Here is a 115,343-nt window from a genome sequence, read left to right on the forward strand (position 1 = left end):
TCGCTGTAGGCCGGATAAGCGCAGCGCCATCCGGCAATGCCTCACCGCCAGACCGAATTTCCCGCCACCGAGAAACGCCCCGCCCCAAGACAGGCAATCGCCAGCGCGCCAGTAAAGAAATAGACCAGGCTTTCGAGCGCCCATGCACCAACCGCATCCAACGCAAAAGTTTCACCGGTGCCAACCATCAGCCATGCGACGATCATCGTAAACGCCAGCACCAGCGCTGCTGGCCGGGTGAGGATACCAAGAATAATCAGACACGGCGCAACCACTTCACCAATCAGGACGCCGTAGGCGATAAATCCCGGCAACCCTTTCGCCACCAGCATGCCGCTGATGCCATCTACCCCCTCAAACAGTTTGTGTAATCCATGAAACAACATCAGCCCGCCCACGGTAAGTCGTAAGTCGTAAGTCGTAACAAGAGTTTGCCGACATCGTCTTTCGCTAGCGTTTTATTAACATTGATTAACAGTGACTTTATCATTTGAAATGATTCCTGTTTGCACCTGAGAGCCGATCAGATTATGCCTAATCATTGCGTAAGAAGATTTGATTTTTATCAGGGTGATTCACCGGCATGCCCATCAGTTTCATCTAAGCTTGTAAGCGTTATCACAAAAAGGAGATGGAGAACCATGAAACAAACCGTGGCGGCATATATAGCAAAAACACTTGAACAGGCCGGCGTAAAACGCATATGGGGCGTCACCGGCGACTCCCTCAACGGACTGAGCGATAGCCTGAACCGGATGGGCACCATTGCCTGGATGCCCACCCGACATGAAGAAGTCGCCGCCTTTGCGGCTGGCGCCGAAGCACAGTTAACCGGAGAGCTGGCAGTATGCGCAGGTTCATGCGGCCCGGGTAACCTCCATCTCATTAACGGCCTTTTCGACTGCCATCGCAATCATGTTCCCGTGGTCGCCATCGCCGCCCATATTCCCTCCAGTGAAATCGGCAGCGGCTATTTCCAGGAAACCCATCCGCAGGAGCTGTTTCGTGAATGCAGCCACTATTGCGAGCTGGTCTCCACGCCAGAGCAAATCCCGCAGGTGCTGGCCATCGCGATGCGTAAAGCGGTGATTAACCGTGGCGTATCGGTGGTGGTGCTGCCCGGCGACGTGGCGCTGAAAGCCGCACCGGAGAGCGCCAGCACCCACTGGTACGCCGCGCCGCTGCCGACGGTCACGCCGCCGGAGGAAGAGATCAAAAAGCTGGCGCAGGTGCTGCGCTATGCCAGTAATATCGCCCTGCTGTGCGGCAGCGGCTGCGCCGGCGCGCACGCAGAGCTGGTCGAGTTTGCCGCGAAATTAAAAGCCCCTGTCGTCCATGCCCTGCGTGGTAAAGAGCACGTTGAGTATGACAACCCCTATGATGTCGGGATGACCGGACTGATTGGCTTCTCCTCGGGTTTCCATACCATGATGAATGCCGATACCCTGGTGCTGCTGGGCACCCAGTTCCCCTACCGGGCCTTCTACCCCACCGATGCCAAAATTATCCAGATTGATATCAACCCCGGTAGCATCGGCGCCCATAGCAAAGTCGATATGGCGCTGGTCGGCGATATTAAGTCCACGCTCGGCGCGCTGCTGCCGCATCTGGAAGAGAAAACCGACCGCACGTTTCTGGATAAAGCCCTTGAGCACTATCGTGAAGCGCGTAAAGGGCTCGATGATCTGGCAAAGCCAAGCGACAAAGCGATTCATCCGCAGTATCTGGCGCAGCAGATCGGTCATTTTGCCGCCGACGACGCGATTTTCACCTGCGACGTCGGGACGCCGACCGTCTGGGCCGCGCGCTATCTGAAAATGAACGGCAGACGCCGCCTGATCGGGTCGTTTAACCACGGTTCGATGGCTAACGCCATGCCGCAGGCGATTGGCGCCAAGGCGGCAGCGCCGGATCGCCAGGTGGTGGCACTGTGCGGTGACGGTGGTTTTAGCATGTTGATGGGAGACTTTCTCTCGCTGGCGCAGATGAAGCTGCCGGTGAAAATTATCATCTTTAACAATAGCGTCCTCGGCTTCGTGGCAATGGAAATGAAAGCCGGAGGCTATCTGACCGACGGTACCGAACTGCACGACACCAATTTCGCTCGCATTGCTGAAGCCTGCGGGATAACAGGGATCCGCGTCGAAAAAGCCAGCGAAGTGGATAGCGCGTTACAGACCGCGTTTAGTACCGATGGCCCGGTGCTGGTGGATGTTGTCGTCGCCAAAGAGGAATTAGCCATTCCGCCGCAGATCAAACTGGAGCAGGCCAAAGGATTTAGTCTGTACATGCTGCGTGCCATTATCAGCGGACGCGGCGATGAGGTCATCGAACTGGCGAAAACCAACTGGCTCAGGTAAAACATTCTTTTCGTTAATCTCTGAAATCATGCCTGATGCCGCGATGCGGCGCGCCCGGGCATCCCCGACGACAGCACCGCGCCTGTCATCGGGGACACAAAAGGCGCGCGACAGCAGCCGCCTGCGGGATGATCGACCCAGAAGGAAATGCCGTGATAGATTTACGCAGTGATACCGTAACCCGGCCAGGCCCCGCCATGCTGGAGGCGATGATGGCCGCGCCGGTCGGAGACGACGTGTATGGCGACGACCCGACGGTAAATGAACTTCAGCGCTACGCCGCGCAGTTGGCCGCTAAAGAAGCCGCGCTGTTCCTGCCCACCGGCACCCAGGCTAACCTGGTCGGCCTGCTAAGCCACTGCCAGCGCGGCGAAGAGTATATCGTCGGCCAGGGCGCGCATAACTATCTGTATGAAGCGGGCGGAGCGGCAGTGCTGGGTAGCATTCAGCCACAGCCGATCGATGCCGCCGCCGACGGCACTCTGCCGCTGGATAAGGTCGCCGCGAAGATTAAACCTGACGATATCCACTTTGCCCCGACACGCCTGCTGAGCCTCGAAAACACCCACAACGGTAAGGTTCTGCCGCGCGCATACCTCCAGGAGGCATGGGAGTTTACCCGTAAGCATAATCTGGCATTGCACGTTGATGGCGCGCGTATCTTCAATGCGGTGGTTGATTACGGCTGCGAACTGCGCGACATCGCGCAGTACTGTGATTCATTCACTATCTGTCTCTCCAAAGGGCTGGGTACGCCGGTCGGCTCGCTGCTGGTCGGTAGCCACGAGTACATTCGCCGCGCCACCCGCTGGCGGAAAATGGTCGGCGGCGGCATGCGCCAGGCCGGGATTCTGGCGGCGGCGGGCCTCTACGCCCTGCAAAACAACGTCCAACGGTTAAAAGAGGACCACGATAATGCGGCGTGGATGGCCGGGCAGCTCAGCGCCATTGGCGCCGACGTGACCCGGCATGATACCAACATGCTGTTTGTCCGCGTGGGGGAAGAACACGCCGCAGCGCTGGGGGCATTTATGCAGCAGCGCGGCGTGCTGATCAATGCTTCGCCGATCGTGCGCCTGGTGACGCATCTGGATGTCAGCCGCCAGCAGCTTGCGGACGTCGTCGGCCACTGGCAGGCATTTTTGCAGCGCTAAGGAGCCCGGCGTGTCGCAACACATTCTGGTGCTCGGCGCCAGCGGCTATATCGGCCAGCATCTGGTGCAGGCATTAAGCGAGCAGGGTTACCCGGTGCTGGCGGCGGCGCGCCATGTCGACAGACTGCAAAAGCTCAATCTCCCGGGCGTAAGCTGCCAGCCGCTCGATCTTAACCAACCGCAGGGGCTGTCCGCCCTGCTGGCGCAGGCGGATACCGTGTATTATCTGGTGCACGGGATGGGCGAAGGCGGCGACTTTATTGCCCACGAGCGCCGGGTCGCGGCCAACGTTCGTGATGCCCTGCGCGTCACGCCGGTCCGGCAGCTGATTTTTCTCAGTTCCCTGCAGGCGCCGGAAGCGGAACAATCGGATCATCTGCGCGCCAGGCAAATCACCGCCGACATTCTGCGGGAAGCCGCCGTCCCGGTCACCGAACTGCGGGCAGGAATTATCATCGGCGCCGGTTCCGCCGCTTTCGAAGTGATGCGCGATATGGTCTACAATCTGCCGGTTCTGACGCCGCCGCGCTGGGTTCGCTCGCGAACGACGCCTGTCGCGCTGGAGAACCTGCTCTATTATCTGGTGCAACTGCTGCATCATCCGGCCAGCGCTCATCGGGTACTGGAAGCCGCCGGACCAGAAGTATTAAGTTACCAGCAGCAGTTCACTCGCTTTATGGCGGTGAGCGGTAAGCAGCGCCTGTTAATCCCGATTCCGTTTCCCACCCGCTGGATTTCGGTGTGGTTTCTCAACGTGATCACGTCGGTGCCTCCCACCATCGCCCGGGCATTGATTCAGGGGCTAAAGCACGATCTGATCGCCGACGATCGCGCTCTGCGCGCGCTGATCCCCCAGCCGCTTATCTCCTTTGATGAGGCGGTGCGCCGCACGTTAAAAGACGAAGAGCAGCTGGCGAACTCCAGCGACTGGGGCTATGACGCCCAGGCGTTTGCCCGCTGGCGGCCGGAGTATGGCTACTACCCTAAACAGGCCGGTTGTACGATCAGCACCCGCGCCAGCGCGGCGGCGCTGTGGCAGGTGGTTAATCAAATCGGCGGCAAAGAGGGTTACTTCTTTGGCAACATTTTGTGGCAAATCCGCGGGATGATGGACCTGCTGGTCGGCCACCGGCTGGCGAAAGGCCGTCCCGATCGCGCCGACCTGCAGACCGGGGATACGGTGGACAGCTGGAAGGTCATTATCGTCGAACCGGAAAAGCAGCTAACCTTACTATTCGGCATGAAAGCGCCGGGTCTGGGACGCCTGAGTTTTACGCTCAGAGATAAAGGCGATCGCCGCGAGCTGGATGTCCGCGCCTGGTGGCATCCTCACGGCATGCCCGGGCTGTTCTACTGGCTGCTGATGATCCCGGCGCATCTGTTTATCTTTCGCGGCATGGCGCGACGCATTGCCCGGCTGGCCGAACAAATCACAGGCAAATAGGCAGTATGTGTGGCATTCTTTCATCATTCTCATTGCATCATGAGGAGAATCACGGAAAAATGCGCACGAAATTCTTTTCTGGGACAGTAGGTTGATATGAAGGTACTGGTTACCGGCGCGACCAGCGGATTAGGCCGCAACGCGGTGGAATATCTGCGTCATCAAGGCATCAGCGTCAGAGCCACCGGGCGTAATGAAGCGATGGGCAAGCTTCTGAGCAAAATGGGCGCCGAGTTTGTGCCTGCCGATTTAACCGAGCTGGTTTCTTCGCAGGCTAAAGTGATGCTCGCCGGTATCGATACCCTGTGGCACTGTTCAAGCTTTACCTCTCCCTGGGGTACGCAGCAGGCTTTTGATCTCGCTAACGTGCGGGCCACCCGCCGTCTCGGAGAGTGGGCCGTTGCCTGGGGGGTGCGTAATTTCGTTCATATCTCCTCCCCGTCGCTCTATTTTGATTATCACCATCATCGCGATGTGCAGGAAGATTTCCGCCCGCAGCGTTTCGCCAATGAATTTGCCCGCAGCAAGGCGGCCAGTGAAGAGGTGATTCATCTGCTGGCTCAGGCGAACCCCAATACCCGCTTTACCATTCTGCGTCCGCAGAGCCTGTTCGGCCCCCATGATAAAGTGTTTATTCCTCGCCTGGCGCAAATGATGCAGCACTATGGTAGCATCCTGCTGCCACGCGGCGGCAGCGCGCTGGTTGATATGACCTATTATGAAAATGCGGTACATGCGATGTGGCTCGCCAGCCAGCCGCAGTGCGATCATCTGCCCTCCGGCCGCGCCTGGAATATCACCAACGGCGAACCGCGCACGCTGCACAGTATTGTGCAGAAGTTGATTGATGAACTGGGTATTAAGTGTCGGATCCGCTCCGTGCCCTACCCGATGCTGGATATTATCGCCCGCAGTATGGAGCATTTCGGCAATAAATCCGCCAGAGAACCCGCCTTTACCCACTACGGCGTCTCCAAGCTGAACTTTGACTTTACCCTCGATATCTCCCGCGCTCAGCAAGAGCTGGGTTATCAACCTGTGGTTACGCTCGATGACGGCATTATTCGCACCGCCGCCTGGCTGAAGGACCACGGCAAATTACACCGCTAACCGCAGGTTATCCCTGGCCATACTTTTCCAGCAGCGCCTCGGCGATGGCCTGGGTTTCAGCATCGGCGACGCCATCCCAGCGCGCCGGACGAAAGTGCATCTGAAAGGCCATAATGACTCGTTTCTGTTGCGCCGGGGTCATCTCCGGCGTGACCTGATAGCCATAGCGAGAGAGCATATCCAGCAGCTCTGCGCTATCAACCGCTTGATACGACGGTCGGCCATTGAGATAAAACGCCACCCGACCGGCATCCGGCCACGCGCCAATACCCTGCTCCGCCAGTTGCCGCCATGGGAATAACGGCCCGGGATCGTCCTTACGCTGCGGGGCAATATCGGCGTGGGCAACCACGTTTTGCGGCGCAATGTGGTAGCGGGCAATAATATCTTTTGCCAGCGGCATCAGCGCATTAATCTGTGCCGGGTTGAACGGCGTAAAGCTTTTCGTCCCCGCGTTTTTCTGCCAGCCGCGGTTCTCCAGCTCAATGCCGATAGAGGTATCGTTAATGCGCGTGCTGCCGCGCCAGAAGCTAATCCCCGCGTGCCAGGCCAAATCTTGTTCCGGCACCAGTTGCCAGATCCGCGGTTTGCCGTGATGCAGCGGGGGCTGCTCGGGAATCAAATAGTGCGAACTGACCTCTTTATCCGTCAGGGTCGCCAGGGAAACGTCAAAGTCATCGGCGGTATAGTGAATGACTAATATTTTCACTCTCGGGTAGGCGGCCTGCGCCGGATGGCGAGTATCGAGTTGGTAACCGTCGCGGTCAATAATTCCCTTTTCTGTCGCGCAGCCCGCCAGCAACAGCGTTAGCAGCGCGACGCTCAGTCCAGGGCGTATCCTCACCGTGTCTGTACCGCCGTGCCGCTGACGGAAACCATCAGCATGCTGCCATCCTTGCCCACCGTCTCATAATCGATATCGATACCGACGACCGCGTTGGCACCCAGCGCTTTTGCCTGCTCGCCCATCTCGCCAAACGCTATCTCCCGCGCCTTGCGCAGCTCTTTTTCATAGGACCCCGCGCGACCACCGACGATATCGCGGATGCTGGCGAAGAAGTCGCGAAAAACGTTCGCGCCGAGGATAGCCTCCCCCGTCACGACACCGCAATATTTCACAATAGGCTGCCCTTCGAGGGTGGGAGTCGTTGAAAATTGCATCATCAAGTCCTTCTTTTGCGTTCAAGGTGTTAGCTCAGAGAGTCAAGCACATTGTCGTATCGATACGCTATGCTTGAAGAGATATTTTAACGTAGTGAGCCTATAAGGAAATCATTATGCGCGACAAACTCGTTGCTTTTATTATCCCGTGCGCGCTCGCGCTGAGTGCCTGTACCACCGTCCCCCCCGCCTATAAAGATAATGGCACCCGCAGCGGGGCCTGCATCGAAGGTGGACCGGATGAGGTAGCGCAGAAATTCTACGATTATCAGATCCAGCACCGAAACCACGACCTGACGGCCCTGCGTCCTTATCTCAGCGACGATCTGGCCAGATTATTAAACGATGCCCGCCAGGATCCGTCCCGCAGCTCGCAGCTGCAATCGAACCTCTTCTCCAGCTCGACAACCCCGGCCGATAGCGCCAGCGTGGCCAGCGCCTCCACCATTCCAAACCGCGATGCCCGCAATATCCCTCTGCGCGTCGATTTAAAACAGGGCAGCCAAAGCTGGCAGGATGAAGTGCTGATGATTCAGGAAGGCCAGTGCTGGGCCGTCGATGACGTGCGTTATCTTGGTATTAACGCCCATGCCCCGGCCGGTTCCCTGCAACAGAGTCTTGAAAAACGCGGATAAGGACGTGGAACCTACGCCGCTGAAACGATAACTCCGGTAAAATGTCGGTATTTCTCCAGTTATGCCGACATTCGAGCCTCCCTACCCCACGAACCCATATTTTGTGCTAAGTTTAGAGGTAAACGCGGTTTACATTTAACTTTTAACGCATAAATATTGCATAACTATTCTGTCAAAGGTAGTATTTGCGGCCTCAATAGCTATTCGTATCAGACAGCCCAGATGAGTATTAAACTAAACGGCATTAACTGCTTCTACGGCGCGCATCAGGCGCTGTTCGACATCACGCTGGATTGCCCGCAGGGGGAAACGCTGGTGCTGCTCGGCCCGAGTGGCGCCGGGAAAAGCTCGCTGCTTCGCGTACTCAACCTGCTGGAAATGCCGCGTTCCGGGACATTACATATCGCCGGTAACCACTTCGACTTTACCAAAACGCCTTCTGACAAAGCCATTCGCGAGCTGCGCCAGAACGTGGGTATGGTTTTCCAGCAGTATAATCTGTGGCCGCACCTGACGGTGCAGCAAAACCTGATTGAAGCCCCCTGCCGCGTGCTGGGGTTAAGTAAAGACATGGCGCTCGCTCGCGCCGAAAAACTGCTGGAACGTCTTCGTCTCAAGCCCTACAGCGATCGTTATCCGCTGCATCTTTCCGGTGGTCAGCAGCAGCGCGTCGCCATTGCGCGGGCGCTGATGATGGAACCCCAGGTACTGCTGTTTGATGAACCTACCGCAGCGCTCGACCCGGAAATCACCGCTCAGATCGTCAGCATTATTCGCGAGCTGGCCGGCACCGGTATTACGCAGGTTATCGTCACCCACGAAGTGGAAGTGGCGCGTAAAACGGCAAGCCGCGTGGTGTATATGGAAAATGGTCACATCATTGAACAAGGGGATGCCAGCTGCTTTACGCATCCGCAGACCGACGCGTTTAAAAACTATCTTTCACATTGATGTTTTCGGGGAAATGACGATGAAAAAAGTACTGATTGCCGCGATCCTGGCCAGCATGAGCCTGTCAGCTACTGCCGCCCAGACCATTCGTTTCGCCACTGAGGCCTCCTACCCTCCGTTTGAATCGATTGATGCCAACAATAAAATTGTCGGTTTTGATGTCGATCTGGCCAACGCGCTGTGTAAAGAAATTGATGCTACCTGCACCTTTACCAACCAGGCCTTCGATAGCCTGATCCCCAGCCTCAAATTCCGCCGCATCGATGCGGTGATGGCCGGGATGGATATCACGCCTGAGCGTGAAAAGCAGGTGCTGTTCACCACACCTTACTATGAAAACTCGGCGCTGTTTGTCGGCCAGAAGGGTAAATTCACCAGCCTCGAGCAGCTGAAAGGCAAGAAAGTCGGCGTTCAGAACGGGACTACGCACCAGAAATTTATTAATGACAAACACCCTGAAATCACCACCGTGCCGTATGACAGCTACCAGAATGCGAAACTGGATCTGCAAAATGGCCGTATTGATGCCGTGTTTGGCGATAATGCCGTCGTCACCGAATGGCTGAAGAGCAATCCGAAGCTGGCCGCGGTGGGCGATAAGGTCACGGATAAAGACTACTTCGGCACCGGTCTGGGCATTGCGCTGCGCCAGGGCAATACCGAGCTGCAGCAGAAATTTAATGCTGCGCTGGAAAAAGTGAAAAAAGATGGGACTTACCAGACCATCTATAGCAAATGGTTTCAGAAGTAACGCTAAATGAATGAAATTTTTCCCTTAGCAAGCGCCGCCGGGATGACCGTCGGCCTTGCCGTTTGCGCGCTGATCATCGGCCTGGTGCTGGCGATGCTGTTTGCCGTGCTGGAGTCAGTGAAATGGCGCCCGCTGGCATGGTTCGCAACCGGCGTGGTCACGATTCTGCGTGGGCTACCGGAGATTCTGGTGGTCCTGTTTATCTATTTCGGCTCCTCACAGCTGCTGCTTACGCTCTCTGACGGTTTTACGATCAATCTTGGTTTTGTGCAGATTCCGGTACAGATGCAGATTGAAGACTTCGACGTCAGTCCGTTCCTGTGCGGTGCCATCGCGCTGTCCCTGCTGTACGCCGCTTACGCCTCGCAAACTTTGCGCGGGGCGCTCAAGGCGGTACCTCAGGGACAATGGGAGTCCGGCCAGGCGCTGGGGCTGTCGAAAGGGGCTATCTTCTTCCGTCTGGTGATGCCGCAAATGTGGCGTCATGCGCTGCCGGGCCTCGGCAACCAGTGGCTGGTTCTGCTGAAAGATACCGCACTGGTCAGTTTAATCAGCGTCAACGATCTGATGCTGCAAACCAAGAGCATCGCTACCCGCACTCAGGAACCGTTTAACTGGTATATCATCGCGGCGGCGATCTATCTGGTCATCACCCTGTTCAGTCAGTACATCCTCAAACGTATTGACCAACGTGCGACGCGCTTCGAACGGAGACCAGGCTGATGCTCGATTACTTACCCGAACTGCTAAAAGGGCTGCATACCAGCCTGACGCTGACGGCGGCGTCGATCGTCGTCGCACTGATCCTGTCGCTGGTTTTCACCATCGTCCTGACGCTGAAAACGCCGGTGCTGGTGTGGATTGTTCGCGCTTATATCACCTTATTTACCGGTACGCCGCTGCTGGTGCAGATCTTCCTGATTTACTATGGTCCAGGTCAGTTCCCCTCGTTGCAGGACTACCCGGTGCTGTGGCATCTGATTTCTGAACCCTGGCTGTGCGCCATGATAGCCCTGTCCCTGAACAGCGCCGCCTACACCACCCAGCTGTTTTATGGTGCGATCCGCGCCATCCCGGACGGCCAGTGGCAATCCTGTAGCGCGCTGGGCATGAGCAAGAAAGACACGCTGGCGATTCTGCTGCCGTACGCCTTTAAGCGCGCCCTCTCTTCTTATTCCAACGAGGTGGTGCTGGTGTTCAAAAGTACCTCTCTGGCTTACACCATTACGCTGATGGAAGTCATGGGGCACGGCCAGCTGCTGTACGGACGCACCTACGACGTCATGGTGTTTGGCGCGGCCGGTATCGTCTATCTCATCGTCAACGGTCTGCTGACGCTGCTGATGCGGTTAGTGGAGCGTCGAGCGCTGGCATTCGAACGACGGAATTAACCCTAAAAGGGATCCCTGAGGGATCCCTTTTTTATCTCTTAAAAGCACAGCACGTTAATCAGCAGTAAGGTGACCGACCCGGTCGCCCAGAGGATAGTCGAGGTGATACTCCACACCCTGATCTGCTCCTGGACTTCGGTCACGCCGAGCGAGCGGTTCACAACCCAAAAATAGGCATCGTTAAAGTAGGAAAACATAAAGGAGCCTACCGTACAGCCGAGGCCAGCAATCACCGGATCCACGCCTAAGGTCCCGATCATCGGGGCGGTAATACTCGCTGCGGTAATCATCGCCACCGTACCAGACCCCTGAATTAAACGCACCAGCGTCGAAATGGTCAGCGGCAGCAAGACGCCCGGCACGCCTGTGCGGATAATGTAATCGGCTATCATATTGCCGGCGCCGGAATCACGCAGCACCATACCCAGCGCCCCGCCGCCGCCGATAACCAGAAAGATAATCCCCGCCGAGCGAATCGCATTTTCCATATTTTGGGTGACTTCTTTACGCTCGTAACGGCTACCCAGCCCAATAATGGCGATCAGTAACCCGGTCCCCACCGCCGTAACCGGATGGCCGATAGCGACGACCATCTGCGCTAACGACTGCTGCCACGTATGACTCTCCGGGTCAATGTAGCCGAACTCCTTGAAGAAGGTGGCCAGCAGAATCAGTACGATGGGCACCATCAGCGGAGCAAACGAAATCACTTTACCCGGCAGAGAGTCCTCCTGCTGCACGCTTTCCTCGCCGGCAAGGGGGCGTTCACGGGTAAAACCGCTGCCGTCTGCCGTCGGGATCAGGAAAATAGCGTTGCCAAGACGTCGGGTATACAGGAATCCGGCTATCGCCACCGGTACCGCCACGACCATGCTCCAGAGCATAAACCGGCCAATCGGCATATTGAACTGCGATACCACGCCAAACGGACCAACGGCAGGCGGGATCATGCTATGACTGATCACTAATCCGGCCGCAAGCGTTGCCCCTAAGCCAACCACCGATTTACCCGTTGAACGGGAGATAGCCTTAACCAACGGTACCAGAACGATAAACGCCGAATCGCAGAATACGGCCATTGAGACGATCAGACCGATCATCACCAGCGCCAGCTCCTCACGTCCCTTGCCCAGCAGGTTGATAAACGAAATCGCCATGCGCTTAGAGGCTCCGCTCATCTGCAGCAGCGAGCCCATCATCACGCCAAAGCCAATCACGATGCCGATATTGCCTAACGTCCCGCCAAAGCCCCTGGTGACAGAAGCGATCATCATTTCGCTTTTCATCCCGCCCAACGAGCCGGTAATCACCGCGGCAATGATCAATGCGGGAAACGCGGGAATGCGCGTTTTAAGGATCATAAAGAGCAGCGCCGCTATTGCGACCAGCAGTCCGCCAATCACGCGGAAACTGTCGAGCTCCTCCCCGCTGGTGCTTCCAGGGTTAAAAATGATTAACCCAATGCCAAGGACTAGCGCCCCCTTCAATGCCGGACTCATTCCCGTCGCGGCGGCTTCCACTGGTTTATCAGACATACTCACCTCGGATTATTGAGGCAGCGGGCGGTGACGCCCGCCACAGGTTATTGTTTTTTGTAATAAGGCGCGTAGAGTGCCGCCAGCCTGACCGCTTCAATCAGGCTGACCGGATCGGCAATTCCCCTCCCCGCAATGTCATTTGCGGTACCGTGATCAACGGAAGTTCGCAGGACAGGCATGCCGCTGGTGATAGAAATGGTGCGGTGGAAGTCCACCATTTTGGTGGCGATATGCCCCTGGTCATGATACGGCGACAGCACGGCATCCCATGCCCCCTGCAGAGCAAAATGGAATACGCTGTCGGCCGGTTTTGGCCCCTCAATCGCTATGCCTTGCTCACGCGCGAGCTCAATACCCGGCAACAGAACGTCATCATCCTCATGACCAAACAGGCCGTGCTCGCCGCCGTGGGGATTAATCGCGGCCACCACCAGTTTGGGCTGTGGCACGCCAAGCTGCTGCAGCGCACGCGTACAGCGCAGCGCGTAATCGCATACTTTCTCCGGCGTCAGGCTGCGGATCGCCTCAACCAGAGAGAGATGGCGCGTCAGGAAGAAAACCCGCAGCGTGCGAACCTGAAACAGGGTCAGCGGATCGTGGGTATTCGTGAGATGAGCAAATATCTCGGTATGTCCGATAAAGTCAACGCCCCCGGCCCTCAGCGACTCCTTATTAATCGGGGTCGTCGCCACCGCATCGACGTCGCCGCATAGCGTCATCTTTACCGCTTTCTCAATACAGTCATAGGCCGCCCTGCCGCACTGCCCCTGAATCTCTCCCGCTTTAAACACGTCAATATTGAGATCTCCGGTCTCAATAAGATTCATTAATCCCGGTCGATCGATATACTCATTCACGCCAGAAATGACGTTAATTGATAACGATACGCCGGAAAACTTCATCGCCTGTTCCAGAATAGTTTTATTGCCGACAACGACCATTCTGGCATATTGTTGCGCATGCTCCGACGCCAGGGTTTTTACGGTAATCTCCGGGCCGATGCCAGCAGCATCCCCCATTGGAATAACCACCAACGGTCTCATAATTAACTCCTTTTATATTTACACAGTTTCGGTAATGGCAGTGTTACCCGAGACTTTCGTCACTAAATAATCAATGCAGTGCACCAGAGTATTATCATTCCCGACAAATCCGCCTTTGGTAATTAATGGCAGCCCATCAGCCAGTCCGCCAACTAACTTTCCATAGACGGCCAGCGGCTCAACTTCGTCTTTTAATACTACGCCACTGCCTTTTAATCGTTTGGTTATACTGACCATCACATCGCCGCCGCTACCGTAGAGTCCGCTGATCGGCGATTTTTCTTTCTTCAACACCTGAGCCACGACTTCGGCGATACCGCTATTAATCATGCAGCTGACCTGATGATTGTCGACCGCAAATTTTTTAGCGAGCGTTTCCAGCCTGAATATATGCTCAGGGGCCTCGACAGAATCAATGCCGACCACATCACAGGTCCGGGTTTTATCAATTAACCGGTCAACGAGCTGGGCGGCATTTTCCGGGTGAAGAGAAAAATTAATTAACTCTTCTGCCGACAGCGTTTCAATATACACTTCGCGCTCGTAGCGTAATTTTTTTATTTGCCGCTGGGTTAAATCAGAAACGCTGCCAATGGCCAGAAAAACTTTATTGGTCCGCCTGCGTCCGGATGAAAATTTTAACCATGCGAGCTGCGCGGTGAACACGCCGGGGTCAACGCAAAAACAGGGAATTTTTGCTTTCTGTACCGCCTGGGCTATCTGCTGAATATCATCGCCGGTTGTCGCATCGATGATGACAATACGCACGTTAGCGCAATACAACTCCTTTAGTTTTTTAGTCAGCGTGATTTCGCCTCGCAACACATCGCGCAGACAAATATAGCTGACGTTTTTATTGGTCTGCTGGCGGAACAATTCCACCACCGACGATTCCAGCATGGGGTTTTTAGGATCGTTGCGCATTGCGGTATTCTGTAGCGGAATGCCATCCACCAGCAGCGAGCCTCCCACACAAATACGCCCGCTGGAGGGATATACGGGGACGACGATAGCCATCAGATGGGGGAAGCTATCGATGACCGCATCAACTTCAGCGCCCAAATTACCGCGCAGCGTTGAATCAATGCGCTTACTGATCAACGTCTGTTCGGGGTTAATCCGCGCGACGCATTCCGCTACCCGCCTGTAGGCTTCAACAGAGGAAACAGAGCGGGAATCTGTAGAAAATGAAACCACATCAAAGCGCTGCGCCTCTTCAGCGTCGTTATCCAGACAGGTCATGGTCGTAAACCCTTTGGTACTTAACAGCGCGGCGGTCGCATTTGCGCCGGTTAAATCGTCCGCAATTATTGCAATTTTCACAGTGCTTCCCTCTCCGTATCGGGTTGATGTCACCTCATCAGCGAATCGCTATTGACGATGACCTGACTGAATTCCGCCAAATCGGTTATTTTGTAATGGCAGAAGACATTTCGTTTACTCTCATCCACCAGCAGGACTGACTTTGCGGCACGGCTCATTGCCATCCACTTGCAGTCCGCTTTACTTTGCGTGGTCGTCATTGCGCCATAATTCTCATCAAAACCATCGGCCCCGATAAAAGCGAGGTCGGTATAATGCTCGCTCAGGTAACGCAGCGTCTCGGTACAATAGGCTGAGCGGCTTTCCCTGACTAACTCACCGGGGCAAATAAGCAATTTAATGTTGGGTCGGTCATTCAAAATATAGGCGGTAGAAATATCGTTAGTGATCACCGTTAGTGGAATATCTATTAACCAGGCCAGCTGTTTCACCGTGGTACCACCGTCCATAAAAACAATCTCGCCAGGACGCAAGAGTTTATAGGCCTGGAGCGCCACCTCTTTCTTCCATGCAATATTGTGCTGCGCTTTATCTTTATATTCCGGACTTTCGTTAATGAATCCCTTAATAATTTGCCCACCGAATATAACCTTGACCCGCCCGTTCTTCTGGAGTTCCTCAACATCACGGCGAATTGTCATATGTGAAACTGTAAAGTATTCAGCTAACTGGTTAATAGTAGTGGAATGATTAACGTCAAGCATCTCAATAATACGACGCACCCTTTGCGTTTTTGAATAGCGTGTCATGACATTATCTCGATGAGTGTTAGCTTCACTCGATTTTTAAGCTAACCGTTTTTCAAATATGGAGATGTGAATAAAATCACAAATTCACAGTTCATTCACTCAATCACAAAATTAAAAGAGTATTGTGATCGGGCCTACCATAATAACGATAAACGACTAAAGGAACTCGTTATGAATAATAAAACAAGAAACATTCAGGAATTAATTAATCGAGGCCGTAACGTATTAAATGAAGAAGCAAAGGCAATAATTAGTGCAACCTCTAATATTAATGAGAGCTTTGCGCAAGCGATAAATATTATATTAAATGCACCGGGCAAGGTGGTGCTAAGCGCAATGGGCAAACCCGGCTATATCGCGCATAAGATTTCGGCCACCCTCGCCAGCACCGGCACTCCCTCATTTTATCTGCACCCGGGCGAAGCGCTGCACGGCGACCTGGGAAGAGTCAGCCGCGAAGATGTCGTGATCCTTATCTCCAACAGCGGCGAAACGACCGAAGTCGTCAATATGCTCCCCGCGCTCAAGCGAACAGGCGTGCCCATTATTACGATATGCGGAACCCCTGACTCCCTCCTGGCAAAATACAGCGACGTGGTTATCTCCGCTCAGGTTGAGCACGAATGCTGCCCCCTGGATCTTGCCCCGACAACCAGCACCACCCTGGCGTTGGCTATCGGAGACGCCCTTGCCGTGACCCTGATGCAAGAGCGAAACTTCAGCAAAGAGGCGTTTGCCCTCTACCATCCCGGCGGTTCGCTCGGCAGGAGGCGGCTATTAACGGTCGGGAAAGCAATGCGCAGCGGCGAAAAAGCCTGTCTTATCGGTCGGGAGTCGACGATACTCGATGCGCTGTTTATCATGACCCGCTATCTCTCCGGGGCAGCGCTGATTGTCAATGGCCGCAATGAACTGGAAGGCATAATTACCGACGGTGATATCCGCCGCTATATCATGTACAACAACCTCTTCTTACAGACCCCGGTGAGGGAGCTGATGAACCCTTTCGCGACCTGCATTAGTCAACACCAGTTAATTGATGAGGCGATCAGGACCATGGAGCAGCATCAGCCGGCTCCCGTCAGCGTGCTGCCGGTGATTAACGACGACAAGCAGGTTGTCGGATTGCTGCATTTAACCGATCTCCTGAACATATTTCCAGCAGAAAAATAAATAAAAATACATTTATATTGAATATAAATTCATTTTTTGGCATGGTGATTCCACGTCAGGAAACGACGAACGACCATAATATTGACAGACGGGAGCAACACGCATGAAGAAGTTACTGTTAGCCGCAATGTTCGCCACTACCGCATTTAACGCGGCCGCAGCAGAGAAGATCAGCTTCGGCGTTTCGGCGACCTACCCTCCTTTTGAATCCATGGATGCTAACAATCAGATCGTCGGTTTCGATCTGGATCTGGCGAAAGCACTGTGCAAACAGATGCAGGCTGACTGTACCTTTACCAACCACGCTTTCGATAGCCTGATCCCGGCGCTGAAATTTAAAAAATATGACGCGGTGATTTCCGGCATGGACATTACTCCGGAGCGCAGCAAGCAGGTCGCCTTTACCGATCCGTACTACGCTAACTCGGCGCTGGTTATCGCTAAAAAAGACGCCTTCCACTCCTTTGCCGATCTGAAAGGCAAACGTATTGGCATGGAAAACGGCACTACCCACCAGAAATATCTGCAGGACAAACATCCGGAAGTCAAAACCGTCGCCTATGACAGCTATCAGAACGCGATTATCGACCTGAAAAATGGCCGTATTGACGGGGTGTTTGGCGATACCGCGGTGGTGAATGAGTGGCTGAAGACCAACCCACAGCTGGGCGTCGCCACTCCAAAAGTGACCGACCCGCAATACTTCGGCACCGGCCTCGGCATCGCGGTACGTCCGGACAACAAGGTGCTGCTGGAAAAACTCAATGGCGCGCTGAAAGCGATTAAAGCGGACGGCACGTATCAGAAAATCAGCAATCAGTGGTTCCCGCAGTAATCCTCCGCTGACCCGGGGCACCATGTCTGCTCCGGGTCGCTCTCCCCGGCCAGTACGGCACGAACGGGGAACCCACGCTATGAGCGCAACGGCAGGGTAAAGCGGAAGCTGGCCCCTGCTGGCACATCCACCAGGTGAATATCACCGCCGTGCAGTTGCAGCATCCGCCGCACAATCATCAGCCCCAACCCGCCTCGCGATTCCGGGCTCTGGCCGGGCTCCAGCACCGAAGGCCTCTCAAACAATGTGGCCCGCAGCTCGCCGGCAACGCCGGGACCGCTATCGGCGACGTCAACCACCATCTCCGCCCCCTGCTGACGGGCCGTCAGGCTGATATTGCCGCCATCCGGCGTATGGCGAATCGCGTTATCCAGCAAATTGGTCAACACCCGCTCCATCATCGATAAATCCGCCACCACCGGCGGCAATCCCCCGGCCAGCGAGAGCTGTAAGCGAATATGGCGGGTGGCAATCGCCAGGTCGAACTTCTGCGCCACGTCCTGAACCAGCTCCGCCAGCACAAATTTCTCCGGCTGCAGCTTGATGCCGCCATGCTCAAGGCGCGCCAGCTCAAACAACTGCTGGGAAAGAGAGCGGACTTTATTCCCCTGGCGCAGCGCAATATTGAGGTAGCGCTTGCTCTCTTCCGCACTCAGCCGATCGGCTTTCAGCGTCAGCGTCTCGAGATAGCCCAGCAGCGACGTCAGCGGAGTGCGCAGATCGTGAGAAATATTGGCGATAAACTCACGCCGCTGGCGATCGCTGTCGGCCAGCCGATCCCACTGCCCGGCGATCTGCCGGGCCAGGTCGATAAACCGGTTATGCAGGATCGCCACTTCATTCCCCGGATGCGGATCCGGCGCTTGCGCCGCCAGCAGTTTAATCGCCCCGATGCTGTCTTCTCCGGGGATCCCCACCTGCGCGGTTAGCTGGCGTACCGGGCGCGTCACCCAATACCAGGCCAGGCCGCCGGCCAGCAGACCAAACAGGGCCACCAGCAGCAGCGTCCAGACAAGCAGGCTCCCCAGCGTCTTCTGCCAGGCGCTGGCCGCCAGCTCATTAAAGGTTTCCCCTTGCAGGATAATATAGAGATAGCCGCGCAGCTGGCCGTCGACATTCAGCGGCGCCACGCTGAACACCTTGCGCTGATCCTGGCTACGCGGATCGTCGCCGTACACCGGCCAGGTGCCACCGGAGAGAAACGTCTGGATCGGCACGATGTCAACGCGCTGGCGTTTGATATGGCCCGGCGGCGCAGCATCCGCCAGCAGCTCGCCGTCAGGAGAGACCAGATAGAGCTCGACGCTGGGGTTGAAGACCATCAGCCGGTCGAAAAGCGGTTTCAGCGCCTCGCGATTAACCTGGCCCCGCGCATCGAGCAGCGGTTCACGGGCAACAATCTGCTGCGCCAGCCCGACCGAAAGACGCTGGACCATCGCATTACCGTATTGCGCGCTGCTATACAGCTGAACCACGCAGACCGCCGCCGCGCAAAGCAGCAGCAGCGAAGTGAACACCAACGCCAGGCGCTGGCTCAGGCTTAAGCGACGCATCATTGCCCGGCTCCTTTACGCGCGGGCGCGAATTTATAGCCCTTGCCCCAGACCGTCAGAATGATTTCCGGCTCCGCCGGGTCGCGTTCGATTTTACTGCGCAGGCGGTTGATATGCGTATTGACCGTATGCTCATAGCCTTCATGCTGGTAACCCCAGACGCGGTCAAGCAGGGCCAGACGAGAAAAGACCTCGCCGGGATGGCGGGCAAAGTAGTACAGCAGGTCAAATTCGCGCGGCGTCAGATCCACCAGTTCGTCATGCAGTCTGATTTCGCGCGAAAGCGGGTCGATGCTCAGACCGTGGCAATCGATACGCCCGGAATCCATCAGCAAATTGAGCCCCATCGCCTCCTGGCGGCGAAACAGCGCTTTGACTCGCGCAACCAGTTCGATAACCGAAAACGGTTTGGCCAGGTAGTCGTCCGCCCCCATTTCCAGCCCCAGCACGCGGTGCGTCTCGCTGGCGCGGGCGCTGATAATAATCACCGGCAGGTAGCGGGTCATCTGGCGAATGCGCCGGCAAATCTCCAGCCCATCGACATTGGGCAGCATCAGGTCAAGAATCGCCGCATCCCAGCCGCCCTTTTCCAGCTGCACCAGCGCCTGCGCGCCGTCCGCTTCATGCACAATCTGATATCCCTCATCCTGCAGATTTAAACGCAGCAACGCGGCAATATCGTCGTCATCTTCGACCAACAGGATTTTCTTTGCCATGGTTAGTGCTCCGCTCATTTCACGCTGTTATGAGTCAAGCTTACCCGATTTACGCCGGCAGAAGAGTTCACATTTTGTTTAAACTTCGCGAACCAGCAGCGTCAGCACTTCGTAGTGGGCGGTATGAGGGAACATATCAAACAGCTGCACCCGCTCAACCCGATAGCCCGGCAGCTGCGCAATATCTTTCGCCATCGTCTGCGCGTTACAGCTGGAGTAGATAATAAAGGGCGGCGCCATACGGCATAAATAGTCGCACAGCTCGCGGCCGATCCCACGGCGCGGCGGGTTGACCAGCACCAGCTCAGGAATCTCGCCCTCCGCGGTGGCAAACTGCGTCGAGTCCAGCGCCTGAAAATGCAGATTGCTCAGGCCCAGTTCAGCGGCGGACTGCTTCGCGCTGGCGATAGCCTCCGGCGCAATCTCAATCCCGGTCAGGCGCATTTGCGGCGTGGCGCAGTGCAGGCCAAAGCCCCCCACTCCGCAGAACAGATCCCACATATGCTTGACCGGCAGCTGGCGCACCCAATCGCGAGCGGTCGCATACAGCTGGCTGGCAACGCTCGGGTTGGTTTGAAAGAAACTCTGCGGGCGGATCCACAGCGGTACGCCGTTAAAGTTCTCCGCCAGCGCTGGCTGCTCGCTTAAGAGAATCTCCTGCTCGCCTTCCATAATGGCCATATGTACCGGCTGAATATTGGCGGTAATCACCTTCAGCTGCGGGAGCTGCGCCTGCAGCCACGGCAGCGCGGCGCGGAGCTGTTCCAGTTTTGTCGACGAGCGCAGCACAAAACGCAGCATCATGCCGCCATCCAGCTGGCTTTCCGTCAGCAGCAGATACTTCAGCTCGCCGCGCCTGCGGGCGACGTGATAGGGCGTTAATCCGGCGCGGGCGATAAACGGTTTCAGCGCGGCAAAAACCGGCGCAAAACTGGCCGGATAAAGCGGACATTCGGTCAGGTCTTCCGGGCTGCCATCGCGGTGCAACATCCCCAGCAGCGGGCGTTCAACGCTGCCGCTGACCACCATTTTGGCTTTGTTGCGAAAACCGGCTTGCGGGCCGGAAACCGGCTCAAACCATGTCGCGACCGGGCTGTCCGCCAACAACGTTCTGAGGTCGGCCATTTTACTGGCGAGCTGTTGTGTTAACGGCCGTTCCAGCCACTGACAGGAGCGACAGCGGCCCGCGTCATAGAGTGCGCAGTGCATAAAAAGACCTTCCAGAAATCAGGGGCGGGGATTGTATCACCGTTATTGCAGTCGGAAAAACCGTCTACACGACGCCGGAACAAACAGCAGCGCCAGCACCAGAAAATCAGGCAGTTTTTGCATCACCAGAGAACGCAGAATTTCACGTTTTGACTCGCCGGCAATACTGAACAGCTCCGGATAGCCATACCCCAGCGAGGCCGCCCAGAGATAACCGGTGACAATAATTTGCGTCAGGAGAAAGATCCAGCGCGCCAGGTTCCGCCCTTTCACCAGTGAAAATGCGCACCAGATCTCAATAAAGACCAGCAGCAGGCTGGAGAGAAATACCAGCGTCAGGGTCCATGTCTGCACGCTACGATGAATAAACGCCTCTATCCCACCGATCCCCAGCTGATTGAGGATCATCAGCAGATCCACGCCGCGAATCAAAATAATGGCGAACGCCGCCACCTGCACCAGCGCAGGAACGTTAAGACGCGCATGAGATGAACGAGTTTTTGTAAACAGTCCCAACGGAAACGTCTTCCATGAAAACGGCGTCGCACCATCGCGACGCCGATACCAGTATTACCGTAGATTTTAGGGGCTTCAGCTGCGTCTTGCACGCTGGATATCGCGCACCCGCTGCTTTTCTGCGCGCGCCATCAAATACCAGGCGATAAAACCAACAATACCGACCACGCCGAGGATTAAGGTTGCCAGGGCGTTGATTTCCGGGTTCACCCCCATACGCACGCTGGAGAAGACCAGCATCGGCAAGGTGGTGGCTCCAGGGCCGGAAACGAAGCTGGCGATGACCAGATCGTCGAGTGATAAGGTAAACGCCAGCAGCCAGCCGGAGATAACCGCTGGCATGATCATCGGCAGGGTAATGATGAAAAAGACCTTCAGCGGCGGCGCGCCTAAATCCATCGCCGCCTCCTCAATAGAGTGGTCCAGTTCACGCAGTCGCGACGAAATCACCACCGCCACATAGGCGGTACAGAAGGTGACGTGCGCCAGCCAGATGGTCAGCATGCCGCGATCCGACGGCCAGCCGATGGCGTGCCCGAGCGCGACAAACAGCAGCAGCAGCGACAGCCCGGTAATGACATCCGGCATCACCAGCGGCGCGGTAATCATAAAGGCAAAGCCGTTCGAACCACGGAAGCGGCCAAAGCGCACCATCACCACCGCGGCAATGGTGCCCAGAATCGCTGCCGCCGTCGCCGCGCAGGCGGCGATGGTCAGACTCAGCCCGACGGCGCTCATCATCGCATCATCATGGAACAATTCGCTGTACCAGCGTGTCGACCAACCCGCCCACACCGTCACCAGCTTCGAGCTGTTGAATGAGTAAATCACCAGCATTAGCATCGGCGCATACAAAAAGGTAAAGCCGAGCACGAGGATTAAAATTCGCCACGGCGAACGGACTACCGGCAAATCATTCATCCATGATCCCCCATCTGTTTTTGCTGATGTTTGTGGAACCACATAATCGGCACGATCAGCAGAAGTAGCATCACGATAGCCACCGCTGAGGCGACCGGCCAGTCGCGGTTATTAAAGAACTCCTGCCACAGAACGCGCCCGATCATAATGCTGTCCGGACCGCCCAGCAGTTCCGGGATCACGAACTCCCCGACTGCCGGGATAAAGACCAGCATTGAACCGGCGATAATCCCGCCTTTGGTCAACGGGACGATCACCTGGAAGAAGGTCTTCAGCGGCCGGGCACCCAGATCCAGCGACGCCTCCACCAGCGAGTAGTCAATCCGCGTCAGCGCGGTATAGATAGGCAGCACCATAAACGGCAGGTAGGCGTATACAATACCGATATAAACGGCCAGATTGGTATGCAGGATCTCCAGCGGCTGATCGATAACCCCGGTCCACAGCAGGAAATTATTCAGTACGCCGTTGCTTTTCAGCAGGCCCATCCACGCATAAACGCGGATCAGGAATGAGGTCCACGACGGCAGGATCACCAGCAGCAGCAGAATATTGCGCGTGGACGGTTTGCTGTGCGCCACCGCCCATGCCAGCGGATAGCCGAGCAGCAGGCAGCAGAATGTCGAAATCCCCGCCACCTGCAGCGACTGCAGATAGGCTTCGAAATAGAGCGGGTCATCGGTCAGTTGCAGGAAATTGCCGAGGTTCAGCGTCAGCGTGAGCTGACCGTCCGCCCACTCCCACAGATCGGTGTAAGGCGGGATCGCTCTCGCCATCTCCGCCAGGCTGATTTTAAAGACGATCAGGAACGGCAGCAGAAACAGCAGAATCAGCCACAGATAGGGCAGCGCGATCACCAGCTTGCGACCATGCGCCATCTGCAAACGCGTGAGCCATCGGGCAAAACCGCCCGTTTTTTTCACCCCGGCCGGTGGTTCTAATATACTCATCGCCCTCTCCTTACACCGTCAGAACAACGCAGCTGTCGGCATCCCAGCACAAACGCACTTCATCGCCCCAGGTTGGCGTGCCCTTGCGGTGGCGGTGTTCGTTCTGCAACTGAGCGCTGATCATCTGTCCGCTTTGCAACCGTACGTGGTAGATAGACAGGTCGCCGAGGTAGGCGATATGTATCACCTCTCCTGTCGCAAAGTTATAGCCATCCGCCGGCGGCTCATCGCAGAGCATAATTTTTTCCGGGCGCAGAGCGACCCACACCGGTACATTGTCGACGATGGAAGCATCAGGGTCGACTTTCAGCGGGTGCGTCAGCCCCGGCGAGCTCAGTACCAGACCATCTTCCAGGCGATCTTTGACCACCCCTTCAAATACGTTGACCGAGCCGATAAATTCCGCGCTGTAGCGGGTGGTCGGATGCTCGTAGATCTCCTCCGGCTCGCCGATTTGCACGAACTTCCCGCGGTTCATAATGGCGATACGTCCCGCCATGGTCATCGCCTCTTCCTGATCGTGGGTCACCATGACGCAGGTGGCCCCCACGCGCTCGAGGATATCCACCACTTCCAGCTGCATGCGGTCACGGAGCTTTTTATCCAGCGCGCCCATCGGCTCATCAAGCAGCAGCAGTTTTGGTCGTTTCGCCAGGCTACGGGCCAGCGCCACGCGCTGACGCTGGCCGCCGGAAAGCTGATGCGGTTTGCGTTTGGCGAACTCCTGCATATGCACCAGCGCCAGCATCTCCTGCACCCGGCTGGCGATTTCAGCTTTCGGCAGCTTGTCCTGTTTCAGGCCAAAGGCAATGTTCTGCTCCACCGTCATATGGGGGAACAGCGCGTAGGACTGAAACATCATATTGATGGGCCGCTGATAGGGCGGCACGCGCGACAGGTCTACGCCATCGAGCATAATTTGCCCGGCCGTCGGCTCCTCAAAGCCGGCCAGCATGCGCAGCAGCGTCGATTTGCCGCAGCCGGATGCGCCCAGCAGCGCGAAGATTTCACCTTTATAAATCGTGAGGTTGACGTCATCGACGGCGTGCTGCCCGTCGAAAGACTTCGTCAGATTACGGATTTCCAGCAGCGGGGTCAGCGCCTTGGGGGTTTTCGCTTGTGGGCGGGGAATTGCGTCGTTCACTCGGGTGCTCTCCGGCAAAAAACTACCACCGTATGGCCCGGTTGCCATACATTGAACTTTACAGTGCAGGTGCACCATCCTGGTGCATGTATTCGCTGCACTTTTATCCGTTTGTTGCCCGGCCGCATGGCGAAACCAGCTGGCCGGGTCAGACCTTTTCAGGCCCGGTGAACCGGGCCATCAGGTTTTATTTCCCGCTTTTGACTTTCGTCCACGCACGTGTGCGTACGCGGTCGATTTTCGGATCCTGCACCTTCAGGGTGAACAGTTTGGCGAACACATCGGCCGGCGGGTAAATAGCCGGGTTATTACGGATGGCTTCGCTCACCAGCGGCGTGGAGGCTTTGTTGCCGTTAGCGTAGTACACCTTATCGCTGATTTTGGCGATCACTTCCGGGCGCATCAGATAGTTAAGGAACTGATAAGCCTCATCTTTATTTTTCGCATCCGCTGGCATCGCGAAGACATCAAAGAACGCCAGCGCCCCCTCTTTGGGAATAAAGTAGGAGACATTCACGCCATTCTTCGCTTCTTTTGCCCGATTCGCCGCCTGCCAGACATCGCCAGCCCAGCCGATGGCGACGCAAATATCGCCGTTAGCAAGGTCGTTAATGTATTGCGAAGAGTGGAAGTAGCGGATATTCGGCCGCAGTTTCAGCAGCAGATCGGTCGCCGGGCCGGTGTAATCATCGGCTTTTGTGCTGTTCGGGTCTTTGCCCAGATAGTTCAGGACGGTGGCGAAAATCTCTTCCGGCGCATCGAGGAAGGAGACGCCGCAGCTTTTCAGTTTTTCAAGGTTCTCCGGCTTAAGCACCAGATCCCAGCTATTCAGCGGCGCATCTTTACCGAGCACGGCTTTCACTTTATCGACGTTATAGCCGATGCCGGTAGTCGCCCACAGGTACGGCACCGCGTACTTGTTATCCGGGTCGTGTTTGGCGACCAGCTTGAGGACTTCCGGGTCAAGATTCTTCCAGTTTGGCAGCTTGCTCTTGTCCAGCGGCTGGAAGACGCCTGCCGCCAGCTGACGTTCAAGGAAGCTGGCGGACGGGACCACCAGGTCAAAACCGGTGCTGCCCGCCATTAATTTGCCTTCCAGCACTTCGTTGGAATCAAAAACGTCGTACACCACTTTAATGCCGGTCTCTTTTTCAAAATTTGCCACCGTATCCGGCGCAATATAATCAGACCAGTTATAAACATGCAGGGTTTTTTGTTCAGCGGCGAGTGAACCGGCAGAGACGGCCATCAACGCACCCGTAACCAGACCTGTTAACCATTTTTTACCAAAGGCGGTCATATCTCTTTTTCCTTCTCAATGCCCGTTAACAAGCGGGCTTAATATACGCACTTGTCTGCATGCAATAATCATGCATATTTTCTCATTGCCTAAGAAAAGGAGAGAGGTCCTCTCCCGGAATGGTTGCCCGCAACTGGAAGCATCGTCAGAATAACTGTAGCCAGAATAAGAGGCTATAGCCCAGGTAAAATAACGCCTTTTATCAATTTTTTATGCAATAACGGTCTACGTGATAAGCCAAAAGCGGCTGAATGGCGGTGAAAAATTCTTTAACGGAAGGTGAAATGCAGAATAAAATCACGTAATACGCAGCCGCTATGGCAGTGGCTGCGCTATTCATCGACAGGTTTAGTGAAGAAAATGGTGCTGAATATCTTCCGCGACGTACTCTTCTTCTTCGGCTTTATAGAGCACCTGGTTGGCTGCCGCTTCAAGGATAACCATAGAGATCTGCTCTTCGCTCTGGCGGAAGAACCAGCCAAACTGTTCGACGCTAATACCGACGCCGACGGATAGCGCCTGGCACACCACCAGTTTGGGCAGATTATCATCCTGAATATCGAGGAAGGCTTTGACGGTCAACGAACTGGCGTTAATTGCCGAAAGATCCGCGGCAAGCCCGAGCAGCGCCGAAGGCTTCACCTCTGCCAGCGCCGAAAAGAGCACGACGTTATCCACCAGATCGAGCTTCGCATCAAAAATGCCGTCGAAATTCTGCATATGCGGCAGATGCAAGGCCTGGCAGGAATCACACTCAAAGAAGTTGATACCTAACTCATCGAGCCAGTGACGTAGCGTATCCAGACCCGGAACGACCAGTGAATCCATATGACCTGTGACCTCTTACTGTAGAAAAACGACGCCATAGCTTACGCAAAAAACGCAGCGCATACCATGAAAGTGTCGCCCGCGCCGGTTATCCGCCCATTTTCAGACAAAATTCTGGCGTGGCCTGACGCTCAATCCAGGCGATCATGCGCCCGGCAATATCAATTCCGGTAGTGGTTTCAATGCCTTCCAGGCCCGGAGAAGCGTTCACTTCCATCACCAGCGGCCCACGGGTCGCGCGAAGGATATCCACCCCGGCGACATCCAGCCCCAGGGTTTGCGCCGCCCTGATGGCCATCTCACGTTCCTGATCGCTGATCGTGGCCACCGTCGCCACCCCGCCGCGGTGCAGGTTAGAGCGGAAATCACCCTCTTTCGCCCGCCGCTCGATAGCCGCCACCACTTCATTACCCACGACCAGACAGCGCAGATCCCGCCCTTTCGCCTCGGCGATATATTCCTGCACCAGAATATGCGCGTTCAGGCCGCGGAAGGCGTCAATCACGCTCTCTGCCGCCTGGCGGGTCTCCGCCAGCACCACGCCGATGCCCTGGGTCCCCTCCACCAGTTTAACCACCAGCGGCGCGCCGCCAACCATGGCAATCAGGTCGCTGGTGTCGTCCGGGGAGTGCGCAATGCCGGTCAGCGGCAGATCGATCCCCTGGCGCGCCAGCAATTGCAGCGAGCGCAGCTTATCGCGGGCGCGGGTTATCGCCACCGATTCATTGAGCGGATAGCTACCGAGCAGTTCAAACTGACGAAGGGCGGCGGTTCCGTAATAGGTAATCGCGGAACCAATGCGTGGGATCACGGCATCAAAATGCGGGAGCTGACGTCCTTTATAGTGAATCGATGAGGCCACCGGACTCACGTTCATATAGCAGGAAAGCGGATCGAGGATTTCCACCTGGTGGCCGCGTTTTTGCGCGGCTTCGCGCAGGCGACGACAGGAATAAAGCGTTCCATCCCGGGATAATATAGCAATTTTCACCCTGCACCTCTGCAACAAGGCCCGCTCCGGCGGGCCTGCAATATGTTAATTGCGCCACGACCGCCCGGTCCGCCAAATAGCGGGGCGGGAAGCAGGCAGCAGTGTACACGTAATCAGCGCGTTGCCCACCCCTGCTTATGCAGATATTCGAGAATAAACGGGCGACTTTCCTTAATGATGGTACGGCGAATATGGTCGCTCCAGGTATCGCGGCGGGTGTTGCTGCCGCGCGACAGGTAGTATTGCGCCATCTGCTCATCATATTGCGCCAGCACTGCCTCATCCACCGGCTGATACGTATTTTCATGCACCAGCATAGCTGCGGGCATGCGCGGCTTCACGTCCGGATTATCGGCAGGCCATCCCAGGCACAGGCCAAACAGCGGCAGGACGTGCTGCGGCAGCTTCAGCAGTTCGGTCACCCCTTCGATACTATTGCGGATCCCGCCGATATAGACGCCGCCGAGGCCCAGAGATTCGGCGGCGACCAGCGCATTTTGCGCCATCATTGCGGTATCCACCGCCCCCAGCAGCAGCTGTTCGGCGAGCCCCAGCCGGGCATCCGGACAGATTTGCAGCAGACGGTTAAAGTCGGCGCAAAAGACCCAGAACTCCGCCGCGCGCGCAACGTGCTGCTGGCCGCCGCTCATCGTAACCAGCTGCTGACGAAGCTGAGGATCGGTGACGCGAATAATGGAGCTGCATTGTAAAAAGCTTGAGCTCGAGGCCCCCTGCGCGCTGGCGATGATAGCTTCGCGCTGTTCGTCGCCAATCGGCGCATCGGTAAAGTGGCGGATGGAGCGGTGGCTACGCAGCAGATCAATGGTCGGCGTCATCTTGTTTTTCTCTGTCTGATGAAGAAGTGGGTTCTGGAGTGTGGGTCAGCTGTGGCGCGACGATCCTGGCTATTCGCCACATTAATGCTATCGCGGCCGGGAGCATCAGCAGGATCCCGGCGAAGATCATCAGCATCGCCGCCGTCGGGCTGGAAAACGGCGCCGGCAGCTGCAGGTACTGATTGAGCGAGAGCCAGGCGAGGGCCAACAGCACAATCCCGATGACCTCTACCAGCAGAACGCTTTTCGGCAAAACGGCAGGCGATCGCATAGCACTCCTCCAGTCAATGTTTTGCGCGCAGCCTCCTGGCTCATCACGCGCGGCAGACACAGTATAATAATTTAACCACGAAGGCAGTTATCAAACATAGCCTTAAACCATCGAAGAAAAAGGCAGAACCTTCTTTTCCTCGCCGACATAACGCGGCATCATAGCCGCCATTCGCCACCCGGCTGAGATTTAAGGAGAGAAAGTATGTTTACCGTTATTTTTGGTCGTCCTGGTTGCCCGTATTGCGTACGCGCCAAAGAGCTGGCAGAGAAACTGACCAATGAACGCGATGATTTCAACTATCGCTATGTTGATATCCACGCCGAAGGCATCAGCAAGAGCGACCTGGAAAAGACCGTAGGCAAACCGGTTGAGACCGTTCCGCAGATTTTTGTCGATCAAAAACATATCGGCGGCTGCACCGATTTTGAAGCCTGGGCGAAAGAGAATCTCGGTCTGTTTGCCTGAGCCGACTCATTCCTCTGACGAATGATTGCGTCTGGTATCCAGCCAGGCGCAGATAAACAAAAAGCACAGCGCCCCCAGCGCGCACCAGAACACCGCGCTAAACAACCACGCCAGCTGCTGCCAGAAGGTACGCTGAGCCGCAAAAAAAAGCCGCATGATCAGCAGACAGACAGGGGTTGCCAGAATCGCCCCCATCAGAGGTTGGATGACGCGCCGCCCGGGAGAGAGACAGCTGGCGGCCGCGCCGGGCAGCAAAAAGCAGAGCAGTCCCACTTCAGGATGACCGGTAGCCCGAAAGACGTCTTTCATATGCAGTAACAGCAGTAAACACACTACGATAAACAGAAAGAACCCACAGGTAAGACCCACCCAGGCACGCTCATATTTCACAACATCCTCCTGATTCTGCTTCTAACCCACTTAACTTTCGCCCAGTCAGATAAAGCATTCCGGCAATCCATGCCAATTTAGCCCCCACCGGCGTAAAAACGATTGTGACTAGCCGCAGCATCCAGGAAGGATTAAACTACCGGCTCTGTTTTTACTGGTTATAACGGGATGCCAGAACAGGGTTCGGGACAACGCGAACACTGGACCAACCTTAGACCAAATAACCATTTCCTTCAACAACTTACTAGTAAATGAGAAGTTGGCTTTCGTGAATATAAACGTCGCAGATTTGTTAAACGGGAATTACATCCTGTTATTATTCGTTGTACTTGCCCTGGGGCTTTGTCTCGGGAAACTTCGCCTCGGGTCGGTACAACTTGGTAATTCTATTGGCGTTTTAGTGGTTTCATTATTATTAGGTCAGCAGCATTTCAGTATTAACACTGATGCGCTAAATCTGGGCTTTATGCTGTTTATTTTTTGCGTTGGCGTGGAAGCGGGTCCCAACTTTTTTTCTATTTTTTTCCGCGACGGAAAAAACTATCTGATGCTCGCCCTGGTGATGGTCGGCAGCGCGATGCTGCTGGCGATGGGGCTGGGAAAACTGTTCGGCTGGGACATCGGCCTGACCGCCGGGATGCTCGCCGGTGCCATGACCTCAACGCCGGTGCTGGTCGGTGCGGGGGATACGCTTCGCCACTTTGGCTTGCCCAGCGATCGGCTGGCACTCTCCCTCGACCACCTGAGTCTGGGCTACGCCCTGACCTATCTGATTGGTCTCGTCAGTCTGATCGTTGGCGCGCGCTATATGCCGAAGCTGCAGCATCAGGATCTGCAAACCAGCGCCCAGCAAATTGCGCGTGAACGCGGGCTCGATACCGACTCCAAACGTAAAGTCTACCTGCCGGTAATCCGCGCCTATCGCGTCGGCCCGGAGCTGGTCGCCTGGGCTGATGGTAAAAATCTGCGCGAGCTGGGGATTTACCGGCAAACCGGCTGCTACATCGAGCGTATTCGCCGTAACGGCATTCTGGCGAACCCGGATGGCGATGCCGTCCTGCAGATGGGCGATGATATCGCGCTGGTAGGTTACCCGGACGCCCATGCCCGCCTTGATCCCAGCTTCCGTAACGGCAAAGAGGTCTTCGACCGCGACCTGCTGGATATGCGCATCGTCACCGAAGAGATCGTGGTGAAAAACCATAACGCCGTTGGCCGCCGTCTGGCGCAGCTGAAGCTCACCGATCACGGCTGCTTCTTAAACCGTGTCATTCGCAGCCAGATTGAAATGCCTATCGACGATAACGTGGTGCTCAACAAAGGCGACGTATTACAGGTCAGCGGCGATGCGCGACGCGTGAAAACCGTTGCCGACCGCATCGGCTTTATCTCCATTCACAGCCAGGTGACCGACCTGCTCGCCTTCTGCGCCTTCTTTATCGTCGGCCTGATGATCGGCATGATCACCTTCCAGTTTAGCTCTTTCAGCTTTGGTATCGGTAACGCGGCGGGGCTGCTGTTTGCCGGGATCATGCTCGGTTTCCTGCGCGCCAACCATCCGACCTTCGGCTACATTCCGCAGGGCGCGCTGAATATGGTGAAAGAGTTCGGCCTGATGGTGTTTATGGCCGGGGTCGGTCTGAGCGCCGGCGCCGGGATTGGTCACGGCCTGGGCACCATCGGCGGCCAGATGCTGGCGGCGGGTCTTATCGTCAGCCTGGTGCCGGTGGTGATTTGCTTCTTGTTTGGCGCCTATGTGCTGCGCATGAACCGCGCGATGTTGTTTGGCGCCATGATGGGGGCGCGTACCTGTGCCCCGGCAATGGAAATCATCAGCGACACCGCGCGCAGCAACATTCCGGCGCTGGGCTACGCGGGTACGTATGCGATTGCCAACGTGCTGCTGACTCTCGCGGGGACGCTGATTGTCATCATCTGGCCAGGGCTACAGTAAATATTTAAGAAAAAATGGGACAGAGGCAGAACTTTTCTCTTGGCCGTCAGTCATAAGTAGTGCCACTGCTTTTCTTTGATGTCCCCATTTTGTGGAGCCCATCAACCCCGCCATTTTGGTTCAAGGTTGATGGGTTTTTTGTTGCCTGAATTTTACAGCCTTTAAAATCATTGAGTTACAAACCCTCTTTTTAAGTCATGGCGACAAAGTGGCGACAGCCTCAAAGAGCCATCGCAGCCTGGCCTGAATTTGTGGGATGAGGCTGCACAGGATGGGCCTCTTTAGGTGTAGAAATTGAGCGAACAAAAGTCTCATGCGTTACGAACGTATGGCTGCAGTTGATATTCTGGCACTGGTTGTAACGTTCTTTGGTCATTGAAGAGACCTGGAAAATGGGTAAATCATCATTTTTCACTTCCAGTTCAATGTTAGTCGTAAATCCGCTATCCAGGTTGACCGTGTGCGTTAACGTTGTGATGGTCCAGTTGACACCCTCAATAGGTTGCTTAAAGCCGCTGACCTTAACGGGCATTTCCGCATAGGGAAAAGTTGTCATCAGAATAAACAAGGGAGTTAGAAGTTTGATTAGTGTCATCTCTGATACAAAATCAGCGAAGTCCTCTCCTCTCGCAACACTATGAATAGACGGAAAATAAAAAACACTCAACCCTGCTTTCTAATCTATATTTTAAATGTATAGCAATGAAATTCATTTCCATATGCAGGGGGGTATATGAATAAAGTCGGAATTATGATTGCAGCATTAATAATTTCAGGCTGCACAGTAAAACCAGAGGTAACTTACAAAAAAATAGACTCATCAAATCCTCCTATTGATACAACCTTGACAGATAGTTTTTATCTAGCTTCATCCATCATCGAAATTCAACCAACAACCGAAAAGATAAAACTTAACGACGGCAAGGATACATCAGTCTCTAAATATAAAGTTATTGTAACTCAAACTGACTATCCTGACTTTAAAGTTGGAATTATTTCAAATGATGGCTTCTTTACAAAAACAAGAGTGTCCATTTCAAAAATAGACAATACAGATAGAGTCAAAGAAATTGGTCTTGAAACAACTGACAACAGAGTTCAGACCATAAAAGATATTTCGTCCGTTGTTGTCGCACTTGTTCCATTCGTAGGCTTAATGAGCAACGATAATAAATCACCCACTTACACGAATAAGATTTCCGTAGCGGAAATGATCGAGCATTTCAAAAATACTACAGAATCATCTTCAATCATCGTACTTGATAAAATAACAAAAGCAACAATAAAATTAGGGAAGCAACCATTAGATTCAATACCTATTGATGAATTCAGTAAGCCAGATGTTCGAGATAGTTTAAAAAATTCTTTTATATACTCATCCTGCACTAACATCGACATTGAGGTCGAAACCAAACGTAAAGATGGAGAGCCTATCAAGCAGGAATTTACAACAAGAGTTAGCGACCCAAGATATATTCAATACGTTGCATTTCCTTATAAAGGAAAGATCATCACACACGATCAATGCGGAGTATCTGTCACGACAGAGACATCAAATCCATCGTCAGATGCAGCAGTCATTGCAGCTTTATTAACTGAAGTGAAGAACATTAAAACAGAAATTGATAAAAACAAAAAGAATCCCTAACCAAAATCAACCCAAGAGACTATTCACATGCAAACATCTTATCTTATTTATTATGAAGCTTTCGATTCGAATGGGAATTTAGTTCTGGATGGTAATTCATATCATGATGTAGACACATCAACTGTTAACTCAATAGGAAAATACATACTACAACATGTTTACCCCATACTTTTAAGTGATATTAAAGGTATTACACCTAGTGCAAGTCGAATTGTGCTAAAAGGTGTATTTAAGCTCTAATAATTTTCATTGTGGGGGGAGCTAATCCCCCTTTCCTTTAATAACTCAACTCTATGGTATATCTACATAATACTGCTAATTGGAAGCTAACCAATGGAGCAATTGCTCACGAATAATGCTCTCTGTTTCACCATCCCCCCCAGCAACCGCCGCTCCGGGTAATGCGCTTCCACCCCTTCCGGCTGACACGATCACGCAGACCATAGTGATGAACGCGGGTAATACGCTCCACTCTTCCCTCAAATTCGACACTGGCAGAGTCCGGCTGAAGATTGCTTTCAGGTATTTTGTGGTACGGAGTTTGGTAAACATCTGCCGCCGGATACTGTAAGTACACCGGTTTTAGTGCCACGCACTTTTGAGAGTTCCGGGCTTTCCGCCATCAGTCGGTACGCTTCCGGCGTCAGGTTGTTCAGGGATTCATGAGGTCGCTCGCTGTTATATTCCGTCAGCCAGTGTTCTGTAATTTCCCGGGCTTCATTCAGAGTTCTGAACAGATAAAAATCCAGGATTTCTGTCCGGTACGTCCGGTTAAAGCATTAGATAAACGCATTCTGCGTCGGCTTACCTGTATTGGAATGCTAAAGGTTACAACTTTGATGCTAATTATATGACAGATTTCATGATGGATATGGAAGCTAAGAATAGAGGTGTCCATTAATCACGAAAAGTGGCGACAGCGGTTGGCAATACCTCGTAATCGTCACTTCTCACCACCAAACTAACTTATTGATTATCCTACAAGTCGTTGTTTTTACTAACCCATTTACATAAATGGTTTTTTGTTGCCTGAATTTTATGATCTTTAAAATTATTCGGTTACAACCGCCAGGCGGTACCATTGGCGATAGCCCGGCGACCGCCGCCACCTCAGCCAGGCATCTTCCCTGGACCTGTTCCTCACCCCACCATTTCTGTTGTCCCAGACCTCATGGATGCGTTGCCCTCCCCTGAACCCGCTGGTGATGTACACTGATACGCCGGGTGAAGCGCCGAGTTGCACACGTCATCAGCAAAGAACAGGGCGATCCGCTCGCGACGCCTCCCGCTTGCCCCGCCAGTCAAATCATACCCATAAGGAATGTTCACCACAGGAGATGTTGATGCCCGCTTTCCAACCTGATGTTATTTCTGAGTTCTCCGGCGCGCCGCTGAGCACAACTGTCGCTGCCCTGACCGTTCTCGCCTTTCTGTTCCAGCCATTGCGAAAAGCCGTCAATGGGATTTTCAAATATAAAAAAGGCCACGGCAGCGTATTAAAGAATGCGGGGGTGCCCCCCTTCATTTTGAACTTCTTTGCCATCTCCATCCCATTGAAAAAATTGCCCTCGACAGGCTGGCCCGAGAAATTAATCACCCTCTTGTTCTCAGCTCTTTTTGCATGGTCTTTGTGGTATTTTGTCCCACCGCTTGTGCAAACCTTTACCACCCCGCCAGACACGACACTGTTGATTTGGAAAAAGTCAGGCGATCGCTTTTACATCTCCAGAACAGCAGCCACGGAGGCTACGCTGCTGACGCCCCCTCGCTGGACCGTCACAGCCAACGACTGTCAGGCCAATAAAGCCCCGACGAAAAACACCGCCAGCGTCCTGGATCGCGAATATCGTGACGATCTTTGCCGCTTGCTGACAACAGCCGAAGGCAAGGAGTATTTAGAAGAATCAATTAAAAACTTCGGAAAAGATAAAATCTTCACTTACTCATCCATTTTTATTATTGAATTTATGCTGCTATGGCTGCTGTTGGGATTCATGTTAATGATTCACTACACCAATAAAGTCAGGCACTTTATTTTGCTTGAACAACAAAAAGCGATTCATTGCGTCCAGGGCAACTTCGCGGCGACAGGTATCTACGCCATCTATCAGGAGCTGGAGGAGAGAGACGCTCGCAGACCCCGGCGGTAACTGCATGCTCCGTCGCATTGGCATCCTTCCGGTTATTGCTCATACCTTGACCAGCTCAGTCCGTTGAGAGGTAAAGGCGATGCTGATGAAAGATAAAGTTGCCGTCATCTTCGGCGGTAGCGGTGCGATAGGCTCCGCCGTGGCGCATGCTATGGCGCGCGAGGGGGCGCGAGTCTACCTCGGCGCGCGCGATCGGAAGACGCTGGGTCGGGTGGCGGATGACATTCGTGCCGCGGGCGGTAGGGCCGAAACCTTTGTCGTTGATGTCCTCGATGAGCGATCGACCGGCGAGCGGATAGCGCAGTTGACGCAGCACAGCGGCGGGCTCGACATCGACATCAATGCTACCGGCTTCGTCCATAATCAAGGCAAGGAGATCACGACGCTCTCCCTCGCCGAGTTTATGCAGGGCATCACCCCGTTCCTGGCGGCCCAGTTCAACCTGGCGAAAGCCGTTATCCCCCATATGGGCGGCGCTCGCCCGGGCGCCATTATCACCGTCGTGGCTCCGGCGGCAACAATGGCCATGCCGGGCCACCTGGGCCATATCGTCGGTTGTGCGGGTAGCGAAGCCTTTATCAAAGCGCTCGCCAGCGAACTGGGGCCGAAGAATATCCGCGTCCTCGGCGTGCGCTCGCACGCCATTACCGGCGCGGTTGAGGCCGGCTCTTACACCGCGGAAGTCTTTGCTGCAAAAGCGCAGGCGATGGGATTGACGGTCGAACAGTGGGTTGGCGGTGCGGCACACAGCACCATGCTCAAACGTTTGCCGACGCTGGCACAGGTGGCGGATGTCATCACCTTTCTGGCATCCGATCGTGCCGACGCCATGACGGCAACGATGGTGAATATGACGGCCGGTGCCACTACCGGCGGATAGCCCTCGGATCTCGCAATACCTCGGCGTAGAGCGCTTTATCTGGCTATTGCCCCTCTCCGGCCAGCCGTCCGACCATCAGGCGGATAGCCTGCTTTGAGAACGGCGCGCTATCGGTGACAAAATGCAGGGTCATTCCCTCGATAAATGCATCCAGCCCGCGAGCCGTCTCCGGTTCAAACCACTGCTCCAGGGTTTGCTGGCTGCGCTGCATCCAGTGCTGCATCACCGCCTTCAGCGCCGGCTGGCTGCTGCAAAACGCATACAGCTGATACATCAACTCCATATTTCGCGCGGTCGTCACCTGGGCGCTGAAGATCAGCTCGGCAATGGCATCGCAGGCCTCTTCACGGCTGCGGACCGCGGTAAAAAACTGCTGGTACTGCGCGGACATATCGCGGGTAAAAATGCGAAACGCCTCTTCTATCAGCGCGTCAATGCCGCTGAAATAGTAGGTCAGCGAGCCTAGCGGAACCTCCGCGCAGCTGGCAATTTTACGATGGGTGACCGCGTGGATCCCGTGGGCGGCAATGGTATCCAGCGTCGCCTGCAAAATGCGCTCCCGGCGCTGCGGATCGTTCGGTCGACGGGCCATATCTTTCCTCTTAGTCGCTGTCATGCACATGCTGTCGGCAGCAATGTCGCGCTCCCTGGCGCCCGGTCCTTGCCCGAATACGCATGCTGAAGAATATGTACAAATGTACACAATCTTGCTACTGTTGTCTCCATCTTCTCATTCACAGGCGTTTACGGATGACAGCGCAAACCTCCCGCCGGGCTTTACAGCTCCGACTCTGGGCCCTCTTCATGTTCTTCTTTATCCCTGGATTGCTGATGGCCTCATGGGCTACCCGTACTCCGGCGATCCGTGACCTGCTGACGCTGTCAACGGCGGAAATGGGCATCGTTTTATTTGGCCTGTCGATTGGTTCGATGAGCGGGATTCTCTGCTCGGCGTGGCTGGTCAAACGTTTTGGCACCCGCAAGGTGATTCGCACCACCATGTCGTGCGCCGTGGTCGGCATGATGGTACTCAGCGTGGCGCTATGGCTCACCTCGGCGGTCCTGTTTGCCATCGGGCTGGCCATTTTCGGCGCCAGCTTCGGTTCGGCGGAGGTGGCCATTAACGTCGAAGGCGCCGCCGTCGAGCGCGAAATGAATAAAACCGTGCTGCCGATGATGCACGGGTTTTACAGCTTCGGTACGCTGTTCGGTGCCGGCGTGGGAATGGCGGTGACCAGTTTTGGTCTGCCCGCCGCGCCGCATATTCTGCTGGCCGCGCTGGTGGCGATTGCCCCGATTGCGATAGCGATTCGCGCCATCCCTGATGGGACCGGAAAAAATGCGGCTGAAAGCGCGCATCATGAGGAAAAAGGTCTGCCGGTATGGCGTGATGTTCAGCTGTTGCTGATTGGCGTTGTGGTGCTGGCGATGGCCTTTGCTGAAGGATCCGCCAACGACTGGCTGCCGCTGCTGATGGTGGACGGCCACGGCTTCAGCCCCACCTCTGGCTCCTTGATTTACGCCGGTTTCACCCTCGGGATGACACTAGGCCGCTTTACCGGCGGCTGGTTTATCGATCGCTACAGCCGGGTCACGGTAGTCCGTGCCAGCGCCGTCATGGGCGCGCTGGGCATTGGCCTGATTATCTTTGTCGACAACCCGTGGATAGCCGGCGTCTCGGTACTGCTGTGGGGACTTGGCGCATCGCTCGGTTTTCCGCTGACCATTTCCGCCGCCAGCGACACCGGTCCCGATGCGCCGAAGCGCGTCAGCGTGGTGGCGATAACCGGCTATCTTGCCTTCCTGGTCGGGCCGCCGCTGCTGGGCTTCCTTGGTGAACACTTCGGCCTGCGCAGCGCCATGATGGTAGTGCTGGGTCTGGTCATGGTGGCGGCACTGGTCGCCAGAGCGGTAGCAAAACCACAACCTGAACCTGTCATGGAGAACAGTTAATGAGCATCAAACTGATTGCGGTAGACATGGATGGTACCTTCTTAAGCGATGCCAAAACCTACAATCGCTCGCGCTTTCTGAACCAGTATCAGCGTATGCGCGAGCAGAATATTCGTTTTGTCGTTGCCAGCGGCAACCAGTATTACCAGCTGATTTCATTTTTTCCGGACATTGCCCACGAGATAGCCTTTGTCGCCGAAAATGGCGGCTGGGTGGTCAGCGCCGGCGATGACGTTTTTAACTGTCAGCTGCCGAAAGATCATTTCCACACCGTCATCGACTATCTGCAGACGCTGACCAATATTGAAATCATCGCCTGCGGCAAAGGCAGCGCGTATACCCTGAATCGCTATAACGATGAGTTAAAGACGGTCGCCGCGAAATATTATCATCGCCTGCAGCTGGTGGATGACTTCAACCATATCGATGACGTGATACTGAAATTCGGCCTCAACGTGCCCGATCATCTGATTGCACAAATCCAGCCGCAGCTACACGCGGCGTTGGGCGATATGGTGACCGCCGTGGCAACCGGCTACGGCAGTATCGACCTGATTATTCCCGGTGTGCACAAAGCCAACGGCCTGCGTATTTTGCAACAGCGCTGGGGCATTGAGAATCATGAAGTCGTCGCCTTTGGCGACAGCGGAAACGATATTGAAATGCTGCAACATGCCGGGTTTGGCTTTGCCATGGCCAACGCAGCAGCGCCGGTGAAAGCCGTCGCCCGCTACGATGCACCGCATAACAATGAAGAAGGTGTGCTGCACGTCATCGACAAAGTGCTGAATCGCGAAGCGCCGTTCGCTTGATTTTCGCCCGGGTGCGGCAGCCGTGCCCCACCCGGAACGCCCGACGTTATGCCTGCGGGTCGTTGGAGTTTCCGACGTGCTTGTCTTTGAGAAAATAGACAATCAGCGCCAGCCACACCACGCCGCTGAGCAAGTTGAACAGGCTGAATACCCCGCTCCCCCCCTGCTCATACGCATGCTTACTGATCTCTATGCCGACGGTAAAAATCAGCATCTGCAGCATCCCCATCGCGGCCGAAACCGTACCTTTGCTCATGTCGCTGGCAAACAGCGTCAGGCGCACCAACCCGGCATTCGCCAGCCCGATCCCGAAGGCGTAGACGCTCAGCCCGGCGGTCATCCACAAATAAGCATGGCTCGATACCACCGTCGCCACCGCAGAGAGCAGCAGCCCGAACATAATCGGCCAGCCGCCGAGAATAATCAGCGAGCGCACCGTGCGCCGCGAGGTCAGTCGCGCCAGCACCAGGTTACCAGCAATCAGCGCGCCGAAAATCGGCACCTGCAGCAGGCCATACTCATAGCTGGTGGCGTTTTCCCCGCTGATAATAATCACCGGCGACTGGGCAATCCACGCCAGCAGCGGCAGGCTGACAAACCCGGTCGCCAGCGCGCCGGCGACGAAACGCAGATTCTTCAGCACCAGGCCATAGTCGCGGCCCAGCTCTTTCATCGACAGCTTCTCGCCCATCCGCGTCGCGGTTTCCGGCATCGCGCGCTGCAGGCCAAAAAAGGCGACGGCAGCCAGCACGGCAAACAGCACGAACATCATTTCCCACGGCAGGATGTGCACCCACGCCGCCCCCACCAGCGGACCGAGCAGCGGGGCAATCAGCGCAACGTTCGCCATCAGGGCGGTGATTTTGATACACATCGCCTCCTCAAACGACTCCTGAATGGCGGCATACCCCACCGCGCCGATGAAGCACAGGCTAATCCCCTGCAAAAAGCGCAGCAGCGTGAACTGCTCAATGGTCTGCGCCAGCAGAGTGGCCAGGCAGGTGACGATAAACCACACCACCCCGGTGAGCATCACCGGGCGACGGCCGATCCGATCCGACAACGGTCCCAACAGCCATTGTAAAAACATGCCGCCGGCGAGATAGGCGGTCATCGAGGTCGGCACCCATTCATTGCCTACCTGAAACTCTTCCACCACCGAGAGCATTCCCGGCTGGATCATATCGTTACCGATATAAGTGGAAAATTCGTATAACACCAGGCAGAGCGGGAACAAAAGCGCCTGCCGTCCGAGGCGTTTGCCTGAAAGCGAATAATTCTGCATGCAATCTCTTAGTTAAACAAAAATCGCGCAAAGTCTAATGAAAGTCTTGCGGAGGAGATAGTGAATTGTGAGTGACAATGAAAAATAGCGCAATGCGCCTTTCGCCCGCCGATCTCACCGCCATTTTAATTAAACCTGTCTATATTTCGTTTATATTTCAATTAGGTTACAGACGATATACTCATTCCCTGCGACATCTTCGCCACGGCATGCCGCGCCAGCAGCTTCTTAACAAGCTGATAATTAAGACAATACTGCTTTAATTTATCGCCACCGTTTTTTAAGGTGGGCGGCTGATTGCTATCGGATACCAAGAGTCTGAATCTATGCTGGAAAATATCAACGACACGCTGTTTGCCTTAATCAACGCCACCCCCGCCTCACCCTCGTGGCTCATCGCACTGGCGACCTTCATTGCCAAACAGGTGATTCTGATTGTGCCTCTGTTGGCCGCTGCGCTGTGGCTCTGGGGGCCAAACCAGCGGCAACTGGTGTTTAAAGTGTGCCTCGCGCTGGCGATTAGCCTGAGTCTGTCATGGCTTTCTGGCCTGCTCTTCCCGCATGAGCGCCCGTTTGCCGCAGGCGTCGGCTATCAGTTCCTGCATCACGCGCCGAATAACTCCTTCCCCAGCAATCACGGCACCATCAGCTTTACCTTTGCGCTGGCTTTCTTGTTCTGGCATCGCCTGTGGTCCGGGATCGCGCTGCTGACGACCGCTGCGGCGATCGCCTGGTCCCGCGTCTATCTTGGCGTTCACTGGCCGCTGGATATGCTGGGCGGCCTGCTGACCGGGATGTGCGGTTGTCTGGCCGCCGGACTACTGTGGCCGGCCGGTGGCCAGGCGCTGTATCAATCTCTGCAGCAGCTGTACCGGGTTTGCTTCTCCCTGCCGATTCGTAAAGGCTGGGTGCGTGACTAACCCTCTCCGGGCAGGTAAAATTGCCCACTGACGCCCTGCCGATGCCGGGCGATTTCAGCGTAGAGGGAATATGGAAACACGTCGTGATGAACGCATCAGCCAGCTCATTCAGGCGCTCAAGCGCAGCGATAAGCTTCATCTAAAAGAGGCCGCCGCGCTGCTTGGCGTATCAGAAATGACCATTCGTCGCGACCTGAACGGCCATAATGGCCCGGTGGTGTTGTTAGGCGGTTATATCGTTCTGGAGCCACGCAGCGCACCCCATTACCTGCTCAGCGACCAGAAAACTCGTCTGGTGGATGAAAAACGCCGTGCCGCCCGTCACGCTGCCGCGCTGCTTGAAGCCCATCAGATGGCCTTTTTCGACTGTGGAACAACCACGCCCTGGATCATTGACGCGATTGATAACGCCCTGCCTTTTACCGGCGTCTGCTATTCGCTGAACACTTTTCTGGCGCTGCAGGAAAAACCGCAGTGTCGGGCCATTCTCTGCGGCGGCGAGTTCCATGCCAGCAATGCCATTTTTAAACCACTCAGCCTGCAGGATACCCTCGGCCATCTGTGCCCGGACATTGCCTTCTACTCGGCGGCCGGGATCGACTGCGCGCAGGGCGCCACCTGCTATAACCTCGAGGAACTGCCGGTTAAACACTGGGCGATGAGCAGCGCGCGCTACCACGTGCTGGTTGTCGATCACAGTAAATTTGGCAAGGTCAGACCAGCGCGAATGGGCGATTTATCGCGTTTTGATGTGATTGCCAGCGATGTCTGCCCGGATGAGAATCTGCTTGCGCTGGCGAAAGAAAAACAGATTTCACTGCTGTACTGACCGCGCCCCGCAGGGCGCGGCCTGTTGATTACGAGAACCAGCTACCGAACCAGCCGTGCAGTTTCATCAGCACGAAGTCCATCATCCGGCTAAAGAAGCCGCCTTCATTGACCGCTTCCATGACAATAAGCGGGCGCTGCTCGATAGTTTTATCATTGAGTTTAAAGTCGATGGTCCCGACCACCTGCCCTTTGCTCAGCGGCGCCGTCAGCTGCGTATCCGTCAGGGTATAGCTGGCTTTCAGGTTTTTCAGCTGGCCGCGCGGCAGGGTAATCGAGCCGGCTTCGCCCGCCCCGAGTTTGGCTTCGCTGCTGTCACCAAACCAGACGCGCTGGGTGATAAAGGTGGCATCCGGTTTAATCGGCGTCACGGTTTCATAGAAACGGAAGCCCCAGGTCAGCAGCTTTTCGGATTCATTAAAACGAATACGATCGGTTTTGGTGCCAAGCACCACGGCAATCAGACGCATGTCTCCCTGGGTTGCCGAGGAGACCAGGTTGTAGCCTGCGCCGGCGGTGGTCCCTGTTTTGACGCCATCCGCGTTGAGGTTTGAGCTCCACAGCAGACGGTTGCGGTTCGGCTGACGAATCTTATTGAAGGTAAACTCTTTCTCTTTATGAATGGCGTACTCTTCGGGGACGTCATGAATCATCGCCCTGGTCAGCAGCGCCATGTCGCGCGCGGTACTAAACTGGCCCGGCGCATCCAGGCCGTGCACGGTCATAAAGGTGGTGTTGGTCAGCCCCATCTTTTGCGCATAGCCATTCATCAGGCTGACGAATGCATCCTGGCTCCCTGCCACATAGTCGGCGATCGCGATGCTGGCATCGTTACCGGACTGGATAATCACGCCTTTATTCAGGTCTTCGACCGAAACCTGCATCCCTGGTTTAAGGAACATCACCGATGACCCGCGCAGCGCCGGGTTACCGGTAGCCCAGGCATCGCGACCGACGGTGACCATATCGGTGGACTTAATCTTGCCCGCCTTCAGCGCCTGCCCGACGACATAGCTGGTCATTATCTTGGTCAGACTCGCCGGGTCGAGTTTTTCATCGGCGTTGCCCTCGCTCAGCACTTTACCGCTGGCGTAATCCATCAGGATCCAGGCTCGGGCGTCGATCGACGGGGCATCGGGGAGTTGTTCCGCAGCCTGCACCGCAGGTGCGACAAGAACGAGAAGCGCGCAGCCTGCCACGAGGCCGCGAAGGGAAAAAGCGTCATGCGTCATAAGAGCCACCCAAGTATCCTTTCCAAACAAAATATGCCGCAACACTCTATCGGCGCAGCAGCAACCGGTGAGTAAAGCGTACAAATGACCTTAAAGAAACAGCGAGTTGGTAAAGTTTTTAAAGTTTACGCAATAACCTCGCTCCCTGCTGAAAACAGAGCAATTTTTTTTGATCATGATTGCCTAAATATTATGTTTATTCCAACATGATTGCTTACCATGATGCAACGACGGCTCAATAACAGGCAGGAACCGATATGATTACGCTATGGGGCAGAAATAACTCGACGAATGTGAAGAAAGTACGCTGGGCGCTGGCGGAGCTGGAGCTTCCATATCAGCATATTATGGCAGGGCTGGAGTTTGGCTTAAATCATGACCCGGAATATCTGGCGATGAACCCGAACGGTCTGGTGCCGCTGTTGAAAGATGATGCCCGTGACCTCGTCCTTTGGGAATCGAACGCCATTATTCGCTATCTGGCCGCCGAGTATGGTCAGGACCGTTTATGGGTCGCTTCGCCGCGCCAGCGCGCGCAGAGCGACAAATGGATGGACTGGGCGAACGGTTCGCTTTCTCCCGCCCACCGTCCGGTGTTGATGGGACTGGTGAGAACGCCAGAGGATAAGCGCGATCCGGCAGTCATCGCCGCCGGTATTGCCGCCTGTGAAGCGCTTTTCGCTATTCTTGACGCTGAACTGGCCACCTCTGCCTGGCTGTCCGGAGAGGCCTTTGGCCTCGGCGATATCGCCGTGGCGCCGTTCGTTTATAACCTGATGGAGATAGTGGACACCTGGCAGCCGCGTCCGCACCTGCAGCGTTGGTATCAGCAGCTTCATGAACGCCAGGCGTGGCGCGATGTGGTGATGATTCCGGTCACCTGATGCTATTCGGCCGGGCTCACTTTCAGCAGTTCGCCGTTGGACTCGTCGGTTAACACATACAGATAGCCGTCGGGTCCGACGCGCACATCGCGAATACGCTTGCCGCGATCGCGCAGAAGGCGCGTCTCTTCGCGCACCTTATCGCCATCCACCTTCAGAACAATCAGCGACTGGTCCTTCAGCGCCCCGATAAATAGCTTGTGCTGCCACTGCGGGAAAGTCTGCGCCGCATAAAACGCCATCCCGCTCACCGCCGGAGAACGCTTCCAGACGAAAAGCGGCGCCTCGGTTCCGGCGACCGCCGTGCCCTGCGCTTCGGGAATCGGCAGGCCGCTGTAGTTGACCCCGTGCGTCGCCAGCGGCCAGCCGTAGTTTTTGCCCCTGCGCGGAATATTGATCTCATCGCCGCCGCGCGGCCCGTGTTCGTTGAGCCACAGCGTAGCGCTCCAGGGATTCATCGCCATCCCCTGCGGATTGCGGATGCCATAAGACCAGATTTCCGGCCTCGCCCCCGCGCGATCAGCAAAAGGATTATCGGCAGGGACTGTGCCGTCTTCGTTCAGGCGCACCACTTTTCCCTGCAGTTTATCCAGATCCTGGGCCGTGGGGCGTTGGTTATTTTCGCCCAGCCCGATGAATAAATATCCTTTCCCATCGAAAACCAGCCGCCCGCCGAAATGGTTGCCGGTGGAGAGCTTCGGCTGCTGGCGGAAGACGACCTGAAAATGCTCCAGATGCTGAAGGTTGTCACTCAGACGACCGTAGCCCACGGCGGTACCGGCCTTACCCTCATCGCCGACTTCAGCAAAGCTCAGCCAGACCCGGCGGGAGCGGGTAAAATCCGGGGCCAGCGCCACGTCAAGCAACCCGCCCTGGCCGCTGGCCCACACCGTGGGGACGCCGGTTATCGCGGCCGAAAGACCTTCCCCCTGCCGCCAGCGCTTCAGTTCGCCTGAACGCAGGGTTATCAGTATTCCCTGGTCATCGGGCAAAAAGGCCAGCGCCCACGGATGCGCAAGCTGATTTTGCAAGACCTCGACGCGTACCTTCCCGGCAAGGGTCACGGCGGGAAACAGCAGGGTGGCGAGCATCAGCGAAATGGCGACCTGGCGCATAGCATTCTCCTTTCATCGGCAATACTTTCGGTAATACTTTCGGTAATGCGCTAAGAGTAGCCAGCGAGGCAAATCAGGAAGGGATTTTTACATAACATTAAGCAGGGGGAGTTCGCCTCCCCCTGAATTCAGACGTGGGTCACTGACGCTCGTTTATTCAGTTTATGAATATTCATCGTCAGCTCAGCCAGACAGCGTTCTAGCGTCTCTACGTTAACCGCAATATATGACGGGCAGTCATGATGCCCGCTCATCAGGCAAACCGCCGCAGACGCGATGGCTCCACCCGCAAGACGGAGTGCATCCTTTTCCTCCGGTGCAAGCTCGTGCTGCAACCGCAGCCCGTGTTCACGCATTTCACCACACAGTTCGAACAAGTTATCACGCAGATGCTCATTTTCGCTGACTGACATATAGCCCTTCGCTTTGCGTAACTGCAAATAAGCGTGGAGATCAATATTGGCATTAATCAGCTTATTCAGAAGGTTACGATACAGTCTGTCAACGCTCATCATGGTTCCTCCTCTGTCATCCATTACCATTATCAGAATATGGCTATTTTTTGTACAAAAGGATGCGCGAGGTCAATAATTCCTGGTTAATTAACATCATTTACAATGTTACATGTATGTTCAAAATCGCTACCGGCGCGCCTGCAGCTCTCCCATGCGCTGGAGCTGGCGAAAACCAGGCAGTTCTCAATGCTGCTGATCTTTACCTTATTCGTCACGCAGATTTATGACACCTACGACAGGCAGTTTGCGCAGTACTTCTCATTGCCGTTCCTTACCCCGAAAGAAGGCAACCGCGGGTACGGGATTCTGGCCTTCATCGCCAACGCGATTTACTCGCCGCTGGCCGGCTACCTGTATGACACCATCGGCTGCGCGCATACTTATTATATTCTCGGCAGCATCACCGGACTCTTCACCCTGATATCGATGTTCACCCTACGCGATACGCGAGAACCCACCGCCCCAGGTGCGGCACCGACAGGAGGCGTCGCGCAGCCATAGCAAACCATCCGCCCGGGAGGATCTCCCGGGCTTTTTCATCATCTGTCACACCGTGGCTATACTCTTTTTCATAAAGATCTGTAAAATTCCTGCCCTGACCATTCCAATAATCGAACACTTTTTAAACTATGAGCAATGTAACGCATCAGCCGAAAATCGGCTTTGTCTCTCTGGGCTGCCCGAAAAACCTCGTCGACTCAGAACGCATCCTGACCGAGCTGCGTACCGAAGGTTATGACGTGGTTCCCACCTACGACAATGCCGATATGGTTATCGTCAACACCTGCGGCTTTATCGACAGCGCCGTTCAGGAGTCCCTGGAAGCCATTGGCGAAGCGTTAAAAGAAAATGGCAAAGTTATTGTGACCGGCTGCCTGGGAGCGAAAGAAGACCAGATTCGCGAAGTGCATCCGAAAGTGCTGGAGATAACCGGGCCGCACAGCTATGAGCAGGTTCTGGAGCATGTCCATCACTATTCGCCGAAGCCTAAACACAACCCGTTCCTGAGCCTGGTGCCGGAACAGGGCGTGAAGCTGACGCCGCGTCATTACGCCTATCTGAAAATTTCCGAAGGCTGTAACCATCGCTGCACCTTCTGCATTATCCCGTCGATGCGCGGCGATCTCGTCAGCCGTCCGATTGGTGAAGTGCTGTCCGAAGCCAAACGCCTGGCCGATGCCGGCGTCAAAGAGCTGCTGGTCATTTCTCAGGATACCTCCGCCTACGGCGTCGATGTGAAGCACCGCACCGGTTTCCACAACGGCGCGCCGGTAAAAACCAGCATGGTCAGCCTGTGTGAAGAGCTGGCAAAACTGGGGATCTGGGTCCGTCTGCACTACGTCTATCCGTACCCGCACGTTGATGACGTGATCCCGCTGATGGCGGAAGGTAAAATTCTGCCATATCTGGATATCCCGCTGCAGCATGCCAGCCCGCGTATTCTGAAACTGATGAAACGCCCGGGTTCTGCCGACCGTCAGCTGGCGCGCATCAAACAGTGGCGTGAAATCTGCCCTGACCTGACCCTGCGTTCGACCTTCATCGTCGGCTTCCCGGGTGAGACGGAAGAAGATTTCCAGATGCTGCTCGACTTCCTGAAAGAGGCTCGCCTTGACCGCGTAGGCTGCTTTAAGTACAGCCCGGTTGAAGGCGCAACCGCTAACGAGCTGGCGGATCAGGTGCCTGAAGAGGTGAAAGAAGAGCGCTGGAACCGCTTTATGCAGCTGCAACAGCAGATCTCTGCCGAGCGCCTGCAGGAGAAAATCGGCCGCGAGATAACGGTACTGATCGATGAAGTGGACGAAGAAGGCGCCATTGGCCGCAGTATGGCCGATGCGCCGGAAATCGACGGCGCGGTCTACCTGAACGGCGAAACGAAGGTCAAACCTGGCGATGTCGTCCGGGTGAAAGTCGAACATGCCGACGAATACGACCTGTGGGGCAGCCGGGTTTAATCCCACGCCCTCTTATCCCCGGATTGCGGCGCTCACGCGCCTGATCCGGGCTACAAAACCCCACTCATCCGTATTCATCCCCGCACTCATCCGCACTAACCCGCACTTGCCCGTAGCCCCGGTAAGCGCCAGCGCCACCGGGGAACAGCACCTTACCCCTTTATCTTCGACTCCAGCGCATCGCACCCGAGCCGGGCGACAAAACCCCGCTCATCCGCACTAACCCGCACCAATCCGTAGCCCCGGTAAGCGCCAGCGCCACCGGGGAGTCGCACCTTACCCCTTTATCTTCGGATCCAGCGCATCGCGCAGGCCGTCCCCCAGCAGGTTAAACGCCAGCACCGTCAGGAAAATCGCAATCGCCGGGAACAGCGCTACGTGCGGCGCCATCACCATATCCGCCCGCGCTTCATTGAGCATCGCTCCCCATTCCGGGGTCGGCGGCTGCGCCCCGAGCCCCAGGAAAGAGAGACTGGCGGCGGAGATAATCGACACCCCGATACGCATGGTGAAATAGACCACGATCGACGATACCGTACCGGGCAAAATATGGCTGAACAGAATCGTCATATCGCTGGCGCCGATGCTGCGCGCCGATTCAATAAAGGTCTGCTGTTTGAGCACCAGAGTATTGCCGCGCACCAGGCGGGCAAACGCCGGGATCGAAAAAATCGCCACCGCAATGATCACATTCGACATACCGCTGCCCATCACCGCCACCACCGCAATCGCCAGCAGGATCCCCGGGAAGGCGAACAGCACGTCGCAAATGCGCATGATGATGCGATCCCACCAGCCTTCATAATACCCGGCCAGCAGACCAAGCACGGTGCCGATCGCCGCGCCGATCAGCACCGCCAGCACGCCGGCCGCCAGCGAAATCTGCGCGCCAACCAACACCCGGCTAAAGATATCGCGCCCGAGCGAATCTACCCCGAACCAGTGCATCATCGACGGGCCATCGTTGAGCCGGTCATAATCAAAATAGTTTTCCGCATCGAACGGCGCTATCCACGGCGCCACGAGCGCGACCGCAATCAGCAGCAGGACAAATATACCGGCGCCCATCGCCACCGGCTGACGACGAAATCGCCGCCAGAACTCACGCCACGGCGTGCGTATTTGTCCAGGCCTAACTCCCGGCATGGCGTTAATAACCGCCTGCCTTCTCCAGTTGAGCAATCGCACCTTACTTGTACCTGATAGCCGGGTTAATGGCGGCGTACAGGACATCCACCACTAAATTAATAAGAATAAATTCCAGCGAAAAGAGGAGGACTTCCGCCTGAATGACCGGATAGTCGCGCATCTCCACCGAATCCACCAGCAGTCGCCCAAGGCCTGGCCAGTTAAAGACCTTCTCGACCACTATCGACCCACCGAGCAAAAAACCGAACTGCAGTCCCATCATGGTCACCACCGGGATCATGGCGTTGCGCAGACCGTGTTTCAGCACCACCCGGGTCTCACTGACCCCTTTGGCGCGCGCGGTGCGCATGTAATCTTCGTGCAGGACATCGACAAAAGAGGCGCGGGTAAAACGCGCCATCACCGCCGCAACGGCCGCCCCCAGCGTCAGGGAAGGCAGAATATAGTGCCGCCAGCTGTCGGCGCCCACCGTCGGCAGCCAGCCCAGCTCCACCGAGAAGACCTGCATCAGCAGCATACCGAGCGCGAACGCCGGAAACGAAATACCGGTCACCGCCAGCGCCATCCCCAGCCGGTCAGGCCAGCGATTACGCCACACCGCCGCCGCAATGCCCGCCGCCATGCCGAAGACCACCGCCCAGCTCATGCTCGCCAGCGTCAGCCACAACGTCGGCATAAACCGGCTGGCTATTTCGCTGCTGACCGGGCGGCGCGACGCCATCGAGGTGCCGAAATCGCCCTGCACTACGCTGGTGATATAGTGCCAGAACTGCACGTGCAGCGGCTGGTCGAGCCCCAGCTGCTGGCGCACCATCGCCACCACCTGCGCATCGGCCTCCGGTCCGGCAATCAATCGCGCCGGATCGCCGGGCAACAGATGCACGAACAGGAACACCAGTACCGCCACAATCAGCAGCGTGGGAATCAGCCCCAGCAGACGCTTAATCACGTAATTGAGCATCGTCCCCCCTTGCTGGCATCCCCATCGGCCGCTGACGAGCATGAACGCCATCTTCCTCTCCCGCTGCGGGAGAGGGGCTGAGTCCCGTCCATCACTGGGCTAAATCCGCCTGCTCGAAGCTAAACCCGGTATCCGGCTGGATATAGAAACCGCTCAGATTTTTGCTGTGCGCCGAAACCAGTTTTTCCACTACCAGCGGCACCCACGGGGACTCTTTCCAGATAGTCTCCTGCACCTCTTTATAGAGCCGCGTTTTTTCTTTCACGTCGGTAGTTTTCAGCGCCTCCGTCAGATCTTTATCCACCTGCGGATTGCTATAAAACGCGGTGTTGAACAGGGTTGGCGGCCAGTTTTGCGAAGCAAACAGCGGTGACAGCGCCCAGTCAGCTTCGCCGGTTGAAGCCGACCAGCCGGTGTAGAACATCCGCACCCCGCTCTCTTTCTGCCCTTTCCCCTCAACTTCCGCCGCACGCTGCCCGGCATCCATCGCCGTCAACTGGGCCTTAATCCCCACCTGCGCCAGCTGCTGCTGGGTGAACTGCAGCACTTTCTGCGCGGTACTGTGGTTATGCGATGACCACAGCGTGGTGCTGAAACCGTTAGGGAAACCGGCCTCTTTCAGCAGCTCGCGGGCTTTCGCCGGGTCATACGGCCACGGTTTGAAGCTCTCGGCATAGGCGATAGATGGCGGTACGACGCCGGTGGCCGGCGTCGCATAGCCGGCGAACGCCACTTTGACCAGCGCCTGGCGGTTGATGGCGTAGTTGATAGCTTCGCGGACTTTCGGGTTATCGAACGGCTTTTGCGTCACGTTCATGCTGATGTAACGCTGCATGATAGACGGGCTGGCCACCAGCTCCAGCTTGCTGTTTTTTTCCAGCAGCGGCGCCTGCTCATAAGGAATGGGGAAAGCGAACTGCGCTTCGCCGGTTTGCAACATCGCCGCGCGAGTGTTGTTATCCACCACCGGACGCCAGGTTATCGAGTCCAGCTTCGGCAGGCCCGGCTGCCAGTAACCGGCAAACTTCGTCACCTTCACGAAATCGGTCTGATTCCAGGTGTCCAGCTTATATGGCCCGGTTCCCACCGGATGGAAGCCTATCTCTTTGCCGTACTTTTTCAGCGCCGCCGGAGAGATCATCGCCGTGGCCGGGTGGGCCAGGATATTGATGAACGCCGAGAACGGCTGCTTGAGGGTGATTTTCACCGTCGTCGGATCAACGGCTTCGGTACTGGCGATATTTTTATACAGGTTGTAGCGCTTGAGGTGATTATCAGGATTGCTGGCGCGGTCGAGGTTCGCCTTCACCGCCTCGGCGTTAAAGTCGGTGCCGTCCTGGAACTTGACCCCGGAATGGAGTTTGATGGTGTAAACCAGTCCGTCCGGCGAGATGGTGTAGCTCTCCGCCAGCACGTTTTGCAGCTTCATCTCTTTATCCAGGCCAAACAGCCCTTGATAGAACGATTTGGCGACGGCCTGGGACAGGGTGTCATTGGCATCATACGGATCGAGGGTCGTAAAGTTAGAGCCGACCGCCACGACCACGTCTTTCGCGGCAAAAGCCGGGCTTGCCGCCAGCGCTGACGTGACGACCAGCGCCAGCAACCCTCTGCGTAATACACGTTGTGTCATGTTGTTCTCCTGAAAGGCTGTACTGTTGATGTCGTTGTTATCTTCCCAGCACGTCGGCGACGGGTTCCGTGGCGACAAAATGGCCCGGCCCTACCTGTTGTAACGGCATGCTGCTAACCTCGGCCCCGCGTTTATAGATATTGCCCGGCAGTTCGTCAGAGAGCAGTACGCGCTGCGGATGACGATGCGTCGGGTCGGCGACCGGTACGGCGGCCATCAATTTGCGGGTATAAGGGTGCTGCGGGTTTTCAAACACGGCGCGCCGCGGGCCTATCTCGACAATGCGCCCACGATACATCACCGCCACGCGATGGCTGATGCGTTCAACCACCGCCATATCGTGTGAAATAAACAGGAATGCGATGCCCATTTCGCGCTGTAAATCGAGCATCAGATTAATAATCTGCGCGCGGATGGAAACATCCAGCGCGGACACGGCCTCGTCGGCAATCACCACTTTCGGATTGAGCGCCAGCGCGCGGGCGATGCAAATACGCTGGCGCTGGCCGCCGGAAAACTCGTGCGGATAGCGCCAGGCATGTTCCGGTTGCAAACCGACCCGCTCCAGCAGCCAGGCAACGCGCGCTCGCGCCGCGTCGCCTTCCGCCATGCCATGTACGCGCAGCGGCTCCATAATCGAATAGCCCACGGTTTGTCGCGGGTCGAGCGAGGCAAACGGATCCTGGAAAATAAACTGGATATCGCGGCGCAGCGCCTGAAGTTTGCTGGTTGCCAGCGTATCAATCCGTTCGCCGTTAAAGACTATCGTCCCGCCCTGCGTCGCCACCAGCCGCAGCAACGCCCGGCCGGTGGTTGACTTCCCGCAGCCGGACTCGCCGACCAAAGAGAGGGTCTCTCCTGGCCACAAATCAAAGCTGACCTTCTCCACCGCGTGGACTTCGCGGGTGACGCGATTCAGAATGCCGCTGCGCAGCGGAAAACGCGCCACCAGATCGCGCACTTTAAGAATCGGTTCGCCGGCGACGACGGTATTCTGCTCCCCCTCATCGGGGGCGGGCTGCTGCAATAACGCAAAGTGACGCGGCAGATCGCTACCGCGCATCGACCCGAGCCGCGGGACGGCGGCCAGCAGCGCCTGAGTGTAGGGATGCTGCGGCGCGCGGAAGATAGCCTCCACCGTGCCGCTCTCCACCGCTTCTCCGCGGTACATCACCAGTACCCGATCGGCAATATCGGCGACCACCCCCATATCGTGAGTAATAAAAATTACCCCCATCGCCATCTCTTTTTGCAGCACGGCAATGAGCCGGAGAATCTGCGCCTGGATAGTCACATCCAGCGCCGTCGTTGGCTCATCGGCAATCAGAACCGCAGGACGACAGGAGAGCGCCATCGCGATCATCACCCGCTGGCGCATTCCGCCGGAAAGCTGGTGGGGGTAGCGCGAGAGCATCGTTTCCGCCTCGGGGATCCTGACCTGATCGAGCATTTTCTTCGCTTCGCGCAGCGCCGCATCATGCCCCAGCCCCTGGTGCAAACGAATAGATTCGGCAATCTGCTCTCCGATAGTAAACACCGGATTGAGTGAGGTCATCGGCTCCTGGAAAATCATCGCCATGTCCGCCCCACGCACGCTGCGCATTCCTGCGGCTGACTGCTCGCTCAGGGAGACGACCTGATGGTTGCGGCGGCGCAGCCACAGCGCCTCGCTGTTGACCTCGCTTACCGCCCTATCGAGCAGGCGCATCAGCGCCAGCGCGGTGACGGATTTTCCCGAACCCGATTCGCCGACGATGGCTAACGTTTCGCCCCGTCGCAGGGTAAACGACAGCTGCCGCACCGCGGAAAACCGCTCCTGCTGCTGGCGAAACGCCACGTTCAGATCGCGTACCACCAGAACATCATCGGCGTCGATTTCTTGACTATGCGGCAACGTGCGTCCCCCTTATTCCCGATAAATACCAATCGTCGGCGTATCCCCGGCATAGCACCAGGCCCGATACATACCTTCGCTGTTAAATGGCAGAACCACGTTGCCTTCTCTGTCGATGGCAATCAGGCCACCGCTGCCGCCGAGCGCCGGTAGTTTTTCCATCACCACCCGCTCACAGGCCTCATACAGGCTGAGATTGCCGTACTCCATCAGCGCCGCAATATCGTAGGCCGCCAGCGTGCGCATAAACACTTCGCCGGTTCCGGTGCAGGAGACGGCGACGCTGGCGTTATTGGCATAGCAACCGGCTCCCGGTAACGGGCTGTCACCGACGCGGCCGGGGAGCTTATTGGTCATGCCGCCGGTCGAGGTCGCCGCCGCCAGATTACCGGCCAAATCCAGCGCCACCGCGCCGACGGTCCCCATCTTATGGCGCTCATCGAGCGGCGCGGCTTGATGATCGAGCACAATCTCATCGGCGGCCTGAGCCTGTTGCAGCTGAAGTAACCGTTCGGTGGTCGAAAACAGATGGTTCCCGACCCGGTCCATGCCATGGGAGACGGCAAATGCTTCCGCTCCCTCGCCAATCAGCAGCACGTGCGGGCTTTGTTCCAGCACCATTCGCGCGGCAAGCACCGGATTACGCAAATGCTTTACCCCGGCGACCGCCCCGGCCTGCAACCGGTTACCGTCCATCACGCAGGCATCCAGTTCATGGGTTGCATCGCGGGTAAAGACCGATCCGATACCCGCGTTAAACAGCGGACACTCCTCAAGCAGCCGCACCGCTTCCGTCACCGTATCCAGCGCGCTGGCGCCTGCCGCCAGCATTTTTTGCCCGCTATCGACGATCGCTGAAAGCGCCGCCACGTACTGTCGTTCCCGTTCCGGCGTCAGGGCTGAGCGCGTAACCGCCCCCGCCCCGCCATGAATTGCTATCACCGCCTTGCCCATTCAGCGATCCCTCAGCGATAAAGTGTCTTGATACGTCCTGCAAACCGCTTCTGACTGGCGACGGATAACCCGCTCTTTTCCAGCTGTACTCCTGACGTATCGAGGATGATTTTATGTATAAATATCATTATCGTGCTGACTGTCCTATACAATTTTTGAATATAGAAAACGCCGGGTGCAGTGTAAACCCCGTACCGTGGAGGCATATAGCCGTCAGCGCTTTTCTGTCATAATAGGTGTTTTCGATGATTTGCCCGCAGGAGAAGCCCATGGATTTTACCGCCGGACTGATGCCGCTCGACACAGCCCTGACTCAGATGCTCAATCGAATTACACCGCTCAGCGCGGTGGAAACCGTCCCGCTGTTGCAGGCCTTTTCGCGCGTAACCGCCCATGATCTCATTTCGCCGCTGGACGTCCCGGGGTTTGATAACTCGGCGATGGACGGGTATGCCGTCCGTCTGGCCGACCTCGCCGACGGCGCGGTGCTGCCGGTTGCGGGTAAAGCGTTCGCCGGACAGCCGTTCCACGCGCTCTGGCCTACGGGAAGCTGTATTCGCATCATGACCGGGGCGCCGGTCCCGCCAGGCTGCGACGCGGTGGTGATGCAGGAAGAGACGGAGCAGAGCCAAGAGGGCATCCGCTTCGTCGCGCCGGTCAAAGCCGGGCAAAACATTCGCCGCCGTGGGGAAGATATCGCCGATGGCGCCGTGGTCTTCCCGGCAGGAACCCCGCTTACCGTCGCCGAACTGCCGGTGCTCGCTTCGCTGGGAATTGCCGAGGTTGCGGTGCTGCGCAAAGTGCGCGTCGCGGTGTTCTCGACCGGGGATGAACTGCAGCTGCCGGGCCAGCCGCTGGGCGACGGGCAAATTTACGATACCAACCGCCTCGCCGTCCATCTGATGCTGGAGCAACTGGGCTGCGAGGTGATTAACCTCGGCATCATCCCTGACGACCCGGCCCGACTGCGCGAGGCGTTTATCGAGGCCGACCGGCAGGCTGACGTGGTGATTAGCTCCGGCGGCGTCTCCGTCGGCGAAGCGGACTACACCAAAACGATACTCGAAGAGCTGGGCGAAATCGGCTTCTGGAAGCTGGCCATCAAGCCGGGTAAACCTTTTGCCTTCGGAAAACTGAGCAACAGCTGGTTCTGCGGCCTGCCGGGTAATCCGGTGTCCGCCACCCTCACCTTCTATCAGCTGGTGCAGCCGCTGCTGGCAAAACTGGCGGGTAACAGCGGCCAGGCTCAGCCAATGCGCCTGCGCGTTCGCGCCGCTACGCGGCTGAAGAAATCCCCGGGCCGTCTCGACTTCCAGCGCGGCGTGCTGCGACGCAATCCGGACGGTGAACTGGTGGTTGAATCGACCGGTCATCAGGGGTCGCATATCTTCAGTTCTTTCAGTATCGGCAACTGTTTTATCGTCCTTGAACGCGAACGCGGCGCCGTTGAAGCAGGCGAATGGGTTGAAGTCGAACCCTTTAACCATCTGTTCGGGGGGCTGTAATGGCGGTCGAACTGAGCGATGAGGAGATGCTGCGCTACAACCGTCAAATCATCCTGCGCGATTTCGACTTTGACGGCCAGGAGCGGCTGAAAACCTCGCAGGTGCTGGTGGTTGGCCTCGGCGGGCTCGGCTGCGCGGCGGCGCAGTATCTGGCGGCGGCGGGCGTCGGTCAGCTCACGCTGCTGGATTTCGACACCGTGTCGCTCTCCAACCTGCAGCGCCAGACGCTGCACAGCGATGCGACCCTCGGCCAGCCGAAGGTCGACTCCGCGCGCGACGCGCTGGCACGCATCAACCCGCACGTACAGCTCACGACGCTGAATGCTGTGCTGGAAGAAGAGGCCTTGTGGGCGCAGATCGCCGCCCATGACCTGGTGCTCGACTGTACCGATAACGTCGCTATCCGCAACCAGCTTAACGCCGGCTGTTTCCGCCACAAAACGCCGCTGGTTTCCGGCGCGGCGATTCGCATGGAAGGCCAGATCAGCGTTTTTACCTGGCGGGAGGGAGAGCCGTGCTATCGCTGCCTGAGCCGTCTGTTCGGCGACAATGCCCTCACCTGCGTTGAGGCGGGAGTGATGGCGCCGCTGGTCGGTGTCATCGGCGCGTTACAGGCGATGGAAGCGATTAAAGTACTCAGCCGTTACGGCACGCCGGCGGCAGGCAAAATCGTCATCTACGACGCGATGACCTGCCAGTTCCGTGAAATGAAGCTACCGCGTAACCCGCAGTGCGAGGTGTGCGCAAGCCATTAATCTTCCCCGGCGGCAACCGTCGCCGGATAATCTGTGACCCGCGACACCTTTCCCTGTTCTCCCCGATCGTATCCGTTCTGCTTGTTGATTTGCATCAAGGTAACTTTCATTCGAAAGCATTAAAATCTTCATATGCAAAAAGAGGGCTCGGTATGATCTTCAACATTCAGCGCTATTCAACCCACGACGGCCCGGGAATTCGCACCGTCGTCTTCCTTAAAGGCTGCTCGCTGGGTTGCCGCTGGTGTCAGAATCCGGAAAGTCGTTCCCGCACGGCGGATCTGCTGTATGACGCTCGTCTGTGTCTCGACGGCTGCGATCTGTGCCAGCAGGCGGCGCCGGAGGTGATAACCCGCAAGCTGGATGGCCTGATTATCCAGCGCGAAAAGCTCACCGATGACCACTATGCGCGGCTGCGCGAATGCTGCCCGACCACCGCACTCACCGTCTGCGGCGAAGAGCAGTCCGTAGAGGAGATTATGACCGCGGTACTGCGCGATAAACCATTCTACGACCGCAGCGGCGGCGGCGTTACCCTCTCGGGCGGTGAGCCGTTTATGAACCCTGAGCTGGCGCAGCAGCTGTTGCGGGCCAGTCATGAAGCCGGTATTCACACCGCCGTCGAAACCTGTCTGCACGTGCCGTGGAAATATATTGCGCCTTCGCTACCGTGGGTAGATCTGTTTCTCGCCGACCTGAAGCACGTGAACGAAGCGATTTTCAACCAGTGGACGGACGGCAGCGCTCGCCGGGTGCTGGATAACCTGCAACGCGTGGCGCAGGCCGGGAAAAAAATCATCATCCGCGTGCCGCTGATTCAGGGATTTAATGCCGATGAAGCCGCCATTACCGCCATCACCGATTTTGCCGCCGACCGTCTGAAGGTCGAGGAGATTCACTTCCTGCCATACCACACGCTGGGAATGAACAAATATCAGTTACTCAGTCAGCCCTATACCGCTCCGGACAAACCGCTTGCTGCCCCCGAGCTGCTCGCTTTCGCGCAGCACTATGCTCAGAGCAAAGGTTTAACGGCTACTTTACGAGGATAAACTCATGACGACCCTGAAACTGGATACGCTGAGCGCTCGCATTCAGGCGCATAAAATGGCGCTGGTACATATCGTTAAGCCGCCGGTATGCACCGAGCGCGCGCAGCATTACACCGCCGCTTATCAACAGCATCTGGATAAGCCTGTCCCGGTACGCCGCGCGCTGGCGCTGGCTCATCACCTGGCGGAGCGGACTATCTGGATCAAACACGACGAGCTGATCGTCGGCAACCAGGCAAGCGAGGTCCGCGCCGCGCCGATCTTCCCGGAATATACCGTCAGCTGGATTGAAAAAGAGATCGATGATCTGGCCGATCGTCCGGGCGCCGGTTTCGCCGTCAGCGAAGAGAACAAGCGGGTGCTGCATGCGATCTGCCCGTGGTGGCGCGGCCAGACCGTGCAGGATCGTTGCTACGGCATGTTTACCGACGAGCAAAAAGCGCTGCTGGCCACCGGCATTATTAAAGCGGAAGGCAATATGACCTCCGGTGACGCTCACCTTGCGGTCAACTATCCGCTGTTGCTGGAAAAAGGTCTCGACGGCATGCGCGCCAAAGTGGCCGAGCGCCGCTCGCGCATCAACCTTACGGTGCTGGAAGATTTGCACGGTGAGCAGTTCCTCAAAGCGATTGATATCGTGCTGACAGCGGTGAGCGAGCACTGCCGACGCTTTGCCGGCCTGGCCCGTACCATGGCTGCCGCCGAGACACGCGAAACGCGCCGCGACGAGCTGCTGGCCATCGCCGAAAACTGCGACATTATCGCCCATCAACCGCCAAAAACGTTCTGGCAGGCGCTACAGCTGTGCTACTTCATTCAGCTCATTTTGCAGATCGAGTCCAACGGTCATTCGGTCTCCTTCGGCCGTATGGATCAGTACCTCTATCCGTACTACCGTCGCGACGTCGAGCTGCAACAGTCGCTGGCGCGCGAACAGGCGATTGAGCTGCTGCACAGCTGCTGGCTGAAGTTGCTGGAAGTGAACAAAATTCGCTCCGGCTCGCACTCGAAAGCCTCCGCAGGCAGCCCGCTATACCAGAACGTGACCATCGGCGGCCAGAACCTGGTGAACGGCAAGGCGCAGGATGCGGTGAACCCGCTCTCGTGGGCGATTCTCGAATCCTGCGGCCGTCTGCGCTCCACCCAGCCAAACCTCAGCGTGCGCTACCACGCCGGTATGAGTAACGACTTCCTTGACGCCTGTGTCCAGGTCATTCGCTGCGGCTTCGGGATGCCGGCATTTAATAACGACGAAATCGTTATTCCGGAATTCATCAAACTCGGCATCGAACCGCAGGATGCCTACGACTACGCGGCCATCGGCTGCATCGAAACCGCCGTCGGCGGCAAGTGGGGCTATCGCTGCACCGGGATGAGCTTTATCAACTTCGCCCGCGTGATGCTCGCTGCCCTGGAAGGCGGCCGCGACGCCACCAGCGGCCAGGTGTTCCTGCCGCAGGAGCACGCGCTGTCGAAAGGCAACTTCACCCGCTTCGAGCAGGTGCTGGAAGACTGGGATACGCAGATCCGCTACTACACGCGTAAATCGATCGAGATTGAGTACGTCGTCGATACCATGCTGGAAGAGAATGTCCACGATATTCTGTGCTCGGCGCTGGTCGATGACTGCATCGAGCGGGCGAAGAGCATTAAACAAGGCGGCGCCAAATACGATTGGGTTTCCGGACTGCAGGTCGGTATTGCCAACCTCGGCAACAGCCTGGTCGCCGTGAAAAAGCTGGTGTTTGAGCAGGGGGCAATCGGTCAGCAGCAGCTGGCGAAAGCGCTGGCGGAAGACTTTGAAGGCCTGACCCACGAGCAGTTGCGTCAGCGCTTAATCAACGGCGCACCGAAGTACGGTAACGATGATGACAGCGTGGATACTCTGCTGGCGCGTGCGTACCAGACCTATATCGATGAGCTGAAGCAGTACCGCAATCCGCGCTATGGTCGCGGTCCAATCGGCGGCAACTATTACGCCGGTACCTCGTCCATCTCTGCTAACGTGCCGTTTGGCGCCCAGACGATGGCCACGCCGGATGGACGTACAGCGCACTCGCCGCTGGCGGAAGGGGCCAGCCCGGCTTCCGGGACCGACCATCTGGGGCCGACGGCGGTCATCAACTCCGTCGGCAAGCTGCCGACCGGGTCGATTCTCGGCGGCGTGCTGCTTAACCAGAAGCTGAACCCGGCGACGCTGGAGAACGAGTCCGATAAGCAGAAACTGATGGTGCTGCTGCGTACCTTCTTCGAAGTGCATAAAGGCTGGCATATCCAGTACAACATCGTATCGCGGGAGACGCTGCTGGAAGCGAAGAAGCACCCTGACCAGTATCGTGATTTAGTGGTCCGCGTAGCGGGATACTCGGCGTTCTTCACCGCCCTGTCGCCGGATGCCCAGGACGATATCATCGCCCGTACCGAGCATACGCTGTAAGTCCTCCCCCGGCTGGCGCTGCGCTTAGCCGGGCTACGGGTCACCGCCCTCTGCGGGACAGTAGCCCGGGTAAGGCGTTTACGCCACCACCCGGGGACGAAAGCATCGCCGTACCGGACATCCGCCGCAAGCAAAACCCCCGGCTGGCGCCGCACTTAGCCGGGCTACAGGTCACAGCCCTCTGCTGGCCGTAGCCCGGGTAAGGCGTTTACGCCGCCACCCGGGACGAGAGCATCGCCCGTACCGGACATCCGCCGCAAGCAAAATCCCCGGCTAGCGCTGCGCTTAGCCGGGCTACGGGTTCACCGCCCTCTGCGGGACAGTAGCCCGGGTAAGGCGTTTACGCCGCCACCCGGGGATTTTCTCCTGCACATAAGGCAATGCAAACTTTCATTCGAAATAAATTTGTGCTTCAGGTCACATTGTAATTAGAATGTTACTGGTCGAAGTTAGCCAGGAGCATCTGTTATGACCGTTAAAGTTATCGTCACCGATATGGACGGAACTTTTCTCAATGACGCCAGGCAGTACGATCGCCCGCGTTTTCTCGCGCAGTTCGCGCAGCTTCAGCAGCAGGGTATTGAATTTGTTGTCGCCAGCGGCAACCAGTACTATCAGCTGATCTCTTTTTTCCCGGAAATTCGCGAGCAGATCTCTTTTGTCGCCGAGAACGGTGCGCTGGTGTACGAACACGGCCAACAGCTGTTCCACGGCGAGCTGACCCGCCATGAATCCCAGGTGGTGATTGGCGAGCTGCTGAAAGACAGCCAGCTGAACTTCGTCGCCTGTGGCCTGGAGAGCGCCTACGTCAGCGACAAGGCGCCCGACGCTTTCGTTGCCCTGATGGCAAAACACTATCATCGCCTGCAACGAATCAGCGATTATCAGAACATTAACGACACCCTGTTCAAATTCTCGCTGAATCTGCCCGATAGCGATATCCCGCAGCTTATCGATAAACTACACGTTTCGCTCGATGGCATTATGAAGCCCGTGACCAGCGGTTTCGGCTTCGTTGATTTAATCATTCCCGGCCTGCATAAAGCGAACGGCATCAGCCGCCTGCTCAAACGCTGGCAGCTTTCGCCGCAGGAGTGCGTCGCCATCGGCGACAGCGGCAACGATGCGGAAATGCTGAAGCTGGTGAAATACGCTTTCGCCATGGGCAATGCCGCCGCAAGCATTAAAGCTATCGCCGATTACACGACCGACGATAACAACCATCACGGCGCGCTGAAGGTCATTCAGGCCGTGCTCGATAAGACGCCGCCCTTCTCCTGCTGACCGCTGACCGGGGCCCTCTGCCCCGGTTTTTTCATTTTGTGCGCCCCCTCTGATTTTTAAACTTGCATTAACTTAAATTTAACTTAAATTAACGTTTGTAAGATTTAATACTTTCGAATGAAAGAAAAGAACTGAGTGAGGTCACCATGGCTGCTATCTACACCCACGAAACATTACCCGCCGACCACAAAGCGGCGATTCGTCAAATGAAACAGCATCTGCGCGCGCAAATCGGCGATGTGCAGGCGGTGTTCGATCGTCTCACCGCGAGGATTACCGCCCGCCTCGAAGAGATTGAGGCGCTGAAAGCCCGGGGTGAGGATGTCTGGCCGGTGATCCCGTTCAGCGACATCGCGCAGGGGAAAGTCAGTGACGCCCAGCGCGAGGCTATTAAGCGCCGCGGCTGCGCGGTCATCAAAGGCCACTTCACGCGTGAACGGGCGCTGGCCTGGGATAACGCGATGCTTGAATATCTCGACCGTAACCATTTCGACGATGTCTACAAAGGCCCGGGCGATACCTTCTTCGGCTCACTTGACGCTTCACGCCCGGAGATTTACCCGATCTACTGGTCACAGGCGCAGATGCAGGCGCGCCAGAGCGATGAGATGGCGGCCGTACAGTCCTTCCTCAACCGCCTGTGGACCTTTAACCATGATGGCAAGCAGTGGTTCGACCCGGACGTGAGCGTTATCTATCCGGATCGCATCCGCCGCCGCCCGCCGGGAACCACCTCGAAAGGGTTGGGCGCACACACCGATTCCGGCGCGCTGGAGCGCTGGCTGCTGCCGGCCTATCAGCGCGTCTTCGCCAACGTCTTTAACGGCAATATTGATGCCTATGATCCGTGGGATGCGGCGCACCGTACCGAAGTCGAAGAGTACACCGTCGACAACACCACCAAATGCTCCGTCTTCCGGACTTTCCAGGGCTGGACCGCGCTCTCGGATATGATTCCCGATCAGGGGCTGCTGCACGTAGTGCCGATTCCGGAGGCGATGGCGTATGTTCTGCTGCGCCCGCTGCTGGACGATGTGCCGGACGATGAGCTGTGCGGCGTGGCGCCGGGGAAAGTACTGCCGGTTTCCGGGAAATGGCATCCGCTGCTGATCAAAGCGCTCAGCTCTATCCCGGCGCTCAATGCCGGTGATTCGGTATGGTGGCACTGCGATGTTATCCACTCGGTGGCGCCGGTGGAAAACCAGCAGGGCTGGGGCAATGTGATGTACATTCCCGCCGCGCCGATGTGCGAGAAAAACCTCGCCTATGCGCAGAAGGTCAAGCTGGCGCTGGAAAACGGCGCTTCGCCGGGGGACTTCCCTCGTGAAGATTATGAGACCGACTGGCAGGATCGCTTTACCCTCGACGATCTCAATATTCATGGTAAACGGGCGCTGGGCATCGTCGTCTAGTCGTCGTAGAGTCCGGCCTGCGCAACCGTGGTCAGGCGGTTACCGGAGCGTATCCGCCTGACCGAGTCCCGAACCACCAGCGTGCCGTGCAGCAGCAGCGAGCCGCGCGGCGCATCCGGGCGAATCAGCCGCTGCTGAAGCAGATGCACCGCTTCCGTCCCCAGCTCGTCACGCGGGACGTGGACCGCAGTCAGCGGCACATCCTGAATGGCGGCCAGGTTGAAGCCGTCGATACTCATCACCGAAATATCCTGCGGCACCCGCAGCCCGCGCTTTTGCAGCGCGCTCACCGTCCCGGCGACCATAAAATCTCCGCCAACCAAAAAGGCCGTTGGCAGCGGTTTGCCTGCCCGCGCGTCGAGCCACTCCCCCACCCGCTGTTCGCTGTCCCTGGCGCTAAAACTGGCGACCGTAAGCAGGTCGCGCCCATCGGTGAAATGCAGGTTGCGCATCCGCCAGGCCTCTTTGATACCTGCCAGCCTCAGGTCCATGGTGTAACGGCGCAGGCACATCACATTCAGCACCGCCCGATGCCCCATCTCAAACAGATACTGCGCGGCAAACTGGCCGATCAGCCGATGATCCGGCGCAATGGAGGAGAGGCGCATCGCTTCGTCGCGGCAGTTGAGCAGCACGCAGGGTTTCGCCAGATCTACCGCCAGATCGTGAATATGCGGATCGTCAATCCCCAGCAGGATCGCCGCTTCGGTTTCCGGTTCGTTCATGCGGGCCAGGAACTGATTGGCATCGCTGTCGTTCTCTTCCAGCGCGCAGGTTCGCAGGCGCACCTCATGGGCGGCCAGCGCGTGGTGGATGCTCTGAATAACCCGGTAGTAATAGATATCAGAACGTTCATCAAACGCCCGCTGCGGCGCAAAGACCACCAGGCTATTGAGCAGCATACGCCCGGCGGCGATGCCTTCCAGCACCCCCATTTCACGCGCGCACGTCAGCACGGCCCGCCGGGCCTTCTCGCTGGTGTTCGCTTTTCCTGCCAGCACTCTGGAAACCGTGCTCGCCGACATCCCGGTCCGGCTGGCGATCTCGGCTATTTTTAGCTTTTTATCCATTTTGTGATCCAGCTCCATCTTCAAAATGAAAGAATTTTCATCATCTGTAAATCCAGATTACCAAGGAAATGAGTGCCTCTTCAGTGAGCATTTCGCCATCTTATGAAAAAACTTTCATAAATAACGCTACTGCCCGCCGGTTTTCTCGCCTAACCTGAATTGGTCCGATAACTTCCATACTAGTTACCCGGATATAAGAAGAAATAAAACGATATTATTCAAAATATTACAGGAACCGGTATGACAACTCGTTGCGCGAGCCGGTCATTACCCTACATTAAAAATCTTGTGGAGAGTTCTATGAGTCAAGGCCTCAACAACGATATCACCGCCAGCAAATCCCGGCGGGTGGTAAAAAATCTGCGCTGGTGGATGCTGGTCCTTTTTTTACTCGGCGTCACCGTCAACTACATCACACGCAACTCTCTGGGGATTATCGCCCCGGAACTGAAAGTCTCGCTCGGCATCACCACCGAACAGTATTCGTGGATTGTCGGCGCGTTTCAGTTGGCCTACACCGTTTTCCAACCGCTGTGCGGCTGGCTTATCGACGTCATCGGCCTGAAGCTCGGCTTTATGATTTGCGCCACGCTGTGGGCCATTGCCTGTATCGCTCACGCGGGTGCCGGTAGCTGGCTGCACCTGGCTATCCTGCGCTTCTTTATGGGCGGTGCGGAAGCCGCCGCCACGCCGGCAAACGCCAAAACCATCGGCGAATGGTTCCCGAAATCGGAACGTCCGATCGCCGCCGGTTGGGCTGGCGTCGGCTTCTCGATTGGCGCGATGCTGGCGCCGCCGATTATCTACTTTGCCCATGCCTCCTTCGGCTGGCAGGGCGCGTTTATGTTTACCGGGGTACTGGCGCTGCTGTGGGTCGTGCTGTGGTGGGTGTTTTATAACAATCCTGAAAAACATCCGAACCTCGGCAAAAGCGAACTGACCTTCATTCGTCAGGACAATGAACCGCCGGCGGTGAAGCTGCCGTTCTTCACGGCGCTAAAAACCGTCTCGAAAAATAAGCGCTTTTACGGTATTGCGATTCCGGCTTTCATGGCCGAGCCGGCCTGGGCGGTACTGAGCTTTTGGGTCCCGCTGTACCTCGCTAAAGATCACGGGATGGACCTGAAACAGATTGCCATGTTCGCCTGGCTGCCGTTTCTCGCCGCCGACCTCGGCAGCGTCGTCAGCGGCTATCTGACCAGACTGTACACCCGCTGGTTCGGCTGTACCCGTGTGAACTCGGTGGTCGCCAGTTCGGTGACCGGCGCCTTCCTGATGATTTCGCTGGCTCTCGTCGCCATCACCCGCGACCCCTACATCACCATCGTGCTGATCTCCATCGGCGGCTTCGGCCATCAGATTATCTCCTGCATGCTGAGCGCGCTGGTGGTGGAGTCGTTTGATAAAGGCCAGATGGCGACCGTCAACGGGATGCGCGGTTCCGCCGCCTGGATTGCCAGCTTCCTGTTCTCGTTATTAATCGGGGTGACCGCCGACAAAATCGGCTTCAACCCGCTGTTTATCGCCATGGGGTTCTTTGACCTGATTGGCGCCCTCTTCCTGGTGGCATTTATTGCTGAACGTCGCGCCAAACGCGCCTGAGAATGGATATAAAGATGAAAACGCTTAAACACTGGACATTACACCAACAATTGGCTCATCACGTTGAGTTAACTATCGACGGGCAGCACACGCTGTGCCTGTATGTACTGGAAGAGAACCTGTTCCGCGTCCTGCTCAAACGTAAAGGCCAGCTGGCGCTGGACCGTACCTGGAGCATTGCACCGCAGCAGGACGTGCCGTGGGAAGGCCGTCCTCGTGAGGATCTGAGCGGTTTTAGCCTGCCTGCGTGGACGCTTGAACAACACACTGACAGCCTGACGATCGCCACCGGGCAGCTGCGCGTCACCGTCCACCAGCCGCTGTGGCTGGAGTGGAGCTATCGTCACGACGACGGCGAGTGGCTGCCGCTGGTCAATGACCGCCCCACCAGCGCCTATCTGCTCAATGCCCACGGCGATGGCGCGGCGCACTACCTGAGCCGCCGCAAGGACGAACGGTTTTACGGGCTTGGCGAGAAGGCCGGCGATCTTCAGCGCAACGGTAAACGCTATGAAATGCGTAATCTCGATGCGATGGGCTATAACGCCGCCAGTACCGACCCGCTGTACAAACACATTCCCTTTACCCTCACCCAGCGTAGCGACATCAGCTACGGCCTGTTCTACGATAACCTGAGCAGCTGCTGGCTGGATCTGGGCAATGAAATTGATAACTACCACACCGCCTACCGCCGCTGGCAGGCGGAAGCAGGCGATATCGATTACTACCTGTTCACCGGCCGACGGGCGCTGGACGTCACCAAAGCGTTTGTGCGCCTGACCGGCAAAACGCTGTTCGGGCCGAAATGGAGTCTCGGCTACAGCGGCTCCACTATGCACTACACCGACGCGCCGGATGCGCAAAATCAGCTGATGAACTTTATCCGCCTGTGCGAAGAGCATGCGATTCCCTGCGACTCGTTCCAGCTCTCTTCCGGCTATACCTCGATCAACGGCAAGCGCTACGTGTTTAACTGGAACTATGACAAAGTGCCGCAGCCGAAAGTGCTGAGCCAGAGTTTCCATGATGCCGGAATAAAACTGGCGGCCAATATTAAACCCTGTCTGTTGCAGGACCATCCGCGCTATAGCGAAGTGGCGGAAAAAGGGTTATTTATTCGCGACTCGGAGAGCGACGCGCCGGAACGCTCAAGCTTCTGGGATGACGAAGGATCGCACCTCGACTTCACGAATCCGCAAACCGTCGCCTGGTGGCAGGACGGCGTTACCCGTCAGCTGCTGGAGATGGGCATCGATTCCACCTGGAATGATAATAACGAATTTGAAGTCTGGGACGGCGAAGCCCGCTGCCACGGCTTTGGCCAGAACATCGCCATCAAGCATATTCGTCCGGTGATGCCGCTGCTGATGATGCGCGCCTCAATGGAAGCCCAGCAGCATTTCGCACCGCAAAAGCGGCCGTATCTGATCTCCCGCTCCGGCTGCGCCGGGATGCAGCGCTACGTCCAGACCTGGAGCGGCGATAACCGCACCAACTGGGAGACACTGCGCTATAACACCCGCATGGGGCTGGGGATGAGTTTGTCCGGCTTATATAACGTTGGTCATGACGTCGGCGGTTTTTCCGGTGATAAACCGGATGCCGAGCTGTTTGTACGCTGGGTGCAGAATGGCGTGATGCACCCGCGCTTTACCATCCACTCATGGAACGATGACCAGACGGTCAACGAGGCGTGGATGTATCCGGGCGTGACCCCGGCGATTCGCAGCGCGATTGAACTGCGCTATCGCCTGCTGCCCTATCTGTATACGCTGCTATGGCAGGCCCATGCCGACGATGAACCGATGCTGCGACCGACGTTCCTCGATCATGAGCACGATCCACAAACCTTTGAAGAGTGTGATGATTTCCTGCTGGGACGCGATCTGCTGGTCGCCAGCGTCGTCGAACCGGGCCAGCGTCAGCGCCGGGTGTGGCTGCCGGAAAACACCGCCGGCTGGTACGATTTTTATAGCGGGGAGTGGTTCTCCGGCGGCCAGTGGATAACGCGGGATGCGCCGCTGGAACATCTGCCGCTGCTGGTCCGCGCCGGAGCCGGTCTGCCGCTCAGCGAACGCCTCATCCATGTCAGCGCGACAAAAGACGACCAGCGCGAGCTGAAGCTGTTCCCGCTCAAAGGCGTGGGGTCGTCGCAGGGCCTGCTGTTTGAGGACGATGGCGAAAGCTGGGGCTATAAAGAAGATGATGCGCTGTGGCTAACGTGGGAGATGGTCTGCAGCAGCACGACCATCAACCTGCAGATTAACACCCGCGGCCATTATCGCCCGGCATGGAAGGCGCTGAAAGTGACGTTACCCGCTGGCGAAAAGCGCAAGCTGTTGATAAATGGTGAAGCCGCCAGCGAGTGGGTATTTGGTTAACCAATAAGCGTAAAGGCCCCGGGCACGCAACGTGACCGGGGCGACAAGTTCGGCGGTAACGCCTGGCCCACGGGGATTCTTTCGCCAATGGGCTGAACAGTCGCTAAACGCAATTCAGTCGGGCATGCAATGCCCTGCCACCAGTCAGCCACCACATCTTTTACTTGCGTCCTAACGCATCCTGCCAGCGGCGCGTCAGATAATTATGTTCATCCATAACGGAATTCCATACGGCAATATGGCTCATGCGCTGTTCATAACTGCCCCCATCGCGGCGTTCTCCAGCGGGGATCAGCGGCGAGCCCCACGCGTCATAGAGCATTTCCGCCGCCGGTTTGCCGTCGTACCAGAAATCCCACTCGGCAACGGAAAGATACTGACGACTGCGTTCCGGGTTGGATATATAATAACCCTGACGCGCCATCACCGCTCCCGGCCACCCGGACTGCCACCAGTTGAGATATTCATACGCCGCGTCCTTAATTTTCCCGGTCGCACAACGTGAAAGGGACATACCACCATACCAGGCGCGATAGCCCTCCCGGGGGCGGGCCATTTTGTAACCACGTTGATGAAAATGATGGCGAAAATAGATAGGTGCCCACAGGCTCTGCACCTCAACCTGGTAATTATCGATCAAATCGCAAGCCTGCTCCTGGGTTGCCCAAAACGCGGCGAAATGCCCCTGCCGGTTAAGACGCGCCAGCCCCTGAGTCAGCAAATCGATCTCTTCCAGCGTCAGATTTCCGGTATTGGCAAAGCGGGCCATTCCGGCCCCCTGCATAGCCAGGGCCGCATCCAGCCCCCCCATCGCGGCATCTTCCTGCAACGCGACCTGCCCGGTCAGGGCTTCATGTAACAACCACCCCCAACTTTCCTCCTGCCCGCGTAGCGCGGCGGGGAGTCGATCGACGTGATAGGCGAAACTGTCGGCGTTGTGCGTCAAGGGCAGCATGCTAATGAGTTCGCCCGGCTGGCTACTTAGATGCAGGTTACGCTGTACGTAGAGCCGCTGCGCAGGCACGCAGCCATCGGCAAGGACTCCATCATCGCTGAGCGTACCGATTTTCGCTAATGCATTCACTTCGCCCCAATATTTCAGCCGCTTAATCTCCAACGGCTGAATGGCGCGCGCAGGCCAGACAAAATCAATATTATGAAACCACTGATCGTAGAGATCGTAACTTTCCGGATGCATCACCGCGATCCGTTGCGCATCTTCTACGCTGTGCAGCAGATATTCGATTTTGATACCAAGATCCTGCTCTGCACGCGCGCGCAGTATTTCGAGCAGCGTGACGGAAGTTCCAAGCACGCGTAAGGTCAGCTGGTTATTAACGACGGCAGCAGAGTTCATCCTCTTATGGCTCCTGCATATAGCGACTGAATGCGCTTTGCAAACGATCGGCCTCCAGGCCGCGTAAGATAAAGACCAGCGTCGAATCTTCCAGTTCTCCTGGCCAGTCTCGCAGGTGCACGGGCGGGTGTAAGGTATGCTGGACACCGTGGATGACAATCGGCGAGCGGCTCTCACTCACGCGTAAAATGCCTTTCATCCGTAGTATCGAGCCACCGTGGCAGTGTAATAGCATCGATAACCAGATCGCAAATGAGAGCCAGTTGACCGACTGTTGCAGGGTCACCACGCAGGTTTGCGTCGCAGGATGTAACGTCGAATGTGCAACGGGATGCCGGACAAAATCGTCATGACCGCAGGCCCCGAGCCAACGGAAACGCTGCTCCCGCGAACCCCGCATAACCTGGAGCTGAAATAAGCGATGAAAGTCATTGAGCGCCTGCCGGGTATCGCTCAGTTCCGCCAGAGGGTTAAGCTGCTGCAGCCACTGACGGAGCATGACAGCCTCTTCCCTCGTCGTCCGATCGCATTTACTGAGCAGCAGTTTATCGGCAGCAGTAACCTGCGCCAGCCATTCAGGTTGAGTCTCTGCCTGAGATCGGGCATGTTCTGCATCCACCAGAGTCACCAGAGTCCCCTGGCTGAAGTGGTGCTGGAGCTGAGGATCGTGCAGTAACGTCGACAGTATTGACGCAGGATCAGCCAGCCCGGTCGTTTCCAGTATGACCTGGTTAAATGGCGGAAGCAGCCCACGCGCACGGCGTTCATAGAGGTCGAGAAGCGCCGTTTTCAATTCCCCCCGAATCTGGCAACAGACACAGCCGCTCGGTAACAGCACGGTTTCCGGCGCGACCTCACTGAGCAGATAATGATCGATCCCTACTTCACCAAATTCGTTTACCAGCAGCGCGATTTCATTAAGATTCTGCTGTGCCAGCCAGCCCTTTAACAAGGTTGTTTTACCGCTGCCGAGGAAACCGCTCAGCACATGGAGCGGTAATTTTTCTTCGTATTGCATCACTGTTCCTCCCGACGGTAGCTACAGCGCCGCTAGCCAGTTCTCGTCCAGCGGATCCACCGAACGCCCGCTCATCTTTTCGGCCTCGATCCACAATGCGTCCAGTGAATATACCAGCGCTTGCTGACCCGTTGGGCTCGCCAGCAACCAGCTATTATGAAACTCCGTCAGCGACAATCGCCAGGGCTTCAACACCCGATTGAGCAGCGCTAGCTGCTGAAGGCGTAGCTGGCGTTGAGGTATGTCCTGCTGCAGCGGATCGCTCCACTGCGGCCCATGATTGAGTAAGCCGCACACTCCACACATAGCAACTCCATTACTGCATCACATCGCCAGAATTAGGGCCAAGCGTTTGACCGACAAAAAGATTGCCGCCCGGCTCGCTTGCCAGCAGAAGCGCCGCGGGTGCCACCTCTTCTGCGCGACCAAAGCGCCCCAGCGGTAACCCGGCGGCTTTAGCCTGCTTCCACGCCTCATTAATACCATCAATCAGCGGGGTTTCAATCGGACCTGGTGCAATGGCATTCACCAGCACATTACGGTCTGACACTTCCAGAGCCAGGGATTTGGTAAAACCGATGACCCCAGCTTTAGCGGCGGCGTAATGACTCAACTCCGCTCCACCTTTAATTCCCAGCTGTGAAGCAATATTAATCACACGCCCCCAACGCTGCGCCAGCATTGCCGGCAGCGCCCGCTGGGTCGCTAAAAACACACTGCGCAGGTCGACGGCCATCATCTCTTCCCACATCGCCAGCGTAATATCTTCACAACGTGCCTGCGTTAACATTCCGGCATTGTTGACCAGGATATCGATGCCGCCATAACGCGCAAGGCAGCAATCAACGCCAGCCGTGGCCCCATCAACCTGACCAACGTCAGCCACCACGCCGCAGTACTCTGCACCGTATTGCTGGAGTTGGTTGACTATCGCGTTGAGCTTATCGTTATGCCGATCGACCAGAACCAACCGCGCGCCTTCACGCGCAAACAGTTCAGCGATAGCCGCTCCTATGCCGCTGGCGGCGCCGGTAATGACGCAGCGTTTACCCTTTAGTTGCATAAACACTCCTTAATCAGGCCAGCGGACCGTTAGCCCGCCATCAACAATAAGACTTTGACCCGTGAGATAACTGCTTTCTTCGCTGGTCAAAAACGCAATCACTTTAGCTATCTCATCCGCACGACCAACCCGGGCAAGTGGGATCGCTTTTGCGGCTCTGGCCAGTCCTTCCGGGCCAAGAGAGTTTTGTTTATCCAGCGACTGGGGCGTTTCTATCAGACCGGGAATAATGGCATTACAGCGTATACCTTTTGGGGCAAGCTCAATGGCTAACGAACGGCAGACCCCCGGAACTGCCGCTTTAGCCGCGGCATAGTGCGCATGTTCCTGCCAGCCGTACACGCCCCCTGCGATAGAAGATACCGCCACCAGACTCGCGCCAGCGCTCAAATACGGTGCGGCGGCACGGAAACAGCGCATCACTCCGGTCAGATCAACATTAAGCATATCGTTCCAGAGAGCATCGCTCATCTCTTCAATAGTGGCACGACGCAAAATACCCGCGTTCGCAACCATGTAATCGAGACGGCCAAAATGCTGTACGCCCTGGGCGATAAAAGTGTCGACGGAAGCGGTCGAGCCGACATCCAGCGGTAGCCAAAGCGCATCGCCACCAGCCGCCTCTACCTGCGCGGCGGCCGCCGCAGGATCGTGGGGATCTGCCGGATAATACCCCGCGATAATACGTACCCCGCGCTGTGCGTAGAGTGTGGCCAACGCCAGACCAATACCGCTGGCGGCGCCGCTGATTGCGGCGACCGGTTGAGTTAACAAAGTCGGTTTCATCGTTACTCCTTAAACCCGCGACTGCGTTGAGGTCACCACCGTTTTCACATCAACGCCGTTATGCGTCGTCGTGCGGGCAAGCAGAATGATGATGCCGGAAACGAAGCACGGAATGGCGCCAAACCATAGCGCTGCCTCCTGCCAGTGACCGCCGCTGCTGAGTACGCTGGTCGTACCAATACCCGCGATAATCGCGCCGACCGGCCCCATCGCGGCAACCAACGCACCGGCAGTGGCGCGAATTGTGGTCGGGAAGCTCTCACTGATAAAGAACAGGGCCGCCGCGTATGGGCCAATCAGGAAAAACAGCCCGATACTGTAGAGCGCTACGATGGTGGCAAAATTATCCGGGCAGTAGAGCATGCCAGCAAAAGATATGCCGCCGAGCATCCAGCCCGCAGCAATGGTATTGCGGCGCCCGATCCGATCACCGAGCCAGCCGTGTGCCAGGTAGCCGCAGTAGCCCACCAGATTCGAGAGGATCAGAATCAGCAGAGAGTTATTAAAAGAGATATCGTGGGTTTTGGTAATGACGGTCGTGCCAAGGACGCTGAAAATCTGGATGGCAAACCAGTTAATCAGCACCGCAGCGCCGAGTACCAGGGTTGAACGCAGCGACGTGCCGCGAAAGGCTGCGCTCAGACCTGCCCGATGATGCTCTTCATAAGAGACCTGATAATCTTCTGCCACCTGACGCGCATCTTTCTCGTTGCCTTGCTCACGCAGCTGCCTAATCTTCTTTTGCACCTGAAACTGCGGCGTTTCTTTCAGCTTCAGAGCAAGCACAGCGATAACCAACGAAGGCAGCGCAGCGAAAATAAAACTGCCCCGCCAGCCGATAACAGGCATCAGAATCGCGGTCAGTGCTGAGGCAACGAGGGCCCCCACCGGCCAGCCGCCCTGAACAAGGCTATAAACAAATCCTTTGCGCTTGTTGAGTTTCGGATCATCAATCGCGTTATACAGCTCAGACAGATAGGTGGCATTGACGGTTTGCTCGGCGTAACCGAGACCCGCGACAGAGCGAATCGCCGTCAGAGCACCTTTCCCCCAGGCCCCGCCCACCGCCGTCAGCAACGAGCAGATGGCAGCGCCGCCAACGGTGATGACGATCCCCATACGACGGCCAAGGCGATCGACCAGAGGCCCTATCGCCAGTGCAATAACCGCACCGCCAACGGCAACCCAGGTAGCAATCTCCGACTGCTCAACCTCGCTCCAGTTAAAATGGCTACCAATTTCCGGCAGCAGTGTGCCAAAAAGGATGAAATCATAGACTGCAAAAACCCAGGCAAAAAAAGCGATCCAGGTGGCAAATTTCACATCCCTGATAGTCAACTGCTGCGGCTGCCAGCCATTTACGGAGATCTTTTTAAACGTGCTCATAGTGCTATCACTCAGTCAGGGGTTAAGGGGATTATGCCGAACGCGGTTTGCGCTGCTTAAAGTCGTCGGCAATCTCGTCAAAAGTCACAAAACGAACGCCTTCATGGCTACGGATGTATTGAATTAAGCGTTCCAGCATTAACAACACCTGCGGACGCCCGGAAACATCGGGGTGAATAGTCATGGCAAATACCGCATAGTCATTTTCGCGATACACCCAGTCGAACTGGTCGCGCCACATCTCTTCCAGATGGCGGGGATTGACGAAGCCATGACTGTTTGGCGACTTTTTGATGAACATCATGGGAGGCAGATCATCGAGATACCAGTTAGCAGGGATCTCAATCAGATCCGTTTCCTCGCCGCGCTGCAGTGGTTTCATCCAGGTATCGGGATGCTGGCTATAGTCGATTTTGGTCCAGCTATCACCTACGCGAACGTAGTACGGATGGAAATCGTTATGCATCAGGCTGTGGTCATACTTGATGCCTTTTTTCAGCAACAGCTCATTTGTCACGTTGCTGAATTCCCACCAGGGAGCGACATACCCGGTGGGGCGCTTACCGGAAAGTTGGCTTACCAGCTCAATACTGCGATCCAGTACCGCCTCCTCCTGCGCAGGCGTCATCGCGATCGGGTTTTCATGGCTATAGCCGTGGATGCCGATTTCATGACCGGCATCCACTACCGCTTTCATCTGTTCAGGGAAGGTTTCAATGGAATGACCAGGGATAAACCAGGTCGTACGCAGTTTCTGCTCAGCAAACATTTTCAGCAGGCGCGGCGTCCCGACTTCCCCGGCAAACAAACCGCGAGAAATATCATCGGGAGAATCTTCACCGCCATATGAACCCAACCAACCAGCGACGGCATCAACGTCCACACCAAATGCACAAAGTATTTCTTTGGCCATAGTTCAGTTCCTTCAGGGTTGTACTGCAGAGAAATCCGCGCCAGCAGCGCGGCGCGGCGCAAGAACATTGGCTACCGCACTGGCAGCCATCAGGAGCCGGCGATCTTCGCCAGCGGGTAATGAGAAAAGCAGACTGGTGTACAGCGCGTCAGTATCCGTACCGGCAGGAAACGCCACGCCGGGCATATCCAGTAAGCTACCCGGCATAGTTAAACGCAGCGTTGCGATATTGGTTTTGGCAAATGCCGTTGCATCAGCAATTAATGGCTGATAAAGAGGGGCAACATGCGCCACTGTCGGTGTAACCAGAATGGCGCCATCCAGTTCAGCGGCCATGGCGCACTGCCAGGCGGATCGTTGCTGTAAAAAGTCATCAAGAAGCGAGGGGCTAAGCTGTCCGGAGTCCTCTAAGCGCCGCCGAATGAAAGGGTCCATTTTTTCAGCCGCGGGAGAATTCAGCAGATCGGCATGCAGTCGGAAAGCTTCAATCGCTCCAGGCCATCCATGTTCGGCAATCCATGCCAGAGCCCGATGAAAGGAGTGAACGGGACGAAAGTCTACCGTAAAGCCGCTTGCCGCAAGCAAGGCCAGGCAGCGGTAGCTCTTTTCCCGCACCGCCGCATCGGCGCTATCGAGCAGCACGGGATCGGCGATAAAACGTGGCGTACTGAAAGCCTCATCGGTTGTGCCACACAGGATAACATCGAGCTCACGCGCGTCCCGGACGCTTCGGCATAGTGGGCCCAGCGTATCCAAGGACGCAGCCAAGGGAAATACCCCGCTGTCGGTGTAGCGATGGCGGCTTGCGCGATAGCCAATAACACCGTTAAACGCCGCCGGTATCCGAATTGAACCTGCCGTATCGGTGCCTATAGCAAAACAGGCCAATCCTGCGGAAACCGCGCAAGCAGACCCGCTTGATGAGCCACCGGGAACATGTTCTGTTGACCGCCTGGAGCAGACTACTGGTGTACCGAATAGCGGGTTAATCCCTAGCCCGGAAAAAGCGAACTCGCTCAAATTAGTTTTACCCATATTCACTATACCGGCCTGGGTTAACCGGATGACCATCCCGGCGTCTTCACTGGCCTCTGGCACCTGCAAACGCGTCGCAGAACCAGCGGTCGTTCTGGTACCAGCGAGATCGAACAGATCCTTCCAGACAACAGGAATACCGTCTAAGGCACTCAGAGGTCTTCCCTGCCGCCAACGTAATGTCGATGCGGCCGCCTCTTCGCGTGCACGCTCATGGGTAAGCGTGATGAAAATGTTGCTGCTCCGCTCAGCAGCAGCCAGGCAGACCTCGATAAAGGCCGACGGCGTGAGACTGCCCTGGCAAAACAGTGCAGCAATATCGCAGGCATCAAGCTGACCCAACTGAAACTGGTAACGAATATTCTCAGCGTTCATACGCCACCCTTAAATGTACATTTTCAATTAATGTTCATTTAAAGATTAGCAATACCAATGCCATAAATTCGAATTAAAAGTAATGAAATTGTGATCTTAGTGTTTAATATTTTATTTTTTACAAATTTATCAATATTTTAAAAAAATAAAATTCATGTACGCAAAAAGTGAATCTCATACAGCAAGCCTCTTTCTTTAAATGTATATTTAAATCAATGATCCGTTATTGGGCAGACTGCACTATAGTAGTGCCAGTACATACGGCAGTTTGCCCTCCATCAGGATGTGATAATGTGTCATGACTGGAACAGGACTGACAAAATGATCATGCGGACAAACAGTACACACAAGGCAGCGGAAGATACTGGCTCATCGCGCTACGAAGTCATTCGGCATGTTTTACATAACTTATTGATACAGAAAAAAATACCTCAGGGTCTGGTACTACTGGAAGGACCACTGGCGCAACTGTTTGGCACCAGTCGGGTGCCGGTTCGCCGGGCGCTAAGCCTGTTACATGAAGAAGGCCTGATTGCGCGTTTTGAAGGGCGGGGTTTTATCGTGGCGCAGGATGCCGAGGAGATAGAACCTCTGCGCATTGCTCTCACGCGTGAACTGCTGGGGCTGGATGAACAGGAAGAGCTGGTAGATACACGTAGCTCTGGCGAAAAAGTGCTGGAAAATCTCCAGATTGTCCTCTCCACGGCCATGATATTTGGCTGCTATCAGGTTGATGAGCAAAAAGCGGCACAGCATTACAATATCAGCCGTTCAGTGATCCGCGAGAGCCTGATGCGGCTTCGTGACAAAGGTCTGGTGGAAAAAGAGCCTTATTCTCAATGGCTAACCGGCCCGTTGACCGCCCGCGAAATCGCCGATCATTTTGAAATTCGAGCAAATCTGGAACCCGCTGCATTACGTAAGGCAGGGAAGCACCTTTCTCCAGAATGGTTGACGGCGGCGCTGTCAAGAACCCAGAAATGCAAAGGCAGACGGCTATCGCCGGCGGAACTGGAAATGCTGGAAGAAGATTTGCACGTACGCTGTCTTGAACCTGCGGGTAATAAGCTGATGATGCAGATACTGCGTCAGAATCAGTCCCCCTTTATCGTCACCCGCATTTTTTACGATCTGCTGGCGATCCCCGTGGAAACAGCCATGCTGGAAGAGCATTGTCTGGTATACGAAATGCTATTGAAAGGCAACCAGGAGCTGGCGGCCGCGTGTCTGTGCGATCATCTGGAATGCGCCCAACAGCGAACTTTACAGCGCCTTAAAGTCCTGTCGGTATTACCTGTACCAACGCTACCTGCATTTATGGAGGCACGATAAGTCTGTCTTACCATTGCGGCCAGGAGGTTTCCTCTCTTTAACGGGACTACAGGGCCCGTTCAGCCCTGTAGCCCACGTCAGGAAAGGTTATTCGATACCTTTGCTACGCAGGTAATCTTCGTAGTTACCGCTGAAGTCGATCACGCGCTCAGGGGTAATTTCGATCACCCGGGTCGCCAGGGAGCTGACGAACTCACGGTCGTGGGAAACGAAGATCAGGGTCCCCTGATACATCTCCAGCGCCATGTTCAGCGATTCGATCGATTCCATATCCAGGTGGTTAGTCGGTTCGTCCATGACCAGGATGTTCGGTTTTTGCATCATCAGCTTACCGAACAGCATGCGGCCTTTCTCGCCACCGGACAGCACTTTTGCCGGCTTTTTGATATCGTCCTGGCTAAACAGCAGACGACCGAGGATGCTGCGCACCGCCTGCTCGTCATCGCCGTCCTGCTTCCACTGGCTCATCCAGTCGAAGACGGTCAGATCGTTTTCAAATTCGTATTCATGATCCTGCGCGTAGTAGCCAATCTGCGCGTTTTCAGACCATTTTACGCTGCCGCTGGTCGGTTCCAGTTCACCTACCAGGGTTTTCAGCAGCGTGGATTTACCCACGCCGTTGATCCCGAGCACGGCGAGCTTCTCGCCCACTTCCAGCAGAAGATTGATCCCTTTGAACAGCGGACCATTGTCAAAACCTTTCGCCAGCGCTTCCACTTCCAGCGCATTACGGAACAGCTTCTTATCCTGTTCAAAACGGATGAACGGGTTCTGACGGCTGGAGGCTTTCACTTCATCCAGCTTAATTTTGTCAATCTGGCGGGCGCGTGAGGTCGCCTGGCGCGATTTTGAAGCGTTGGCGCTAAAGCGGCTGACGAAGGATTGCAGGTCGGCGATTTGCGCTTTTTTCTTGGCGTTGTCGGCCAGCAGGCGTTCGCGCGCCTGGGTCGCGGCGGTCATATATTCATCGTAGTTGCCGGCATACACGCGCAGTTCGCCGTAGTCGAGATCGGCCATATGGGTGCAGACCATGTTCAGGAAGTGACGGTCGTGCGAGATAATAATCATGGTGCTGTCACGTTCGTTCAGCACCTGCTCCAGCCAGCGAATGGTATCGATGTCCAGGTTGTTCGTCGGTTCATCGAGCAGCAGAATATCGGGGTTGGAAAACAGCGCCTGCGCCAGCAGTACACGCAGCTTCCAGCCTGGCGCCACTTCGCTCATCGGGCCGTAATGCTGTTCAACCGGGATCCCGACGCCAAGCAGCAGCTCACCGGCGCGCGCTTCGGCAGAATAGCCGTCCATTTCACCGTAAGTGACTTCCAGGTCGGCCACTTTATAGCCGTCTTCTTCGCTCATTTCCGCCAGGGAATAGATGCGATCGCGCTCCTGTTTCACTTCCCACAGCTCGCCGTGGCCCATAATGACCGTATCCAGCACGGTGAATTCTTCAAAGGCGAACTGATCCTGACGCAGTTTACCGATACGTTCGTTGGGATCGAGAGAGACGTTACCCAACGTCGGCTCAAGATCGCCGCCGAGGATCTTCATAAAGGTGGATTTACCGCTACCGTTAGCGCCAATCAGGCCGTAACGGTTGCCGCCGCCAAATTTGACGGAGATGTTTTCGAACAGCGGCTTACTGCCAAACTGCATGGTGACGTTGCTGGATACTAGCACGGGGTTATCCTGAAAAAAGAGAATGAGAAGTGTGATACATCGGGCATTATGCCAGCAAAGCCATCACTTTTCACGGTTTGCAATAAAATCGCAGGCGGCGCCTGTGGTACGGTCTCTCTTATCGTGCGCGATTCATTTACCCGATACATGATTTTTTCCCTTAATCTGGAAGGAACCTATGACGACATACTCTCGCCATCCGGCATTCTTATCGCTTCAGGGCGGTATCAACTTTCGCGACCTCGGCGGCCTGCACACCGCCGACGGTCGCCGCGTGCGCCAGGGGAAACTGCTGCGCTCCGGTTCGTTACACCAGATGACCGATCAAGATCTGAGCCATCTCGACACTCTGCCGGTGACCCGGGTCATTGATTATCGCGATCCGCACGAGGTCCAGCGCAGCCCCGACAGGCTCAATGAACGGATGCGTTATCTCAATGCGCCCGCCAATCCTCTGACGCCAGACGTCGATGCCAAAGTCACGGAGCTGAATGCCGCGACGCTCAATGCCATGAACGGCGAGAAGTTTATGCTGCAGCTTTATCGTCAGTTGCCCTTTAACAACGCCGCCTATCGCCAGCTTGCCGGTTGGCTGATGCAGCCTGTTGACGGCGCGCTGTTGCAGCACTGCGCGGTAGGCAAAGACCGTACCGGCGTCGGCTGCGCGCTGGCGCTGTTCGCCCTTGGCTGCGACACGCCGACGGTGATGGAGGAGTATCTCCTCACCCACGGCATGCTAAACCAGGTCGAAACCGGGATCCTCAGCCTGCTCGACAATGAACTGAGCCCCCGCGGACGGCAGAACCTGGCAGAAATTCTGACGGTACATGAGTCGTACCTCGCGGCGGCGCTATCGGCGATTCACGACCGCTATTCCAGTGTGGATACATGGCTGGAACAGGAGTATCAGCTGACGCCAGAGGCGCGAGAAGCGCTGCGCTCGCGGTTTCTCGAGGGGTAAATGCCGCCTTTTTTCCGCCACGATTTGCGCAGAAATGAAAAACGGCGGGCTACAGTTGAAACAACTGGCAAAAAAGTGTGATTTCGTACACATCTGATTTCCCTGTTTGATGGAATGCACATATAATGCGCTCCCATCTATTAGCTAAATCATCTGACAAAGGCCTTTGTGGCTTTGCCACTGCACACGACATGAAGAATATGAAAATATCGACACTTTTAGCGGCAGCCTTCGCCCTCGTCGGCTTTTGCAACACAGCATCCGCTGTCACTTATCCACTGCCAACCGACGGCAGTAGACTGATTGGTCAGAACCAGGTGATTACGGTTCCTGATAACAACAAGCAACCGCTGGAATATTTCGCGGCTAAATACCAGATGGGATTGTCCAACATGCTGGAAGCCAACCCGGGCGTGGATACCTATCTGCCGAAGGGCGGCACCGTGCTGAATATCCCGCAGCAGCTGATTCTGCCCGATACCGTGCATGAAGGTATCGTTATCAACAGCGCGGAAATGCGTCTTTACTACTACCCGAAAGGCACCAACACCGTTATCGTGCTGCCAATTGGTATCGGCCAGCTGGGCAAAGATACGCCGATCAAGTGGGTCACCAAGGTAGAACGTAAGAAAGCGGGTCCGACCTGGACGCCGACGGCGAAGATGCACGCGGAATACATCGCGGCGGGTAACCCGCTGCCGGCCGTCGTACCGGCGGGTCCTGACAACCCGATGGGCCTGTATGCGCTGTATATTGGTCGTCTGTATGCTATCCACGGCACCAACGCTAACTTCGGTATCGGTCTGCGCGTCAGCCACGGCTGCGTCCGTCTGCGTAACGATGACATCAAATTCCTGTTTGAAAATGTGCCGGTTGATACCCGCGTCGAGTTTATCGATGAGCCGGTGAAAGCGACCACCGAGCCGGACGGTAGCCGTTATGTCGAAGTACATAACCCGCTGTCCACCACCGAAGCACAGTTCCAGGGTGGTGAAATCGTACCGATTGCGCTGACCAAAGAAGTTCAGGCGGTCACCGGCCAGCCCGACGTCGATCAGACCGTTGTCGAGCAGGCTATCCAGAACCGTTCCGGTATGCCGGTTCGTCTGAACTAATCTTCTGACGTAACAGTATGAAAAGGCGGGCCCGGTGCCCGCCTTTTTTATCCGTTATTGACCAGGATAATGCCGCCATGATCGTAGCGATAGTGGCAGCGGGCATACTCCAGCGGCGTCCCGTCTTCCAGATAGATAACCTGCTCGACTTCCAGCACCGGATCGCTCTCGCCGCAGTTCAGATGCTGCTGATCCAGCGCATCCGGCTTCATCGCCCGGACCACGCGATACGAGCCCATCAGCTTTCGCCCCAGCGTCTCCTGCACGTAACGAAACACCGAACTTTCCAGATGGGTTTTATTAAGCCCCGGCACCAGCGCCACGGGCATCACCGTCATATCCAGCGAGACCGGCTCGCCATTGAGCACCCGCAGGCGGACAAAGTCATAGACCGGGGCATCGGCGTCGATAATCAGCGAGGCTTGCTCCTTTTCCGTGGCAAAGCGCGGTTCAAAGCGGATCACCTGGCTGGTCACCTCCCCCAGATGCTCCCAGGTTTTGGTGGCGCCGAAGTAATCGCTACCCGGCAGTTCCCACTGCGAGAGCTGCAGAAAGTTCTTGCGCACGAAAGTGCCCTGCCCTTTGCGGGTATAGATAAGCCCCTCGACAATCAGCTGGCGCATCGCCTGCTGGATGGTCATCCTGCTGGTGTTAAATTCCGCTGCCAACGCAAACTGGTCGGGTAACGGGGCGCTGGCGAGATACTGCTGGCTGATAATTCGTTTTTTGATTTCCCGCGCGATCGCAAGATACTTCGCCGTCATTCCCCGTCCTTTTATTAATGATGTTCTCTGGAAGTGTTCTGTTGCCCAAACGCTGGCGGGCCTGAGAACAGATAGCCCCGCTACAGCACGTCACCATTGCTGTGGATAGCCTGTTTTAACCAGGCGTAGCTTTTCTTCGGCACGCGCTTAAGGTCTTTCAGATCGTGGTTTTCGCGATTCACATACACCACACCGTAGCGCTTGCGCATATCGCCCTGAGAGCTAAGGATATCAATCAATCCCCAGCCCAGGTAGCCCATCACCTGCGCGCCATCGGTAAATATCGCCTCTTTCATGGCGTTGATATGATCGCGATGATAGGCAATACGATAATCATCGGCCACCGGCGTCTCACCATCCCATGACTCAATCACGCCAATGCCGTTTTCAATCGGGAATACCGGCAAACGCCAGTCGTTGTAGTAGCGCGTGATAATCATACGGAAACCGAGCGGGTCAATCTGCCAGTTCCATTCCGTTGCTTTCAACCAGCGATTCGCTTTATCACCGAACAGCATATAGTTGTTCACCGGCGTATCAGGCGGCACAGGATCGCTGTCGAGGGTCCGGCTGGCATAGTAGCTGAAGGCCAGATAGTCGACTTTTACCGTCGCCATCAGCGCCAGATCCTCTTCCCGGTAGATCTCGCTAAAACCTTCCCGCGCCACGAAATGCATGACTTCCGGGCTGTAGCCTTCTCCGGCAAATGCGCGCAGCAGATTCTGGTTAAAGAACTCATCCAGCTGCTGAGCGCAGAGAATATCGCGTGGCTTACAGGTCGCCGGATAGACCAGCGCGTGCGCCAGCATACCGCCCATTAAACACTGCGGTTTCACCTGGTGCAGATAGTGGGTCAGGTGCACGTGGGCCATCATCACGTGGTGCTGGATCTGGTACAGCTCGCGCAGGGTTTTCTCACCGCGCAGATAGCCTGTAATAAGGAACGCCTCCGGCATATGGTAGAGATTCTGCTCGTTGAAGGTCAGCCAGTACTTCACCTTGTCGCCGTAGCAGGCGATCATCTTCTGGCCGTAACGAATAAAAGCGTCCATCACGCGACGATCGGTGAAACCGTTATAGCGTTCCGCCAGCGAAAGCGGCATATCGAAATGATACAGGCAGATCATCGGCTCAATACCGCGGGCGAGCAGTTCATCAATAAACTGGTGATAGAAGGCGATCCCCTGTTCATTAAATTCGCCGTCGCCCAGCGGACATACCCGGCTCCAGGCAATCTGGAAACGATAGCAGTTCATCCCCAGATCCTGCATCAGGTCGAAATCTTCCCGATAGCGATGGTAAGAGTCCGTCGCGACTTTCCAGTCGGAGGCGAATTCCGCAGGCTCGCGAACATCGTACACCGACATCCCCTTCCCCCCTTCATTCCAGGCTCCTTCCGTCTGCATGCTGGAAACCGAGTTCCCCCACAAAAAGTCCGCCGGTAGTGCATTGTTCATCTCTCGCCCCTTTATGACTAGTCATTTATATTTCATGACTAGTCATATAAACAGTATTCTCTTCCCAGGCAAAACAAAGGATCGTTTTTTGTGAGCGCAGCAAATAAAAAAGCCGGATCGGGGGCGCCGATCCGGCCAGACAACGTACGGTGTTTATTGCCGGGCGAGCTGATCGCGGCGATATTCGCCCTGGCGCTCAAGCATCCAGCCGGGGTATTCGCGCGGCAGGGCGCTGACCGCATCCAGCTGGGCCAGCTCCTCTTCGCTCAGGTGAATATCGACGGCGGCGAGGTTGTCCGCCAGCTGCGCGGGATGTTTTGCGCCGATAATCACGCTGCTGACCGCCGGCTGATGCAGCAGCCAGGCAAGAGCAATCTGGGCGACCGAAACACCTTTCGCCTGCGCGATGACGCGCATAACATCGATGCAGTCGAAGGCGCGATCTTTATTTACCGGCGGGAAATCAAACGTCTGGCGGCGGCCGCCTTCGGCGCTCTGACCATCGCGATCGTACTTCCCGCTCAGCAAACCGCCGGCCAGCGGACTCCAGACCATCAAACCGACCCCTTCACTCTGCATCATCGGGATCAGTTCACGCTCCAGATCGCGCCCGGCGATGGTGTAGTAAGCCTGCAGGGAAGCAAAGCGCGACAGCCCCAGGCGCGCGGAAATCCCCAGCGCTTTTGCGATTTGCCAGGCCGCCCAGTTTGACACGCCGATATAGCGAACATGCCCTTGCTGCACCAGGTTATCCAGCGCGTAGAGCGTCTCCTCAATGGGCGTTGCCGGATCGAAACCGTGGAGCTGATAAAGATCGATATGATCGAGCTGCAGCCGTCGCAGACTCTCTTTGACGCTTCCCATGATGTGAAAGCGCGAATTGCCGCGGGAGTTGACGCCGGCCGTACCGGTTTCGCCAAAGGCTTTGGTGGCGACCACCACGTTCTCGCGCGGAACCTTCAGGTTTTTTAGCGCCTGGCCGGTTAACATTTCCGCCCGGCCCTCAGAATAGACATCGGCGGTGTCGATAAAGTTAATGCCCGCATCCAGCGCACTGCCCACCAGCTGTTCGGCCTCCGTCTGGCGCAGCTGACCAATTTTCCCCCACATGCCGCCTTCGCCGCCAAAAGTCATGGTGCCCAGGCACAGTCGGGAGACAAACAGACCGGTGTTTCCGAGTTTTTGATAACGCATTGGACTCTCCTCATCAGGATATTAAACCTCAGCGTTAACGTTATACGCCCGCGGCGAAGCGGGCGAATGGGGTGATTCTGTCTGTTCCTTGCCCAATCCTCCGAAAATCAGGCGATAAATAGCAATAATGCGTAACCGACCGCCCCCGCCCACAGCAACAGCGGCAGAGAGTAAAGATGGAAACGCCACCAGATGCGGCGATCTGACGCCATACGCAGCGCGATTAAATTGGCCAGCGAGCCGGGAAGCAGGCCAAAGCCGCCAACGTTGACCGCCCAGGCCAGCAGCGTCGAAGGAGGGACATAGTTGAGCAGCAGAATGGTGGCCGGTACGTTGCTGATAAACTGCGACAGGCCAATCGTCGACAGCCACAAGCCGCTAGCAGAAAGCTGGCCGACGCCGCTTAGCACCTGATGCAGCGCGGGAAGCTGCGTCAACAGATGAACATCGATAAACATCACCATAAAGACCAGCAGCAGCGACCAGTCCACATGGATAATCACCGCTCGCGCCAGCAGCAGAAAACCGAGAATAATCAGCCCCAGGCCCCACAGTTCAAGCTTCATTTCTAAGGCCGTCAGGAATATCAGATAAAACGCCAGACAGCTCCAAACCAGCTTCGGCTGCCACGATGGCGCCCGATCCGCGCTTTGAAAGGACAGGCGGCTGGCGGAGAAACAGCACCAGCACAGCGCCAGCAGCGTCAGCATCATTGCCGCCGCCAGCGGCAGCATTTGCCCGATAAACCCAAGGAAGCTAAGCCCGGATCGCCCCCACAGCAGGATATTTTGTGGATTGCCGATAGGTGTTAACAAAGATCCGGCGTTGACCGCCAGCGCCTCGAAAATAATCAGCCGGTTAACCGGTATCGCGCACCACTTTTTCAACGTCAGCGTGAGCGGTACGATGATAAACAGCGCCACATCATTGGTCAGGAACGTCGAGAGCAGCGCTGCCGCAAGGACCATAAAAATGGCCAGCTGGCGCTCGGTGGCAAACCGCCGCGCCATTTTGCGGCCGAGCACATCAAAGTAGCCGCTCAGCTCAATCCCTTTGGTCAGCAGCATCAAACCGCTCAGGGTGATAATGGTGTGCCAGTCGATAGCCTGAGGCCAGCTTTTTGGCGCAAACGGGACAAAGAAACTTAAACCGCAGGCGATGATCAGGAGTAAATGCAGAAAACGATCGCGGGCCAGAGACTGGATAAACGGAAGACTCATTCTCCTTGCCGCCCATATTTAACAGTGAACTGATTAAATGCCGCCAGGGTCTCTTCACTGACGTGATGTTCCATCCCTTCCGCATCGCGGCGGGCTATCTCCGGACTCACGCCCAGAACCAGTAAGAAATTCTCGACGATCTGATGGCGTTCGCGACTCTCATGCGCCAGCTTCTCGCCTTCCGGGGTTAAAAAGACCCCGCGCCACGGGATCTGCTCAATCAAGCCGACGCTGGCCAGGCGTTTTAACATTTTGGCCACCGTTGGCTGGGAGACCCCCAGGCGCGCGGCCATATCAACCTGACGCGCCTCTCCCACTTCGCGAATCAGATCTGAAATCAGTTCAACGTAGTCGTCAATCAGCTCCCGACGGTGAGCTTCGCGCACCTGACGAAACCCTTCAACGTGTTCTTCAACATTAACAAGCTGCGTCACTTTTTTTGTTATAGGTCTACCCGCGCGACGGTTCATTGTGCTTCCTCATACGTGTGACGCCTCAAGCATCATCTCAAAAGAGCCCCATTGTAAATGATTGGGCCCGTAGCACAAAAAATTAACGTTTTAGCCATAGCTATAAAATATAGCCTGTGCTATATCTGTATGTAATGCAGACATCCTTCAAGGAGCGAAGGGCGAAATTACAGGAGGTCCCATGAACGAATTCAAGAGGTGCTTACGCGTGTTTACTCATTCCCCTTTTCAAGTCCGTTTAATGCTAATTAACATGCTGTGCGACATGATAAACGGCAAGAATCGCCAGGAAAAACCCCATCACTAAATGCGGCGTCGCGGCACGCCGCTTCATTTTTTTGTCATAATCTCCTGTCAAACTGACCCGTTTTCCCGCACTCTCGCCGCTTTTTTCAAGTTTTGTAAGCTTTCTCTCAAAACAATCCGTTATGTCCGGTTGACCTTATCATTTGCAAGCCCTATCTTTTGTCAGCCCTGCCACTACTGCGGCTCGCAGAGACCCTCTTCAGGCACTGTCCAGCAGGTTTTACCCCTTGATGCCAGGGGATGCACATGGCGTCTTTTTGATTAATAACTATGAATGTCACCCTGAAAGAAACGCTGGTCGCTCGCGGATTAGTCCTTAACCCGTGGACAGGATTTTATTTTCTCCAGTCTCTGCTGATTAACCTCGCACTCGGCTATGAATTGAGTCTGCTCTATACCGTCGCATTTACATGCGTGCTACATCTGCTGTGGCGTCATGCCCCGCGGATGCAAAAAGTCGTGGTGGGAGGCTACTCGCTGCTTGCCGCCTTGTATTACCCGTTTGGCCAGGCGTATGGCGCCCCCAACTTCAACACGCTGCTGGCGCTGCATGCCACCAACGTCGAAGAGTCCACGGAAATTCTGACCATCTTTCCCTGGTACAACTACCTGCTGGCGGTCTTTATTTTTGCGCTCGGCGTGATTGCCGTGCGTCGCAAACCGGAAGAGCGTAAGCCGTGGAGCAAAATGGAGATCCTTGGGCTGCTGTTCAGCATCGGCATCTTCTTTCTGCAGCCGGTGCAGAATCTGGCGTGGGGCGGCGTCTTCAAAGTGATTGATACCGGCTACCCCGCCTTCCGTTTCGTGAAAGACGTGGTGGTCAACAATAATGAAGTGCTGGACGAGCAGGCGCGCATGACGCAACTGGCCAATATGAAAGACAGCTGGCATGTGCTGGCGGTCAAACCCAAATATCAGCTTTACGTCGTGGTCATCGGAGAGAGCGCGCGCCGCGATGCGCTCGGGGCGTTTGGCGGCCAGTGGGACAACACCCCGTTCGCCAGCTCGGTTAACGGCTATCTGTTTAATGACTACATTTCCGCCAGCGGTTCGACGCAAAAATCACTCGGCTTAACGCTCAACCGGGTAGTGGACGGCAAACCGCAATATCAGGATAACTTCGTCACGCTGGCGAACCGCGCCGGCTTCCAGACCTGGTGGTTTTCCAATCAGGGGCAGATTGGCGAATACGATACGGCGATAGCCAGCATCGCAAAGCGTGCGGATGAGGTGCAGTTCCTCAAGAATGGCGACTTTGAGGCCAACAAAAATACGCAGGATGAGCAGTTGTTGAAGCTCACCGAGCAGGTGCTCTCCGTGCAGCGGACCCAGCCGCAGCTGATCGTCCTGCATCTGATGGGATCTCACCCGCAGGCCTGCGATCGTACCAAAGGGAAATATACCGTCTTTGTGCAATCAAAAGAGACATCCTGTTATCTCTACAGCATGACGCAAACCGATACCCTGCTGAGCAAGCTCTATCATCAGCTGCAGAATTCGGGTGAAAGCTTCTCAATGACCTATTTTTCCGATCACGGTCTGGCCTTTAAAGAACGCGGTAAAGAGGTTCAGTACCTGGCGCACGATGATAAGTACCAGCAGAATTTCCAGGTGCCGTTTATGGTGCTGTCCAGCGATGATAAAGCGCATAAAGTGATTAAAGCACGGCGCTCCGCCAACGATTTCCTCGGCTTCTTCTCACAGTGGACCGGGATCAGCGCCACCGAGATTAAGCCTCGCTACCGCTTCATCTCCGAACAAGCTGCCGGGCCGACCTATATCACCAACTTCCAGCTACAGAAAGTGGACTATACCCATCTGGGTAGCGATCTGTTCACGACCCACTAGCAGGGTTCGCCGCCGGAAAGCCCGGCGGCAAATCGGCGAACGCCGCGTATTTCAGGCAAAAAAAATCCGCCCTGTGAGGCGGATTTTTTATATCACCGAAGTGATTAGAAGCTGTAACCAACGCCAGCGATCCAGGTGCCAACGTCAACGTTACGAATACGAGACTGCTCGTAGGAGAAGTCCAGAGCAACGTTTTGGATCGGGTTGAACTGCATACCTGCACCGTAGGAGAAACCGTAGTCGCTCATGTCGTGCTTGTTCGGGAAGCTGTTGTCCTGGAATTTACCGTGACCAACGCCCACTACGCCGTAGATGCTAGCCCAGTCGTTCAGACGGTAAGCCGGACCTGCGGTGATGCCGTAGTACTGGCCTTTCTGGTATACGCCAGCTTCAGTACGATCTTTTTCGGTGTAGGTGAAAGAACCGATAACACCCAGCGGGCTATTGTCTTGCTCGTAACGGTACTTCAGGTTGAAACCGCCAGCTTTGTTAGCTTCACCCTGCATGTCGCTCTGAGCATAACCACCGGTAACGGTAGAAGTTGCAGCGAAAGCGGTACCTACGGATGCAGCCAGAACAACGGCCAGTGCTGAAAAACGTGCAATTTTATTCATAACCACCTCAAATGTGTTTCTAATAAGTCCTAAGTCTTAAATATATCAAAAACTTTCAGGAAACTCTTTTGGCTTTACACTGTCTAACATACCTTTTCATGTAACTAAAAGTTTCCATATTTCTGTAACAAACTGGAAAACAAACGCTTTTGGCGAACACCCTACTATTAAGGCCGATAAGGCCCCGCTCGTGCATCCAGATTAATCCTAATCAACCGGTTAATTTCTCTTCTCGTCTCGCCGCATTGTACGCTTCCGGTACGCGTTTTTTTCAACAATAGATAAACCGTAGCCAGCTAATTCATTTAAACTGGAAGTTTTACCGCACTTGACAAACCCTGACAGGAGAAAGGATGCCCGGCTCGTCCCGCAAAATACCGGCATGGCTGCCGACGCTGGTTGTTTTAATCGCCATGGTCTCTATTCAGAGCGGCGCATCGCTGGCGAAATCGCTGTTCCCGCTCGTCGGCGCCCCCGGGGTGACCGCTCTGCGTCTGGCGTTAGGCACCTTGATTCTGGTTATCATCTTCAAGCCCTGGCGTCTGCGCTTTAGCGCAGAGCAGCGCCTGCCGCTCCTCTTATACGGTCTGACGTTGGGCGGCATGAACTATCTGTTTTACTTATCGATTCAGCGTATTCCGCTGGGAATTGCGGTGGCGCTGGAGTTTACCGGGCCGCTGGCGGTCGCGCTGTTCGGCTCGCGGCGTCCGCTCGATTTCGTCTGGGTCATTCTGGCCGTGCTCGGGCTGTGGTTCCTGCTGCCGCTGGGTCAAGACGTCGCGCAGGTTGATCTGACCGGCTCACTGCTGGCGCTGGGTGCCGGGAGCTGCTGGGCCGTCTATATTCTGACCGGCCAGCGGGCCGGGGAAGAACACGGTCCGGCAACGGTGGCGATGGGGTCGCTTATTGCCGCCGTCGTCTTTGTGCCGCTGGGCATGCTGCAGGCGACCGACACGCTGTTCCAGTGGTCGCTGCTGCCGCTGGGACTGGCCATCGCCATCCTCTCTACGGCGCTGCCTTACTCGCTGGAAATGATTGCCCTCACCCGTATGCCCACCCGCACATTCGGCACCCTGATGAGCATGGAGCCGGCGCTCGCTGCGCTATCGGGCATGATATTTCTTGGGGAGACGCTGACCTTTACGCAAACTCTGGCGCTCGGAGCTATTATCCTCGCCTCGATGGGCTCGACGCTGACGATGCATCGGGCAAGCAAAATCGAAAAAGTGGATATCAGCTAGCTGACGTTACCGGTTCTGCACGCGGTCTCGCCCCGCGCAGAACCGCGCTCCCACGCTGGCTTTTTACGCAATTTCACGCGTTTTTCAAAATAGCCAACGCCCCCGCGCTATCAAACCGATAGGGACTACCACCCTCTTCATACTCCAATCCATTGCTATACTTAGTGCCATCAGTTACCGGGGACACGCGCTCCATTTAATTCACATTTGATGTATGACGAGTATAAATATCAAGAGGATATGAAACTATGAGTACCGCAAAACTGGTTAAAACGAAAGCATCCGATCTGCTCTATACCCGCAACGATGTTGCCGACAATGAGAAGAAAGCAACCGTCGAGCTGCTGAATCGTCAGGTGATCCAGTTCATTGACCTGTCGCTGATTACCAAGCAGGCTCACTGGAATATGCGCGGTGCCAATTTTATTGCCGTTCATGAAATGCTGGATGGCTTCCGCACCGCGCTGACCGACCACCTCGACACCATGGCGGAACGCGCTGTACAGCTGGGCGGCGTCGCGCTGGGCACCACTCAGGTGATCAACAGCAAAACTCCGCTAAAAAGCTACCCGCTGGATATTCACAACGTTCAGGATCACCTGAAAGAGCTGGCTGACCGCTACGCGATTGTGGCCAATGACGTGCGTAAAGCGATCGGCGAAGCAAAAGATGAAGACACCGCCGACATCTTTACCGCCGCCTCCCGCGATCTGGATAAATTCCTGTGGTTCATCGAAGCCAACATCGCATAATCCTGCTTCATCCCGCACTATCACCGTCAGCCTCGCTGGCGGTTTTTTTTCCGCTTACCCTGACCTCTGCCGCCTGATTTTTTCCTCGCTCCCCACCCGCACCATTTCAGTGCACAACAATGCACAAAATACGTACAAAAGTAAAACAATTGTAATAATCACCTCACACAATCGTTACATCGAGATTGTTTTACCATCAGTGTTTGCGTTAAAAATGCACTTGTTATTCGGCGTGTTTATGGCGCACCAGAATGACGCCCCAATGCGGTGCATTTATCGTGACCTGTAACCGAAACCGTGCAACAGGATAGACTTGGTCTGTTATAAAACAACAAGTTGTAAAACTGGCACGATTTTTTCATAGGGTTAAACGTTCTCGCAGGGGATCGTCCCGTGGATAAAAAAGGAAATGCTATGAAGTCTGTATTAAAAGTTTCACTGGCTGCACTGACCCTGGCTTTTGCGGTTTCTTCTCAGGCCGCTGAAAAACAACTGATTGTGGCGACCGATACGGCGTTTGTACCGTTTGAATTTAAGCAAGGTGATAAGTATGTCGGTTTTGATGTCGACCTGTGGGACGCCATCGCCAAAGAGTTAAAACTGAACTACACCCTGAAACCGATGGATTTCAGCGGCATCATCCCTGCCCTGCAAACGAAAAACATCGACCTCGCGCTGGCGGGGATTACCATTACTGAAGAGCGCAAGAAAGCGATCGAGTTCTCCGATGGCTACTATAAGAGCGGTCTGCTGGTGATGGTGAAAGCCAATAACAACGACATCAAAGATGTGAAGGACCTGAACGGTAAAGTCGTGGCAGTAAAAGGCGGTACCGGCTCCGTTGACTACGCGAAAGCCAATATCAAAACCAAAGACCTGCGTCAGTTCCCGAATATCGATAACGCCTATATGGAGCTGGGTACCGGTCGCGCCGACGCCGTTCTGCACGACACGCCAAACATCCTGTACTTCATCAAAACGGCTGGCCACGGTCAGTTTAAAGCGGTAGGGGAATCGCTGGAAGCGCAAAACTACGGTATCGCCTTCCCGAAAGGCAGCGACGAACTGCGCGAGAAAGTGAACGGCGCGCTGAAAACGCTGCGTGAAAACGGCACCTACAACGAAATTTACAAAAAATGGTTCGGTACTGAGCCAAAATAATAATCAGAGTTGATCGCTTACAGGTCTGCTGAATTCTGCTCACCCGGACAGGGCCCCTGGCCACCATCCGGGTAGCACCTTGCCGCAGACCTGAGTCACTTTTCTCAGAGGCGCGCCTCTGTTTTTCGACACGGTAACAGGAACGAATTATGCAGTTTGACTGGAGTGCCATCTGGCCTGCCATTCCAATTTTGCTGGAAGGCGCCAAAATGACGCTGTGGATTTCCGTCCTCGGCCTGGCCGGCGGTCTGATAATCGGCCTCGTCGCCGGTTTCGCCCGCTGCTTTGGCGGCTGGATAGCGAACCACGTTGCGTTAGTCTTTATCGAGATCATTCGCGGAACCCCTATCGTGGTTCAGGTCATGTTTATCTACTTCGCTCTGCCGATGGCGTTCAATGATCTACGCATTGACCCCTTCTCGGCGGCGGTCGTGACCATCATGATCAACTCCGGCGCCTATATCGCAGAAATTACCCGCGGGGCGGTACTCTCCATTCACAAAGGCTTCCGTGAAGCCGGCCTGGCGCTTGGCCTGTCCCGTCGCGAAACTATCCGCCACGTGATTCTGCCGCTGGCGCTGCGTCGCATGCTGCCGCCGTTGGGTAACCAGTGGATAATCAGCATCAAAGATACCTCGCTCTTTATCGTCATCGGCGTCGCCGAACTGACCCGTCAGGGCCAGGAGATTATTGCCGGTAACTTCCGCGCGCTGGAAATCTGGAGCGCCGTTGCCGTGATTTATCTGATAATCACCCTGGTATTGAGCTTTATTCTGCGCCGTCTTGAAAGAAGGATGAAAATCCTGTGATTGAATTTAAAAATGTTTCCAAGCACTTTGGCCCGACCAAGGTGCTGCACGATATCGATCTGAAGATCAATAAAGGCGAAGTCGTGGTGATTATCGGGCCATCCGGCTCAGGGAAATCAACGCTGCTGCGCTGTATTAATAAACTCGAAGAGATCACCAGCGGCGAACTGATCGTCGATGGTCTGAAGGTTAATGACCCGAAAGTCGACGAGCGCCTGATCCGTCAGGAAGCCGGGATGGTATTCCAGCAGTTCTATCTGTTCCCGCACCTGACGGCGCTGGAGAACGTCATGTTCGGGCCGCTGCGCGTGCGCGGCGCTAAAAAAGAGGCCGCCGAAAAACTGGCTAAAGATCTGCTGGAAAAAGTGGGGCTCGCCGAACGCGCGCACCACTACCCTTCCGAGCTCTCCGGCGGCCAGCAGCAGCGCGTAGCCATCGCTCGCGCCCTGGCGGTAAAGCCCAAAATGATGCTGTTTGACGAACCGACCTCGGCGCTGGATCCGGAACTGCGTCACGAAGTACTGAAAGTGATGCAGGATCTGGCGGAAGAAGGGATGACGATGGTCATCGTGACCCACGAGATCGGTTTTGCTGAAAAAGTGGCATCGCGACTGATCTTTATCGACAAAGGGCGTATCGCCGAAGATGGCGATCCGCAGGTACTGGTGAAAAACCCGCCGAGCCCGCGCCTGCGCGAGTTTCTGCAGCACGTTGCCTGATAACCCCAGGCTCCCCGCATGCGGGGAGCCACTCTTGCTTTCCAGACACATCCCCGCCGCCTCTCCCGCTATCAACTTCTATACTTAATGGTTTTGGAATGAGATGGAGGCGCCCGTGCCGTGGATCCTGTTACTGCTTGCAACGCTGTTTACCGCCCCGCTTTCAGCAGCCACACTACCCGGTGTCCCGGCCGCGAGCGCTGAACAACCCGCCAGCAGTGAACCAGACCTTGCGAAAAAAAAGGCCGCCTATGCGGCGCTGGCTGACGTGCTGGAAAACGATGCCGCCCGCAAGGAACTGATCGACCAGCTGCGCTCTGCCGCCGCCACGCCGCCGCCGGCCAGCACGCCCAGGCTGGCGCCGCCGGAAGAGAAAGATGAACGCACGGTCCTGGAAAACGTCACCCAGGTGAGCCGCGAGTACGGTGAACGCTTTGCTTCGCGTTTTTCTCAGCTATGGCGCAATATCACCGCCTCGGCGCACAAGCCGTTCCATGCCGATACCTTTCGCAACGCCGCCGGCCATTTCCTGCTGCTGGCCGTACTGGTTTTCACCTTCTGGTGGCTGGTCCGCCTCGCCGCGCTGCCGCTGTATCGCAAAATGGGTCAGTGGGGGCGGCGTAAAAACCACGATCGCGGTAACTGGCTACAGCTTCCGGCCACCATCGCCGGCGCGTTTATCTGCGATCTGCTCCTGCTGGCGCTGACGCTGTTTGTTGGTCAGATGCTCAGCGATCGGTTTAACGGCGGAAACCGGACCATCGCCTTTCAACAAAGCCTGTTTCTGAATGCCTTCGCCCTCATCGAGTTTTTTAAAGCGATTCTGCGGCTGATTTTCTGCCCGCGGGTGGCGGAGCTGAGGCCGTTTAACCTCAGCGATGAGAGCGCGAAGTACTGGAGCCTGCGCCTGAGCGCGCTGAGCAGTCTGATTGGCTACGGCCTGATTGTCGCAGTGCCGATTATCTCTAATCAGGTCAACGTCCAGGTCGGCGCGCTGGCGAATGTGGTCATTATGCTGTGCATCACCCTCTGGGCGCTGTATCTGATTTTCCGTAATAAAACGCGGATTACCCAGGGATTGCTGCACCTGGCAGACCGCTCGCTGGCCTTCTTTAGCCTGTTTATCCGCGCCTTTGCGCTCATCTGGCACTGGCTGGCCTGCCTCTACTTTATCGTGCTGTTTTTCTTCTCCCTGTTCGACCCCGGCAACAGCCTGAAGTTTATGATGGGCGCCACGCTGCGCAGCCTGGCGATTATCGGCGCCGCCGCGCTGCTCTCCGGTATCCTGTCGCGCTGGATAGCAAAAACCATCACCCTGTCGCCGCAGACCCAGCGCAACTACCCTGAACTGCAAAAGCGGCTGAACGGCTGGATCTCCGTCGCACTAAAAGTGGCGCGAATTTTAGTGGTCTGTGTGGCGATTATGCTGCTGATGAGCGCGTGGGGACTGTTTGATTTCTGGAACTGGATGCAAAACGGCACCGGACAAAAAGCGGTGGATGTGCTGATTCGCATCGCGCTGATTCTGTTCTTCTCCGCCATCGGCTGGACGCTGCTCGCCAGCCTGATTGAAAACCGCCTGGCCTCGGATATTCACGGCCGCCCGCTACCGGGGGCCCGTGCCCGCACGCTGCTGACGTTATTCCGTAACGCACTGGCGGTCATTATCAGCACCATCACGGCGATGATCCTGCTCTCCGAAGTGGGGGTGAACATTGCGCCGCTGCTGGCTGGCGCCGGTGCACTGGGGCTGGCCATCTCATTCGGCGCCCAGACGCTGGTAAAAGATATTATCACCGGCATTTTTATCCAGTTTGAAAACGGGATGAATACCGGCGACCTGGTGACCATCGGGCCGTTAACCGGCACGGTGGAACGGATGTCGATCCGTTCCGTCGGCGTGCGCCAGGATACCGGCGCGTACCATATTATCCCGTGGTCCTCGATTACCACCTTTGCGAACTTCGTGCGCGGCATTGGTTCAGTGGTTGCCAACTACGATGTCGACAGACAAGAAGATCTGGATAAAGCCGCTCAGGCGCTGAAAAATGCGGTTGCCGACGTGATGGACCAGCAGGAGATTCGCGGCCTGGTGATTGGCGAGCCGTCATTTGCCGGGCTTGTCGGCCTGAGCAATACGGCATTTACCCTGCGGGTCACCTTCACCACCTTGCCGCTGAAGCAGTGGACGGTACGCTATGCTCTCGATACCCAGGTGAAGAAACACTTCGACCTCGCCGGGATACGGGCGCCGGTGCAAACCTACCAGGTTCTGCCGGCGCCAGCGCCCATCGCCGCGCCACCCGCAGAACTGACGCTATAGCCACGGCGGAGCACATTCCAGGCGAACCTGACCGCCCACGTAGATCTTTAGCGCGCCAGCGGACGGCGGCGTTTAGCTTCATCCATGAAGGTCCAGGCGATAAAGCGACTCTGCTTCTGCCCCTGGGCCATCTCTTTTTTCACCACCTTCACCGCGCCAGCTTCGCTCAGCGCGCGATAAAGCGGCGGCAGATTATCGCCGCGCGACACCAGCGAGGTGAACCATTTCACCTGGCGAGCAAACTGCTGGCTTTCGCGGATCATCTGCGTAATGAACGCCACTTCACCGCCTTCGCACCACAACTCCTGCTGTTGGCCGCCAAAGTTCATCACGCTGTCCGCCCCCAGTCCCAGATTCCGACGCTTGCGCTCGCCGCCAGCCTGCGCGCTGGCAGCGGAGTCGTGGAACGGCGGGTTGCACAACGTCGCATCAAAACACTCGTTCTTATGAATAATGCCGCTAAAGATAGCTCCGTGCTCTTTCTGTCGACGCAGACGAATCTGGCGGCTGAGGCCCGGATTACCGTTAACGATCGCCTGCGCGCTGGCGATCGCTTGCGGACTAATTTCGCTGCCGGTAAAACGCCAGCCGTATTCATGCGCGCCAATCAGCGGATAGATTAAGTTTGCCCCGGTGCCAATATCCAGAATACTGGCATTTTCAGGAATGGCGCCGGTATCCAGCGCCAGCAGGTCGGCCAGGTGGTGGATATAATCCGCTCTGCCCGGCACCGGCGGGCATAAGAAGCCGTCCGGAATATCCCAGTGTTTCACCGCGTAAAAGTGCGCCAGCAGCGCCTTATTCAGCGCCTTCACCGCCAGTGGGTTAGCAAAATCGATGGTCTGCTCACCCACCGGATTAAGGGTGATAAAACCTTGCAGCTCAGGGTGAGCCTGGCATAGCGCGGGCAAATCATAACGTTGATGATGACGGTTACGCGGGTGTAACCCCGGTTTCTGGGCTTTCATGGCAATCTCCTTTGAACAGCCGCGTAAGATACCCGTTGACGGCGGCGCGGTAAATAAGGGAGTCTGGATATCTCTTATTCGGTTACGGGTGTTCTATGTATTTCTATCAACCTTCTCAGGGACATGGCCTGCCGCACGACCCGCTTAACGCGATTATCGGCCCACGCCCTATCGGCTGGATAGCCTCTCTGGACGCCGCGGGTCATCGTAATCTTGCCCCCTACAGCTTCTTTAACTGCTTTAACTATCGGCCGCCGATTATCGGTTTTGCCAGCAGCGGCTGGAAAGACAGTGTACAGAATATTGTCGAAACCAAAGAGTTTGTCTGGAATCTGGCCACCCGCCCTCTGGCTGAAGCGATGAACGAAACCTCCGCCAGCCTCCCCCGCGACGAAGATGAATTTGCCCGCGCCGGGCTGACTGCCGCCGCCAGCCGTATCGTCGCCGCCCCTCGGGTCGCGGAAAGCCCGGTCAACTTCGAATGTCGCCTCTCTCAATGTATTCGCCTGACCCGTGCCGATGGCGAGCCTGTCGACAGCTGGCTGGTGCTGGGGGAAGTGGTCGCGGTACATATCGATGAGTCGTTGCTGGAAAATGGCGTCTATCAGACCGCTAAAGCCAGGCCGGTTCTCCGCGCCGGCGGGCCGAGTGCCTATTACACTATCGATGAAAATCTGCGTTTCGACCTGATCCGTCCGGACGCCCGTTAAGCCGGTTTGTTGTGCAGCCCGGCCCACGGCACGCGCCTGGTCGGGCCATCGTTTATGCAAAAAAGATATTGTCTGGCTTCAGTTTTTTATCCTGTCTATCCTGACGTAAAAGCCTAAACTTAAAGTATGTCCCATGCCGTTAATGAGGATATGCTCATGAAAAGAAATCTGCTGTTACTCACCGCAATCACCCTTGCCGCCACCTCTTTTATTGCCCAGGCCGCGCCGTCTCCCGTCGAGAGCGGTCCGCTACGCCCGGCAGGCACCGTCTCCGCATCTGGCGCCAGCAATCTGGATGACCTGCAGGCAAAACTGGCGGAAAAAGCCCATCAAAAAGGGGCGATAGCCTGGCGAATCAACTCCGCCGGCGGTGCGAATAAAATGTCCGGTACCGCCATTATCTATAAATAATCCACAGCGCTGAACGGGTCGGAACCCAAGGTGTTTCCGACCCTCATGGCCGACTGCGCCCTTTTATGTAACAAAAATGCAGCTCACGTAAAGAAATGTATTTATTTTTTTATCAATGAGTGATAAAAATTCGCCGTCATTTGATAATGATTATCACAATCATTATCAAATTCATTGTTATTTTTAATAAATCACCTGCAGTGGTCGGGGACCGGCATCATCGGGCCTGCGGTCGTAATGGCTTAAATCAAAACTATAAGTTGCTTATTGAAATGGACAAAAAACAAAATTTACCGTTCAGCAGTTTTAGCTCGCTGGCGATCTTTACCGGCGTGTGCCTGAGCCTGTCGCCGACAGGAGGGGTTATGGCCGCAGACAGCACGGATAAAAATGGCGGAGAAACGCTGGTGGTGGAAGCGCAGGCTCCCTCTCTGTATGCCCCTACGCAATCCGCCGACCCCAAATTTTCCCGCCCGCTCGCCGATACCACCCGTACGGTCACCGTGGTCTCCGACCAGGTAATGAAAGATCAGGGCGTAACCAACCTGACCGATGCGTTGAAAAACGTTCCCGGCGTCGGGGCCTTCTATGCCGGGGAAAACGGCAGCTCGTCGACCGGCGACACCATTTATATGCGTGGGGCCGATACCTCTAACAGCATCTATGTCGACGGCGTCCGCGATATCGGTAGCGTAACCCGCGATACCTTTAACACCGAGCAGGTGGAAGTGATTAAAGGCCCGTCGGGTTCTGACTATGGCCGCAGCGCCCCGACTGGCTCAATCAATATGATCAGCAAGCAGCCGCGCCTGGATTCCGGTATCGATGCCTCCGTCAGCGCCGGCAGCGCCTGGTTCCGCCGCGGTACGCTCGATATCAATGAAGCCATCGGCGAAACCAGCGCCGTGCGTCTGAACCTGATGGGCGAAAAGACCCACGATGCCGGCCGCGATAATGTCAAAAACGAGCGTTATGGCATCGCGCCATCGGCCGCATTTGGTCTCGGCACCGGGAACCGTCTGTACCTGAACTACCTGCATGTGACCCAGCACAACACGCCAGACGGCGGTGTTCCGACCATCGGTCTGCCGGGGTACTCCGCGCCAACCTCTGGTGCCGCGGCGCTCAATCACTCGGGTAAGGTCGCCACCAGCAACTTCTATGGGACGGATTCCGACTACGACGACTCCACCACCGATACGGCAACCATGCGCTTCGAGCACGACCTGAGCGATAACACCACCATCCGCAACACCACCCGCTGGTCGCGCGTAAAACAGGATTACCTGCTGACCGCAGTGATGGGCGGCGCGACCAACATCGCCCGGCCGGACCCGAACGATGTCGGCACCTGGACCTGGTCGCGTCTGGCGAACACCAAAGATGTCAGCAATAAAATTCTGACCAACCAGACCAACCTGACCTCCAGGTTCTATACCGGCTCGATCGGGCATGACATCAGCGCCGGTTTCGAACTGACCCGGGAAACACAGACTAACTACGGCGTTTATCCGCTTACGCCTCCGGCTGTCAATATTTACCATCCCACCAGCAGCATCTCTGTTGGCGGTCTGGAGCGCAGCGGTGCCAACGCCAACGGGCAGACGGATACCTTCGGCGTCTATGCCTTCGATACCCTGCAGATTACCCGTGATTTCGAGCTTAACGGCGGCATCCGTCTGGATAACTATCAGACCAAATATGACAGCGCCAGCCTGTGCGGTGGCACCGGGCGCGGCGCGGTCGCCTGCCCGAACGGCGTGGCGAAAAACAGCCCGCTAACCACAGTTGATACCTCCACCAGCGGCAATCTGGTGAACTGGAAAGCCGGCGCGCTGTATCACCTGACCGACAGCGGCAACGTTTACGTCAACTATGCTATCTCTCAGCAGCCTCCGGGCGGCAATAACTTTGCCCTGGCCCAGGGCGGCAGCGGGAATAGCGCCAACCGTACCGATTTTAAACCGCAAAAAGCGAAGACCAGCGAAGTCGGCACCAAGTGGGAACTGATAGATAAACGTCTGCTGCTGACGGCAGCGCTTTTCCGTACCGATATTGAGAACGAAGTCGAGCAAAACGACGACGGCACCTATTCGCAATACGGTAAAAAACGCGTTGAGGGCTACGAGCTGTCGCTGGCCGGTAATATCACCGCGGACTGGCAGGTCATCGGCGGATATACCCAGCAGCACGCCAGCATCCGTGAAGGCAAAAACATCGCTCAGGACGGCACCAGCGCGCTGCCGTACACGCCGGAGCACGCCTTTACCCTCTGGAACCAGTACCAGGCAACCGATGCCATCTCCCTGGGCGCAGGCGCTCGCTACATCGGCAGCATGCATCGCGGCAGCGACGGCGCCGTCGGTACGCCATCCCACACCGAGGGTTACTGGGTGGCTGATGCGAAAGTGGGCTATCGTATCAACCGCAACGTCGATCTGCAGCTGAACGTCTATAACCTGTTCGATACCCATTATGTTGCTTCAATCAACAAGAGCGGCTACCGCTATCATCCGGGCGAACCGCGTACCTTCCTGCTGACCGCCAACGTGCATTTCTAATCCGCTACGGGGCGGCAACGCCCCGTTTCTTCAGGAGAAACAACGATGATGTACCATATCCCCGCCGTTCTCAGCCCGCAGGAAGTTGACGATTTTCGCGCGCAGCTGCAACAGGCCGACTGGGTTGACGGGCGAGCCACGACCGGCGATCAGGGCGCGCTGGTGAAAAAAAATCAGCAGGTCGATACCCGCAGCCCGCTATACGGCGAACTGCAGAATAAGGTCCTCGCGGCGCTCAACCGCAGCTCGTTATTCTTCGCCGCCGCGCTGCCCAAAACCCTCTCCAGCCCGCTGTTTAACCGCTATCAACAGAGTGAAACCTACGGTTTTCATGTTGACGGCGCGGTCCGTAGTCAGGCCCAGGGCGGCTGGATGCGCACCGACCTTTCCGCCACCCTGTTCCTCAGCGCGCCGGAGAGTTACACGGGCGGCGAACTGGTGGTGAACGATACCTATGGTCAGCATACGGTCAAGCTGCCGGCAGGCGACCTGGTGCTCTACCCGTCAAGCAGCCTGCACTGCGTGACGCCGGTGACCCAGGGGGTACGCGTGGCCTCTTTTCTGTGGATCCAGTCGATGATCCGCGATGACAAACGCCGCAGCATGCTGTTCGAGCTGGATCGGAATATTCAGACCCTGAAGAGCCGCCATGGCGAGAGTGATGAAGTGCTATCGCTGCTTAATCTGTACCATAACCTGCTGCGGGAGTGGTCGGAAATCTGATCCCTTGTCTGACCGATTTTTGCCCCCATCTTCACGCTACCCGCCCTATTTCAGGTTGCAGCCCGTTGGCCGGGTTAGTCGGCTCACCCACACGGGCCGTCGCAACGCAGCGAGCAAATTTGTTGCAGGCAGCTTTGTCGTGCACCCCAGTCACTTGCCGGAGTCGGCCCCTGGGGGCGCTCTGCGTACCGCCTTCCTGCAACGCGAATTATTCAGGGTATATACTGACAGTAACAACCGCGAGGAGGTAGAAAATGGCATCAGGTTGGGCAAATGATGGCGCAGTCCAGGATCAGATCGACAGCACCGTTGACGATGCGGTCGCACGGGCGAGAAACGCCCTTCCTCGTGGAGAGAGCCACAAATTTTGTGATGAATGTGGAGAGCCGATTCCCGAGGCCCGGAGGAAGGCGATTCCGGGGGTCAGATACTGCGTGAAGTGCCAGCAGGATAAAGATTTACATAACAATACATTTTCAGGATATAATCGCCGTGGCTCCAAGGACAGCCAGCTACGCTGACCTTCCTTTACCGTTCATTACCGCAGAAGGCATTATCTTTTCGCGCACGTTTTCCGGGCAAAAAATTGGCAAAATGTGCCCTGAATGAGGCCTTCATCTCGCGGGAGTCTCTGCGGCTGTTCCGGCAATAAATAATTTATTAATATTCAATAAATTAATAATCATTCAAAAAAATCGATGAAGACTGTTAATTTCCTTCGATTTTCTCTCTCGCAAAAAAGCGTGATACTTATCACATCGACGGAACATCGTCCTCTTAACAAAATAACCTGCGAGAGATGAACTATGAAAACCATTAAATATGCTGCCGCTGCTATTGCTCTTACGACTCTGTCCTTTGGCGCTTTCGCCGCTCAACCGGTTAGCCCGTCTCAGGTTCAAAGCATGAACAAAATTGGCGTGGTGTCTGCTGCAGGCGCAACGACTCTGGACGGTCTGGAAGCGAAACTGGCTGAAAAAGCACAAGCCGCAGGCGCCACGGGTTACAGCATCACCTCCGCTAACACCAACAACAAAATTAGCGGTACCGCGGTTATCTATAAATAATCGCTGCGCGACCGGTATTAACCCTGAACGACCTGTATTAACCCTGAACGACCTGCATTAACCCTGAACGACCCTTTAATACCCTTGCTTTGCCCGTCCGTGCCACCGGACGGGCTTTTTTTGCGTCGTTTTGGGGATTCTTTCAGGAGAAAGCGGTGGCTACCAGTGTTCCGCCACCCTGCACAGCCCCTGCTCCAGCGTCGCAACCTCGCCGGTCGCCACCAGGCAGCAGGCTAGCTGAATCCTCAGCGATGTCGGCAGCGGCTCACTACCCGCTACGCAGCGCTCAATCCAGCGAGCGGTGACCTGAGGATCTTTTGACTCCGGCAGCACAACCCCCTCCTCCGGCAGCTCGCTCTGGCGTTCATGCACCACTCGCGTCCCTGATGCGTCAATCAGGCTAATTTGCGGACAACGCTGCGGATTGGCATACACTTCACCTTCCGTCCCGTGCATTAACAGCGCCCTTCCGCCGATCCCGACAAAGAATTTTGCCACCTTGCCCACATATTCCGGGTGAGAAACGCTCGATAAGCGTAGCGCCGCATCTTCCGCAAATGGCGTCGCCAGTTTTGCCAGCGTATGCGCGCTGTTGCGCACCCCCATACGCCAGCGCAGGGCAAGCTGGTTCTCCAGCGGCGGACAGAGTACGCCAACCGGAATATACACCGGCTCATGGCCGTCGAGTCGCGCCTGAGCCTGACCCGCATGCCGGGTGGCGGGGATCCCCATCAGCTCAAAAATCGTTTCCGTCAACACCCGGGTCGGATCGTGGCTGATTCCGTGGACCACCACCGGAAAGCCGAGTTTATGCAGTAAAACGGCCAGCAGAGGGGTCAAATTAGCCTGCTTGCGCGCACCGTTATAGCTGGGGATCACAATCGGCATGGGTCTGGCGACAGGCGGCGTCAGACGCAGAGTCTTCTGCTGCATGGCTTCATAAAAGCCTTGCATTTCCGCTTCGCCTTCGCCCTTAATGCGCAGGGCGATTAAAATCCCGCCCAGCTCCAGCTCAGCCACCTCGCCATCAAGCATCCGCAGGTAAAGCGCGCGGGCAGTATCCACATCCAGGTCACGCGCGTGATTTTTCCCGCGCCCGACTTCTTTAATGATCTTTCTGTAGTCCATCGAAGACTCCTGTTAGCTGCTCACATCGCCGACATTACACCGTTAACGCCGTTTACGCCGCGTCTGTTTTGCTTTTGTTTTGACGATAACTTCTGGGACGGCAGGTTGTTCTATTGGAAAAACGGGTAATGCGTTCAGTAGACGCTTACCATAATTTTTGGTCAACAAACGCTTATCATAAATCACCACCTCGCCCCAGCAGCTATGGCTGCGAATCAGGCGTCCGACCTGCTGAATCAGGTTAAAGGAGGCGCTTGGCAGACTCTGCACTTCAAACGGATAGCGGTTCAGGCTCTTCAGCCATTCGCCTTCGGTAATCACCACCGGACTGTCTATTGGTGGGAAGGCAATCTTATGAATATGTACCTGGCTGAGCAGCTCACCTTTGAGATCCAGCCCTTCGGCAAAGGACTGTAGCCCCACCAGCACGCTCCGTTCTCCCCCTTCAACGCGCTTGCGGTGCAGTTCCACCAGCCGGTAGCGCGGCTTATCACCCTGTACCAGCAAGAGCAGGCGCAGATCGGGAACATGTTCCAGGAAGCGCTGCATCGCCCGCCCGCTGGCGAACAGCACCAGCATCCCGAGATGCTTTTTACTTTCGACCTGCTCACGAAAATAAGCCGCCATTTCAGCAATATGCTGCTCTTCGTTATCGATAAGCGGCTCATAGTGCATCCGCGGAATAACGATTTTGCCCTGCTCGACATGGTTAAAGGGGGAATCCAGCGCCACGAAACGGTCGCCGGCCTTCTCTTTCAACCCGCTCATCTCCTGCAGGCGTGAAAAGCTGTTCAATGAGCGCAGGGTGGCGGAGGTGACGACAATATGCGGCACGCTGCGCCACAGCAGTCGTTCCAGCTGGTCGCTGACGCGAATACCGACGCAGTGAAACCAGATATGCGGCTGACCGTCGCGCATGTCGCGCGTCACCCATTTGGTGACCGGCGCACCGGATGACTGCGCCAGCGACGCCAGCCGCCACAGCTTGCTCTGGCTTTCAAACATCCCCAGCGCACGGTTCATTTGCAGCAGAATCCGATGCAGGCGCACCACGTCGTGGCTGGCGGTTTTTTCCCCGAGGTCGTTAAGAAAGAGCTCCGCCAGCCCACGCAGCATCTCGGTCAGTTTCGCCAGGCGCAGGCAGATATCCATCACCTCCTGCGGCAACTCGCCCATTGGAAAACGGTGCTCGGCTTCCTGGCCGGCGGGCATATAGAGATTAAGGATAGCGTTCAGCGAGGCTATCAGCTCATACAGCTCCTCGCAGTGGCCGGTCAGGCGCTCGGGGTTAGCCAGCGGCGGCGTGGTTTTCGGCCGAAACTGCTCCATACAGGTCGCTATCAGCTTACTGAACAGATCCAGCTGTAGCCGGTACCAGGGGGCCGTCATCTCCGCGCTCATTTCCAGCGCGTCGCGGGCGACGTCCGGCAGATGATGGCCTTCATCGAGCACCAGCAGCAGGTTTTTCGGCTCCGGCAACACGGCTTCGCTCTCCATCGCCGCCATCACCAGCGCATGGTTAGCCACCACCACTTCCGCTTCCTGGATTTCTCGCCGGGCGACGAAGAACGGACATTCACGATAGTAGTGGCAGTTGCGATTGAGGCAGCTGGCTTTGTCGGTGCTCAGGCGACTCCATAGCGCATCATCGACAGGTTTATCGGTGTGATCGCGCAGACCGTCCCAGCGGTAGCTGTCGAGGTCGGTTTTCAGCGTCGCGCACAGCTTCTGTTCAGCCTGATTATTCGGCGTGAGATCATCATCGAGAAACGCCAGCAGGTCCTGCTGCGTCGGTTCGGTGCTGGCTAGCGCGGCCAGGTTGCGCGGGCAGACGTAGCGCCCGCGACCGAAGGCGGCGGTAAAACGCAGATCGGGAATAATTTTGCGCAGCAGCGGCAGATCTTTGCTGTAGATCTGATCCTGCAGCGCGACGTTGGCGGTACTCACCACCAGCGTTTTCTGTTCTTCACGGGCAATGGCGATGCCGGGAATCAGGTATGACAAGGTCTTCCCGACGCCGGTGGGCGCCTCAATGGCCAGGTGGCGGCCTTCTTCCCCGGCCAGCGTTTTTGCCACATCGGCAATCATCTGCCGCTGCGGCGGACGGGGAATAAAATCCGGAATCTGTTCCTGAAGCGCCTTATACCAGGCGGCGATTTGCGCTTTCAGCGCAGCGGTCAAAGCCATGAGAAAACCTGAATACTGTATAAACAGCCACTATTGTGACACTTTTTGCCTGACAGGAGGAATGACTTTCTGCGCAATGTGGAACGCAGCTCGGGATTTGTCAATGTACCGGCCGGGAATCACAGGGTTGGCGAGGGAAACACCCGGAGACAGCATGTGCGCGGCCTGCGGATGGTGTTACGTCATCCGGACAAACCGTGTTGCCCGGATGACGTACAGGTAGCGGGAGGCGGTTACTCGGCGGCCGCAGGTTTACGCGGGCGACGGCGGCGCTGTTGCTCGCCGGCCGGTTTCGCCTCGCCGCCGCGGCGTGAAGGTTTTGCCCCGGCTTTCGGCGCTTCGCCGTCGTTACGGCGCGGCGCAGACTGGCTGCGCCCCTGCCCCTGACCGCTACGGCCCTGGCTCTGGCCGCGACCGCCACCACGCTGCTGGCGACCGTTTTGAATCGGCTCCGCTTTGATAGACGGATCCGGCGCGTAGCCGTCGATGGCGATGCGCGGGATCTCTTTTTTCAGCAGACGTTCGATATCATGCAGCAGTTTATGCTCGTCGACGCAGACCAACGACAGCGCTTCGCCGGTAGCGGCTGCGCGACCGGTACGGCCGATACGGTGAACGTAATCTTCCGGTACGTTAGGCAGCTCGAAGTTGACGACGTGCGGCAGCTCTTCGATATCCAGACCGCGCGCGGCGATATCCGTCGCCACCAGCACGCGAATACCGCCGGATTTAAAGTCGGCTAATGCGCGAGTACGCGCCCCCTGGCTCTTGTTGCCATGAATAGCCGCGCTGCGGATACCATCTTTGTTCAGCTGCTCGGCCAGGTGGTTGGCACCATGTTTGGTACGGGTAAAGACCAGCACCTGCTGCCAGTTTCCTTCACCGATCATCTGCGACAGCAGTTCCCGCTTACGTTTCTTATCAACGAAATGGACGTGCTGCGTCACCTGCTCGGAAGCGGTGTTACGGCGAGCCACTTCGATTTCCAGCGGGTTATGCAGCAGCTTTTCCGCCAGCGCTTTGATGTCGTCGGAGAAGGTCGCGGAGAACAGCAGGTTCTGGCGCTTCGCCGGGAGCTTCGCCAGCACGCGGCGAATATCATGGATAAAGCCCATATCCAGCATGCGGTCGGCTTCATCAAGCACCAGAATTTCAACCTTGTCCAGGCTGACGGCATTCTGATGTTCAAGATCCAGCAGGCGTCCGGGGGTCGCCACCAGAATATCGACGCCGCTGCGCAGCTTCATCATCTGTGGGTTAATGCTCACTCCGCCGAAGACCACCAGCGAGCGAATATTCAGGTATTTGCTGTAATCGCGAACGTTTTCGCCGATCTGCGCCGCCAGTTCACGCGTTGGCGTGAGGATCAGCGCGCGCACCGGGCGACGGCCTTTAGCATGCGGCTCTTTCTGAATCAGATGCTGCAGGAGCGGCAGGGTAAAGCCTGCCGTTTTGCCGGTGCCGGTCTGGGCGCTGGCCATCAGATCGCGTCCCTGCAACACCGCAGGGATAGCCTGCTGCTGAATTGGGGTTGGCTCAAGGTAACCCTGCTCGGCGATAGCGCGCAGGATATCAGGGTTCAGGCCAAGGGAATCAAAAGACATAACAACTCCAAACCACCCCGGCCCGTGACAGGCGTAGTTTTCGGGGAGATTATTGCGAATAGAGATGGCAAAAACCACAATGCCATAAAGGGGCGCAGTCTAGCAGGTTTTGTGACGCAGCGCATAAATATCCCCTCTGAGCCTCTACGCCGGATAATCCTCGCCACGGGCGTCTTGCCAGGATCATGCGGAAAACGCGCAAGAGAGTCGCCACTGCGCTGGACAGTATCGCCAACGGGACATACTCTTAATCAATCGATTGATTAATTTTTATAGTGCGATGATGACAACCCCTGTGACAAGCAAAGGCGAACAAGCCAAAAGCCAGCTCATTGCCGCAGCCATCGCCCAGTTCGGCGAATACGGCCTGCACGCAACCACCCGCGATATTGCCGCGCAGGCCGGGCAAAATATCGCGGCGATCCCCTACTATTTTGGCTCCAAGGACGATCTCTATCTCGCCTGCGCCCAGTGGATTGCCGATTTTATCAGCCACAATTTTCGTCCGCATGCCGAAGCGGCGGAAACGCTGCTGGCGGCACCTTCGCCAGACAGGGCGGCGATTCGGCTACTGATTCTGCGCGCCTGTCAGAATATGATTTTGCTGCTGACCCAGGATGACACGGTCAATTTGAGCAAATTCATCTCCCGCGAGCAGCTTTCCCCTACCCCGGCCTACCAGCTCATCCACGGTCAGGTGATCGCGCCGCTCCATCGCTACCTGACCCGCCTGATCGCCGCATTTACCGACCTTGATGCCGATGACACGCACATGATTCTGCACACCCACGCGCTGCTGGGTGAGATTCTCGCCTTCCGCCTCGGGCGGGAAACTATTTTGCTGCGTACCGGATGGACGCAGTTCGACGAAGAAAAAACTGAGCAAATTTACCAGGTTATCGCCTGCCATATTGATTTCGTTCTGCAAGGGTTATTGCAAAGGAGCCAGGGATCATGAAAAAACCCGTCATCATCGTTCTGTTAGCACTGCTGCTGATTGCCGCATTCGGCGGCGGCTGGTGGTGGTATCAAAGCAGCCAGCAGAGGGAGCTGACCCTGTATGGCAATGTCGATATTCGCACCGTGAATCTGAGCTTCCGCGTCGGCGGACGGCTGGCCTCGCTGAACGTTGATGAAGGCGATAAGATTCAGTCCGGGCAAATATTAGGTCAGTTGGATCGTGCCCCATATGAGAACGCCTTACAGCAGGCCCAGGCGAATGTCTCCACCGCTCAGGCGCAATATGACCTGATGATGGCCGGCTACCGGGCGGAAGAGATAGCCCAGGCCGCCGCCGCCGTCAAACAGGCGCAGGCCGCGTACGATTACGCGCAGAACTTCTACCAGCGCCAGCTGGGGCTGCGTCAGAGCAGCGCCATCTCGGTTAACGATTTGGAAAACGCGCGCTCCTCCCGCGACCAGGCTCAGGCGACGCTGAAGTCCGCGCAGGACAAGCTAAGCCAGTATCGCGCCGGCAACCGTCCGCAGGAAATCGCCCAGGCCAAATCCAGCCTTGAACAGGCGCAGGCGGCCCTGGCACAGGCCAGACTCAATCTGCACGATACCACGCTTACCGCCCCGTCCGACGGCACGCTGATGACTCGCGCCGTCGAACCGGGCAGCATGCTCAGCGCTGGCGGCACGGTCATGACGCTGTCGCTGACTCACCCGGTATGGGTCCGTGCCTACATTGATGAAAAAAATCTCGGCCAGGCGGTGCCCGGACGAGAAGTGCTGCTCTATACCGATAGTCGCCCGAATCAGCCCTGGCACGGCAAAATTGGCTTCGTGTCGCCGAGCGCCGAATTTACGCCGAAGACCGTAGAGACGCCGGATTTACGGACTGACCTCGTCTATCGCCTGCGTATTGTCGTCACCGATGCCGATGATTCGCTGCGCCAGGGGATGCCGGTGACCGTCACCTTCGGCGGCGGGAACGGACATGAGTGAGGACGTTATCACGCTCAGCGGGCTAACCCGCAGCTTCCCCGGCATGGACCGGCCCGCCGTGGCGCCGCTCAACTGCACCATCCGCGCCGGCTATGTGACCGGCCTGGTCGGCCCTGACGGCGCCGGGAAAACCACCTTGATGCGCATGCTCGCCGGGCTACTGAAGGCCGATGACGGCACCGCCAGGGTGATCGGTTTCGACCCGATTGCCGACGACAGCGCCCTGCACGCGGTGCTCGGCTATATGCCGCAAAAATTCGGCCTCTACGAAGACCTGACGGTCATGGAAAACCTCACGCTGTATGCCGACCTGCGCAGCGTTACCGGCGAGACGCGCAGGAAAACCTTCGCCCGCCTGCTGGAATTTACCTCCCTCGGCCCCTTTACCGACAGGCTGGCCGGGAAGCTTTCCGGCGGGATGAAGCAAAAGCTGGGCCTCGCCTGCACCCTGGTGGGCGAGCCAAAAGTCCTGCTGCTCGATGAGCCAGGGGTCGGGGTTGACCCTATCTCCCGTCGTGAACTGTGGCAAATGGTGCACGAACTGGCGGGCGACGGGATGCTGATCCTCTGGAGCACCTCTTACCTTGATGAGGCGGAACAGTGCCGCGACGTCCTGCTGATGAATGAAGGCCAGCTGCTTTATCAGGGCGAGCCGAAAGCGTTGACCCAAACCATGGCCGGGCGCAGTTTTCTGGTCTCCAGCCATGAAGAGAATAACCGTCGCCTCCTGCAACGCGCGCTGAAGCTGCCGCAGATCAGCGATGGCGTGATTCAGGGGAAATCGGTCCGCCTGATCCTCAAAAAAGAGGCCACTGTTGAAGAGGTGCAGCGCAGCGATAGCATGCCGACGCTGGAGATGACCGAAACCGCACCGCGCTTTGAAGACGCCTTCATCGATCTGCTGGGCGGCGTCGCGACCGCGGAATCGCCGCTGGGCGACATTATCCATCGCGTAGAGGGTACGGCCGATGAAACGGTGATTGCAGCGCAGAGCCTGAGCAAAAAATTCGGCGACTTCGCCGCCACCGACCACGTCGATTTCAGCGTCAAGCGTGGGGAAATTTTCGGCCTGCTTGGCCCCAACGGCGCCGGCAAATCCACCACTTTTAAAATGATGTGCGGCCTGCTGGTGCCGACCTCCGGCAAGGCGCTGGTACTGGGAATGGATCTGAAAGTCAGCTCCGGGAAGGCGCGCCAGCATCTCGGCTACATGGCGCAGAAGTTTTCGCTGTACGGCAACCTGACCGTGGAGCAAAACCTGCGCTTCTTCTCGGGCGTTTACGGCCTGCGTGGTCGGGCCCAGAACGAGAAAATCGCCCGGATGAGCGACGCCTTTGGTCTGAAAAGCATCGCCAGCCATGCGGCCGATGAGCTGCCGCTGGGCTACAAGCAGCGTCTGGCGCTGGCCTGCTCGCTGATGCATGAACCCGATATTCTGTTTCTCGATGAGCCGACATCAGGTGTCGACCCGATTACCCGCCGCGAGTTCTGGCTGCATATTAATAGCATGGTGGATAAAGGGGTGACGGTGATGGTGACGACCCACTTTATGGATGAGGCCGAATATTGCGATCGCATTGGTCTGGTGTATCACGGCAAGCTGATCGCCAGCGGCACGCCGGATGCGCTCAAAGAACAGGCGGCAAACGATCAACAGCCCGATCCGACGATGGAGCAGGCCTTTATCACTCTGATTCACAACTGGGATAAGGAGAATGCCGGTGAGCGCTAAAATTCTGTCATGGCGCCGCGTGCGCGCCCTGTGCGTCAAAGAGACGCGGCAGATAGTTCGCGACCCCAGCAGCTGGCTGATTGCGGTGGTCATTCCGCTGCTGCTGCTGTTTATCTTCGGCTACGGGATCAATCTCGACTCCAGTAAACTCAAAGTCGGCGTCCTGCTGGAGCAACAAAGCGAAGAGGCGCTGGATTTCGTCCACGCCATGACCGGCTCACCCTATATTGACGCCACCGTCAGCGACAATCGCCAGCAGCTGATTGAAATGATGCAGGCCGGGCGCATCCGTGGGCTGGTGGTCATCCCGGTGGATTTCGACCGGAAGATGGCGCGCCCCGGCGATGATGCTCCCATCCAGCTGATTACCGACGGCAGCGAACCCAATACCGCCAACTTTGCCCGGGGCTACGTGGAGGGCATCTGGCAAATCTGGCAGCAGCAGCGCGCGCAAGACCGCGGGGAAACCTTCGAACCGCTGATTGATGTCCAGATGCGCTACTGGTTTAACCCTGCGGCTATCAGCCAGCACTTTATTATTCCCGGCGCCATTACCATTATTATGACGGTGGTCGGCGCGATTCTGACCTCGCTGGTGGTGGCCCGCGAATGGGAGCGCGGGACCATGGAGGCGTTGCTGTCGACGGAAATCACCCGCGCAGAGCTGCTGCTGTGCAAGCTGATTCCCTACTATTTCCTCGGCATGCTGGCGATGCTGCTGTGTATGCTGGTGGCGGTGTTCATCCTCGGCGTGCCGTTTCGCGGTTCGCTGGTGGTTCTGTTCTTGATAACCAGCCTGTTTTTGCTCAGCACCCTCGGGATGGGGCTGCTCATTTCGACCATCACCCGTAATCAGTTTAACGCCGCGCAGGTCGCGCTGAACGCCGCCTTTCTGCCCTCGATCATGCTCTCCGGGTTTATTTTCCAGATCGACAGCATGCCGGCGGTGATCCGCGCGGTGACCTATATCATCCCGGCGCGCTATTTCGTCAGCACGCTGCAAAGCCTGTTTCTCGCCGGTAATATTCCGCTGGTGCTGCTGGTGAACACGCTGTTTTTAATTGCCTCGGCGGTGATGTTTATCGGTCTGACCTGGCTGAAGACCAAACGTCGGTTGGATTAGGTTTTGCCCGGTGGCGCTACGCTGACCGGGCCTACGGTTTAACCAACATCGATTATACGGTTCGCCGATCCCGTAGGCCGGGCAAACGCAGTGCCGCCCGGCGTTGTTGAATGGGCCAAAGGAGCTACTATGTTTCATCGCTTATGGACCTTGATTCGTAAAGAGCTGCAATCGCTGCTGCGCGAGCCGCAAACGCGCGCCATTTTGATTATGCCGGTGCTGATTCAGGTGCTGCTGTTTCCCTTCGCCGCGACGCTGGAGGTGACCAACGCCACCATCGCCATCTACAACGAAGACAATGGTCGTCACGCGGTAGAGCTGACCCAGCGTTTCGCCCGGGCCAAAGCCTTCACCCATGTGATGATCCTCAAAAGCCCGCAGGAGATTCGCCCGACGATCGATGAGCAAAAAGCGCTGTTGCTGATCCGCTTCCCGGCGGACTTCTCGCGCAATCTCGACACCAACCAGCCCGCGCCGCTCCAGCTCTTACTCGACGGCCGCAACTCGAACAGCGCGCAGATCGCCGCCAACTATCTCCAGCAGATAGTCAAAAACTATCAACAGGAGTTGCTGGAAGGGAAAGCGAAGCCGAACAACAGCGAGCTTATCGTGCGCAACTGGTATAACCCGAATCTCGATTACAAATGGTTTGTGGTGCCGTCGCTTATCGCCATGATCACCACCATCGGCGTGATGATCGTCACCTCTCTCTCGGTGGCCCGCGAGCGGGAGCAAGGCACGCTCGATCAGCTGCTGGTTTCGCCGCTGGCCACCTGGCAAATTTTCGTCGGCAAAGCGGTTCCGGCGCTGATTGTCGCCACGCTGCAGGCAAGCATCGTGCTGGCTATCGGCATCTGGGCGTATCAAATCCCGTTCGCCGGTTCGCTGCTGCTGTTTTACTTTACGATGGTCATTTACGGTCTGTCGCTGGTGGGGTTCGGCCTGCTGATTTCATCGTTGTGCTCAACCCAGCAGCAGGCTTTCATCGGCGTTTTCGTCTTTATGATGCCGGCGATCCTGCTCTCCGGCTACGTCTCACCGGTTGAGAATATGCCGCAGTGGCTGCAGGACGTGACATGGATAAACCCGATTCGTCACTTTACTGATATCACCAAGCAGATTTATTTGAAGGATGCGAGTCTGGAGATTGTATGGGGAAGTTTGTGGCCGCTACTGGTCATAGCGGCCACGACCGGCTCAGCGGCATATGCGATGTTCCGCAGAAAGATCGCCTGATCCCCGTCATCGTTCAGGCTGCCTCGGCGTTGGCTTCCTTACTCACCCCGGTCACATAGCTATCTATGCTCCCGGGGATTCGTCGCGTCGCCGCCTTGATGCAGTCCGAACGCTTTAGGGGATCCTTGCTATCGTTCAGCCTGCCTCGGCGTTGGCCTGATTACCCGGTCCGTCCTGGGCCTCGCCACGTCGGCCCGGTCGCACAGTTATCTATGCTTCTGGGGATTCGCTGCGTTGCCGCCTTGTTGTAGCCCGAACGATTTAGCGTATCTGTTTTTATCTTTCGCCAACAGCGACACCACTGCCGGGCCTGCCAGAATCGCCACCCCGGCGACGGCCAGCAGCAGATTATTGTGCAGCACGCGCGAAAGTAGCCACAGCACGATAACCGCCACGCCAAAGTACCAGGTGGTGGTAAGCTCCTCAAGGAAGTCACCGACATCACGCCAGCGGGCTTCCTGGTGGCGCTGTAAAAACAGCATCGACAGTAATGTGACGCCGTACAGTACGCACAGCCCTAATCCGACGCGAACCAGCGCGCCACTCATCCAACCCATCACCAGTACTGCCACGACCAGTAGATGCAACATAATCTGCCAGCAACTGAGGCCAGTTGCGACGCGTACACGTTGTTGCCACTTCATGGCTTCTCTCCTGAAGGATCTTTATCTGTAACTCAGAGTACCGCACTTTACGGAAAATTCCGGAACACCGCATCTTTTTGTGACACCTACTACACTATTTCATTCAGGAAAGTGACATTGACCGGAGAAACATGGCTGAGCAAACGGGCGGATTTTCGTTAAACGTGCTGACAATTAACATTCATAAAGGCTTTACGACGTTTAATCGACGCTTCATGTTGCCGGCACTGCGCGACGCCATCCGCAGCGTCAGCGCCGACATCGTCTGTCTGCAGGAAGTCACCGGGGCGCATGAGATTCATTCGCTGCAGATCGAAAACTGGCCGGATCGCAGCCATTATGAGTTTCTTGCCGATAGCCTGTGGAGCGAATACGCCTACGGACGCAACGCGGTCTACCCGGAAGGGCATCACGGCAATGCCGTGCTCTCCCGCTTTCCTATTGAATATACGGAAAATGTTGATATCTCCGTTGGCGACAGCGAAAAGCGCGGTCTGCTCTACTGCCGGATTGTAGCGCCGCAAGGCGCGGCGCTACACCTGTTTTGTGTGCACCTCGGCCTGAGGACGCGGCAGCGATCGGCCCAGCTGGCGATGCTCGCCAGGCGGGTCAACGACCTGCCCGCCCGGCAGCCGGTGGTGGTGGCCGGCGATTTTAACGACTGGCGCCAGCAGGCCAACCGGGTGCTCAAGTCGCAGGCCGGGCTGGAGGAGATCTTTACCCGCGCCCATGGCCGCCCGGCGAGAACCTTTCCGGCGCGTTTTCCGCTCCTGCGCCTTGACCGGATCTATGTGAAAAATGTGCATGCCAGCCACCCGACGGCGTTGCCGCTTCGACCCTGGCGTCACCTCTCCGATCATGCCCCGCTGAGTGTGGAGATTCATTTATGAAATGCCGCTGGCAGGAAGGAAACCGTATTCTGCTTCTGGAGAACGGCGATAACTATTACCCGGCGCTGTTTGCCGCCATCGCCCGCGCGCAGCGAAAAGTGATCCTCGAAACGTTTATCTGGTTTGAAGATGACGTGGGCTGGCAGCTACACGCCGTGCTGCTAAAAGCCGCACGCCGCGGGATACGGGTCGAAGTGCTGCTCGACGGCTACGGTTCCCCCGATCTGAGCGAGCGTTTCGTCAATGAACTGAGTGCCGCCGGCGTGATTTTTCGCTACTACGATCCGCGCCCGCGTCTGTTCGGCATGCGGACCAATCTGTTTCGCCGCATGCACCGCAAAATCGTGGTGATCGATGAGACGACGGCCTTCGTCGGAGGCATCAATTACTCCGCCGAGCATATGACCGACTACGGCCCGGAGGCAAAACAGGACTATGCCGTTCAGGTGGAGGGGCCGGTGGTGCAGGATATCCTGCAATTTGAGCTGGAGAATCTCCCGGCCAGCGAAGAGACCCGCCGCTGGTGGCGTCGGCGTCGCCACCAGCCGGCAATCAACCGCAGCCCCGGGGAAGCACAGG

General features: G+C 56.4%; 105 protein-coding genes and 5 pseudogenes (1 of these 110 running past the window's edge). 55 read left to right on the forward strand and 55 right to left on the reverse strand.

The window, feature by feature from the left end:
* Positions 1–41 precede the first annotated feature (41 nt).
* Positions 42–490 (reverse strand): annotated as a pseudogene (locus CWM52_RS10065) (DoxX family protein).
* 151 nt (positions 491–641) lie between these two features.
* On the opposite strand from CWM52_RS10065, the gene poxB reads away from it, so the two are divergent.
* The 4 genes from poxB to CWM52_RS10085 all read left to right on the forward strand — a co-directional run bounded on the left by poxB (position 642) and on the right by CWM52_RS10085 (position 6,068).
* Positions 642–2,360: a ubiquinone-dependent pyruvate dehydrogenase gene (gene poxB / locus CWM52_RS10070; RefSeq protein WP_100683976.1), complete on the forward strand. Its 1,719-nt coding sequence runs from the start codon at positions 642–644 to the stop codon at positions 2,358–2,360.
* 152 nt (positions 2,361–2,512) lie between these two features.
* Positions 2,513–3,514, forward strand: coding sequence for a low-specificity L-threonine aldolase (gene ltaE / locus CWM52_RS10075; protein WP_100684087.1), 1,002 nt, complete (start codon positions 2,513–2,515; stop codon positions 3,512–3,514).
* 10 nt (positions 3,515–3,524) lie between these two features.
* Positions 3,525–4,958, forward strand: coding sequence for an SDR family oxidoreductase (locus CWM52_RS10080; RefSeq protein WP_100683977.1), 1,434 nt, complete (start codon positions 3,525–3,527; stop codon positions 4,956–4,958).
* 96 nt (positions 4,959–5,054) lie between these two features.
* Positions 5,055–6,068 (forward strand): NAD-dependent epimerase/dehydratase family protein, encoded by a 1,014-nt coding sequence (locus tag CWM52_RS10085; protein WP_100683978.1) that lies wholly within the window; start codon positions 5,055–5,057, stop codon positions 6,066–6,068.
* Between the two features lie 7 nt (positions 6,069–6,075).
* On the opposite strand, the gene CWM52_RS10090 is transcribed toward CWM52_RS10085, so the two are convergent.
* Together CWM52_RS10090 and CWM52_RS10095 are read right to left on the reverse strand one after the other, a co-directional pair.
* On the reverse strand, positions 6,076–6,906 hold the full coding sequence (locus CWM52_RS10090; protein ID WP_100684088.1) for an N-acetylmuramoyl-L-alanine amidase: 831 nt from the start codon (positions 6,904–6,906) through the stop codon (positions 6,076–6,078).
* 2 nt (positions 6,907–6,908) lie between these two features.
* Positions 6,909–7,229, reverse strand: a complete 321-nt coding sequence (locus tag CWM52_RS10095; RefSeq protein WP_100684089.1) for a heavy metal-binding domain-containing protein — start codon at positions 7,227–7,229, stop codon at positions 6,909–6,911.
* Positions 7,230–7,345: 116 nt separating this feature from the next.
* Between CWM52_RS10095 and CWM52_RS10100 the strand changes: the two genes are divergently transcribed.
* The 5 genes from CWM52_RS10100 to artM all read left to right on the forward strand — a co-directional run bounded on the left by CWM52_RS10100 (position 7,346) and on the right by artM (position 10,957).
* Positions 7,346–7,864, forward strand: a complete 519-nt coding sequence (locus CWM52_RS10100) for a lipoprotein (RefSeq protein ID WP_100683979.1) — start codon at positions 7,346–7,348, stop codon at positions 7,862–7,864.
* Between the two features lie 222 nt (positions 7,865–8,086).
* Positions 8,087–8,815: an arginine ABC transporter ATP-binding protein ArtP gene (gene artP, locus CWM52_RS10105; RefSeq protein ID WP_100683980.1), complete on the forward strand. Its 729-nt coding sequence runs from the start codon at positions 8,087–8,089 to the stop codon at positions 8,813–8,815.
* A gap of 19 nt (positions 8,816–8,834) precedes the next feature.
* Complete coding sequence (gene artI, locus CWM52_RS10110; RefSeq protein ID WP_100683981.1) at positions 8,835–9,566, forward strand: arginine ABC transporter substrate-binding protein ArtI; 732 nt, start codon at positions 8,835–8,837, stop codon at positions 9,564–9,566.
* 6 nt (positions 9,567–9,572) lie between these two features.
* Entirely contained in the window at positions 9,573–10,289 is a 717-nt protein-coding gene (gene artQ, locus CWM52_RS10115) for an arginine ABC transporter permease ArtQ (RefSeq protein ID WP_100683982.1), read from the forward strand.
* Positions 10,289–10,957, forward strand: a complete 669-nt coding sequence (artM, locus tag CWM52_RS10120; protein ID WP_100683983.1) for an arginine ABC transporter permease ArtM — start codon at positions 10,289–10,291, stop codon at positions 10,955–10,957. The genes artQ and artM overlap by 1 nt, the downstream gene beginning before the upstream one ends.
* Before the next feature lie 38 nt (positions 10,958–10,995).
* Here the strand turns inward: artM and CWM52_RS10125 are convergent, their stop codons facing one another.
* From CWM52_RS10125 to CWM52_RS10140, 4 genes are read right to left on the reverse strand one after another with little or no spacing between them, the layout of a single operon-like run.
* On the reverse strand, positions 10,996–12,492 hold the full coding sequence (locus CWM52_RS10125; protein ID WP_100683984.1) for a GntP family permease: 1,497 nt from the start codon (positions 12,490–12,492) through the stop codon (positions 10,996–10,998).
* A gap of 47 nt (positions 12,493–12,539) precedes the next feature.
* Entirely contained in the window at positions 12,540–13,538 is a 999-nt protein-coding gene (gene pdxA / locus CWM52_RS10130) for a 4-hydroxythreonine-4-phosphate dehydrogenase PdxA (protein ID WP_100683985.1), read from the reverse strand.
* Positions 13,539–13,556: 18 nt separating this feature from the next.
* On the reverse strand, positions 13,557–14,861 hold the full coding sequence (locus CWM52_RS10135) for a four-carbon acid sugar kinase family protein (protein WP_165785372.1): 1,305 nt from the start codon (positions 14,859–14,861) through the stop codon (positions 13,557–13,559).
* A gap of 29 nt (positions 14,862–14,890) precedes the next feature.
* Entirely contained in the window at positions 14,891–15,610 is a 720-nt protein-coding gene (locus tag CWM52_RS10140) for a DeoR/GlpR family DNA-binding transcription regulator (RefSeq protein WP_100683987.1), read from the reverse strand.
* 66 nt (positions 15,611–15,676) lie between these two features.
* On the opposite strand from CWM52_RS10140, the gene CWM52_RS10145 reads away from it, so the two are divergent.
* On the forward strand, positions 15,677–16,783 hold the full coding sequence (locus CWM52_RS10145) for a KpsF/GutQ family sugar-phosphate isomerase (protein ID WP_227521279.1): 1,107 nt from the start codon (positions 15,677–15,679) through the stop codon (positions 16,781–16,783).
* Between the two features lie 103 nt (positions 16,784–16,886).
* Complete coding sequence (gene artJ / locus CWM52_RS10150) at positions 16,887–17,618, forward strand: arginine ABC transporter substrate-binding protein ArtJ (RefSeq protein ID WP_100683989.1); 732 nt, start codon at positions 16,887–16,889, stop codon at positions 17,616–17,618.
* Between the two features lie 77 nt (positions 17,619–17,695).
* Here artJ and CWM52_RS10155 read toward each other — a convergent pair whose 3' ends face one another.
* The 12 genes from CWM52_RS10155 to CWM52_RS10210 all read right to left on the reverse strand — a co-directional run bounded on the left by CWM52_RS10155 (position 17,696) and on the right by CWM52_RS10210 (position 28,853).
* Positions 17,696–19,174 (reverse strand): sensor histidine kinase, encoded by a 1,479-nt coding sequence (locus tag CWM52_RS10155; protein ID WP_100683990.1) that lies wholly within the window; start codon positions 19,172–19,174, stop codon positions 17,696–17,698.
* On the reverse strand, positions 19,171–19,887 hold the full coding sequence (locus tag CWM52_RS10160; RefSeq protein WP_100683991.1) for a response regulator transcription factor: 717 nt from the start codon (positions 19,885–19,887) through the stop codon (positions 19,171–19,173). The genes CWM52_RS10155 and CWM52_RS10160 overlap by 4 nt, the downstream gene beginning before the upstream one ends.
* Positions 19,888–19,965: 78 nt before the next feature.
* The gene (gene rlmC / locus CWM52_RS10165) at positions 19,966–21,096 is read right to left on the reverse strand and encodes a 23S rRNA (uracil(747)-C(5))-methyltransferase RlmC (protein WP_100683992.1); all 1,131 of its coding nucleotides are present in this window, start codon (positions 21,094–21,096) and stop codon (positions 19,966–19,968) included.
* A gap of 42 nt (positions 21,097–21,138) precedes the next feature.
* A complete protein-coding gene (locus tag CWM52_RS10170; protein ID WP_100683993.1) occupies positions 21,139–21,612 on the reverse strand; it encodes a YbjO family protein in 474 nt (157 codons plus the stop codon).
* Positions 21,613–21,687: 75 nt separating this feature from the next.
* Positions 21,688–22,533: a putrescine ABC transporter permease PotI gene (gene potI, locus CWM52_RS10175; RefSeq protein ID WP_100683994.1), complete on the reverse strand. Its 846-nt coding sequence runs from the start codon at positions 22,531–22,533 to the stop codon at positions 21,688–21,690.
* Complete coding sequence (potH, locus tag CWM52_RS10180) at positions 22,530–23,483, reverse strand: putrescine ABC transporter permease PotH (protein ID WP_100683995.1); 954 nt, start codon at positions 23,481–23,483, stop codon at positions 22,530–22,532. The genes potI and potH overlap by 4 nt, the downstream gene beginning before the upstream one ends.
* A gap of 10 nt (positions 23,484–23,493) precedes the next feature.
* Complete coding sequence (potG, locus tag CWM52_RS10185) at positions 23,494–24,627, reverse strand: putrescine ABC transporter ATP-binding subunit PotG (protein WP_100683996.1); 1,134 nt, start codon at positions 24,625–24,627, stop codon at positions 23,494–23,496.
* 187 nt (positions 24,628–24,814) lie between these two features.
* A complete protein-coding gene (potF, locus tag CWM52_RS10190; protein WP_100683997.1) occupies positions 24,815–25,927 on the reverse strand; it encodes a spermidine/putrescine ABC transporter substrate-binding protein PotF in 1,113 nt (370 codons plus the stop codon).
* Between the two features lie 348 nt (positions 25,928–26,275).
* A complete protein-coding gene (locus tag CWM52_RS10195; RefSeq protein WP_100683998.1) occupies positions 26,276–26,755 on the reverse strand; it encodes a YbjN domain-containing protein in 480 nt (159 codons plus the stop codon).
* Between the two features lie 88 nt (positions 26,756–26,843).
* Positions 26,844–27,746, reverse strand: a complete 903-nt coding sequence (gene rimK, locus CWM52_RS10200) for a 30S ribosomal protein S6--L-glutamate ligase (protein WP_100683999.1) — start codon at positions 27,744–27,746, stop codon at positions 26,844–26,846.
* A 113-nt stretch (positions 27,747–27,859) separates the two neighbouring features.
* On the reverse strand, positions 27,860–28,582 hold the full coding sequence (gene nfsA / locus CWM52_RS10205; RefSeq protein WP_100684000.1) for an oxygen-insensitive NADPH nitroreductase: 723 nt from the start codon (positions 28,580–28,582) through the stop codon (positions 27,860–27,862).
* Positions 28,566–28,853, reverse strand: a complete 288-nt coding sequence (locus CWM52_RS10210) for a YbjC family protein (RefSeq protein ID WP_100684001.1) — start codon at positions 28,851–28,853, stop codon at positions 28,566–28,568. Before CWM52_RS10210 ends, nfsA begins: the two co-directional genes overlap by 17 nt.
* 204 nt (positions 28,854–29,057) lie before the next feature.
* Between CWM52_RS10210 and CWM52_RS10215 the strand changes: the two genes are divergently transcribed.
* A complete protein-coding gene (locus tag CWM52_RS10215; RefSeq protein ID WP_004859945.1) occupies positions 29,058–29,321 on the forward strand; it encodes a GrxA family glutaredoxin in 264 nt (87 codons plus the stop codon).
* A gap of 6 nt (positions 29,322–29,327) precedes the next feature.
* Here CWM52_RS10215 and CWM52_RS10220 read toward each other — a convergent pair whose 3' ends face one another.
* Positions 29,328–29,711, reverse strand: coding sequence for an inner membrane protein YbjM (locus CWM52_RS10220; protein ID WP_100684002.1), 384 nt, complete (start codon positions 29,709–29,711; stop codon positions 29,328–29,330).
* A gap of 268 nt (positions 29,712–29,979) precedes the next feature.
* Between CWM52_RS10220 and CWM52_RS10225 the strand changes: the two genes are divergently transcribed.
* Positions 29,980–31,665: an aspartate:alanine antiporter gene (locus tag CWM52_RS10225; RefSeq protein WP_100684090.1), complete on the forward strand. Its 1,686-nt coding sequence runs from the start codon at positions 29,980–29,982 to the stop codon at positions 31,663–31,665.
* A 220-nt stretch (positions 31,666–31,885) separates the two neighbouring features.
* On the opposite strand, the gene CWM52_RS10230 is transcribed toward CWM52_RS10225, so the two are convergent.
* Together CWM52_RS10230 and CWM52_RS26760 are read right to left on the reverse strand one after the other, a co-directional pair.
* Complete coding sequence (locus tag CWM52_RS10230; RefSeq protein WP_227521281.1) at positions 31,886–32,080, reverse strand: ogr/Delta-like zinc finger family protein; 195 nt, start codon at positions 32,078–32,080, stop codon at positions 31,886–31,888.
* Positions 32,057–32,206 (reverse strand): annotated as a pseudogene (locus CWM52_RS26760) (phage late control D family protein); the annotation flags it as partial. The gene CWM52_RS10230 and the pseudogene CWM52_RS26760, both read right to left, overlap by 24 nt.
* A gap of 192 nt (positions 32,207–32,398) precedes the next feature.
* On the opposite strand from CWM52_RS26760, the gene CWM52_RS10235 reads away from it, so the two are divergent.
* Positions 32,399–33,313 (forward strand): hypothetical protein, encoded by a 915-nt coding sequence (locus CWM52_RS10235; RefSeq protein ID WP_100684003.1) that lies wholly within the window; start codon positions 32,399–32,401, stop codon positions 33,311–33,313.
* Between the two features lie 315 nt (positions 33,314–33,628).
* On the opposite strand, the pseudogene CWM52_RS10240 reads toward CWM52_RS10235, so the two are convergent.
* Positions 33,629–33,877, reverse strand: a pseudogene (locus CWM52_RS10240) (phage virion morphogenesis protein); the annotation flags it as partial.
* Between the two features lie 65 nt (positions 33,878–33,942).
* Positions 33,943–34,122, reverse strand: a pseudogene (locus CWM52_RS10245) (integrase core domain-containing protein); the annotation flags it as partial.
* Between the two features lie 534 nt (positions 34,123–34,656).
* On the opposite strand from CWM52_RS10245, the gene CWM52_RS10250 reads away from it, so the two are divergent.
* Together CWM52_RS10250 and CWM52_RS10255 are read left to right on the forward strand one after the other, a co-directional pair.
* A complete protein-coding gene (locus CWM52_RS10250) occupies positions 34,657–35,463 on the forward strand; it encodes a DUF6216 family protein (RefSeq protein ID WP_100684004.1) in 807 nt (268 codons plus the stop codon).
* Positions 35,464–35,542: 79 nt separating this feature from the next.
* A complete protein-coding gene (locus tag CWM52_RS10255; protein ID WP_100684005.1) occupies positions 35,543–36,343 on the forward strand; it encodes an SDR family NAD(P)-dependent oxidoreductase in 801 nt (266 codons plus the stop codon).
* 43 nt (positions 36,344–36,386) lie between these two features.
* On the opposite strand, the gene CWM52_RS10260 is transcribed toward CWM52_RS10255, so the two are convergent.
* Positions 36,387–36,935: a TetR/AcrR family transcriptional regulator gene (locus CWM52_RS10260; RefSeq protein ID WP_100684006.1), complete on the reverse strand. Its 549-nt coding sequence runs from the start codon at positions 36,933–36,935 to the stop codon at positions 36,387–36,389.
* A gap of 158 nt (positions 36,936–37,093) precedes the next feature.
* On the opposite strand from CWM52_RS10260, the gene CWM52_RS10265 reads away from it, so the two are divergent.
* Both CWM52_RS10265 and CWM52_RS10270 read left to right on the forward strand, forming a co-directional pair.
* Positions 37,094–38,296 (forward strand): MFS transporter, encoded by a 1,203-nt coding sequence (locus tag CWM52_RS10265; protein WP_100684007.1) that lies wholly within the window; start codon positions 37,094–37,096, stop codon positions 38,294–38,296.
* Positions 38,296–39,108 (forward strand): Cof-type HAD-IIB family hydrolase, encoded by an 813-nt coding sequence (locus tag CWM52_RS10270; protein ID WP_100684008.1) that lies wholly within the window; start codon positions 38,296–38,298, stop codon positions 39,106–39,108. Before CWM52_RS10265 ends, CWM52_RS10270 begins: the two co-directional genes overlap by 1 nt.
* Positions 39,109–39,154: 46 nt before the next feature.
* On the opposite strand, the gene CWM52_RS10275 is transcribed toward CWM52_RS10270, so the two are convergent.
* Positions 39,155–40,393, reverse strand: coding sequence for an MFS transporter (locus CWM52_RS10275; protein ID WP_100684009.1), 1,239 nt, complete (start codon positions 40,391–40,393; stop codon positions 39,155–39,157).
* A 326-nt stretch (positions 40,394–40,719) separates the two neighbouring features.
* Between CWM52_RS10275 and ybjG the strand changes: the two genes are divergently transcribed.
* Entirely contained in the window at positions 40,720–41,313 is a 594-nt protein-coding gene (gene ybjG / locus CWM52_RS10280; protein ID WP_100684010.1) for an undecaprenyl-diphosphate phosphatase, read from the forward strand.
* Between the two features lie 70 nt (positions 41,314–41,383).
* Positions 41,384–42,142: a DNA-binding transcriptional repressor DeoR gene (deoR, locus tag CWM52_RS10285; RefSeq protein WP_100684011.1), complete on the forward strand. Its 759-nt coding sequence runs from the start codon at positions 41,384–41,386 to the stop codon at positions 42,140–42,142.
* 28 nt (positions 42,143–42,170) lie between these two features.
* On the opposite strand, the gene dacC is transcribed toward deoR, so the two are convergent.
* Positions 42,171–43,373, reverse strand: coding sequence for a serine-type D-Ala-D-Ala carboxypeptidase (dacC, locus tag CWM52_RS10290; protein WP_100684012.1), 1,203 nt, complete (start codon positions 43,371–43,373; stop codon positions 42,171–42,173).
* Positions 43,374–43,630: 257 nt separating this feature from the next.
* Between dacC and CWM52_RS10295 the strand changes: the two genes are divergently transcribed.
* Entirely contained in the window at positions 43,631–44,257 is a 627-nt protein-coding gene (locus tag CWM52_RS10295; RefSeq protein ID WP_100684013.1) for a glutathione S-transferase family protein, read from the forward strand.
* Between the two features lie 2 nt (positions 44,258–44,259).
* Here the strand turns inward: CWM52_RS10295 and CWM52_RS10300 are convergent, their stop codons facing one another.
* Positions 44,260–45,348, reverse strand: a complete 1,089-nt coding sequence (locus CWM52_RS10300; protein WP_227521282.1) for a PQQ-dependent sugar dehydrogenase — start codon at positions 45,346–45,348, stop codon at positions 44,260–44,262.
* A gap of 152 nt (positions 45,349–45,500) precedes the next feature.
* Positions 45,501–45,884, reverse strand: a complete 384-nt coding sequence (gene bssR, locus CWM52_RS10305) for a biofilm formation regulator BssR (protein ID WP_100684092.1) — start codon at positions 45,882–45,884, stop codon at positions 45,501–45,503.
* Between the two features lie 141 nt (positions 45,885–46,025).
* Between bssR and CWM52_RS10310 the strand changes: the two are divergent.
* Together CWM52_RS10310 and rimO are read left to right on the forward strand one after the other, a co-directional pair.
* Positions 46,026–46,388 (forward strand): annotated as a pseudogene (locus tag CWM52_RS10310) (MFS transporter); the annotation flags it as partial.
* Between the two features lie 128 nt (positions 46,389–46,516).
* Positions 46,517–47,842, forward strand: coding sequence for a 30S ribosomal protein S12 methylthiotransferase RimO (gene rimO / locus CWM52_RS10315; RefSeq protein ID WP_100684015.1), 1,326 nt, complete (start codon positions 46,517–46,519; stop codon positions 47,840–47,842).
* Between the two features lie 276 nt (positions 47,843–48,118).
* Here the strand turns inward: rimO and gsiD are convergent, their stop codons facing one another.
* The 5 genes from gsiD to iaaA all read right to left on the reverse strand — a co-directional run bounded on the left by gsiD (position 48,119) and on the right by iaaA (position 54,433).
* Positions 48,119–49,030, reverse strand: coding sequence for a glutathione ABC transporter permease GsiD (gsiD, locus tag CWM52_RS10320; RefSeq protein WP_100684016.1), 912 nt, complete (start codon positions 49,028–49,030; stop codon positions 48,119–48,121).
* Position 49,031: 1 nt separating this feature from the next.
* Positions 49,032–49,952 (reverse strand): glutathione ABC transporter permease GsiC, encoded by a 921-nt coding sequence (gene gsiC, locus CWM52_RS10325; RefSeq protein WP_100684017.1) that lies wholly within the window; start codon positions 49,950–49,952, stop codon positions 49,032–49,034.
* A 91-nt stretch (positions 49,953–50,043) separates the two neighbouring features.
* On the reverse strand, positions 50,044–51,585 hold the full coding sequence (gsiB, locus tag CWM52_RS10330) for a glutathione ABC transporter substrate-binding protein GsiB (RefSeq protein ID WP_100684018.1): 1,542 nt from the start codon (positions 51,583–51,585) through the stop codon (positions 50,044–50,046).
* A 37-nt stretch (positions 51,586–51,622) separates the two neighbouring features.
* Positions 51,623–53,479: a glutathione ABC transporter ATP-binding protein GsiA gene (gene gsiA, locus CWM52_RS10335; RefSeq protein WP_100684019.1), complete on the reverse strand. Its 1,857-nt coding sequence runs from the start codon at positions 53,477–53,479 to the stop codon at positions 51,623–51,625.
* A 12-nt stretch (positions 53,480–53,491) separates the two neighbouring features.
* Positions 53,492–54,433, reverse strand: coding sequence for a beta-aspartyl-peptidase (gene iaaA, locus CWM52_RS10340; RefSeq protein ID WP_100684020.1), 942 nt, complete (start codon positions 54,431–54,433; stop codon positions 53,492–53,494).
* Positions 54,434–54,702: 269 nt separating this feature from the next.
* On the opposite strand from iaaA, the gene moeA reads away from it, so the two are divergent.
* From moeA to CWM52_RS10370, 6 genes are all read left to right on the forward strand, one after another.
* Positions 54,703–55,938, forward strand: a complete 1,236-nt coding sequence (gene moeA, locus CWM52_RS10345; RefSeq protein ID WP_100684021.1) for a molybdopterin molybdotransferase MoeA — start codon at positions 54,703–54,705, stop codon at positions 55,936–55,938.
* Positions 55,938–56,693, forward strand: coding sequence for a molybdopterin-synthase adenylyltransferase MoeB (moeB, locus tag CWM52_RS10350; RefSeq protein ID WP_100684022.1), 756 nt, complete (start codon positions 55,938–55,940; stop codon positions 56,691–56,693). Before moeA ends, moeB begins: the two co-directional genes overlap by 1 nt.
* Positions 56,694–56,845: 152 nt before the next feature.
* Positions 56,846–57,745: a glycyl-radical enzyme activating protein gene (locus CWM52_RS10355; protein ID WP_100684023.1), complete on the forward strand. Its 900-nt coding sequence runs from the start codon at positions 56,846–56,848 to the stop codon at positions 57,743–57,745.
* A gap of 4 nt (positions 57,746–57,749) precedes the next feature.
* On the forward strand, positions 57,750–60,182 hold the full coding sequence (locus CWM52_RS10360) for a formate C-acetyltransferase/glycerol dehydratase family glycyl radical enzyme (protein ID WP_100684024.1): 2,433 nt from the start codon (positions 57,750–57,752) through the stop codon (positions 60,180–60,182).
* A 468-nt stretch (positions 60,183–60,650) separates the two neighbouring features.
* The gene (locus CWM52_RS10365; protein WP_100684025.1) at positions 60,651–61,466 is read left to right on the forward strand and encodes a Cof-type HAD-IIB family hydrolase; all 816 of its coding nucleotides are present in this window, start codon (positions 60,651–60,653) and stop codon (positions 61,464–61,466) included.
* Positions 61,467–61,612: 146 nt separating this feature from the next.
* A complete protein-coding gene (locus tag CWM52_RS10370; protein WP_100684026.1) occupies positions 61,613–62,878 on the forward strand; it encodes a DUF1479 domain-containing protein in 1,266 nt (421 codons plus the stop codon).
* On the opposite strand, the gene CWM52_RS10375 is transcribed toward CWM52_RS10370, so the two are convergent.
* Positions 62,875–63,966, reverse strand: a complete 1,092-nt coding sequence (locus CWM52_RS10375; RefSeq protein ID WP_165785374.1) for a LacI family DNA-binding transcriptional regulator — start codon at positions 63,964–63,966, stop codon at positions 62,875–62,877. The two genes, CWM52_RS10370 and CWM52_RS10375, sit on opposite strands and share 4 nt — an antisense overlap.
* A gap of 282 nt (positions 63,967–64,248) precedes the next feature.
* Here CWM52_RS10375 and CWM52_RS10380 point away from each other — a divergent pair, with 282 nt between their 5' ends.
* Together CWM52_RS10380 and CWM52_RS10385 are read left to right on the forward strand one after the other, a co-directional pair.
* Positions 64,249–65,550, forward strand: coding sequence for an MFS transporter (locus CWM52_RS10380; RefSeq protein WP_100684027.1), 1,302 nt, complete (start codon positions 64,249–64,251; stop codon positions 65,548–65,550).
* Positions 65,551–65,564: 14 nt separating this feature from the next.
* A complete protein-coding gene (locus tag CWM52_RS10385; protein ID WP_100684028.1) occupies positions 65,565–67,931 on the forward strand; it encodes a TIM-barrel domain-containing protein in 2,367 nt (788 codons plus the stop codon).
* A 160-nt stretch (positions 67,932–68,091) separates the two neighbouring features.
* Here the strand turns inward: CWM52_RS10385 and CWM52_RS10390 are convergent, their stop codons facing one another.
* From CWM52_RS10390 to CWM52_RS10425, 8 genes are read right to left on the reverse strand one after another with little or no spacing between them, the layout of a single operon-like run.
* On the reverse strand, positions 68,092–69,288 hold the full coding sequence (locus tag CWM52_RS10390; RefSeq protein WP_100684029.1) for an ABC transporter substrate-binding protein: 1,197 nt from the start codon (positions 69,286–69,288) through the stop codon (positions 68,092–68,094).
* Between the two features lie 4 nt (positions 69,289–69,292).
* Positions 69,293–70,306, reverse strand: coding sequence for a CobW family GTP-binding protein (locus CWM52_RS10395; protein WP_100684030.1), 1,014 nt, complete (start codon positions 70,304–70,306; stop codon positions 69,293–69,295).
* A 21-nt stretch (positions 70,307–70,327) separates the two neighbouring features.
* Complete coding sequence (locus CWM52_RS10400) at positions 70,328–70,612, reverse strand: hypothetical protein (protein ID WP_100684031.1); 285 nt, start codon at positions 70,610–70,612, stop codon at positions 70,328–70,330.
* A gap of 10 nt (positions 70,613–70,622) precedes the next feature.
* Entirely contained in the window at positions 70,623–71,369 is a 747-nt protein-coding gene (locus CWM52_RS10405; RefSeq protein ID WP_100684032.1) for an SDR family NAD(P)-dependent oxidoreductase, read from the reverse strand.
* 9 nt (positions 71,370–71,378) lie between these two features.
* A complete protein-coding gene (locus CWM52_RS10410) occupies positions 71,379–72,155 on the reverse strand; it encodes an SDR family NAD(P)-dependent oxidoreductase (protein ID WP_100684033.1) in 777 nt (258 codons plus the stop codon).
* Positions 72,156–72,164: 9 nt separating this feature from the next.
* Positions 72,165–73,541, reverse strand: coding sequence for an MFS transporter (locus CWM52_RS10415; protein WP_227521280.1), 1,377 nt, complete (start codon positions 73,539–73,541; stop codon positions 72,165–72,167).
* 31 nt (positions 73,542–73,572) lie between these two features.
* Positions 73,573–74,454, reverse strand: coding sequence for a polysaccharide deacetylase family protein (locus CWM52_RS10420; RefSeq protein WP_100684034.1), 882 nt, complete (start codon positions 74,452–74,454; stop codon positions 73,573–73,575).
* Between the two features lie 12 nt (positions 74,455–74,466).
* Entirely contained in the window at positions 74,467–75,864 is a 1,398-nt protein-coding gene (locus CWM52_RS10425; protein ID WP_100684035.1) for an amidase family protein, read from the reverse strand.
* 321 nt (positions 75,865–76,185) lie between these two features.
* Here CWM52_RS10425 and CWM52_RS10430 point away from each other — a divergent pair, with 321 nt between their 5' ends.
* A complete protein-coding gene (locus tag CWM52_RS10430) occupies positions 76,186–77,196 on the forward strand; it encodes a GntR family transcriptional regulator (RefSeq protein ID WP_100684094.1) in 1,011 nt (336 codons plus the stop codon).
* 87 nt (positions 77,197–77,283) lie between these two features.
* Here CWM52_RS10430 and CWM52_RS10435 read toward each other — a convergent pair whose 3' ends face one another.
* Positions 77,284–78,876: an ABC-F family ATPase gene (locus tag CWM52_RS10435; RefSeq protein ID WP_100684036.1), complete on the reverse strand. Its 1,593-nt coding sequence runs from the start codon at positions 78,874–78,876 to the stop codon at positions 77,284–77,286.
* A 178-nt stretch (positions 78,877–79,054) separates the two neighbouring features.
* Here CWM52_RS10435 and CWM52_RS10440 point away from each other — a divergent pair, with 178 nt between their 5' ends.
* Both CWM52_RS10440 and ldtB read left to right on the forward strand, forming a co-directional pair.
* Positions 79,055–79,837 (forward strand): tyrosine-protein phosphatase, encoded by a 783-nt coding sequence (locus tag CWM52_RS10440; RefSeq protein WP_100684037.1) that lies wholly within the window; start codon positions 79,055–79,057, stop codon positions 79,835–79,837.
* Between the two features lie 200 nt (positions 79,838–80,037).
* Entirely contained in the window at positions 80,038–80,952 is a 915-nt protein-coding gene (gene ldtB / locus CWM52_RS10445) for a L,D-transpeptidase (protein WP_100684038.1), read from the forward strand.
* A 47-nt stretch (positions 80,953–80,999) separates the two neighbouring features.
* On the opposite strand, the gene CWM52_RS10450 is transcribed toward ldtB, so the two are convergent.
* The 5 genes from CWM52_RS10450 to mntR form a co-directional block, all read right to left on the reverse strand.
* Positions 81,000–81,716, reverse strand: a complete 717-nt coding sequence (locus tag CWM52_RS10450; protein WP_100684039.1) for a GntR family transcriptional regulator — start codon at positions 81,714–81,716, stop codon at positions 81,000–81,002.
* 80 nt (positions 81,717–81,796) lie between these two features.
* Positions 81,797–83,173: a glycoside hydrolase family 1 protein gene (locus tag CWM52_RS10455; RefSeq protein WP_100684040.1), complete on the reverse strand. Its 1,377-nt coding sequence runs from the start codon at positions 83,171–83,173 to the stop codon at positions 81,797–81,799.
* Between the two features lie 153 nt (positions 83,174–83,326).
* The gene (locus CWM52_RS10460; protein ID WP_100684041.1) at positions 83,327–84,367 is read right to left on the reverse strand and encodes an aldo/keto reductase; all 1,041 of its coding nucleotides are present in this window, start codon (positions 84,365–84,367) and stop codon (positions 83,327–83,329) included.
* A 107-nt stretch (positions 84,368–84,474) separates the two neighbouring features.
* The gene (locus CWM52_RS10465; RefSeq protein WP_100684042.1) at positions 84,475–85,587 is read right to left on the reverse strand and encodes an SLC13 family permease; all 1,113 of its coding nucleotides are present in this window, start codon (positions 85,585–85,587) and stop codon (positions 84,475–84,477) included.
* On the reverse strand, positions 85,584–86,057 hold the full coding sequence (gene mntR, locus CWM52_RS10470) for a manganese-binding transcriptional regulator MntR (RefSeq protein ID WP_100684043.1): 474 nt from the start codon (positions 86,055–86,057) through the stop codon (positions 85,584–85,586). Before mntR ends, CWM52_RS10465 begins: the two co-directional genes overlap by 4 nt.
* A 181-nt stretch (positions 86,058–86,238) precedes the next feature.
* Between mntR and mntS the strand changes: the two genes are divergently transcribed.
* Complete coding sequence (mntS, locus tag CWM52_RS10475) at positions 86,239–86,364, forward strand: manganase accumulation protein MntS (RefSeq protein WP_100684044.1); 126 nt, start codon at positions 86,239–86,241, stop codon at positions 86,362–86,364.
* Positions 86,365–86,633: 269 nt separating this feature from the next.
* Positions 86,634–88,211 (forward strand): phosphoethanolamine transferase, encoded by a 1,578-nt coding sequence (locus tag CWM52_RS10480; RefSeq protein ID WP_100684045.1) that lies wholly within the window; start codon positions 86,634–86,636, stop codon positions 88,209–88,211.
* A gap of 104 nt (positions 88,212–88,315) precedes the next feature.
* Here CWM52_RS10480 and ompX read toward each other — a convergent pair whose 3' ends face one another.
* A complete protein-coding gene (ompX, locus tag CWM52_RS10485) occupies positions 88,316–88,825 on the reverse strand; it encodes an outer membrane protein OmpX (RefSeq protein ID WP_100684046.1) in 510 nt (169 codons plus the stop codon).
* Between the two features lie 353 nt (positions 88,826–89,178).
* Between ompX and rhtA the strand changes: the two genes are divergently transcribed.
* The 6 genes from rhtA to ybiO all read left to right on the forward strand — a co-directional run bounded on the left by rhtA (position 89,179) and on the right by ybiO (position 95,830).
* Entirely contained in the window at positions 89,179–90,066 is an 888-nt protein-coding gene (gene rhtA / locus CWM52_RS10490) for a threonine/homoserine exporter RhtA (RefSeq protein WP_100684047.1), read from the forward strand.
* 248 nt (positions 90,067–90,314) lie between these two features.
* On the forward strand, positions 90,315–90,818 hold the full coding sequence (gene dps / locus CWM52_RS10495) for a DNA starvation/stationary phase protection protein Dps (RefSeq protein ID WP_004859819.1): 504 nt from the start codon (positions 90,315–90,317) through the stop codon (positions 90,816–90,818).
* A gap of 414 nt (positions 90,819–91,232) precedes the next feature.
* Positions 91,233–91,979, forward strand: a complete 747-nt coding sequence (gene glnH, locus CWM52_RS10500) for a glutamine ABC transporter substrate-binding protein GlnH (protein WP_100684048.1) — start codon at positions 91,233–91,235, stop codon at positions 91,977–91,979.
* A 149-nt stretch (positions 91,980–92,128) separates the two neighbouring features.
* Entirely contained in the window at positions 92,129–92,788 is a 660-nt protein-coding gene (glnP, locus tag CWM52_RS10505) for a glutamine ABC transporter permease GlnP (protein ID WP_100684049.1), read from the forward strand.
* Positions 92,785–93,507, forward strand: a complete 723-nt coding sequence (gene glnQ / locus CWM52_RS10510) for a glutamine ABC transporter ATP-binding protein GlnQ (RefSeq protein WP_004859814.1) — start codon at positions 92,785–92,787, stop codon at positions 93,505–93,507. The genes glnP and glnQ overlap by 4 nt, the downstream gene beginning before the upstream one ends.
* A 115-nt stretch (positions 93,508–93,622) precedes the next feature.
* A complete protein-coding gene (ybiO, locus tag CWM52_RS10515; protein WP_100684095.1) occupies positions 93,623–95,830 on the forward strand; it encodes a mechanosensitive channel protein in 2,208 nt (735 codons plus the stop codon).
* Between the two features lie 47 nt (positions 95,831–95,877).
* Here ybiO and rlmF read toward each other — a convergent pair whose 3' ends face one another.
* Positions 95,878–96,798, reverse strand: coding sequence for a 23S rRNA (adenine(1618)-N(6))-methyltransferase RlmF (gene rlmF, locus CWM52_RS10520; RefSeq protein WP_100684050.1), 921 nt, complete (start codon positions 96,796–96,798; stop codon positions 95,878–95,880).
* Between the two features lie 95 nt (positions 96,799–96,893).
* On the opposite strand from rlmF, the gene CWM52_RS10525 reads away from it, so the two are divergent.
* From CWM52_RS10525 to ybiJ, 6 genes are all read left to right on the forward strand, one after another.
* Complete coding sequence (locus CWM52_RS10525) at positions 96,894–97,508, forward strand: flavin reductase family protein (RefSeq protein ID WP_100684051.1); 615 nt, start codon at positions 96,894–96,896, stop codon at positions 97,506–97,508.
* Positions 97,509–97,664: 156 nt separating this feature from the next.
* Positions 97,665–97,919, forward strand: coding sequence for a DUF1471 domain-containing protein (locus tag CWM52_RS10530; RefSeq protein WP_100684052.1), 255 nt, complete (start codon positions 97,665–97,667; stop codon positions 97,917–97,919).
* A 272-nt stretch (positions 97,920–98,191) separates the two neighbouring features.
* On the forward strand, positions 98,192–100,480 hold the full coding sequence (locus tag CWM52_RS10535; protein WP_100684096.1) for a catecholate siderophore receptor Fiu: 2,289 nt from the start codon (positions 98,192–98,194) through the stop codon (positions 100,478–100,480).
* Between the two features lie 45 nt (positions 100,481–100,525).
* A complete protein-coding gene (gene ybiX / locus CWM52_RS10540; RefSeq protein ID WP_100684053.1) occupies positions 100,526–101,203 on the forward strand; it encodes a PKHD-type hydroxylase YbiX in 678 nt (225 codons plus the stop codon).
* A gap of 254 nt (positions 101,204–101,457) precedes the next feature.
* Complete coding sequence (locus tag CWM52_RS10545) at positions 101,458–101,724, forward strand: DksA/TraR family C4-type zinc finger protein (protein ID WP_100684054.1); 267 nt, start codon at positions 101,458–101,460, stop codon at positions 101,722–101,724.
* A 285-nt stretch (positions 101,725–102,009) separates the two neighbouring features.
* On the forward strand, positions 102,010–102,270 hold the full coding sequence (gene ybiJ, locus CWM52_RS10550) for a DUF1471 family protein YbiJ (RefSeq protein WP_100684055.1): 261 nt from the start codon (positions 102,010–102,012) through the stop codon (positions 102,268–102,270).
* Between the two features lie 159 nt (positions 102,271–102,429).
* On the opposite strand, the gene ybiB is transcribed toward ybiJ, so the two are convergent.
* From ybiB to rhlE, 3 genes are all read right to left on the reverse strand, one after another.
* Complete coding sequence (gene ybiB, locus CWM52_RS10555) at positions 102,430–103,398, reverse strand: DNA-binding protein YbiB (RefSeq protein WP_100684056.1); 969 nt, start codon at positions 103,396–103,398, stop codon at positions 102,430–102,432.
* Between the two features lie 42 nt (positions 103,399–103,440).
* Positions 103,441–105,585 carry an ATP-dependent DNA helicase DinG gene (dinG, locus tag CWM52_RS10560; protein ID WP_100684057.1) on the reverse strand — a complete coding sequence of 715 codons (2,145 nt, stop codon included), beginning with the start codon at positions 105,583–105,585 and terminating at the stop codon, positions 103,441–103,443.
* A gap of 233 nt (positions 105,586–105,818) precedes the next feature.
* On the reverse strand, positions 105,819–107,189 hold the full coding sequence (rhlE, locus tag CWM52_RS10565; protein ID WP_100684058.1) for an ATP-dependent RNA helicase RhlE: 1,371 nt from the start codon (positions 107,187–107,189) through the stop codon (positions 105,819–105,821).
* Positions 107,190–107,469: 280 nt separating this feature from the next.
* Here rhlE and cecR point away from each other — a divergent pair, with 280 nt between their 5' ends.
* From cecR to CWM52_RS10590, 5 genes are all read left to right on the forward strand, one after another.
* Entirely contained in the window at positions 107,470–108,147 is a 678-nt protein-coding gene (gene cecR / locus CWM52_RS10570; protein ID WP_100684059.1) for a transcriptional regulator CecR, read from the forward strand.
* Complete coding sequence (hlyD, locus tag CWM52_RS10575; protein WP_100684060.1) at positions 108,144–109,139, forward strand: secretion protein HlyD; 996 nt, start codon at positions 108,144–108,146, stop codon at positions 109,137–109,139. The genes cecR and hlyD overlap by 4 nt, the downstream gene beginning before the upstream one ends.
* The gene (locus CWM52_RS10580) at positions 109,132–110,871 is read left to right on the forward strand and encodes an ATP-binding cassette domain-containing protein (RefSeq protein ID WP_100684061.1); all 1,740 of its coding nucleotides are present in this window, start codon (positions 109,132–109,134) and stop codon (positions 110,869–110,871) included. Before hlyD ends, CWM52_RS10580 begins: the two co-directional genes overlap by 8 nt.
* Positions 110,861–111,994 carry an ABC transporter permease gene (locus CWM52_RS10585; RefSeq protein WP_165785373.1) on the forward strand — a complete coding sequence of 378 codons (1,134 nt, stop codon included), beginning with the start codon at positions 110,861–110,863 and terminating at the stop codon, positions 111,992–111,994. Before CWM52_RS10580 ends, CWM52_RS10585 begins: the two co-directional genes overlap by 11 nt.
* A 129-nt stretch (positions 111,995–112,123) precedes the next feature.
* Complete coding sequence (locus CWM52_RS10590; RefSeq protein ID WP_100684063.1) at positions 112,124–113,230, forward strand: ABC transporter permease; 1,107 nt, start codon at positions 112,124–112,126, stop codon at positions 113,228–113,230.
* Between the two features lie 206 nt (positions 113,231–113,436).
* On the opposite strand, the gene CWM52_RS10595 is transcribed toward CWM52_RS10590, so the two are convergent.
* Positions 113,437–113,874, reverse strand: a complete 438-nt coding sequence (locus CWM52_RS10595) for a YbhQ family protein (protein ID WP_100684064.1) — start codon at positions 113,872–113,874, stop codon at positions 113,437–113,439.
* A gap of 131 nt (positions 113,875–114,005) precedes the next feature.
* Between CWM52_RS10595 and CWM52_RS10600 the strand changes: the two genes are divergently transcribed.
* Entirely contained in the window at positions 114,006–114,764 is a 759-nt protein-coding gene (locus tag CWM52_RS10600) for an endonuclease/exonuclease/phosphatase family protein (protein ID WP_100684065.1), read from the forward strand.
* A protein-coding gene (gene clsB, locus CWM52_RS10605; protein WP_100684066.1) for a cardiolipin synthase ClsB crosses the window boundary here: on the forward strand, positions 114,761–115,343 show its 5' end (the start). It continues 662 nt past the right edge of the window; the window shows 583 of its 1,245 coding nt (coding positions 1–583); its start codon is at positions 114,761–114,763; its stop codon lies off the right edge, out of view. Before CWM52_RS10600 ends, clsB begins: the two co-directional genes overlap by 4 nt.

This window comes from Raoultella sp. T31, assembly GCF_002806725.1.
In the GTDB taxonomy this organism is placed as follows: domain Bacteria; phylum Pseudomonadota; class Gammaproteobacteria; order Enterobacterales; family Enterobacteriaceae; genus Klebsiella; species Klebsiella electrica.

Bases quoted from the DNA above. Each gene is read 5' to 3' on its own strand.
- iaaA (WP_100684020.1), bottom strand. From the start codon at position 54,433: ATGGGCAAGGCGGTGATAGCAATTCATGGCGGGGCGGGGGCGGTTACG.
- dinG (WP_100684057.1), bottom strand. From the start codon at position 105,585: ATGGCTTTGACCGCTGCGCTGAAAGCGCAAATCGCCGCCTGGTATAAG.
- CWM52_RS10450 (WP_100684039.1), bottom strand. From the start codon at position 81,716: ATGACGGCGAAGTATCTTGCGATCGCGCGGGAAATCAAAAAACGAATT.
- CWM52_RS10410 (WP_100684033.1), bottom strand. From the start codon at position 72,155: ATGAAACCGACTTTGTTAACTCAACCGGTCGCCGCAATCAGCGGCGCC.
- rhlE (WP_100684058.1), bottom strand. From the start codon at position 107,189: ATGTCTTTTGATTCCCTTGGCCTGAACCCTGATATCCTGCGCGCTATC.
- pdxA (WP_100683985.1), bottom strand. From the start codon at position 13,538: ATGAGACCGTTGGTGGTTATTCCAATGGGGGATGCTGCTGGCATCGGC.
- CWM52_RS10360 (WP_100684024.1), top strand. From the start codon at position 57,750: ATGACGACCCTGAAACTGGATACGCTGAGCGCTCGCATTCAGGCGCAT.
- CWM52_RS10100 (WP_100683979.1), top strand. From the start codon at position 7,346: ATGCGCGACAAACTCGTTGCTTTTATTATCCCGTGCGCGCTCGCGCTG.
- moeA (WP_100684021.1), top strand. From the start codon at position 54,703: ATGGATTTTACCGCCGGACTGATGCCGCTCGACACAGCCCTGACTCAG.
- CWM52_RS10300 (WP_227521282.1), bottom strand. From the start codon at position 45,348: ATGCTCGCCACCCTGCTGTTTCCCGCCGTGACCCTTGCCGGGAAGGTA.
- CWM52_RS10250 (WP_100684004.1), top strand. From the start codon at position 34,657: ATGCCCGCTTTCCAACCTGATGTTATTTCTGAGTTCTCCGGCGCGCCG.
- gsiC (WP_100684017.1), bottom strand. From the start codon at position 49,952: ATGCTCAATTACGTGATTAAGCGTCTGCTGGGGCTGATTCCCACGCTG.
- rlmC (WP_100683992.1), bottom strand. From the start codon at position 21,096: ATGCACTGCGCACTCTATGACGCGGGCCGCTGTCGCTCCTGTCAGTGG.
- glnP (WP_100684049.1), top strand. From the start codon at position 92,129: ATGCAGTTTGACTGGAGTGCCATCTGGCCTGCCATTCCAATTTTGCTG.
- CWM52_RS10215 (WP_004859945.1), top strand. From the start codon at position 29,058: ATGTTTACCGTTATTTTTGGTCGTCCTGGTTGCCCGTATTGCGTACGC.
- CWM52_RS10160 (WP_100683991.1), bottom strand. From the start codon at position 19,887: ATGGCAAAGAAAATCCTGTTGGTCGAAGATGACGACGATATTGCCGCG.
- CWM52_RS10395 (WP_100684030.1), bottom strand. From the start codon at position 70,306: ATGCAATACGAAGAAAAATTACCGCTCCATGTGCTGAGCGGTTTCCTC.
- nfsA (WP_100684000.1), bottom strand. From the start codon at position 28,582: ATGACGCCGACCATTGATCTGCTGCGTAGCCACCGCTCCATCCGCCAC.
- poxB (WP_100683976.1), top strand. From the start codon at position 642: ATGAAACAAACCGTGGCGGCATATATAGCAAAAACACTTGAACAGGCC.
- CWM52_RS10600 (WP_100684065.1), top strand. From the start codon at position 114,006: ATGGCTGAGCAAACGGGCGGATTTTCGTTAAACGTGCTGACAATTAAC.
- CWM52_RS10440 (WP_100684037.1), top strand. From the start codon at position 79,055: ATGACGACATACTCTCGCCATCCGGCATTCTTATCGCTTCAGGGCGGT.
- ybjG (WP_100684010.1), top strand. From the start codon at position 40,720: ATGCTGGAAAATATCAACGACACGCTGTTTGCCTTAATCAACGCCACC.
- ldtB (WP_100684038.1), top strand. From the start codon at position 80,038: ATGAAAATATCGACACTTTTAGCGGCAGCCTTCGCCCTCGTCGGCTTT.
- CWM52_RS10425 (WP_100684035.1), bottom strand. From the start codon at position 75,864: ATGAACGCTGAGAATATTCGTTACCAGTTTCAGTTGGGTCAGCTTGAT.
- CWM52_RS10355 (WP_100684023.1), top strand. From the start codon at position 56,846: ATGATCTTCAACATTCAGCGCTATTCAACCCACGACGGCCCGGGAATT.
- ybiB (WP_100684056.1), bottom strand. From the start codon at position 103,398: ATGGACTACAGAAAGATCATTAAAGAAGTCGGGCGCGGGAAAAATCAC.
- artJ (WP_100683989.1), top strand. From the start codon at position 16,887: ATGAAGAAGTTACTGTTAGCCGCAATGTTCGCCACTACCGCATTTAAC.
- artQ (WP_100683982.1), top strand. From the start codon at position 9,573: ATGAATGAAATTTTTCCCTTAGCAAGCGCCGCCGGGATGACCGTCGGC.
- CWM52_RS10270 (WP_100684008.1), top strand. From the start codon at position 38,296: ATGAGCATCAAACTGATTGCGGTAGACATGGATGGTACCTTCTTAAGC.
- CWM52_RS10595 (WP_100684064.1), bottom strand. From the start codon at position 113,874: ATGAAGTGGCAACAACGTGTACGCGTCGCAACTGGCCTCAGTTGCTGG.
- CWM52_RS10255 (WP_100684005.1), top strand. From the start codon at position 35,543: ATGCTGATGAAAGATAAAGTTGCCGTCATCTTCGGCGGTAGCGGTGCG.
- CWM52_RS10405 (WP_100684032.1), bottom strand. From the start codon at position 71,369: ATGCAACTAAAGGGTAAACGCTGCGTCATTACCGGCGCCGCCAGCGGC.
- potF (WP_100683997.1), bottom strand. From the start codon at position 25,927: ATGACCGCCTTTGGTAAAAAATGGTTAACAGGTCTGGTTACGGGTGCG.
- artM (WP_100683983.1), top strand. From the start codon at position 10,289: ATGCTCGATTACTTACCCGAACTGCTAAAAGGGCTGCATACCAGCCTG.
- CWM52_RS10530 (WP_100684052.1), top strand. From the start codon at position 97,665: ATGAAAAGAAATCTGCTGTTACTCACCGCAATCACCCTTGCCGCCACC.
- CWM52_RS10140 (WP_100683987.1), bottom strand. From the start codon at position 15,610: ATGACACGCTATTCAAAAACGCAAAGGGTGCGTCGTATTATTGAGATG.
- CWM52_RS10155 (WP_100683990.1), bottom strand. From the start codon at position 19,174: ATGATGCGTCGCTTAAGCCTGAGCCAGCGCCTGGCGTTGGTGTTCACT.
- artP (WP_100683980.1), top strand. From the start codon at position 8,087: ATGAGTATTAAACTAAACGGCATTAACTGCTTCTACGGCGCGCATCAG.
- CWM52_RS10430 (WP_100684094.1), top strand. From the start codon at position 76,186: ATGATCATGCGGACAAACAGTACACACAAGGCAGCGGAAGATACTGGC.
- CWM52_RS10370 (WP_100684026.1), top strand. From the start codon at position 61,613: ATGGCTGCTATCTACACCCACGAAACATTACCCGCCGACCACAAAGCG.
- gsiB (WP_100684018.1), bottom strand. From the start codon at position 51,585: ATGACACAACGTGTATTACGCAGAGGGTTGCTGGCGCTGGTCGTCACG.
- dacC (WP_100684012.1), bottom strand. From the start codon at position 43,373: ATGACGCATGACGCTTTTTCCCTTCGCGGCCTCGTGGCAGGCTGCGCG.
- bssR (WP_100684092.1), bottom strand. From the start codon at position 45,884: ATGAGCGTTGACAGACTGTATCGTAACCTTCTGAATAAGCTGATTAAT.
- CWM52_RS10265 (WP_100684007.1), top strand. From the start codon at position 37,094: ATGACAGCGCAAACCTCCCGCCGGGCTTTACAGCTCCGACTCTGGGCC.
- ybiJ (WP_100684055.1), top strand. From the start codon at position 102,010: ATGAAAACCATTAAATATGCTGCCGCTGCTATTGCTCTTACGACTCTG.
- mntR (WP_100684043.1), bottom strand. From the start codon at position 86,057: ATGAACCGTCGCGCGGGTAGACCTATAACAAAAAAAGTGACGCAGCTT.
- cecR (WP_100684059.1), top strand. From the start codon at position 107,470: ATGATGACAACCCCTGTGACAAGCAAAGGCGAACAAGCCAAAAGCCAG.
- CWM52_RS10390 (WP_100684029.1), bottom strand. From the start codon at position 69,288: ATGAACTCTGCTGCCGTCGTTAATAACCAGCTGACCTTACGCGTGCTT.
- rhtA (WP_100684047.1), top strand. From the start codon at position 89,179: ATGCCCGGCTCGTCCCGCAAAATACCGGCATGGCTGCCGACGCTGGTT.
- CWM52_RS10385 (WP_100684028.1), top strand. From the start codon at position 65,565: ATGAAAACGCTTAAACACTGGACATTACACCAACAATTGGCTCATCAC.
- CWM52_RS10125 (WP_100683984.1), bottom strand. From the start codon at position 12,492: ATGTCTGATAAACCAGTGGAAGCCGCCGCGACGGGAATGAGTCCGGCA.
- CWM52_RS10375 (WP_165785374.1), bottom strand. From the start codon at position 63,966: ATGGAGCTGGATCACAAAATGGATAAAAAGCTAAAAATAGCCGAGATC.
- CWM52_RS10415 (WP_227521280.1), bottom strand. From the start codon at position 73,541: ATGAGCACGTTTAAAAAGATCTCCGTAAATGGCTGGCAGCCGCAGCAG.
- CWM52_RS10195 (WP_100683998.1), bottom strand. From the start codon at position 26,755: ATGGATTCACTGGTCGTTCCGGGTCTGGATACGCTACGTCACTGGCTC.
- CWM52_RS10480 (WP_100684045.1), top strand. From the start codon at position 86,634: ATGAATGTCACCCTGAAAGAAACGCTGGTCGCTCGCGGATTAGTCCTT.
- CWM52_RS10400 (WP_100684031.1), bottom strand. From the start codon at position 70,612: ATGTGTGGAGTGTGCGGCTTACTCAATCATGGGCCGCAGTGGAGCGAT.
- CWM52_RS10460 (WP_100684041.1), bottom strand. From the start codon at position 84,367: ATGCGTTATCAAAAACTCGGAAACACCGGTCTGTTTGTCTCCCGACTG.
- rimO (WP_100684015.1), top strand. From the start codon at position 46,517: ATGAGCAATGTAACGCATCAGCCGAAAATCGGCTTTGTCTCTCTGGGC.
- deoR (WP_100684011.1), top strand. From the start codon at position 41,384: ATGGAAACACGTCGTGATGAACGCATCAGCCAGCTCATTCAGGCGCTC.
- CWM52_RS10525 (WP_100684051.1), top strand. From the start codon at position 96,894: ATGTATTTCTATCAACCTTCTCAGGGACATGGCCTGCCGCACGACCCG.
- CWM52_RS10580 (WP_100684061.1), top strand. From the start codon at position 109,132: ATGAGTGAGGACGTTATCACGCTCAGCGGGCTAACCCGCAGCTTCCCC.
- moeB (WP_100684022.1), top strand. From the start codon at position 55,938: ATGGCGGTCGAACTGAGCGATGAGGAGATGCTGCGCTACAACCGTCAA.
- CWM52_RS10455 (WP_100684040.1), bottom strand. From the start codon at position 83,173: ATGAACAATGCACTACCGGCGGACTTTTTGTGGGGGAACTCGGTTTCC.
- CWM52_RS10235 (WP_100684003.1), top strand. From the start codon at position 32,399: ATGAATAAAGTCGGAATTATGATTGCAGCATTAATAATTTCAGGCTGC.
- CWM52_RS10210 (WP_100684001.1), bottom strand. From the start codon at position 28,853: ATGCGATCGCCTGCCGTTTTGCCGAAAAGCGTTCTGCTGGTAGAGGTC.
- potI (WP_100683994.1), bottom strand. From the start codon at position 22,533: ATGAATGATTTGCCGGTAGTCCGTTCGCCGTGGCGAATTTTAATCCTC.
- artI (WP_100683981.1), top strand. From the start codon at position 8,835: ATGAAAAAAGTACTGATTGCCGCGATCCTGGCCAGCATGAGCCTGTCA.
- CWM52_RS10260 (WP_100684006.1), bottom strand. From the start codon at position 36,935: ATGGCCCGTCGACCGAACGATCCGCAGCGCCGGGAGCGCATTTTGCAG.
- CWM52_RS10590 (WP_100684063.1), top strand. From the start codon at position 112,124: ATGTTTCATCGCTTATGGACCTTGATTCGTAAAGAGCTGCAATCGCTG.
- potH (WP_100683995.1), bottom strand. From the start codon at position 23,483: ATGAGTATATTAGAACCACCGGCCGGGGTGAAAAAAACGGGCGGTTTT.
- CWM52_RS10420 (WP_100684034.1), bottom strand. From the start codon at position 74,454: ATGGCCAAAGAAATACTTTGTGCATTTGGTGTGGACGTTGATGCCGTC.
- rlmF (WP_100684050.1), bottom strand. From the start codon at position 96,798: ATGAAAGCCCAGAAACCGGGGTTACACCCGCGTAACCGTCATCATCAA.
- CWM52_RS10380 (WP_100684027.1), top strand. From the start codon at position 64,249: ATGAGTCAAGGCCTCAACAACGATATCACCGCCAGCAAATCCCGGCGG.
- CWM52_RS10365 (WP_100684025.1), top strand. From the start codon at position 60,651: ATGACCGTTAAAGTTATCGTCACCGATATGGACGGAACTTTTCTCAAT.
- CWM52_RS10465 (WP_100684042.1), bottom strand. From the start codon at position 85,587: ATGAGTCTTCCGTTTATCCAGTCTCTGGCCCGCGATCGTTTTCTGCAT.
- ompX (WP_100684046.1), bottom strand. From the start codon at position 88,825: ATGAATAAAATTGCACGTTTTTCAGCACTGGCCGTTGTTCTGGCTGCA.
- CWM52_RS10535 (WP_100684096.1), top strand. From the start codon at position 98,192: ATGGACAAAAAACAAAATTTACCGTTCAGCAGTTTTAGCTCGCTGGCG.
- CWM52_RS10095 (WP_100684089.1), bottom strand. From the start codon at position 7,229: ATGCAATTTTCAACGACTCCCACCCTCGAAGGGCAGCCTATTGTGAAA.
- mntS (WP_100684044.1), top strand. From the start codon at position 86,239: ATGAACGAATTCAAGAGGTGCTTACGCGTGTTTACTCATTCCCCTTTT.
- ybiX (WP_100684053.1), top strand. From the start codon at position 100,526: ATGATGTACCATATCCCCGCCGTTCTCAGCCCGCAGGAAGTTGACGAT.
- hlyD (WP_100684060.1), top strand. From the start codon at position 108,144: ATGAAAAAACCCGTCATCATCGTTCTGTTAGCACTGCTGCTGATTGCC.
- glnH (WP_100684048.1), top strand. From the start codon at position 91,233: ATGAAGTCTGTATTAAAAGTTTCACTGGCTGCACTGACCCTGGCTTTT.
- CWM52_RS10295 (WP_100684013.1), top strand. From the start codon at position 43,631: ATGATTACGCTATGGGGCAGAAATAACTCGACGAATGTGAAGAAAGTA.
- CWM52_RS10275 (WP_100684009.1), bottom strand. From the start codon at position 40,393: ATGCAGAATTATTCGCTTTCAGGCAAACGCCTCGGACGGCAGGCGCTT.
- CWM52_RS10545 (WP_100684054.1), top strand. From the start codon at position 101,458: ATGGCATCAGGTTGGGCAAATGATGGCGCAGTCCAGGATCAGATCGAC.
- dps (WP_004859819.1), top strand. From the start codon at position 90,315: ATGAGTACCGCAAAACTGGTTAAAACGAAAGCATCCGATCTGCTCTAT.
- CWM52_RS10085 (WP_100683978.1), top strand. From the start codon at position 5,055: ATGAAGGTACTGGTTACCGGCGCGACCAGCGGATTAGGCCGCAACGCG.